Genomic DNA, 115,343 nt, shown 5'->3' on the forward strand with positions numbered 1-115,343 from the left:
GCTACCGGCGCTACTGGACCTCAGGGTGTTCAAGGTAACACGGGTGCTACTGGCGTTACCGGTGCCACTGGACCTCAAGGTGTTCAAGGTAACACAGGCTCTACCGGGCCTCAAGGCATTCAAGGACCAACGGGTGCTACCGGCGCTACTGGCATAGGAGTTACTGGACCTACTGGGCCAACTGGACCTAGCTTCCCTATAGCAACAATTGTTGTAACAAACAATATTCAGCAAACAGTACTGCAATTTAATAACTTTATTTTTAGTACTGCAATTAACGTAAACAATATTATCTTCAACGGCACAGATACAGTTACTGTTATTAACGGTGGTATTTATGTAATTAGCGTATCCATTTCTACAACTGCGCCAGGATGCGCTCCACTCGGAGTAGGAATTTCAATTAATGGAGCAGTCGCAACTGATAATTTCTCTTCAAATTTAATAGGCGACTCACTTTCATTTACTACAATAGAAACATTAGCAGCTGGTGCAAGAATCTCTGTCCAATCTACTCTTAATGAGATTACGATCCCTGCGACAGGAAATACTAACATCCGCCTTACTGTATTTAGAATCGCTTAAATTTCACTATATATTGTTTATGACAAATAAAAAAAGAGCGAGGAAACTCGCTCTTTTTTGTTATGTACAATAATTCATTACTATTCTAATTCAATTGAAACATTTTTTTGTGGTACAAATGTAGAAATTGCATGTTTATAAATAAGCTGTTGCTTACCTTCTGTTTCCAGCAGGACTGTAAAATTATCAAATCCTTTAATTAGTCCACGAAGCTGGAAACCATTTAATAAGTACAGCGTAACAAACGTATTTTCTTTACGGAGTTGATTTAAAAACTGATCTTGAATATTGATTGATTGCTTCATGTCGAATCCTCCTCTTTTTCTCTACTTACTATTATTCGACTTTACTTGTAACTTTCCTTCTATGTATCGTAAAATTTCTGACGTTTTTTCACCGTCTGTAACATCAAACCACGTGACATCCATTTTATTACGGAACCACGTTAATTGACGTTTTGCATAACGACGCGAATTCGTCTTTAATTGTGACACCGCATCTTCTAAAGAGGCTCGATTCTCAAAATAATCATAGATTTCTTTATATCCAATCGCTTGAATAGATTGACAATCTCGTATCCCTCTATTATACAGCCCTTCTACTTCCTCTAATAGGCCTTGTTCCATCATCAAATCCACTCGTAAGTTAATGCGATCGTATAGCATTTCTCGATCCATTGTCAAGCCAATTAATGAAACATCATAGAGTAACTCTTTTTCTTGTTTCTCAATTTGTTCACTCATTTTTTCACCCGTCGTGTGGAAAATTTCTAACGCCCGAATGACACGTCGTACATTATTTGCATGAATACGCTCCGCACTTTCTGGATCTACTTCTTGCAATTTTTTATGTACATATTCCACACCGCGTTCTAAAGCTAACTTTTCCATTTGCTCTCGGTATATCACATCACCAGCATCATCTGTAAACTGATAATCGAATAAAACAGATTGTATATAAAGACCGGTCCCACCAACTATAATTGGTAATTTACCACGTTCTGTAATTTCTCGAATATGCTTGCGAACACGTTCTTGAAATTCCGCGACAGAAAATGAATCTTCCGGATTTTTTATATCGATCATATAATGTGGAATTCCGTCCATCTCTGCTTTTGTTACCTTTGCGGTTCCAATATCCATCGTTCGATAGATCTGCATGGAATCACCACTAATAATTTCACCGTTCAACGCTTTGGCAAGATCGATACTTAACTTCGTCTTTCCAACAGCAGTTGGTCCAATGATGACAGCAACTTTTTCACGTTGCACTTCTCCCATATCATTCAACTCTCTTTATGTAATATACTCCATCTATTGATTATACCCAATCTTACCAATTTTAACGGCATGATTGCAAGTTCTTTCATTTCGGTACATGAAATTATACAGAAAAAAGAACATAGTTTGTCCAATTCTGCATATACATGATAAAAATAGTTTCGAGAGGATGAGTTAACTATGAAACAATCCACCATCAATTTTTCATCTTTGACAAAAGACCTCATTTTAGCCACTTCTACAAAAGAACAAAATTGTTCACAAGAGGAATTATACTTCGCCCTAAATTGTTTACTACGGGCTTTTCATTCTACTCTCCATGAAACAACATTACATCCAGAAAATAAAAATACAGAATATATACAAACGCAATTTTGCAGTGCATATAAAATTATTACAGGTAAAACTATTTATCCATTTCAATAATCCATAAAAAGCGGCTGCTTACATAGTTTCAAGCAACCGCTTTTTATATTAATATCGATAACCTATTGTATAACTTTCACTTTTACAGATTTGCGCCCCCAGCTATTAGCACTACCATCTGAACCGACTAATACATCAATACGATTTCCTTTAATCGCACCACCGGTGTCTCCAGCAATCGCTTCTCCATATCCTTCTACCCATACTTTTGATCCAAGCGGAATTACTTTCGGATCAACAGCAATTACTTTCATATTTGGATTTGCTGTTAAATCATGCCCCATTGCAGTTAATACACGACCACCATACGAACCATTCTCACTCGGATCTGCTGTATATGCCGTCGCTTCTACTGTAATTTCACGACCACCAGTAGGCGCACTTGTTTCAGTAGATTTTGCAACTGGTTTTGCAGCCGGTTTTTCTTTTACCACAGGTTTACTTGATTCTACATTCTTAATAGAATCATTACTCTTAACAGACTCTTTATTCTTAACTACTGTATTATTTTTAACTGGCGTATTTGTTCTAGCTGGCGCTTCTTCTTGAGCTACAACCTCTTTCTTTTCGATTACAGGTGCTGTTCCTGTTAAAAATGGCACGTGAACATATCCAACTTTTCCATTGTAGTCGAATTGTAACCATTCATTTTGAACTTGATTCGTCGTTTCAATCACATCATTTTTATTAAGTTTACCTAAAATTTCAGAATCAGTATTCGCTCCAGCACGAACATTTAATACGCCCGCCGTTACATAATATGTGCTCTTTGTAAAATCGGCACTTACAAACGCTTCCTTACCGTTCAACTTAATTTTTGTCCATCCATTTTCTGTATTTATAACATCTAGTGTATTCCCACTGAACACTTTACCTACAAGCTTTGACTCTACATTTGGGTTTTCTCTAACATTTAATACGTCTGTTGTTACAATTGTTTCCGCTTTAGCAGAACCCACAAAAATCCCAAGACCAAAAACTGCTGCTGTTGCTATACCTAATAATTTTTTCATGAATAGCCTCCATTTGCTTTGTTTTCGTATTTTCATTATAGCAACAGATTTTTAGAATTTTTAGAAATCACACAATTACAAAGCATTCGTAATATACGATTAACGAGTTGTAACATAAATTTCCATATTAATAAAATGCATTTCTAATACAATCTTCAGTGGTTTTCATATATTTTTCATATACGAGCACAAGAACTTTTTCCCAGAAAAAATTACAGTGTTACTTTTTTGTTACAAAAAATTCACAATTCGTTACATCTTTTACCAAAAAACATCAATATTCAATTGTTAACCTATTTTTTTGTAATAAAAAGAGAGCAGCTACTAAAAACTGCTCTCTTTTTATTTGTTATTGAACTTTCTTTTTCCAAACACCTAGCATAACAGCCGAGACAATTGTTCCAATTAATATAGAGAAAATATATAGTAACGGTTTATTTACTAACGCTATTACAAATAATCCACCATGCGGTGCCGGTAATGTAATTTGGAATAACATAGATAACGCACCTGCAATACTTGAACCAACAACACAACTTACGATTACTCGAACCGGATCTGCAGCTGCAAACGGAATCGCACCTTCTGTAATGAACGACGCTCCCATAATATAATTTGTTAAACCAGATTTACGTTCCGCTTCTGTAAACTTTGATTTAAAGAATGTAGTTGCGAATGCAATCGCAAGTGGTGGTACCATCCCACCAGCCATAACTGCTGAGTGCACTCCAAAATTCTGCGCTTCTATTGCAGCAATACCAAACGTAAATGCCGCTTTATTAATTGGCCCCCCCATATCAATTGCCATCATACCACCTAAAATAAGACCTAGTAATATAGCATTCGTACCGTTTAAACCATTTAACCACCCTGTCAACATTTCATTTAATGCTACTACAGGCGGAATTACTACTTTTTGCATTACAACTCCTGTAATCAATAATCCAAAGACTGGATATAACAATACAGGTTTAATTCCTTCTAATTGTACTGGTAGTCCTGAAAATAATCTTTTCAACCCTAAAACAACATATCCAGCTAAGAAACCAGCAATTAATCCACCTAAAAATCCAGCATTCGCATTCGCCGCTAAAAATCCACCTACAACACCAGGCATAAAACCAGGACGATCAGCAATAGAACTTGCAATAAATCCAGCTAAAATTGGTACAAGGAATAAAAACGCACCTGTTTTTCCTCCACCAATTGACATGAACAATTCAGCTAAAGGACCTTCCGCCTTTATACCACCAAACGAAAACGCTAGCGCTATTAAAATCCCGCCACCAACAACGAATGGAAGCATATTACTTACACCGCTCATTAAATGCTTATAAATTCCTAATCCTTTTTCTCCCTCAATACTTTCTGATTTCCCGTCCTCTTTTACACCTTTAAAGATTGGTGCATCTTGTTTGACAGCTCGCTTAAGCAGATTTTCCGTTTTTCGAATCCCATCAGCAACTGGCACTTGAATGACATGTTTACCAGCAAAACGATTCATTTCTACTTGTTTATCCGCCGCAACAATAATAGCTGTTGCACGTTCAATATCCTCTTTCGTTAAACCGTTTTTAATACCTGTTGATCCGTTTGTTTCAACTTTAATCGCTATTCCTAACTCTGTCGCTTTTGCTTTTAAGCTATCCGCTGCCATATATGTGTGAGCGATTCCAGTTGGACAAGCTGTAACAGCAAGTACGTACGGTTCATTTCCTTCTGGTTTTGCGACTTCAATCTCTTCTTCTTTTTCATTCTCTTTTTCATCAAATAGTTGAAGAAGCTCACTTTCATCCTTTGCTTCTAATAGTTGCTTGCGAAATCCTTCATCCATTAATAATGTCGATAAACGAGACAACGTTTCTAAATGAGTATTATTCGCTCCTTCACTTGCAGCAATCATAAAGAATAAGTGTGCTGGCTGTCCGTCAAGCGACTCATAATTGATACCGCTTACACTTCTACCAAAACAAATCGATGGTTGTTTAACAGCCTTTGTCTTCGCATGAGGTATTGCAATACCTTCCCCTATTCCAGTCGTACTTTGGGCCTCCCGCTTTAAAATAGCTTCTTTAAATTCCGTTTTACTATTTAAACGATTTGCCCCGTTTAATTTCTCAACTAATTCATCTATGACAGCTTCTTTATTTGAAGCTGTCAAATCCATAATGACTGTATCCCTTTTTAATAGTTCTGTAATTTTCATATGTTGCTTCCCCCTATCGCTTAGCTACAATTACTTGCGACAATAATTCTTCTACTTTTTCCTTCTTACATAAATCAGCTGAAAATGCTGTTGCACTCCCTGTTGCAACGCCGTATTGAAATGCCTTTTCAATATCTTTTGTCTGTTCATATTTGCCTACAAACCCTGCAACAAGAGAATCCCCGGCCCCAACTGAATTAATTACAACACCTTTTGGAACAGTCGCTTCATATATACCTTCTGCCGTAAATAATAAAGCTCCCTCTCCAGCCATCGATACGATAACGTGTTTTACACCTTGTTCAATTAATTTTCTTCCATAAGGTAAAACGTCCTCTACTGTTGAAAGCTCCACTCCAAACAACTCACCAAGTTCATGGTGGTTTGGCTTAATTAAAAATGGCTTATTTTTAATTACATGTTGCAGTGCACTTCCACTTGCATCTACTACTACACGAATACCTTTTTCAGCTCCAAACGCAGCAATTGATTCGTAAAAGGTACTTGGAATAGAAACTGGTACACTCCCAGCAAGTACAACACAATCTCCAGGTTGCATACTCTCAATTTTTTTCATTAACTGTTCGAACTGCTCTTTTGTTACAATAGGACCTTGGCCATTTAATTCTGTTTCTTCTTCCCCTTTTATTTTCACATTAATGCGAGTATCTTCATCTACTTGGACGAAGTTTGTTGTTACACCTTCCGTCTGTAATACCTCTTTAATAAATTGACCAGTAAATCCACCAGTAAATCCAAGTGCTATATTTTTAACACCTAAACGCTGAAGAACACGAGAAACATTAATTCCTTTTCCTCCAGGAAACTTCATATCTTTTTCCGCTCGATTTATTGTTCCTAAATCAAAGGAAGAAACTTGCACTACATAATCAATAGATGGGTTTAAAGTAACTGTATAGATCATTGTTTATCAGCCTCAATTACATTGGTTTGTTGTTTATATTTTTCTAAATCAATTTCTAAATGGTTTGTAATAATATTTGCATCTTCAACATTTGCAATTTTCGCAAACGCAACTTCTGAAAACTTACTTTCATCAATTAAGAAATATCCTTCGTTTGCTAATGTTAATGCCATTTGTTTTAAGAGCGCTTCTTCTGGATCTGGCGTTGTAAAGCCAAGCTGTTCATGTACACCATTTGCACCTAAAAAACATTTATCAAAACGATACTTCTGCATACTTTCCTGTGCCATAGCACCGATTAAAGCTTTCGTCCTACTCTTCATCATTCCGCCTAGTAAATACGCACGAATATTATTTTCAACTAAAGCTTCAATATGCATAAGTCCATTCGTAACGACAGTAACATCTTTATTTATTAAAAATGGAATCATTTCAAATGTTGTACTTCCTGCATCTAAATAAATACAATCACCTTGTTCAATAACGCTAGCCGCATACTTAGCAATTTGTTGTTTTATTTGAATGTTTTTGGATGATTTTTCGACCATCGTTGGTTCTTGCCCTTTTCCTGTTAAAACAGCGGCACCACCATGAACTCTTTTTAATAACCTTTGCTTTTCCAATTGTGCTAAATCACGGCGAATTGTCGACTCAGAGCTTTCTGTTCTTTCAACTAATTGCTGTAATTTTACAACTTTCTGTTCTTTTACAAGTTGCAATATCATTTGATGACGTTCAGGAGTTAACATTTTATTCACCTCTTCTTTGATTACAGTATAATGAAAACGGTCACAAAAATCAACCATAAACAATCAAAAATAACCAAAAACATCCACAAACATTTATAAACAGCAAAAAAAGAAACCTATTCGATCAAACAATCAAATAGATTTCTTTTCTAAATTCACTTATAAAGAAGCTTTATATATACTTAAAACATCATCTTTATTTAATTTTTTAAAGTTACCAAATTCACCATACGCCATCGCTTTATCCGCCATTAAATCAATTTCATTTTCTCCAATAGCGTAATCAGATAATGTTACTGGCGCCTCAATTGAAGTCCAAAATTGACGTAACGCCTGAATTCCTTCTAACGCAATTTCTCGATCAGTCTTTCCATCTGTTTCTACATTGAATACTCGAATAGCAAACTGTTTAAAACGACTTACATTTCCCTCTACAACATGCTTCATCCAGTTCGGGAATAAAATCGCAAGGCCACCCCCGTGTGGTATATCATGAACAGCAGAAACTGCATGCTCAATATTATGAGTCGCCCAATCTCCTTTTACTCCCATTGCTAAAATGCCGTTTAACGCCATAGTACCACAATATAAAATAGTTTCTCTATGCTCATAATTTTCTAAATCACTTAAAAGCTTAGGAGCTGTCTCAATTACTGTTTTTAAAACAGCTTCACAATAACGATCTTGTAGTTCTGTATTCGTTCCATGATGGAAATATTGTTCTAATACGTGCGACATAATATCTACCATACCGTAAATTGTTTGATCTTTCGGTACAGAAGTAGTATGAACTGGATCTAAAATCGAAAACTGCGGGAAAGTAACCGGGCTACCCCATCCATACTTTTCATTCGTTTCCCAGTTTGTAATTACCGAGCCTGCATTCATTTCAGATCCTGTTGCTGCAAGAGTAAGTACAGTACCAAATGGTAATGCCTCATTAGCAAATGTTTTTTTCGTTACAATATCCCATACATCTCCATCGTACTTACTACCAGCTGCAATTGCCTTCGTACAGTCGATTACACTTCCTCCACCAACTGCTAAAATAAATTCAACACCATTCTCTTTACAAATTTGAATCCCTTTCTTTACAGTTGATACACGTGGATTCGGTTCAACACCTGTTAATTCAAATACTTCTGCATTAATATCCTTTAAAATAGAAATTACATTATCATAAATACCGTTTCTTTTAATGCTGCCTCCCCCGTATACGAGAAGAACTTTTTTACCGAACTGTGGAATTTCAGTTTTTAACTGTTCTAATTGACCTTTACCGAAAATAAGTTTCGTTGGATTACGAAATACAAAATTTTGCATATTTCTTTACCATCCCTTCTATATGAAAAGCAACTATACTTTTGTATACCATATTTTTTTCATTTCACAAAAATATTTGCCTAATAAAAAAATCCCAGCCTACAGGCTGAGATTTTTTTATTGGTAATAAGGTGAGATCATTAAGTAAACAATAACACCAGATAAACTTACATATAACCAAATCGGCATCGTCCAACGTACAATTTTACGGTGACGTGTTAATTGATTTGTAAAACCAAATACAAGCGCAAACAATGCAAGTGGTACGATAATTGCTGCTAGGATAATATGTGTAATTAAAATGATGAAATACACATATTTAATGAATCCTTCTCCGCCAAAATGTGTTGCCGGTGCTAAGTAATGATACGATAAATACGACACACAAAATAGTAAAGTTGTCGTAAATGCTGCAAGGATAAAACCACGATGCATTTTCACATTCTTTTTAATAATAGAGAATAACGCTGCTAATAAAAATACGAACGTAAAGCTATTAAAAATCGCGTTTAACATTGGTAAAATCGTTACATCAAAATGTACTTCTCCTTCATAGCCAACAGGTCCAAAGAACAAAAATAAAATAATCGCATTTACAATTACAGAAAGCGTTATCACAATAGGAGCATAGCTTTTCTGATTTGTTGATTGATCCACCAAAATGGTCACTCCCTCTTCCTTCAAGTATGTATACATAACCTCACTATTTTAACATATTATTCACAGTGTAAATGTGACAATAGTTTGACACAGCAAGACCAGACAAAGAAAAAAATCCTTCTTAATAAAACTTCTTAAGAAGGATTTTATCGCTTTATTATTCAAATAGCAATGCGATTAGTTTTTGTTAAAAAATGTATCGCTATATGCTTGAAAAATTTCAGACACTTGATATCCCATTAATGAAATTGCTGTTAATGAAAAGAAACCAATCATAAGAAATCGAAACCACATATAAATCTCCTCCTTGTATTTAGCTTAAAAAACGTTAGCTACCTTACAAGTTGAGTGGCACTCTTCATCATCACTTTCCTTTTTCCTTACAATTGCTGTAATAAATCGAATCATAAAGAAAACTACAAAAGGAAATTGTTCGTAATTCACATTGGCATAGTTTAGCAACGGCTCGCGCTGCACATCGAACGGAGATGAGAAGGAATAGAACATACCTTGCTCTTCCATATATACAATTACAATTTTCATGCAAAATACGATTCCTAGAAACGAAACAATATCTTGCCATTCTGTCGTATATAACAGGTTATACAGCTCTAATACGTACTCTTCCATCATCATCCCCCCTTCCTTTTTTACCATTTTGCTCGCCTTCGTATAAAAAGTCAAGAAAAAAGTTTATATCCACTATGACAATAGTAATTACTTGTTTCTATGATTATATATGATTCTTTTATAGCAATGACTGGGTGTAACTCTCTTCGAAAATAAGAAAATTAGAATCGAACAGATTCCTCATTCTTACTTTTAGGATTCAAAACTGTGCTATTTTTATTTCTATTAAAAATAAAATAAGAAAGTATGATAAGAACTGTAACAAACATTGTTAAAAGTGCTTGTGAACGTAAAGTATCAATTGCGAACATCGCAACTAAAACTGCTATAATAGCAGCAATTGTAACATACGTTACATACGGAAAAAGCCACATTTTCACTTTCAAATTTTGTTGTTCTACTTTCCCCATTTTTTTACGCATCTTTAAATGCGAAACTGCAATAACGAGATAAACTAGTAACGCAATCCCGCCAGATGCATTCACTAAAAACAAAAAGACTTTATCTGGAGAAATGTAACTAAACACAACTCCAATATAAGCGAAGAAAGTTCCAAATAAAACCGCTCGAACGGGAACACCACTACTGTTCAATTTTAAAAATGACTTTGGAGCATCTCCTCTTTCTGCCATTGAAAAAAGCATTCTTGAATTTGTATATAAGCCTGAATTTAAGCAAGAAAGTACAGCTGTTAAAACGATAAAATTCATAATTTGTGCTGCCGCTGGTATTCCTATATGTTCAAGTACAGCTACAAATGGACTTTTTAATATGTTTGCTGAATTCCATGGCAGTAGCGTAACAACTACCGCTATAGACCCAATAAAAAATACAAGAATACGCCAAATCACACTGTTTGTTGCTGTTTTTACTGCTTTTACAGGTTCTGCAGATTCACCAGCCGCTACTGCTACAATCTCTGATCCCATAAATGAAAATATAACAACAGTAATTCCAAGCAGGACCGAACTTATACCGTTTGGCATAAATCCACCTTGTCCAATTAAATTCGAAGTGCCGGGTGCTTCTGTTCCTGGAACAAATCCTAAAATAACAGCAAGACCTAGACAAAGGAACAAAACAATACTTATTACTTTAATAAAAGAAAACCAATATTCAAACTCTCCAAATGATTTCACCGAAAAAACGTTCGTCAGCGTTAATAAAATTGTTAATATTAAACTTAATAACCAAAGCGGTATTTGTGGAATCCAATATTGGATAATACCAGCACCTGCTGTGGCTTCTATTGCAATAACAATTACCCAAAAAAACCAGTATAACCAGCCTATTGTATAACCCGCCCAAGGACCAATCGCTTCTCTTGCATACGTTGCAAATGAACCACTTGTCGGATTAACAGCTGCCATTTCTCCTAGCATTCTCATGACGAAAATGACTAGAAGTCCTGCTAATGCATATGAAACGATAGAACCTGGTCCTGCCGAATGTACAACTGCACCACTTCCAACAAACAAACCAGCCCCTATTACGCCGCCAATTGAAATCATTGTAATGTGGCGTATTTTGAGGTCTTTCTTTAGATTTTTATCCAAATCTTGTACATCCCCTTCCAAACTAAATTTTGAAACTTATGTAAGAGTACTGTGCGAAAGATTTTGTTCTATACGTTAAAATATATCAAAATATTCTGAATTTAACAATTACAATTCAACCTTCTTCAAAAATTATTACATTAGGTTTAATACTTTCCCATACACAATTGTTGAGAAAATTATAGTTCCTTTACAAAAGAAAGAATTTTCAGATATTATTAAATAAACAAGATTATACATCTAGACAACTTTTTGTATAGGAGTGTTGATATGTTAAACAAGTTCAAATTTTTTTGTTGTATTTTAGTAATGTTCTTACTTCTACCGCTATCCCCTTTCCAAGCACAAGCAGCAAACAATTTAGGTTCAAAATTACTCGTTGGATATTGGCATAACTTTGATAACGGTACTGGCATTATTAAATTAAAAGACGTTTCACCAAAATGGGATGTAATCAATGTATCTTTTGGTGAAACTGGTGGTGATCGTTCCACTGTTGAATTTTCTCCTGTGTATGGTACAGATGCAGACTTCAAATCAGATATTTCTTATTTAAAAAGTAAAGGAAAGAAAGTAGTTCTTTCAATAGGTGGACAAAATGGAGTCGTTTTACTTCCTGACAATGCCGCTAAGGATCGTTTTATTAATTCCATACAGTCTCTAATCGATAAATACGGTTTTGATGGAATAGATATTGACCTTGAATCAGGTATTTACTTAAACGGAAATGATACTAATTTCAAAAATCCAACTACTCCCCAAATCGTAAATCTTATATCAGCTATTCGAACAATCTCAGATCATTATGGTCCAGATTTTCTATTAAGCATGGCTCCTGAAACAGCTTATGTTCAAGGCGGTTATAGCGCATATGGAAGCATATGGGGTGCATATTTACCAATTATTTACGGAGTGAAAGATAAACTAACATACATTCATGTTCAACACTACAACGCTGGTAGCGGGATTGGAATGGACGGTAATAACTACAATCAAGGTACTGCAGACTACGAGGTCGCTATGGCAGATATGCTCTTACATGGTTTTCCTGTAGGTGGTAATGCAAATAACATTTTCCCAGCTCTTCGTTCAGATCAAGTCATGATTGGGCTTCCAGCAGCACCAGCGGCAGCTCCAAGTGGTGGATACATTTCGCCAACTGAAATGAAAAAAGCTTTAAATTATATCATTAAAGGAGTTCCGTTCGGAGGAAAGTATAAACTTTCTAACCAGAGTGGCTATCCTGCATTCCGCGGCCTAATGTCTTGGTCTATTAATTGGGATGCAAAAAACAACTTCGAATTCTCAAATAACTATAGAACATATTTTGATGGTCTTTCCTTGCAAAAATAACAAAGTAAAACTATAATTAGCCCCCATCAATCGGACATTTATGGGCAATCAATGCAGGATAAAAACAGCAATAGGACCCTTTATAGGTCCTATTGTTGTTTTTTATTTATGAAAATTACTTTGTCACATCTAAAGTTTTAAGAAACTGTTTTCCATCGCCCAACATCGCACGTTCCTCCGAATCATATTGTTAAATATTCTAGTCACTCTTTTGCTTCAACACAAAAACTGAAAGTTCAGGTACACTACAAAATCTAACAGGCATCCTAGTAGTCCCAATACCACGATTTACATATAAATATAACTGCTTACTCTTCCCCTCCACTTCATACATACCTTCAACATAACTCTCAGCTAGTTTGGTAGTAATTAACGGACCTACAAAAGGGATTTGGACTTGTCCCCCGTGACTATGTCCTGACAGTTGAAGATCAACTGGGTAACGATTTATTTTGGTTACAACATCCGGCTCATGTACTAATAACATGTTGAAATCATTTTGTTTCAAGTTTTTTAAAGTTGAATCTATTTTCGGCTTCCCTAATAGAAAATCATCCAAACCTGATATTGTAATATATTTGCCGTTTTCCACTTTAATTTTCTGCACTTCATTTACTAATACAGAAAAACCAGCTTCCTCCATATATTTTTTGTAAAATAAACTACCGCCCCCGCCCCTATCATGATTCCCAAACACAGCATATTTCCCTAAGGGAGCATAAATTTTCTGCAAAATAGCCTTCGCTCCCTCTCTTTCTGCACTATAAGAACCAAATTTATCTATTAAATCTCCGGTAAAAACTACTATATCTGGATGTAATTCATTCATCTTCTCCACCAAATGTTCAAGTTGCTTCAATGTAAACTCTGGCCCTAAATGTACATCTGAAAACTGTAATATTTTTTTATTATTAAATTCTTTAGGAATTGCAGAAGCTTCTATTTCATTCCATGTAACTGTTACTAGTTTTCGTTCTATTTCTGTCGCATAATAATACAAACTTACTAGTATCATTAATATACTTATAAAACTAATAATAAATATCTTTACGATTGATTTTTTTCGTTCTTTTTTTACATGATTCGTATTCATGTTTTCACCTCTAGAAACACTTTAAATCCTTATTGTTACATTAATGTGACAACATGAACAATGTTATTAATATGTAATTTCCTCCCTATTCACTTTGACAATTTTATACAGAAGTCATACCATATTTTTATAATATATATATTTTCGAATCTTTTTCTATTCATTCCATCATTTTATTACGGAGGGGTTATTCATGTCTGTATTTACACCAGAAGAAATTACGGAACTTGCTGCGAATTCCGGAAGGAAAAAAGCTCATTTATCATTACTCCCTATGCTAATTCTCGGTTTTTTTGGCGGTGCTTTTATCGCATTAGGGTATTTACTCGATATTCATGTTATTGGAACAATGCCAAAATATTGGGGATCATTTACTAGTTTTCTAGGCGCTGCTGTATTCCCTATCGGTCTTATTCTCGTTATTCTTGCAGGCGGTGAACTAGTAACTGGTAACATGATGACAGTTTCTATGGCTTGGCTTCAAAAGAAAATTACTTTATTTCATTTCATACGAAATTTAGTTATTGTTACGTTTAGCAATTTCATAGGGGCTGTATTTGTAGCCTACTTTTTTGGCCATATCGTTGGCTTAACTGAAGGAGCTTTTTTAGCGAAAACTATTTCTATCGCTCAAGCGAAACTACAAGATACACCATTGCAAGCATTTATTTCTGCAATCGGATGTAATTGGCTCGTTTGTTTAGCTGTTTGGCTCAGTATGGGAAGTAAAGAATTTATCGGAAAGATTATCGGTATTTGGTTCCCAGTTATGACTTTTGTTACGATTGGATTTCAACACGTTGTAGCAAATATGTTTGTCATCCCAGCCGCAATTTTTGCCGGTCATTTCACTTGGGCTGAATATTTTCCAAACTTTATTTTTGTTTTCTTTGGAAATTTAGTAGGAGGTATGTTATTTGTAGCACTACCTTACTTCATATCTTATAATAAGAAACTATCTTCTTATCAAGAGAAGACTGAAATGAAGAACAAATCTCTGTCGGCTTAAATAGAATGTCTATAAAGAACCCTAAAAATATTACAAATTTCATTTTTTTTGCGAATATATGTACGTACACTTGTTCTCGAATGTTTTATACGTTATAATAACAACTTAAATAGCATTATTTACATATGAGGTGAAAAACATGAACAAAACAGAATTAATTAAAAACGTAGCACAAAATGCTGAGATTTCTCAAAAAGAAGCTACTGTAGTTGTACAAACTGTAGTAGAATCAATCACTAACACTTTAGCTGCTGGTGAAAAAGTACAACTTATCGGATTCGGTACATTCGAAGTTCGCGAAAGAGCTGCTCGTACAGGCCGTAACCCACAAACTGGTGAAGAAATGCAAATCGCAGCTTCTAAAGTACCTGCTTTCAAAGCTGGTAAAGAACTAAAAGAAGCTGTAAAATAATGAAAAATATCCTTCTCATTTATGAGAAGGATATTTTTTCATAACATAATTAATAAAAATCTGACCATTATGCTGTTTCTTTTGTTCTTTTATGCAAATAAAATCTTTACTTTCAAAAAAAGGTTTTGCGGTAATGCTCGCCTCTGTATATATCTCCCTATGTCCCAAGTTCACTGCTTCTTTTTCTAACTTCTGTAGTATGTATGAAGCGACTCTTTTCCCTTGATAATCTTTATGCGTAAATAAACGATCTACGTAACGATCATCGTTATAATCCCCAAACCCCACAATCATACCTTTATGATCCGCTACATAGCTAATATTCTTTTCTAAAGACTGTAACCAATTTTCTCTATCTAGTCGCTCCGGTGCCCACGCCTGTAGCTGTAACTCATTATAATCTTTTGCATTAACCGTATGAACTGTTTCATAGAACAATTGTAATACTTGATCTAAATCTTTTTTCTGGAATGTTCTAATTATAATATCTTTTAACATATATAAGTCTCCTTACCAAACTACCTCTTAACTTTTCTACTACATACGATTCTATATTTCTGCTTTATTATATCGTTTTAATTTCTATACGAACAAAAAAACAATACTTATTCAAGTATTGTTTTTTAATTCTATTCAATTACTTAATGTAGCTTTTTAAGGTTTTAATTTAACTCTTTGTAATCGTAATGCATTTAATACAACGGATACAGAACTAAATGCCATCGCTGCTCCAGCAACCCAAGGGGCTAAGAAACCTAATGCCGCAATTGGAATTCCTAACGCGTTATAAGCTAATGCCCAGAATAAATTTTGTTTAATATTTCTTATCGTCATTTTACTCATAAATATCGCATCAGCAATACTATTTAAGTCACCGCGGATTAACGTTATATCCGCTGCTTCCATCGCTACATCCGTTCCCGTTCCAATTGCCATACCAATGTTCGCTGTAGCAAGAGCAGGAGCATCATTTATCCCGTCTCCAACCATCGCTACTTTCTTACCATTTGCTTGCAGTTTTTTCACTTCTTCTGCTTTTCCTTCTGGCAATACTTCTGCAATTACGTGATCAATACCAACTTGCTTTGCAATTGCCTGAGCAGTTTGTGTATTATCTCCTGTAATCATCACAACGTCTAGCCCCATTTTTTTCAGTCTTGCGATAGCTGCTTTTGAAGTATCTTTCACAGTATCTGCAACGGCAACTATACCAGCATATTCTTTATCGATTGCAATAAGCATTGCTGTTTTTCCTTCTCGTTCTAGCGCTTCCATTGATTTAGAAACTTCTTCAATATCAATATTGAATTTCTTCATTAATCGACGTGTACCAATTAATAAGTGTTTTCCTTCTACAACTGATTCGATACCAAATCCCGGAATCGCTTCAAACGTTTCTGAACTCGGGATATCAATTTTCTTTTCTTTAATTCCTTCTACAATCGCTTCTGCAAGCGGATGTTCAGAATTTCTTTCTGCTGCCCCTACTAATCTAAGCAGTTCATTTTCATTGAATCCATCTGCTACAATTACATCTGTTAATACCGGCTTCCCATTTGTCACTGTACCCGTTTTATCTAGAATAACCGTATCTAATCGGTGCGTTGCTTCTAAATGCTCTCCACCTTTAAATAAAATACCATACTCAGCCGATCTTCCTGATCCTGCCATAATAGATGTAGGCGTTGCAAGACCTAATGCACATGGACAAGCAATAACAAGTACTGCTATCATTTTCTCAAGTGCTCCGCCAAAATCACCAGGTGTAACAAATATCATCCATACTGCAAATGTGATAATCGCAATCACAACTACAACCGGTACGAAAATACCTGAAATTTGATCTGCTACCCTTTGAATAGGAGCTTTTGAACCTTGTGCCTCTTCTACTACTTTAATAATTTGAGCTAATGCAGTATCTCTTCCTACCTTAGTTGCTTTCACTTTTAAAAATCCATTTTTATTTATTGTCGAACCTATTACTACATCCCCAATTGACTTATCAACAGGAATACTTTCACCCGTTAACATCGATTCATCAATTGCTGACTTTCCTTCTACAATCTCACCATCTACTGGTATTTTTTCACCAGGCTTTACATAGACGATATCACCAGCTACTACTTCTTCAATCAAAATTTTTATTTCTGTTCCATCTCGCACAACTGTAGCTGTCTTCGCTTGTAAACCCATCAATTTTTTAATTGCTTCTGATGAGCGCCCTTTTGCTTTCGCTTCAAATAATTTACCTAAAATAATTAATGTAATAAGTACCGCACTCGTTTCAAAATATAAATCTGTCATATGTTCCGAAGAACCAATAGATTGAATACTTAAATATACACTATAGAAGTACGCGGCCGACGTTCCAAGCGCCACGAGAACATCCATATTAGCACTTTTATTGCGTAACGCTTTATAAGCCCCAACATAAAACTGTCCACCAATGATAAATTGAACAGGAGTTGCAAGTGCTAGTTGCACCCAAGGGTTCATTAACATATCCGGTAAATAAATAAATGACGTAAATGAGAAATGACTAACCATTGCCCACAATAATGGGAAAGATAAAATAAACGAAATAATAAACTTCTTCTTTTGTCTTTCAATTTCTTGTAATCGATGATCAGTTGATGCATCTTGATTATCTGGTTTCACTTCTAATTTATATCCTAGCTTCGTAATCGCGCTCTTCATTTCATTTACATTAACTTCATCAGGGTTAAAGTCTACTGTGGCTGATTCTAAAGCAAAATTTACTGTCGCCTTGTTCACACCATCTAACTTATTTAAACGCTTTTCAACTCTATTTGCACATGCTGCACATGTCATTCCTGAAACAGTAAATTCAGCTTTATCACTTACAATTCCATATCCTAATGATTCAACTTTTTCTTTAAATTGTTGCGGATTTGTTTTAGTTGGATCGTACATTATTTTTGTTTTTTCAAGCGCAAAATTTACATTTGCCTCATGAACACCTTCTACTTTTTTTAGACCTTTTTCAATTCTATTTGCACATGCCGCACATGTCATTCCTGATATTTGAAGATTGGCCTCTTTTTTTTCATTCATGTCTCTCACCTCTATATACCCTTATGAGGTATAATGATTAGCAAAATAAATCGTACTTCATTTAAAGTACGATTTATTTCCATATCTAAAAATAATTATTGAACATCGTATCCTTGATCTTCGATTACAGCAACGATATCTTTTAATGTGACAGCAGACGAGTCGATAGTAACTTCAACAGTTCCTTCTGCTAATTGAACCTTCACTTGTTCAACACCGTTTAGCTCTTTCACACTGCTTTCGATAGCATTTACACAATGTCCACAAGACATACCTTCAACCTGTAATGTTAACTGTTCCATTTAAAATCCTCCTCTTGTTTATTCATTGTTTGTTAATCACAATTACATCTTACCATACCCCCCTAAGGTAATCAATGGTTTTGTATCATGATTTTTCAATTATTTTCTAAAAGTTTATTTTACACACACTTTTTCACTACAATACACCCAAATCCAATATGAGGGTAAACAAAAAAACAAGCCAGTTAAATACTAGCTTGTTTTTACGCTTTTGAAAAACGTTCAAATACTGTCATTAATTCTTCAATTGCTTCGTCACCATTTCCATTTTTAATAGCTCCTGAAACACAATGACTCGTATGATTTTTGAGAACGCCCATTCCTACTTTTTTCATCGCTGCATTAATCGCTGAAATTTGCACTAAAATATCTACGCAATAACGATCATTTTCAATCATGTTTTGAATACCGCGGACCTGTCCTTCAATTCTCTTTAATCTATTTATAATCTGTTCTTTTTCTTTTTCTGATCTATGTGTTACTGCTTCATGCTCTTTATGATCCATATTATCACCTTCTTAAAGTTTCTCTTCATCCAATAAAACAATTGTTTTTTATGAGTATATCAATTATAGCATTAAATATCTACGCATGATACCCCATAAGAGTATATTTACACTTTATGATTATTCTTAACAACGCATTAGCTTCTTAATCTCAATTTTCAGTATACCCTTTCCTTTTTGTCAAAAAATCATTATATCTCTCATCAAAATTCAATAAAGTGAAACAAGAATAAGCGGGGATTACCCGCCCCCGCTTATTCTTCATCTATAATGTTTTAATTTAAATTTTCAGATATTTAACCTGAGAATTTTTTCTTTCCATATATAATTATTGCTGATCACATACTTTTGTATCATTCACTACTGAAGTTCCTTCAACGGTTACCGTATGAAAACAGTCATTTACTCGAACTGTCACAACATTATCTTGCCGATCAATGATATGATATTCATTAAAATTTTTATTTAGAGCACTGCGAATTTGTTCTCCTTCATAAATTGGAATGCCATGTGATAGAACCCAAATAAGTCCAGCGATAGCAAGAATAGTTTTCATACGATCTACCTCCTTGGGAATATAGTGAACTTTTCATCCATACTTTTTCAGCTCTACAAATCATGATCGGAATAAACCAAGCCTTTTTGGAAATAAGTTCATTTCGTCTATTTTATGTTTATGCTAATTGTGACCGTTTTGTGACAACTTTTTGTCTCTTTAGACGAAAAGTTGAAACAAAACTTTCGAAAAGGACAATTCTACACATTAAAAAAGGTTATGGAATGTTTCATCCATAACCTTTTTTCCTATACGTAACTAATAAACCTCAATCCTTTACTTAAAGACGTCGGCACAACAGATGCATGATTCTCCCCTTCAGCTTCATAAAACTTAAATTTAAGTTTATCGTGGTTTACTTGGAGAAGGCGCTCTGATAATTCATTTGCACCTACAACCATATGCTCTCGTTCAAGTGATCCAACTGTAAGGAACACTCCTGTTTCAAACTTAGCATTGTTTAATTCATGTATAAGGTTCTCTTCTTTTTCAAGAACGGATTTATTATTCCACCATATAGATGGACTACTAATAAAATAATTTTGAAAAGCGTTTAAGTTTGTAAATAGTATATGCAAAGCAAATAGTCCACCTAAAGAATGTCCAAATAACGTTTGCTTACTTTTATCAATCTCAAAATTCTTTTCAATTTGTGGTTTCAGTTCTTCTTCAATAAAAGTAAAGAAATTATGTGCTCCTCCTGTTTTAGGCCACGGTTTACCGTCTGGTTTTAAAGGGGCATCTTTTGAAATTACGCTAGGCGTAAAATCATAGCACCTTTCTTCCCCTGAAAATGCGCCTTCAATCGGATAACCCACTCCAACTATAACAGCTGGTGAAACACCAGTTTTTTCCGCTCTTACTGATTGTATTTTAACTGCTTCATGAAATGTTTGAAAAAAGGCATTGCCATCTAATACGTAAATAACGGGATATCCTGAATCCGGTGCTGGTTGCCTCGGCTTTGAAATATGAATTTGATATTCCTTACCTTCTAATTTTGAATACATTTTCCACTGCTCTGTATTAGATGTTATAATCTGCTGTTTTTCAATTGTAGTATTCACCCTATCCCCCCCTTTTAACTTGTTACATATATTTCGATTTTTTCTTCTTGAGATACAACGCTATCATAACCGAAACAAACAGGAGCCCCATTATGCGGATCAATCATGACACGCGCATCAATATGAAATACTTCTTTTAACACTTCATTTGTAATGATTTCTTCTGGGCTACCAGTTGTAACAATTTCGCCTTCCTTCATTGCAATAATTTCATCTGAAAACCTTGATGCATGGTTAATATCATGTAATACCATAACAACCGTACAATTATGTTCTTTATTTAACTTCTCCACAATTTGTAATACATCTAATTGATGAGACATATCAAGGTATGTAGTTGGCTCATCTAATAGCAACACTTCTGTCTCTTGTGCTAATGCCATCGCTAGCCATACCTTTTGTCTTTGACCACCTGATAAATTTGCAATTTGTCTCGTTCGAAATTCAGAAGTTTTCGTTATATCTAATGCCCAATCAATCATTTCTTTATCTTTTGTCGTTAACTTATTTACGTTATTTCGATGTGGATAGCGTCCATAAGAAATTAATTCTTCCACTTTAAGCTCACCTGGTGCAATTGGAGTTTGCGGGAGTAAAGCTAACTGCTTCGCAATTTCTTTCGTTGGAATTGTATGTAAATCCTGTCCTTGCAAATATACTTTACCGCTTTTTTGTTTTAAAATTCTTCCCATTGTTTTTAACAATGTCGATTTACCGCAACCGTTTGGACCTATAATTGTCGTTACTTTTCCTTCTTGTATTTCCACATTTAAATCGCGAAACACTGTAAGCTTTTCATAACTTGTTTCTAAATTTTTTGCACTTAAAATACTCACTTTTATTCCTCCTCTTACGCTTTCGCCTTATAAAGTAAATATAAGAAATACGGTACACCGACAATAGAAATAACGATTCCAACTGGTAGCTCTACAGGTGTAAAAACTGTTTTCGCAATAAAGTCTGAAGCAATTACAAGAAACATTCCGATTACGCCGCACGTAGGAATTATATACTTATGTTGAATACCGACAAGCCTTTTCGCTATATGCGGTGCCATTAAGCCAATAAAACCGATACTCCCTGAAACAGCAACACATGCGCTCACAAGCCCGATACTACTTAATAGTAAAATCGATTTCTCTCTTTCTACTGAAACACCTAAACTTGTAATACTCGTTTCTTCCAATTGAAATAAATCTAATAAATAAGCTTTCTTTTGTATAAGCGGAATTAAGATAATAAGCCATGGTAACATAGCCACAATATACTTCCAGTTTGCACTATATATGCTTCCAGACACCCACACTGCGGCCATTTCAAAATCAGTTGACTTCATTTTGAGTGATAAGTACATAGAAAAGGCTCCAAATCCTGATCCAATTGCAATCCCTGTTAATAAAAGTCGCTGCGAATCTAATTTACCGTTTTTCCAAGAAAACAGATAAATGATGATAGCTGCACCTAATCCGCCTACTAAACCAAACATTGGCATCATCATAATAGAAACCCAGTCTGTGCTTTTTAATTGCCCTTGAAAGAAAAACATAAAAATGACAATCGCTGTTCCTGCTCCGGCATTTACGCCTAAAATACCTGGGTCCGCCAACCCATTTCTCGTAATCCCTTGAATAACGGCACCCGCAACACCAAGGCCTAATCCTACTAATCCAGCAATTACGATGCGCGGAAGGCGAAACTCAAAAATAACTAAATCATGTTCTGGTACTGGATCAATTCTAAACAGTGTTTTAAATACATCTGTAATCGTAATGTCGAACGTACCATTTGTTAAACTAATATAAATAGCACATAGTATTAAAAATATAATAATCCCCATCGTCATTCCGAAACGTTGACTTGAACTTTTAAGCATGTCTCTCTCCTCCTCTAGTACGGATTAAATAAAGGAAGAAAGGAATTCCAATTAAAGAGGTAACGACTCCAATAGGTGTTTCAAATGGATAGTTTACAAATCTACTCAAAACGTCACATAACGCTAAGAAAACGCCACCAATAACACCTGCACATGGCAAAATCCACTTATAATCTACCCCAATTATAAAGCGCGTAATGTGCGGAATAATTAAACCTACAAAACCAACTTTCCCCACTAAAGCAACTGCTGTTCCTGTTAAGAAAATTACCGATAAAATTGCCATCGCTTTAACTAGTTTTGTACGTTGCCCTAAATTAATAGAAACCTCTTCGCCTAATGAAAGAATGGTAATAGATTTTGATATTAACAATGCTAAAATTATTCCAATTATCCCAAACGGTATCGTGATTTTAATGATATTAGGATCTACTTGATCTAACTTTGCATTAAACCAAAAACTAACATTTTGAGAAATTTGGAAATACGAAGCCATTGCAGCCGATACACTACTTAAAAATGTTCCAATAACTGTTCCTATAATCGCTAACCTAACTGGTGATAAGCCATTTTGAAGGAGCGAACCAAAACCAAACACGATACCGGCTCCTAGTGCAGAACCAATCATTGAACATACAACCATACCAATTGATGACATTCCCGGAAGAAAAATCATGCTAAGTGTAATAACAAAGGCAGCGCCATCCGTCACACCCATAATAGAAGGGGATGCAAGATAGTTTCTTGTCATCCCCTGCATAAGTGCTCCTGATATGGCTAGAAATGCTCCGACTAAAAGAGCTGCAACTACCCTTGGTAAACGTGAAGTAATAATAATATTATGATTTACATCGCTTGAATCAAAATGAAATAATGCGTTCCACACTGTTTCAGCGTCAATACTTTTTGCCCCATACAAAATCGAAAGTATAATTGTAAATAAGATGAGTATGGGTGCTATACATAATATAGTTACTGGTACTGCATTTGTTTTCTGCATATCATTCAACGCACCTTACTTATTGTATTATTTAGATAAATTTTTCACGGCTTCTTTTAAGAATGCTGTTTTACTCCAAGCTGTACCACCTTGTGCCATTGGATCTACAACATTTACAAATACTTTCTTTTCCTTCGCAGCATTCATACTTTGCCAAATTGGATTACTTTCAATTTCTTCTAACACTTTCGGGTTTTTATTTTCACTTGCCTCATATTGTAAGAAAATATAATCTGGGTTAAGTTCAGCAAGTTTTTCAAATGAAATTTTCTCTTGTGCTTTTACAGTTTTCAATTGTTCTGGAGCAGTTAGTCCAAGATCTTTATAAATTACAGGATTGAAGTATACTCCTTCTGGATATAGGAATAATTCGTTTGCTCTTAGTCTTATGACAAGTACTTTTTTATCTTTTAACTTATCTCCTAGTTTTGCTTTTGCTTTTTCAGCGTCCGAATTGTAATCCTTAATAATTTTTTCGGCTTTATCTTTTTTACCAGTTAATTCTCCCATTAACTTTAAGTTATCTTCCCAATTTGTTGAAACGTGTGATACCGGGAATGTAGGAGCTACTTTCGTAAACTTTTCAGCTGTTTCTGCTGGGAATTTCGTACTCGATGTAATAACATCTGGTTTTAATTGTAGTAATGTTTCGAAATTGGGTTGCATTTTCTCACCAACAGATTTAGCACCTTCTAACTCTTTTTCAAGATATTTTGGTAATTTACCACCTACAGTAATGGCACCAACTGGTTTAATTCCAAGTACTGCCGCATCTTCCATTGACTCTAAACTAGCTGTCGCAATTTTATCTACTTTTGCTGGCACTGTATACTCTTTACCTAAATATGTGATTTTTCGTTTTTCATCTTTTTTCGTTTCCGTAGCTTTTGTCTGTTGTTTTTGCTCGCCTGAAGTTTTATCCGCACTATTACATGCCGCTAAACCTACACTTAAAACTGTAACCATCCCTAAAGTAAATAATTTCTTGTTCATCTTTATATGTCTCCTCTCGAATTTTCAAACTATATTCTCAATAAAATTTAACTATATGAACCTTGTCCCATATATATATTTCATTAGATTAATAATTTTATCCAGAACTCATTCCCGTTCACTTCCCCTAGACTATAATTCTTTTACGCCTTCATCACTTGATAATCATTTTCACTGATAATGATTATCGTTACTAAGTATATATTTAATATGAAATTATTTCAAGAATGATTTGAAAAATTTTAACAAACTGAATTAAAAAAAGAAGTATCTCCCTGGGAGATACTTCTTTTTTTTTAGAAATTTATATGTATATGAAATTATTTCAAGAATGATTTGAAAAATTTTAACAAACTGAATTAAAAAAAGAAGTATCTCCCTAATATTAGGGAGATACTTCTTTTTTTTTAGAAATTTATATGTAATTCAACTGGACAATGGTCTGACCCCATTACTTCACTATTAATTTTCGCTTCTGTTATTTGGTCTTTCATTCTTTCCGAAACAACAAAATAATCTAAACGCCATCCGATATTTTTCGCTCTCGCGCCCATACGATACGACCACCACGAGTATGCACCTTCTTGATTAGGATAAAGGTAACGATATGTATCAATAAATCCTTCTTCTAAAATACATGAAAATTTCTCTCGTTCCTCATCAGAGAATCCAGGATTTTCACGATTACTTTTCGGATTTTTCAAATCGATTTCTTTATGAGCAACATTTAAGTCTCCACAAAAAATAACTGGTTTCTTCTCATCTAATCGTTTGATATAGGACCTGAAATCATCTTCCCATTTCATTCTGTAATCTAATCGTTCTAATCCACGTTTTGAATTTGGTGTATATAACGTTATCATGTAAAAATCTTCGAATTCTAAAGTAATAAGTCGCCCTTCTTGATCATGCTCTTCAATGCCTAAACCATATGTAACTGAAAGCGGTTCTTTTTTCGAAAAAATAGCAGTTCCTGAATATCCTTTTTTCACAGCATAATTCCAGTATGTATAATATCCCTCTAAATTTAAATCAATTTGCCCTTCTTGTAATTTAATCTCTTGTAGACAAAATATGTCAGCACTTGATTCCTCAAGATATTCCAAAAATCCACCTTTTGCGATAACAGCTCGCAAACCATTTACATTCCATGAAATTAACTTCATTTATAGTCCTCCTCTTGATGTTTATTTCCAAATTTCATGCTATCACAAAATAGAAAACAATCATATTTTCACCTTTGTAATCTTGCTCTTACATTTATGAATACATACATACGCACTTTATTCAGGTTATACTAATTTCAGAGGTGATGTTCTATGCACAATGAAGGAGTTACATTAACAAATGAGTATTGGCAAGCAATTATTCATAATGATTCTTCCTATGATAGCAAATTCTTTTATGCTGTGAAATCAACTGGAATCTTTTGCAGACCATCATGCAAATCAAGAATACCGAATAGAAACAATGTACGAATTTTTCATCATGCAGAGCAAGCATTAAGTGAGAACTTTCGCCCGTGCAAACGTTGTAAGCCAAATGGGATCACTTTACCTAATGAAGAGTGGGTAGAACAAATTAAAGACTATATCGAAAAGCATTATGACGAATCCTTAACTCTCGACATGCTTGCGGAAATGTGTCACGGTAGCCCTTTTCATTTACAACGTACTTTCAAAAGAATAATAGGGTTAACTCCTATAGAATATATACAACAATTCAGGGTTCTTAAAGCAACCGAATACCTTTTACACACAAATCAATCTATTAAAGAAATTAGTACTGCTGTCGGGATAGAAAACCCAGAGTATTTCGCAACTTTATTTAAAAAGAAAACCGGATTTACTCCTACTGAATATCGAAAAAAGAACGAAATGAAAGAGGGATACGATAATGAATTCCTACAAAAATAATTATATATATTGGACGCTACTTACACATAAAAATTGGCGATTTCATATTGCTGCAACTGAAAATGGACTATGTTTCATTGGATCACAAGACGAAAACTTTGAAGAATTAAATATATGGGCTAGAAAAAAACTGCCCCAACATATATTGACCCATAGTCCAGGTTACTTGCAAATATATACGCAAGAAGTTATCGAGTATTTAGAAAACAAGCGAGAAACTTTTACATTTCCTATCGATGCTTATGGAACTAATTTTCAATTATCTGTTTGGAATACGGTACGTGAAATTCCTTATGGAAAGACATATTCTTATACAGAAATTGCTGAAAGAATTCAAAAACCTAAAGCTGTGCGCGCCGTTGCTTCTGCTATTGCTGCTAACCCTCTTCTTATTACCATTCCTTGTCACCGCGTTATTGGGAAGAATGGGAAACTAACCGGATTTAGGGGTGGATTAGAAATGAAGAAAAAATTGCTTACATTAGAAAAGTTGCAGGTGGAATTCATATGACAGCAGAATATAATAGCGCATTATCTATAGCAGTTCCAAAAGAATTTTGTTTCCAAGAAAATTTACGTTATCTATCACGCTCTAACAATGAATGTATGTTCCATATTGAAGATAACAAAATTTATAAAGTTATCCCTGTTCAAGATGTAAATCCTTTAGTTGAAATTAGTGTGAATACAGATGGGAATATTCAAATACGTTGTTTAGAAGAACCATATACATCTGAAAAATCGATACGTGAAGCTGTAGTTAACTATGTAAAAGAATGGTTTGATTTAACTACTGATTTAGCCCCATTTTATACATTAGCTAAACATGATTTACTCCTTCAAGGACCAATTGAACAATATTATGGCCTTCGTACTTTAGGCATTCCAGACTTATTTGAGGCACTTTCCTGGGGAATTATCGGTCAACAAATTAACTTAACATATGCTTATACACTAAAAAGGAGATTAGTTGAGCAATTTGGAAGTTATGTAGAATGGGACGATAGAAAACATTGGATATTCCCATCACCTGAAACAATTGCAAATCTACATGTAGAAAATCTTCAACAATTAAAAATGACGACTAGAAAATGTGAATATTTAATCGGTATTGCGAAGCTTATTACAGAGAGAAAATTATCAAAAGAGGATTTACTGCAAACACAAGATGTAAAGGTTGCTGAGAAACAATTAACTGCTATCCATGGTATAGGACCATGGACTGCCAACTATGTTTTAATGCGTTGTTTAAGATTTCCTTCGGCTTTTCCAATTGATGATGTTGGTCTGCATAATGCAATTAAATTTATAACAGGTTCCGAAAATAAACCGACAAAAAATGAAATAAAAGATTTCGCGGCAAACTGGGCTAATTGGGAGTCTTATGCGACTTTTTATTTGTGGCGAGTACTATATTAAAAGAACCAAGTAGCACATTCGTACTACTTGGTTCTTTTTTAAGCTTGCTCCTCAAAACGTCTTGCAATTTCCACAATAACTTGAACGGCTTTTTCCATAGTATCTACCGAAACATACTCAAATTTACCGTGATAGTTTTCACCACCAGTGAAAATATTCGGCGTCGGTAATCCCATATATGATAATTGTGATCCATCTGTGCCTCCGCGAATCGGATGAATATTTGGTTCAATGTCTAAACTTTTCATTGCTTCATATGCAATATCAACAATTTCTCTTACCGGTTCAATTTTTTCAAGCATGTTATAGTATTGATCATTCATTTCTAAAACGACTGCATCTTCGCCATATTTTTCTTGCATAGTCTTCACAATATTTTTAACGTTATTTTTACGTGCCTCAAAATTTTCACGATCAAAGTCTCGAATAATATAATATGCTTTACTTTGCTCAACATCACCATTTAAAGAAAGTAAATGATAGAATCCTTCATAGCCTTCTGTATATTCTGGCGCATCTTCTACTGGTAAATACCCATTAAACTCCATAGCAAGTTTAGTAGCATTGCGCATTTTATTTTTTGCTGTTCCAGGATGTGTATTCGTTCCGTTAAACGTTAACTTAGCACCTGCAGCATTAAAACTTTCATACTCTAAACCACCTAATGGACCTCCATCCATCGTATAAGCGAATGATGCACCAAACGCTTCTACATCAAAATGCGCTGGCCCACGACCAATTTCTTCATCCGGTGTAAATGCTACTCTTATTTTCCCGTGCTTAATTTGTGGATTATGTATTAAATGGTTCATTGCAACCATAATTTCTGTAAGACCAGCTTTATCATCTGCTCCTAGAAGTGTTGTACCATCAGTTGTAATAATGGTATGTCCTTTATATGATGGTAATTCCGGGAACTGCTCTGGTGTTAACACAACATTTAGCTCTTCATTTAACGTAATTGCATTACCATCAAAATTTTCATGAATTTGTGGTTTGACGTTTTTCCCTGTAAAGTCTGTTGCCGTATCTAAATGGGCTAAAAATCCGATTACAGGAACATCCTTGTCCGTATTAGCTGGAAGTGTTGCCATTACATAGCCATTATCATCCATCGTTACTTCTGTTAAACCAATTTCTTTTAGCTCTTCCACTAATAACTTACCAAACTCAATTTGTCCTGGTGTTGTTGGTACTGTATGACTTTCTTCATTTGATTGCGTATCAATTTTTACATATCTCGTAAATCTTTCAATAAGTTCTTGTTTCAAGTTCATTCACTCCCTTTTATGTTCCTCCCTCCATTATAATCCTTAAAACGAAATATTTTAACTTTTTTGACTGTGAAGATGTATATTTCATTTACATTGTTAACACTTTTACATAACAAAAAGAAAATTAGTGAACATATTTAAAGTACAGCTTAATACAAATAAATTCACCCTATTTACGACTCTCATCGCAAATAGGGTGTTTCTGTTTTTATCTCGCAATTTAAGAATATATACTACTCATTTACAATAAAAGTATATACATCATCATAAATACAGCCATTTACTTTAATCACATACTTCCCAGGTTTATTAAAACTAATTGTGTATTTATTTAACTGAATTGCTTCTTTATCTCCAGAAAGAATATCAATGCTTCTGCCACTTAATACATACAATTCATTTAGATTCATCGTTACATCAATTGTATTGAAATTTTCTACTTTCACTTGCTGTGCTTCCGCAACGCTTACACTTGGTTCTAAAAACAGTAATCCACTTAATCCAATCGTCCCCGCTAAAGCAACTCCCGCAAACTTTTTAATCTGTTTCATTACAATGACCTCCTTATAGATTTTACGTAAAGGCAATGTCCTCCCTTACACCACAAAGCCTATATGTAATGAAATGAAAAGTAAACGGGGACTGTAAGACAAAATTCTACATCTTTTTCTCCTATTGAATATAAATCCAACGTTTGGAATTTTGACACATTTAAAATTGTTTCCCTAAACCAATTTCTCCATAATTTATTCAAAGACTGAATAATTACTTATTTATTTAACATTCTAACAATAGTTGATAAAGATGCTTTCTATTCAAAAAAAGACTTTGCTATAAAAGTAACTTTTACAACAAAATCCATGCAACTAATTTTATTCAGCTTTCCATAATCTCTCTACATTCATTAATTGTTCTTCTTTAAATTCCATCTTATATATATCCGGTTTTGACGTATTCATTAAAAATTCAAAACCATATTGTTTATCAAAATAGTTCATCATTAATGTCATGACAAGCCCATGTGTACCAATTACAATTTTGCATCCTCGAAAATCCATTAAGATTTCTTTTAATACTTTCACTACTCTTCTCTGGCAATCTGCATATGACTCTCCTTGCGTTCGTGCAAAGTCCGGATTAGAGAACATCTTCTGTACAAGTGGATACACCTCTTTGTCTGATATAACCTGCTCCTCACTTGAAAACATACACTCTTTAAGATTTTCATATACTACTATTTCTTTTTCATGGAAATTAGCTGACTCCTCTATCGTTAGCATAGCCCGATTATAAGGACTGGAAATAAAAGTATCAATCCTCTCCGCTTTTAATATGTCAGTTACTCTACGGGCATCCATATGTCCCCTCTCAGTTAATCCACGCATTCTTTCATTTCCTTCTAGTTTTGGTGATTCACCGTGTCTAACCATATAAATATATGTGCTCATAATTTCTCCTTAAAATTTTTTATAAAGTGAAACTTTAATCAGCCCTCACTAATCGGGCTGCCCGGCAAATAGCAAGATAAGTTAATAAATCACGTTCATTTATCCCATTTCAACACTTAGGGGTAATACTAAAATACTTTATAAACTGTGCTGATTTGTTCGTCTAATCCATTCTCCTACTAAACTCTCAAATAATTCAGGCTGCTCAATTTGCAAATTATGCCCTGCCATATCTAACACTGCTAATGTTGCCCTTGGATATTCTTCAATAATTTCTATAATATTTTGATAACCTACTGATATATCTTGTCTTCCAGTCAGTAAAAGAACGGGATTTTCATATTTTTCATGCTGAAAATCCATAGTAAGAGAGTAATTCTTTTGCAACCTTTCAATAAATTCATAATTAGCAACATCTAACCCAGGCTTAATTTCTTCTTTAAATCGCTTATATGTATATTCATTTGCTATTACAGCTAACTCACAAAACTCCTCTCTTTCTGCGGAAGTGAGCGTATTTAAAAATTCCTCATCTTGTACAATTACCTGTTTATCTGGAAGAATCCTTTTTTCTGGCTCCGCTACAACAACAGGACATACTAATAGTAATCCGCTAACTCTCTCAAACATCTTTGCAAGTATACCTTTGGCTAAATAGCCTCCATATGATTCTCCTACCAATAAAAATTTTTCAGTAGAAATGATTTCCTCAATAAATGTGATAAGCACTTCTACTATACGATCTGAACTATTTATCCAATTTGGAGCATTCGATTTTCCCATTCCAGGTAAATCAATATATATTCGCTTATAACCTTCATATTTCTGAAATACTGATTCCATACATTTCATCATTAACCTATGGTCAGGGGCGCAGCCATGTATGATAATGACCGGTTTACCCTCTCCCACAATTTCATAGTATATTTCTGCATCTTTAATTCGATATATCATAAAAAAGCCTCCCTATTTAGTGGCAATACTATTCCACTCTGTAAGAATACACGTTCTTATTTTATATCTTTTCTCAACATTTTCACAAATATTAATCTTCAGATTAAAAATAAAAAGCTCACCAAAAAAAGATACTCATCATTTTATATGCAATTTTGCATCTCCACTTACAAATCACTAAAAAAACTTTACAATTCAAAGGATGACTAAATATACAATTTCTATTTAAAGTCTTGATACAGTCTATACTATCAACCGTAATATTTTTTCAACCTTAAGAATACTTACACTCTTTAACACTTTCCTTATAAACATGATTTTTATAAGGAAATCTGATACAATTCTTAAATAATATTATTATGTATAGATATAACGAACATAGTGCATAATTAAAGAAGGTGATTTCATTGAAATTAAATAAAAATTTACAATTATGTATATTAATCGGAACATTAATATGCTATTCAATCTATTTTATGTTTTTCTATCTGTTCCCTACTCATTTTTCAAATTCAGATGTACGCTTCGCTTCACTTGTCGTTGAAGCCATTACATTTGTATCACTGATTTACTCTATATATTCTAAAAAAGTCAGTTCAAATCCGTTTTGGATATGTATTACAATAGCAATTGGTAGTTTTTTATTAGGGAAAATAGTATATACATATCAAGATAGCTTCTTCGAAATTCCAATACATCGTTTTACGGTTTCTGATGTATTTTACATGTTTTTTCTATTTTTCTGTCTTATCGCTTTCTGCTATAAAATCTTAAAGGAATGCAATAAATGGGAAAAAGCGTTCTTTATTTGTGATATATGCATAGTGCTTACTTCCATATTTACATTAGAATGGTATTTATTTAATCAACCAAATTTAAATATATTCGCTCTTTCACTAGGAGATGTTTTCCTTTCATTTTTATACCCAATTGCAGATTTATTATTTCTACTGCTAGGTGTTAGTCTCTTTTTCCGTCCAACAATTTTTAATTCCAAACGGAAAATTTATATCTTTATTTTTGTATTAATAAGTTCTGCAACTTTTAACTATATTTATTTTTACTTAAATAACCACTTATCAACTGAAACGATAATATTATTACGTCTTTTATATAGAATACCTATATTACTTATTGCAATAGCTGGCTCTATTTCAGAAGATCACAATAGCCATAAAAATTATTTCCTTGTAAACCCTATAATAGGAAAAAAAGCTTTAGTTGTATTTCCCTACCTTGCTGTTGCAATACTAATCGGGTTTACATTAAAAGAACAAACATCATCTTCAACTCTCATTACAGGAAATTGTATTACTTTTATTTTCGTACTCATTCGTCATTCTATCGTACGTATGCAAAACAATTCCTTAACAAAACGTTTGCAGGCATTTAATGCCCAACTAGAAGAAAAAGTTACTTTACGGACTTCTGATTTAGTTCATAAATCAGAGGCTCTTTCTCAAAAACAGCAAAAGTTTAAATCATTATATGAATATCATCCTGACCCTATTTTCACCATTGATTTAAATGGAATATTCTTAAATGTAAATAAGGCTGGGAGTGTACTACTTGGAGCACCAACAGATGAGTTACTCGGTGAAACTTGTTTTTCGATTATTTTAGATGAAGATAAGCATAAGCTAGCATTGGCGTTAGAGAAAGTGAAACAACAAGAATCGGCATCCTTACAACTTAGTTCTCAATATAAAGATGGCTTTACTTATTTTTTATACGTTACAATCATTCCTATTATAATAGACGGACAAATTTCAGGAAGCTATATTATGGTGAAAGATATTACTGCACTAAAAAAACAGCAAGAAGAAATAAAATATTTAGCATTCCATGACACTGTAACGAAAATTGGTAACCGTGCCTTTTTCCATAAGAAATTAAAGAGAGTTATAAAAAATGCTGAAATAACAGAAAGCGAGTTTGCATTATTATATTTAGATTTAGATCGCTTTAAAGCAATTAACGATACACTTGGACATTCATCAGGAGACTACATATTAGAAGAAGTAGCAAAGCGCTTCCAATCATGTCTTCCATCACATACTCATCTTTCAAGAATCGGTGGCGATGAATTTACAATCATAATTGAAAACTATACTGACGAAGATTACTTATTCCAATTATGTAACCAATTATTTAAATGCATGAAAAAGTCATTTATCATACATGAGCATAAATTAACTTTATCACTGAGTATCGGCATCGCTATTTATCCACATTCCGGAATCGATACCGCTACACTTCTGAAAAACGCTAATGTTGCAATGTATGATGCAAAAGCAAAAGAACTTAACTCTGTATCTATTTATGACGATGTAATCGCTAAAAAAATTGAAAGACGATTGCGATTAGAAAAAGATTTACCAAACGCACTACAAAATGAAGAATTGTTCCTTTTGTATCAACCTCAAGTTGATAGTGAATCTAATAAAATTATCGGTGCAGAAGCTTTAATTAGGTGGAATCATCCTGAATTAGGTATTATTTCTCCATACGAGTTTATTCCGATTGCAGAAGAAACACTACAAATTATTTCAATAGGTAAATGGACATTAGAGCAGGCTTGTAAACAAATGAAACGTTGGCACGCACTCGGATATTCACATTTAAAAATAGGTGTAAATTTATCTGCTAAGGAATTTGAACAAGAGGATTTTGTAAAATCTATTTCTTCTACTTTAACAAATACAGGTTTACCAGCAAGCTCTCTTGATCTTGAATTAACAGAGCGAATTGCAATGATGGATGAGCGAGAAACATTGATAAAACTGCGTACACTAAAAAGTTTAGGGATTCACATTTCTATCGACGATTTTGGTACAGGTTATTCTTCGCTAGCCTACTTACCTTTGTATCCAATTGATACGTTAAAAATCCCGAGAGAATTTATTACAATGTCTGAAACATGTGATGATGGAATGGAAATTATTAAAACGATCATCACATTAGCAAATACATTAGGAATGTCTGTCATTGCTGAAGGTGTAGAAACGAAAGAGCACGTAAATTTCCTTCAAAAAAATAAATGTCAGTTTATTCAAGGTTATTATTACAGTAAACCTATTCATATTCATGCATTTACTGAGCTATTAGAAAACGGCATTCACCCATAGTACATAACTAATTAGAACAAATATAGCAAAAAGGAAAGAAGATACCTTCTTTCCTTTTGTTTTTCTATTTACATTTCTATTACTTCACCACTTCATTTATTATATCTATTATTTGATGAATTCCCTCATCATTTGTTTTCTTATATCCATTCATGTTTTGAATATATTTCTCCTTATTTGTATACAACTTATTTACTGCATGTATAAATGTATTCGTACTTACTCTGTCTTGGAGTATAACTTCCGCATATCCTTGCCGTGAAAAATATTCAGCATTTAAAACTTGATCTCCCCTACTGGAACTGTTAGTTAACGGGATAAGCAACATCGGTTTCTTCAAAAATAACAATTCAGAAATAGCAGTAGAACCCGCTCTAGAAACTACAACACTTGCCATATTTAGTATATGCGGCAACTCGTCGCCTATATATTCAAATTGCATATATCCCTCCATGCCAATAGATGGGTCTATCTTCCCTTTACCACATATATGAATAATATTAAAGTTTAATAGTATTGTATCTAAACATTCCCTTACCATATCATTTATCCACTTAGCACCTTGACTCCCACCCATAATTAATAATACTGGTTTATCTTGCTGAAATTCACAATATCTTCTTCCTCGTAATACGTTACCCTTCTCAATTTCTTCCCTTACAATTGGTCCTACATAAACCTTCTTCTCATTACTTACATTCTCTCCTGTCTGAGGAAATGTTGTGCATAGCTTTGTAGCAAAAGGTAATGCTATTTTATTGGCAAGCCCTAATGTGCTATCTGGTTCACGTATAATTATAGGCACACGATTTAACCATGCTCCTATAGCTACAGGAACTGAAACAAATCCTCCTGCTGAAAAGATAACGTCAGGCTTTGTTTTCTTAATTAAATTATAACTTTGTAAACAACCGCGTATAATTTTAAAAGGATCTTTAAAATTCTCCCAATCCCAATATCTCCTAAGCTTTCCCGTTGAAACACTATTGTATTTAACATTTTGCACTAATGATTTTTCAATTCCATTTTTGGATCCAATATACTCGACTCTCCAGCCTTTCTCTATAAATTTAGGAATTAATACAATATTAATCATAACGTGTCCGGCTGTACCGCCCCCAGTAAAAAGAATCGTTTTGCTCATAACTTATACCCACCTTTATTATTAAAAATCTAGCTTTCTCTTTACCTTTTAAATGTAAATAAACTTATTATTTTTTATATAAATCTTTAACTCCACCTCTATATCTTGTAAAAGATCGTTAATGAGTTCATAAAAATCATTTCCATACTCACTACACTCGTATTGAGCAAAGATTTGAATCACATATCTAGTTTCCGTCTCTAATGCTGACTTTATTCGATTAACCCTTTTTTCTTCTACATACGCTTGATATTTATGTATTGCCTCATAAATAAGCAATACATGCGCTTCTTCATCTCTCCAGTCCAGCGTATCAACAATTGAAAGAAATAGCGTATTTTGATTATCTATTACTTCATAACCATTCATATATTTCTTACACCCTTTTTTGTTTTTCATTGCACGCAGATGTCACTACACTTCGCATACTCAAGTACATCTTTTAATGATTGATGAAATTCAATTTCTGGGATCCAACCTAAATTTTTTATTTCCTCTGTTGCTAAACTCTCATTTGAGTCGCTCCCACTTTTCTCTGTTTCCTCTATAAAAAAATTTAGCTGTGTTAATTCTTTATATTGTTCTAGTACATCTAATAAAGATCGTTTTACTCCTGATCCGATATTATATTGTTTTCCATTTATTCCATCTCGTAATAACACATGATACGCTTTGACCGCATCACGTACATCTAGAAAATCTCTACTATCTTTCAAACTGTTTACTTCGATAATAGCCTTACTTCTACCTGATTCTATATCTATTATTTTCTTTGCGAGAATCGAACAAATACCATTCGATACCCCTGGACCAATTAAGTTTGAGGGCTTTGCAATGATAATATTTGAATCCATTAATCCTCCCCAAGCCTCTGCAATAATGACTTGCATCGTTTTACTTAAACTATATGGATTTGAAATTTTCATTTCGTTCATACTATCTGCTTGCAAAGCAGATCCTATAACTAATGTTCTACAATGCGAGGCTTCTTGCTTAATTGCTTCTAATAAATATAACGTTCCTATTACATTAATCTCTATATACTCAAGAGCAGCTGTCCAAGATTCTATAACCGAATTCCTTCCCGCTAAATGCAATACGTAGTCTGGCTTTATTTGTTTCATTACCTTCATTACTTCGCTCTTATTAGTTAAATTACACGTAATACCATTTCTAATTTTTTCTCTATGTGCACGATTTTGAAACATAGGAATTACATGAAAGCCCTGCTCTAAAAAATAGTGGCAAGCATGGCGGCCTGTGAAACCATTTGCACCAGTTATTAAAAGGCTCGCATTTTTTTTCATCGCAAAAACCCTCCTTTTAATAGCATTTGTTTCACCTCATGTTTTGCAAGTAAATCTTGTTGAGAACTAAAACTCTTCACATCCACTAGCGGATAGCTAGAATAATATTCTTGAAGTCCTTCGATAGGAATCGTCGGTAGTACCACAAAATAATTTTGATCAAAACTTATACTTGTTTTACTCTCTACCTCAGATAGAAGCATTTCACTTAATTTTTCACCCGGTCTTATCCCTACCTCTTTCACCTTAATATTTTCTTTTTTTGAATCTTCAATTAATATTTCCGCTAAATCTGTTATTTTACATGCCGGCATTTTCATAACAAAGATTTCCCCGCCTCTACCTTGATATACGGCTTTAAATAACAATCCAACAGCATCTTCAACTGTTAAGAAAAATCTAGTCATATTCGCATCGGTAATCCCTACTTCTGAAGATCTTTTAATTTGTTGTTTAAAAAGCGGTACTACACTTCCACTCGTTCCTAAAACATTTCCACCACGAACACAAATGAATTTTGTTTTCTTCGTTTGTATATTCGCATGAACCATTAATTTTTCACCAATTGCTTTTGTCATCCCATACGTATTTGATGGATCAGCTGCTTTATCCGTTGAAACATATATAACTTTTTCAACTTGCATCTGTGTAGAGGCTTCAATTACATTTTGCGTACCATGTATGTTAGTTTTTATAGCTTCATAAGGATAATACTCACATACTGGAACGTGTTTTAAAGCTGCAAGATGGAATACATAATGTACACCTTGGCATGCATAGACTAGTTGATCTTTATCACGAATATCTCCAATAATAAATTTTAGCCTATGATCATTTATAAACTGTTGCTGCATTTCAAACTGAACCGTTTCATTTCTTGAAAAAACTCTAATTTCTTTCGGTGATTTTTCTAATAGTTGTTTTATAAGTTCATGCCCCCACGAACCTGTACCACCAGTAATTAAAATTATTTTATTTAACATTCCTTTTCCTCCTACGAAACATCTCAATTTAAATAATATTTATTGAATTATTTTCAATTGATTCAAATCATAATCGTCGTTTGTTACATTTAATTGACAAAATAAAAAAACAGAAACTATTAAACTTAGTTTCTGTTTTTCATTTCACCTCACAACAGTAAGATTTTCCATACTGTTTGCATGATAAATAAATTCCTTGTAAAAAAACACCGCTCATTTATTTCTTATACTCGTAATAAAATAAATAGAATGATTCATAGCCAATAATCATGTTTAAATTTATGAAAAAGGGAGGTAACGGAATGGACCGAAGCAATTCAAATCATACATATAACGGACCTTCCAAAGCACTGCCTCTCTCCCTATTCGACGTAAAAAATGAATTAAAACAAAAAAGCAAACTTATTCCTTCTGATACCATGTATAAATTAACGAAAGAAGAGCAACTCATCATCAACAAAATAAAAATACAAACAGAACAGCTAAATAAAAATAATGTTACAAGAACACGCGCATACTACCAATTTTACATTCAATATCCAGAAATACATTGGGCACTGCTTGGACATATGGTATCACGTAACGGCGGTTGGAATATGACTGATTTAAAGGGGGATTTATATACGAGAATTTTATCAGAGAAAGATCAATTCATATTTTTTTCTTTTTTAGAAAAAGGGAATTGGCTTATTTTCCAAGATGTATACCCTCAATTTTTACTTTACGAACAAAGTGTAAAGAGATCACAAAAGTTATTTCACCTTCTCCCTCACCTAAATGTTTCTACATTTATGGAAACGATGTGGCACCATTTTTGGAAAACAGGTAACAAAAAAACTTTAGCGATTGCCACTATTATTAATGAACAAAACTACTTAGAAAAAAGAGTGATTCAAAATGTACAATTTAAAAAGACTGTACTAAATAGTATTGGATTTAAACTCTTTGATTTCTTTCAGTTTAATCATATTCTTTTCCCATTCTACGAAAATGATAAGAAACAAAAAGTATTACTATTTGGTGATACAATGAAACATTTCACTTCCTTACATGAACGGATATTAATTGGAAAAAGATTGTACTCATTATTATTTCGAGATACACATGTTTTATCTCAAATAATAAGCTGGGCTCAACACCATCCACATACAGGATCAAGGAAAGATTACTGGCCCCATTTATTTTCAAGTGTAAATGAATCTTTTTCCCGTGAGTTTTATAAGCGCCGAATAAAGAAATGCCAGTTACGAAATGGCGCTTATCGCATATACAGCCCTGCACTCATCTATGCATGGCGAGATATTAAGCATGAAGAAGTTGACAGTGAAGATTGGTTTACCGATTGGCAAGTTGTAAATTACTTAGTTGATAAGGAGGAAAATATAAATGGACAAATTACAGAAGACTACTGCAAAACACTCGAAAAAATTGAACTCGCCATTCTCGCAAAGAAAAATGTCCTCCTCCGAGAAGAAGAATGAGTTTCTAGCATTAGTAGTTACAATCTTTCTCTCTTCTATTATTGGAACTTGCTTAGATGCCTTTTTTGTTCATAAACAAATATATTCCTTTCCGGCTAGGCCCTTCTCATCCACATTTTCGGTTAATATAGCTTTTACATTGTTCGTACTGCCGATTTTAACAGTTATCTTTATACACATTTCAAAAAAATTATCTAACGTTTCTAGAATTTTATTTATTATTTCAATCGGTATTTGTGCTAGCCTTTTTGAACAGATTGCTGAAAGTTTAGGTTTATTTGTACATAACGCGAATTGGAACCATACATATTCTTTATTTGGTTATATGATTTTTCATTCTTTTATTTGGAACGTATATAATTGGATAAAAAAATAAAGAGACCATTATAGGTCCCTTCTTAAGCATACTCTTCCGTTATTGCTAATGGTGCCAATGTTTGAAGGCTTTTAGAGCGTAAACGATAGGCAACGACTTTCTTCTTATATTGCTTAATGACATCAACATGTTCTTCATAGCTATATAGCGAAAATCTAATCTCTTTATTCCCTTTCTTCGTATCAATGACTATGGGTGTCCCTTCTCCGTGCGGCGGGAAATAATGTTTATCTAAAAACAAAGCCTCATTAAATTCATGAATAACTTGTAGTTTCATTTCTCCCTCTATATTTTTTCCATCTATCGATATAGAAGTATTTTCCGCCTCAAGCTTTTGATGCAATTCAAATTTACTAATAATTGATTCCACAACAGAAGTGGGCATGCTAGAAACTAATACTTTAATAGCTCCAAAAACAAATAATGTAACTATAAACCATGTTGTCATTGTTATCATCTCCATTACATTTAAAAAATAAATTTCGTTCCATACGGTATTAGTATACTAATGAGTATTCCAGTTACAATCATCGTTACCGAACCGATTGTCGCCTCTTTCTCGCCTTCCTTCACGAGACGGCTCACACCGATAATATGTGATGCACAGCCCATTCCAACTCCTTTTCCAATCGTACTTGTTATACTGAAAAACTTAAGTACTGTTGGTCCGATAATAGCGCCTGTTATTCCTGCAACAACTACAAAACTAGAAGTCATAGATGGAATACCACCAATTTGATCCGCTAATGATAGGGCAATAGGCATCGTTGCTAACTGTGGTAAAGTAGTTAATATAAGTTCCTTATCTATATTTAAAATTCCGCCAATCACTACATTCATACTCGTTACAGCCACTATACCTATCACTACTCCAATAAGTATCGATAAAAAATTTTTCATAAGTATCTTTCGCTCTTTAAATAGAGGTATGGCTAATGCTACAATTGCAGAGCTCAATAAGCTTGAAAGAATGTCTCCTCCATTTTCCCTATACTCATGATGAGAAATACCAAAAATGAAAAATAAACAAATCATAATTGCCGTAACTGTTAACACCAGTAACGTAAATGCAAACGTAAATTTTTTATATAGCTTTGTCGCCAAGAAATAAATTGCTACAGTAATAATAATTAAGACCATTTGAATCGTGCACCTTGTCGATTTTATTTTTTTGTTGTTATTAATAATTGACTTATATACCCTGAAACAATCAAAGTTACTACAGTACTTGCAACTACTAAAAGGAATATAATACTCTCCTTACTGAAAAGAAAAGACCCGTATTCCATGAGCCCTGTTGTCGAAGGGATTAAAAATAACGGTAAAAATACGATTAACTTTTCCGCACCTAACTCAAACCATTTTAACGGTAAAACGCGAGTGGAAAGGAGCAGGAACAGTATTAACATCCCTATTAAACTTCCTGGCATTGATAGATGGAATACTCCTTGAATCCACGTACCCACTAGGCTAAATACATATAGCACGCCTACTTGAAGTAAAAGCGTCACGTACTTCATTTCTTTCCCTCATTTCACTATCACACATCCATATTATGAAATCTCATTTAGCGTGTCGGCAAACCGTTTAATTCCAAGTTGAATTTGTTCTATATTCGCTCTACCAAACGTAAATCGTATATATTCATTTTTCGAACCTAAAACACTGCCCGGAACAAATGCGACACCATTCTGTATAGATTCACCTAATAAGTGATATTCATCAAACTTTCCTTTCACTTTACACCATACATGTATTCCACCCTCTGGCACGAAACATTCAACTCGGTCTCCCAATGTTCCTTCAAGCTCTGCAATTAATACATCTCTTCTTTGCTTCAATTGTCCACGAAGTATCGTAATATGTTTATGGAAATCCTTTGATTCTAAAAATTGATTTGCTACCCACTGCGTAAATACACTATGGCCAAAATCAACTTGTTGCTTTGCATCTGCTAAACGCTCAATTACACGTGTAGGACCAATTATCCATCCAATACGTAATCCTGATGCAACAATTTTTGATAATGAACTTATATAAAGAACATTTCCATTTTGGTCCATTGATTTTAATGTCGGGTTCACTTCTCCATTAAAAGAGATTAAACTATACGGATCATCTTCTACAATTGGTATACCGAACTCAGAAGACAGTTCTAAATTTTTTTTACGTCTCGCTAATGAAAGCACAGTCCCCGTCGGATTCTGATAATCTGGATTCAAAAACACCATACGAATGCGATGCTTTTTGTGCAAATCGATTAAGTCATCTGGATTCATTCCATGCTCATCAACAGGTAAATGAAATATGTTCAAACCGGCCGATTTAAACATTGGAAGCGAAAAACAATACGAAGGATCTTCAATCGCGATCGCATCACCAGGTTTTAATAAACATTGAACGATAAGATTAAGCGCCTGTTGTGCTCCTGACGTAATAAGAATAGAGCTTGAATCTGCTTCAATTTGTTTATATTGCTGAACATGTGCTGCAATTGTTTTTCTCAACATCTCATTTCCAAGTGGATGATCATAACCGAGGTTTTCCATAAATGTTTTCTCCGACAAAATTGTTCGAAATCTATCACTTGGAATTAATTCTGGTGACAGTTCACCGCTTGCTAAATTAATTAAATCATCTTTTTGTGTTTCCGTTCGAATTTGTTGAACGAGTGGTACGTTAGGTAAGAACGATCCATCCTCCACGTACCTACCCCAGTTCGGTATTCGTTTATGTGAGACACCCCATATGTCTGTATTGACCCGTGTTCCGCTTCCCTTTTGCCGTTCTACTACTCCAAGTGATTTTAATTCTTCATACGCAGCTACTATTGTACTCCGGTTCACCTGTAATTCCTTTGCTAACATACGCTCAGAAGGTAACTTACTATCAGAAGGAAATTCACCTGAAGAAATGCCTCTTTCAATATAATCCGCAATTTGTTTATATACAGGTGTCTTATCTGCACGATTTGGTTTCCATTCCATCTAGTTTCCTCCTTTCAAAACGAACTATCCTCATTTTTTACTAACAGTATTCACCGTAAAAATAGTATTAATTAGTCACATTTTCTTATCCGTAAATGGATATATCCAAAATGGTTCTCTTTCTGATTACTCAATAGCTTCTGAAATTCCAACTTCATACTCTCATTTCAATTCTTTTACAAACTATTAAATCATTACCGCGTACCATGTTACCCCGGCCAGTAGAACAAAAAGAAGAAGAATATAGATTGCAGATAAGTTTTTCACATTTCTTTTTGTAGACTTACCGTAATTCTCCTCCACGTTTCTTGCAACTAGTACAGTCCCAAATAGCGATACAATTACAATAATAACGACTAGGGAAATTGCAAAACTCATTGTCTTTTCACCTCTCTAAGACCCATCTATTTTAATTAAAGAACTTACATAAAAAACCTTCCTCTTTAAAACGTCGATAACATACTACCTTTCTTCTCTTATCATAATAGATGTTTACAAAAAGCGGACCAACCACTTTCATGTTTTTTTGCTCATCCACTTAAAAAATAAAAAGCAACTGATTACTTAGGACCAGTTGCTTTTTTCACACGATAATTTTTCATTTAAAATTAATTCGATTTAAAAGTTTCGCCTTTTCATAATGAAACATCGACTGAGATAACTCAAAAATTGTTCCATTTACAAGATACACTGTATTTTCAATAAGAAGCGCCGGATCACCTTCATTTAATTCTAAAAGCTGTGCATTTTCTTTATTTACTTTTTCACAACTAATAACTTTATCAGCAAAACCAATATTTAATCGTAAATCTTCAATGAAATAACTGTATACAGAGCTTAATGCTATTTCTTCGTTCAAATATGGAATAATATCCTTTTTGAAATAACTTACTTCAATAGAGAATGGTTTAGCATCTACAATTCTTAAGCGCTTCAAAAAATACAACCTAGTTCCAGCTTCGCATTGCATCCGCTTTGCTATCTCTTCGTCCGCATCTATTACTTCCAGCTCTAACACTTTCGTTTCAATATTTTGTGAAACAAGATTTTTCGTTAATCCACGTAAACTTCCTAAATTAATGTAATCTGTTACAGAAGTTTCGCGTAAAAACATGCCACTACCTTGCACTTGAAAAATATAACCTCTATTCACAAGCTGACTAATTACTTTACGTATCGTATTACGGCTTACTTCAAATCGATTCATCAACGCTTCTTCTGTAGGTAGTTTTTTCGTTTCATTAAAAAGCCCATCTCGAATGTTTTGCTCTAACACATCTGCAATTTGTTTATACTTTGCACTCATACACTTTCTCCTAAAATACGCTTTTATCTGTTATAACTCTTCCCCTCTCGTTTCGACCACACGTTTATACCAATGAAACGAAAGTTTCTTCTTACGTTTTAAGTTATCATTATGATCGACAAAAATAAAGCCATATTGCTTTTTATATCCATTTAACCAACTTAAAAGATCAATCACTGACCATGCATAATAACCTTTTAAGTTAATTCCCTCTTCAATTGCACGCTTCATTACTTTTAAATGCGCTTCAATAAATTTAATTCTCGGAACATCTACAATTTCTCCGTCAATGATTGGATCTTCATCACCAAGTCCATTTTCCGTTACATACATCTTTATGTCACCGTAACGCGCTTTCAACATATGCAATCCCTCTAAGAAACCTTCGGGAGATATTTCCCATCCCCATTTTGTATATGTTTTATCATCCATTTTAACTGTTCGATAAAAACCATCAAAAGAAGGGTTACCTGGAGCAAGCGTTGAGTTTTCTCGAGAATGTTCCTCACTCTTTATATCCATATCGTATCTTTCTACTCGTATTGGTTGATAATAATTCAAGCCAATAAAATCATTTTCTTCTGCATTTTGTTTAATGATTTCTAATTCTTCAACCGTCCAATTAGGAGTCCATCCTTTTTCCTTTAATTGTTGTACAACATAAGACGGATACTCGCCTTTTAAAATTGGATCATAATACCAATACGTTTCATATTCATTCGCATGATTTGCTGCTTGTATATTTTCTTTTTGATCATCCACACTATAAGCTGGTAAGAAAACATGTGTAATCCCAATCTCACCATATTGTTTCAGCTGCTTGTACACCGCAACTGTTTTCGCGTGTGCATAAAATACATAATGAGTCGCTTGAAAATACTTTGGAACATCATTTTGTATTCCTGGTGGATGTGCACCTTTTAAATAACCTAATCCACAAAACATTACGGTCTCATTAAAAGTAATCCAATGCTTAACTCTGTCACCAAATGCCTTAAAACAAGTTTCTGCATATTTTACGAAAGCCTCTGCTGTTCTTTTATTCGTCCATCCACCATCTTTTTCTAACGGTAATGGTAAATCCCAATGATATAAAGTGACAAACGGCACAATCCCGTATTTTAAACATTCATCAATTAAGTTGTTATAAAATTCAATCCCTTTTTCATTTACCTTTCCATCTCCAGTCGGCAATATTCTCGCCCAAGAAATAGAAAAACGATACGATTCTAATCCCATCTCAGCCATTAAGCGAACATCTTCCTTATATCGATGATAATGATCAACAGCTACATCACCATTTGTTCCATTGTATGTTTTGCCAGGAATTTTTGAAAACTCGTCCCAATTCGTAACACCTTTTCCATCTTCATTCCATGCACCTTCTACTTGATAAGAAGCTGAAGCAGCTCCGAATAAAAAATCATGTGGAAACTTCATAGTATATACCTCCATTTCATTACAACAAATCAAATTCAATCATACATATAAAATTTATAGGTACAAATTTTATATGTATGATTATATCTTATGTTTTTATTTTTTTCTATTATAAAAGTACAATTTATATTGTTGGTTATTGGAAAAGAAATAAGAAGCGATATATTTTATCGCTTCTCACTCTCATCATCTTTATTCTTTTATTAATGACTTATTCGCTCTTATAACTTCTTGATACAATAATGGTGACCACTTTTCATTTATGTAGTCTTGAATTACCCAGCCTACTCTCGCAGGATTCTTTTGTTTTATATGGTTTGCAATTTCAGGATTTATATAAGAGGCATAGTAATATGGACTATTCCATGCTGTACCACCAGAAGACAAGCTTGTAAAATTTATATATAGATGATTTAAATCCTCGCTATTGTTCATCGTTTCATTCATTGTATCTTTAATAGATTTTACTTTCTCATCATAACTCACTTTATATTTATCTTGTACTGTTACATTTACATTTTGATTTACAGTTGTGGTAAACGTCTCATTATCTGGCCAATAAAAATTATTATATCCTCCAGATTCATTACTACCACTATATCTTTTTAGTAGTACAATTTTCCCACGAGCATCTCCAAGTTTTATATTTCCTTCTGTTTTTAAAAAGATAGGATCAACAAAATAATTTTTTTCAAACGTACTACTAAATGAACCTTCTGCCCCTTTCATATCCTCATACTCTTTTTTTAAAGACATAATAATCGTTTCACTCGGGTTATCTCTTAAAAATTGTTTCGCTTCGTTTATGAATTCATGCAGTGTTACATAAAGATATAATGGCCCATGATGAAGAACTATCGTATTATCATCTGTTAAACGTCCTCTTATATCAAAAATGCGAGCTCCATGGTCCATTTGATAGCGAAAATCATATTCTTGCGTCATTCCCCATACTTGCTTAATCGGATTTTGCAACTTGAACGTCCCACTATCGTGTGTTCCTGGAATTGAAATTCGTGCTAACGGGATATTATCAGGTATAGGTTGCATCCATTTCGACCAATTTTCAAGCTCATTAACAGAGCTAGCTGCAACTACTTGCTTATCATGTAAAGCAAATACAAATGTGATAAATATTGTACTACATATGAATAATTTCAAAATTAACTTCTTATTGCTCATTATTATCCCTCTCTTTTTCTGTTTTTATATCAAACTTATTGAATATAATATAAGCTAGTTCAGAAAAAATAAATAACATTTCATCAATATGAAATATTGCATAGAAGTAAAGTTAAAAAATCATTCACATATACTAAATTAGAAAAATTTAAAGGAACTTCATCTGAAGTTCCTTTTACTTATTTTATGTTCAATACGTATGAACCATCTGTATTCTCATATTTATAGACGTATAAATAATATTTACCTGGCTTTGCATTATAAGTTCCTTTAACTACATTGCCTTCATTTTCACCATATGCTACATAGTTATTTAAATCTGATTCATGATGAAGTACCCATGTCATTCCGATATTTTGTTCATTTAGTAGAGAAATATTAATATTTTCCGGCGAGTCAATTTGGAAAGTAAATACATCTACTCTATCACTATTATGTAGCATTCCTTTCACCGGTGTATGAAAGTTAACTTTATTTGCCTGTCTAGGCTCATTATTTGGTTCATTTTCTGTTACTTGTAATTCATTCCCACCGTTTGGTTTTCTTTGTTCATAGCCTAAGTTTACTAGTATAGACTTCAAATCTGGTAAAACACCAATTTTATCTGCATATGGATCTTTAGATTTTGTTCCTGTGCTCTGGTTGCTTAATATTGCTCTTAGTTCACTAGGTCTATATGGTTGTCCTAAATTTTCTTTAGCAATGCTTTGTACTAAAGTCGCTGCCCCAGCAATAATTGGCGAGGCACTAGATGTTCCGCTAAAGCTTGAAGTATATAGATTTACAGCACTTCTACTTTGTTCAGCTGTAGTTGTATCTACATTTTCTCCCCATCCGTACACATCAATACGGCTTCCATAATTCGAAAACCACATACGTTCATGAGGGAAAGATGAAGAGCCAGCGCCTACCATAATTGCACCCGAATCTTTAAAATCTTTACTATTACGATTTAAGACTTGCTTACCTTTTCTATCTTTGAACTGGTCTAAATCATTCCACCCATTTGCTCCAGCCTCTATAATTACAATCCCTTTATCTGTACCAGCACGAATTGCATCAAAAATATCTGGTTGTACTTCAACAGGTAAATATTTATCACCATATCCATCAAAGGATGCTTGCGCCTCTAATAATAAAACATCCCCAGCTTCTAACTGATTTACAGCGCTTAATATTGCATCAGCCGTATTATACTGTCCGTTATCTCTTATTTGAGAGATAACCTTTGCTTTCGCTTTTGGCGCAATCCCAATATTCCCGACTTCATTGTCCTCAGAGGATACAATTCCTAGTACAGACGTCCCATGACCGACATGCTGATCTATATTTCTTCCAGACATTAATTCAATATTTTGATGTAATAAATCCTCATGATTTAATAGCCATCCGTATTCCATATCAACAAAAGTAATACCATTTCCATTACCGCCTTGAATTCCCCAGGCGAAAGGCGCATTAATACCGTATGGGGCTGCTTCAAGATAACCTTGTTTTTTAAATCTAGGATTGTTATTAGGATTAAGAGCTACACTTGATGATTGCACTTCAGGTGGCATTATTTTCTCTTGTTTCTTCATATACGCATCTTCTATTAAAGAAGATGCCTTTAACTTATCTACTATTTCTTCTTCATACCCACTATTTTGATTTTGAAGAATATAGTAGTTTAATAGACTTGTAGATACATGATTAGGTGCTTTCACTTCAAGGTTTTGTATTTGTTCCGGGCTTACAGATGTGAATAAACGAGTAAATGTTACATCTGGATATTCTGTCAAAAGATCTTTTATTATTTTATCATTCGTTTGAGATTGTATTTGTTTTTCAATACCATCTTCATATGGCAAATCCAAATCCGCTTTAAATTTTACAATGATTTGCTTATCTGTTTCTTGTTCTATCCCTAATTTACTCTGCTGTTCTATAGAATCAGCATATACACTATTGATAGTGCCTCCTGTTCCTAAAAGTGTTGTAATGATTACAGTTGACGCACACATTTTTTGAAATATTTTCATTACATCAATCCTCCTATTAATAATTATTAATCATTATATTAATCTATAATGATTAATTCTATAACGTATTCCCTTTCTACTAAATAGATTATAGTAATCAGAAATATGAACTTCAATGTATTTTCATATGCAATATTTCATATTCTGACTCTACACTAAACGAATATGAAACTTATAGTGATTATTTATTTTATATGTGCTAATATACTTACATTAATATATTACGCATATACACATTTCAAACTACATTACTTAATCGTTTCACCTTAATTTTTTCTTAGGAGGATTTACAATGAAATTACTAAAAATAAAACATATAATTCCTTTATCTGCGGCCGCAATTACATTCGTATGTAGTCAAAGTACAGCTGAAGCTTCTACCATTCATACAGTAAAAAAGAACGATACACTTTGGGGCATTAGTAAACAATACGGAGTTTCAATACAATCCATTAAACAGGCTAATAATAAAGGAAACGATAAAACCTTTATTGGCGAACAGTTACATATTCCAGGGTCCGTGAAATCAAATGAAATCACTGTTCCTCAAAATGCCAAGCCTGCGAACATTTCTGAACAAATTATTTATCAAGTACAACCGGGAGATTCATTAGAAACGATAGCAAAGCGTTACAATGTCACTGTCCAATCTATAAAACAAATGAACAATACAGTCGGAAACAAGCTTTATACAGGACAACATTTAAAAATCAACTCAAGTATTTCACAAAAAGAAAAAGACTTAATGGCACGCTTAGTTACCGCTGAAGCAGGTGGCGAATCCTATAAAGGAAAAGTAGCAGTAGCCAAAGTTATACTAAATCGTGTAAATGCAAAAGGTTTTCCAAATACAATAACAGGCGTTATTTATGAACCTATTAAATACGGATATGCATTTACTCCTGTTACAGATGGAAGAATTAATCAACCTGCAAGTGCAGAAGCAAAAATGGCTGTAGAAGAGGCTATCTCCACAAATGGAGTAGATTCAGACTGGATTTATTTCTACAATCCAAAAACATCAACGGACAAGTGGATTACGACACGTCAAACAGTAGCAGTAATTGGTAATCATGTTTTTGCTAAATAAGATTTAAAATCATTAACAGACCTCTTCACTTAAAAGGTCTGTTTTTTTCTATGTAAGATGTTATTAATCATATGACATAGTTATTTTTTAAACTGTTTCTTCTTTCAAATAAAAATTTTTGTATTTACTCCACCACTCGTAGAAATTAATAAAGCATCAAGTTCAAAAACTCCCACTTTATTAATAAAAGCTATTTCTTAACTTCATAAAATTGTTATACACTAGAAAAATAAAAAACAAACTATTCGTTAGCAGGTGGAAGAATATGTATGATGTTACGATTATCGGCGCTGGAGTAAGTAGCATTTTTATGGCTTATTCACTAGCTAAAAGTAACAAAAAAGTTTTAATTCTTGATAAAGGTAAAGCGCTAGAAGATCGCCATTGTCCTTTAGACGAAGGAAAAGTGTGTAATTGTACTACATGTGATAAATATTTCGGGTTTGGTGGTTTAGGCAAATCTGAAGGGAAATTTAATTATACAAACGGATTTGGCGGAGAACTTGAGAAAAAAGTCGGTAAAGAGGGTTTTTTACAACTCATGGCTGAAGTAGATGAAATTCTATGTCAGTTTGGTGGAAGTTCGGTTTCAAAATATTCTACTGAAAATTCAAGTCTCACTAAGAGAGCTGAAGCGTGTGGTTTACAAATGCTAACAACAGAAGTAAGACATCTTGGTACTACACTTTCCAGTAACATTTTTCAGCAGCTCTATGAATTTTTACTGACGAAAATAAAGATTCAATTTCATATAGATGTACAACATATTCTGAAACAGGAAGATCATTTTACAATAGATACAAATCAAGGAACAGTTCAAACTAAGCAACTAGTATTTGCAACTGGGCGCTCTGGGGCCGATTGGTTAAAAGAAATGTGCAGTTCCCTAAATATTTCTCAGGAGCAAACACGTGTAGATTTAGGAATTAGAGTAGAAATGAAAGAACATCAATTACGTTCTATATTAAAAGATACTTTTGAAACAAAACTTTCTTATCAAGGTGAGCATTTCACAGCAACTACTTACTGTATGAATCCAAAAGGACGCATCATTCGAAAGTACGAAGAAGGTTTAGTTATGCCTGACGGTCAAAATTTTCGAGAGCAAGGAACTGGCACTTCTAATTTAAATTTCACTTTATTTATTCCTAGCTATTTTCCAACTCTCAAAGAAGCAAATGTATACGCAAGTTCAATTATTAAAGGCATTAACCAAGGACGAGATCGGATTGTTATACAGCGCTTAGAGGACTTACTAAAGAAACAACCTACGGCGGAAAACAGCATGGAACATAGCCGTATACAGCCTACACTACAGGGGGATTATGGAGATTTGAATCAAGAAATTCCTCAATTATATATTGAAGGGCTCAAAGAATTTTTATTACGTTTAGAACAATTTATACAAGAACCTATTGATCAACATACTTTACTATATGGAATTGATGGAAAGTTCTATGCTCCTACGATAAAAATTAATAATCATTTTGAAACTAGTATACATGGGCTATTTTTAATTGGAGATTGTTCAGGCGTTACGCATTCATTATCTCAAGCAGCTGCAAGTGGTCTGTATGTTGGAAAGTACTTATCTGACATTTAATTTCTATCATTAAAATGTCAGTCAAATATTTTCAATTTCAAAACACTTTACTTACATATAGTAAAATTATATTAATAAACCCCCTATCCTTCCCTGCTAATAATTAACCGACAAAAAATCGGGATTTTACAAAATACATATGTAATATAACTGTATATTTAAAACGATTGACATTCAATTCTAATAAATTGAATGTCAACAGTTTTAAAAGTCTCTATCCATTTTCACTTTTATTTGTTCGATATTTTGTAACATCATCATAGTGTTTAATATGGTAGGATGTCTATAAGTCAATTTCACTACAACTATGACTTGTTCTGCCCGTTTCTCAAAAAGAGTTATATTTATGCTACTACGCTTTAAAAATCCCCATTGTATATATATGAATACTTCAAATTATTCCCTTTAGAAAACAAAGTCTAAATGGTTCATTACACTCTAATAGTTATAAAAACATAATATATAACTTTAGTTAAATAAATTATATAAAGAAGGTGTAAAAATGAAGAACAAAATAAATTTACAAATGCAAAATATAAGTTTTGTTATAATAATGGCTTTAGCGGTATGGTTAAAAACATATCTTATTACGCGATTCAGTTTTGATTTAAAAATCGAGTCTTCAACGCAAGAGCTCATTTTGTTTATTAGCCCTCTAGCCGCATCATTAGCATTTGTTGGATTAGCATTATTTGCAACTGGTGAAAAGCGAAATTATATAGCGCTCTGTATTAATTTCTTATTAACAATCGTGCTTGTTGGAAATGTAATGTTCTATGATTTTTATAGTGATTTCGTTACATTACCAGTACTTGGACAAACCTCAAACTTCGGCCAATTAGGCGGCAGTATTATAGAAATATTAAACTACAAAATTATACTCGCATTCGTAGACATTGTTTTCTTCTTTATTTTATTAAAAAAGAAATCATTGGTCTTTAAAACAGAACGTGTAACTCATTCTACGCGCTTGTTATACTTTCTTTTAACGATTGGTGTATTCTTTGCGAATCTACATCTTGCAGAAAAAGAGCGCCCTGAATTATTAACAAGATCATTCGACCGAGTCATGCTTGTCAAAAATTTAGGCTTATATACTCACCAAGTATATGACTTAACACTGCAAGTAAAAGCTGGGTCACAAAAAGCACTTGCTGATAGTAGTAAATTACAAGAAACTGAAAACTACGTAAAAGCAAATCAAAGCGAGCCAAACCCTAATATGTTTGGTGCAGCGAAAGGAAAAAACGTAATTGTCGTCACTCTTGAATCCTTGCAGACCTTCTTAATAGGCGCATCAGTGAACGGGCAAGAAGTTACACCATTCCTAAATGAATTCATAAATGAAAGTTATTACTTTGATAACTTTTTCCATCAAACTGGTCAAGGGAAAACATCTGATTCTGAATTTCTAATCGATACGTCGTTGTATCCATTAAATCGAGGAGCTGTATTCTTTACACACGGTAACAATGATTATACTGCAACTCCAGAAATTTTACGTCAGCAAGGTTATTTCACTTCTGTATTTCATGCGAATAACGCAACATTTTGGAATCGTAATATCATGTACTCTGCTCTTGGTTATGATCGTTACTATAATGAGCTTGATTACAAAATTACACCAGAAACAAATTTAAATTGGGGATTAAAAGATATCGAATACTTTGATCAATCAGTAGATATATTAAAAACTGTTAATCAACCATTCTATGCTCGTTTCCTTACTTTAACAAACCATTATCCATTTACGTATGATGAAGATACAAAATTCATTGAACCATACAACTCTGGTAATGGCGTATTTGATCGTTACATCGTAACAGCACGTTACTTAGACGAATCCATTAAAAAATTTATTGAGCGTTTAAAAGCTGAGGGAATGTATGATGATTCTATTATTGTTTTATATGGTGATCATTATGGCATTTCTGAAAAACATAATCGTGCAATGGCACAGTTTTTAGAAAAAGATCAAATAACAGAATTTGATACTCTGAATTTACAACGTACACCTTTATATATTCATATGCCTGGCCAAACAGAAGGTGAAACGATTTCAAAGCCTACAGGACAAATTGATATAAAACCTACTATTCTAAATTTACTTGGGATTGATACTACGAATGATATTCGTTTTGGCCATGATATGTTTTCAGATGAATATACTGGCTTTGTTGTTTTACGTGATGGTAGCTTCGTTACAGATAAGTATGCATACAAAAACAACACTTTCTACGACCGTATAACAGGTGAAATTGTAGATTTACCAAAAAAAGAAGCTCAAGCCCTCATTAAACGTGCCCAAAATGAATTACGAATGTCTGACAAAATTATTGAAGGCGATTTATTACGCTTCTCAGAAAGTAATAAGATTAAAACTGGTGAAGTACAAACTAAAATTAAAGAAACAGAAAAATAATCTATATATGAAAAAGGAGCAACTTATTACAGTTGCTCCCTTTTACTTTTATTCTACGCTTGTTTCTAAAGCTACATCCGTATAGGTGTTATCATTACCTATATTTAAAATTACTTCACATTGACGCAATCTCAATTCAAAGAGCATGATAGAATCATGATAGATTTCAGGATTTGATTTCATCTTATGTAATATCTCTTGTTTTTCTTGTATTTCTAAATGCGTGTTTTCTACAGCTTGCTTTAAAGAGTTAAATGGATTCCTAAAGAATATATTAATATCTCGCTCTTGTGTGTTTTCAAATAGCTCAAATTGCAAGAAAAATTTCTTCATAATAGAAGCCGTTACTTCAGTATAATCTTCATTTTCTACATACTGTTTGTATTTGTTATATAGCATAGATTTATTTTTAGGAAGAACTCCAAATAATTTACCAGCACTTTTCAGTAAAAATTGTGCTGGCGTAAATCGACGTAAAATATTTACTTCATCCATTTGTATTCTAGTCGTCATCCTGTCAGTATCTCTGCGCCAGTCATCAAGCACTTTAAAGTCACATTCTAACTGTATTCTATTTTCTCCAAATAGTGAATTAAGCCCTTCACTAAGTTCTTCTAAATACGTTTGACTTTGAAGAAGCTCATTATTAGAAGTTGCAATCCAATTTTGCATAGAAAGAGCCAGATTAGGTAACACAGTTTGTTCTAAATATTTATGCACTCTTTCATTCATTGCTTTATTTAGTTCCGTATCCATGTGCCCGAAATCACTTTCTTCACTAATTAAATTAGAACAGCTCTTTAATATCTTCGGAATATTTTCAGTAAGATCATTTGTAATTTCAGTCTTCATTGAACGATATGATTGTGTAATGAAATGAATTTTTTCCCTCTCAAATGTAGTAAGGTTATTAATGCTACCGTTTAGTTTCACTAGCATATCTTCATTCCAATTAATAGCATCTACCAGATTATTTTCTTTCTCAACACGTTTATCCAAAAGATATGTAATTGTTTTTCGAATGAAAAATAATAACTTTTCAGTACGTTCTGCATCGATATTTTTATGATTAAAGTTAAAATGAATAAACTCAGTTAAATCATTTAATTGTTGACTACTTGTATATAACGAGGAATAAGGGAAAATTCTCGCATACGGGAAATATGTGTTTATTCTCGTTGCCGTATCATGTAATACCCTTTTCACTTCTGCTTCACTGTAAATGTTATCGATTTTATTTAATAAGAAATGAATTTGTAAATTTGGCGTATGTTCTTGAATACTTAATAGAATGTCACGTTCTTTATCAGTAAAAGGTGAATCCGCATTCAATACGAACAGTAATTCGTCTACAGAATTTAAATATTCGAATATCTCATCTCTAGTGTCGTTATTCCTATTAAAGCCAGGTGTCACTACAAATGCAAGTTTATTTTCATTTAAAAATCTGCATGGTAATTTAAATTCAACACACGCTCTATCTCTATATGTTTGATGGTGCTGAGACATCATATTATGGTAATCAGAGACATCTTCCGTTGTTGTAATTGCTGAGTCTGTTATAGCGTTTATTTCTATATGAGCATCATTTTTTAAAACTACTACATTTGAAATTGATTTTTCTAATATATTTTCTCCTAATATAGAGTTAATAAATGTAGTTTTTCCGTTCCCTGAAGTTCCCGTTACTAAAATACGATTTGTTCTTAAATCTGCGAGCTCGTCAACTAACCATTTAAATCGGTGACCTATTTCTATATTCTGCTTTTGTGCCCACTGTGTAATAGATTCAAAAAGGTGTAAGCTGTACTCTAAGCCATTTACATGATTAATAGAATGTGACAGTAAGTTTTCCGCATGTTCTATATTTGCTGAATCTATTTTGGAAGGGAAAATCTCATCCCATGCCAATACAGCTGCAGATGGAAATACAGCATAAGATGGATTGACTACCTTTAACCAATTTGCTAACAGATTTGGTATGATATCGTTTAATTGTCTAAGCGTATATTGACCTTGAATTAATGCAAAGTACGTTTCTTCGTAAAGAGCAGAAACTTTGTTCCATATATCGGACGAATGTATTTCAATATGTAAGAAAAATTCATTTATTGTGTTAAGCCACAATAAGTAATTTTTTTCATTTTTATAACTGTTCCAGAGTGATGAAACCATTTGCGTAAATTGTACTTGATCTACATTATTTAATGTATCTAATGCATCATAAAAATAGTCTGGTGAAATATGTTTAGTAAACCCTTTATCGATATATCCTTTTAACACCTCAAACCAAGGATACGATTCTATGCGAATTAACTCATTCACAGCAAGCTCTACTGCACTATCAAAATCTTGCTGTTCCTCATAAAAGGAACGGGCAATTTTTGTGACATTCGGATAATCAGGATTTAAAGAAACTGCTTCTTTAATAACACCGAAAGCTGAGTCAAAATTATTTTGCTCAATGTAAAGAGAAAGTAATTGTAGTCTAATTTCGGTCATCAATATTTTATTATCAGTAGTAATAGAAGTATAAATATTTTCAGCAAATGATAACTGATTCAGTTCGAAATAAGCATCCGCAATATTTTTTTGTGCCCATGGTGCTAATTCATTACTAACCTTCTCCCATTTAAAAATAGCTGCTTCAAAATCTTGATGACGATAATAAAATTCACCTTGTGCAAAACGAATATAAGACCCATCAGAAATCTCATTTTTTTCTTCGTTTACATAAGCTTGTCCAAGTACGTCAAGAGTTGGTTTTGTTTCATTCTCCATTAGGAATGTTTCATAATACATCTTTTTTATTAATTGTTTTTCTAATCTCATCTTTTCCCCCACTATATCTTGAAAATACATTTTTAAGATATGTCAATACTTTTTGTATGTATGCTTTTTATCTTAACAAAGAATATCTTTTGGAAAATTTCATTTTCCTTTCATTTTTCAAGTTAGATTGAATTTTTATGAGAAAAGTTTCAGTTTTTTTTCAATTACCTTTCAGTTATGAAACAGCATTAAATGTTCCTAATAACCTAATAACACTATAATATTCCACATTATATTATCAAGAAAATCCCATATAAACCATATTATAAAAACAATCTATATTGAATTTATATACATAATTAACTGTGCTGTCAAACAAAAAAAACAACAATAGGAGCCAACAGCTATTCATACCATTTCTTTCTCAAATTGTTTTCCTTTAAAATGTTTCAGTAGTTATGTAATTAAATTCCATTAACCTATATAAATAACTAGTCCAAAAAATATCTATATGCATATCATGTTATAGTAAAGAATTTAGGAGATCCTAAAAGGAGGCATTTTCATGTTTGAAGATAAATCTAAAATAAATTACCCATATGAATTTACTGAAACTACAACAGTTCCTCTAAAGAACCCCATTGATAAAAAATTCAAGAACGGCACAGGTACACATAACTTCCCAATTAAGAAGCACTATAAAGAGCAAGTTCTATACACTGAAAAAATTAATAATAATAAAAATAAGTAATTGTATAGATCTTTATAACAATTAGCTAAATAAGAAGCAACATTCAACCATGCATAGTTATTTAGTTAGTAATGATACAATTCATGCACATTTTAAAAAGTGCTGTATACAGCGCTTTTTTATACATAGATAAATTTAAGCTAACACAACCAAGAAATAAACGGTAAAATTACTCCACCATATTCTCGTTTAACTATTAAATCTACATATGAAAAGGGAGCAACAGTAAATGTTGCTCCCTTTTGAAATATAATTTATTCACTCTACATAACCCTCTTAAACATCTTCTCCAACTCATAAGTAGAATGATGCACAAGAATCGGTCTTCCGTGTGGGCATGTGTATGGGTTTGTTGTTGTACGTAATTCTTCCAGTAAGGCAAATATTTGATCGTTCGTTAAATATTGATTCGCTTTAATGGATGCTTTACAGCTCATCATGATGGCTGCTTCTTCACGTAACTTTTTAATATCCACTTTTTTTAGTTTGACAACTTGCTCCATCATTTCATCGATAATTTCTGTTTCTTGTCCTTTCGGGAACCATGTTGGATGCGAGCGGACGATAAAGGATTGATGGCCGAATTGTTCTAAAAATAGCCCAACTTTTTTTAGTTCTTCTAACTGTTCTTCGACACGTAAAAATTCAGTAAGAGATAGATCAATACGGTACGGTACAAGTAACTCTTGTACTTCTTGCGCTACCCTTCCTACTTTATCACGGAAGTATTCATAATTAATACGTTCCTGCGCGGCATGCTGGTCAATCATATATAAGCCTTTATCATTTTGAGCGAAAATATATGTTCCATGCATTTGTCCAATTGGATAAAGCGGTGGTAAGTCATTCCCGTTCATTTCAATCTCTTTTATTTCCCGAACTTCTTCTTCTAATTCCTCTAGTTCAAAATCCTCTTCATTACTGTCCCACGATTTCTCTTCTTGAATTGGTTCTTCGATTATCGGTTTAGTGGATGGTTGCCAACTTTGTTCTTCTCTTATGAGCGACTGTGGTGGTTGCCATTCTTGTTTCGGCGGTTGCCACAGTTGTGGTGGCTGTTTCACAGCCTGCGGTTCTTCTTGTTTTGCATCCATGCCAGTTGGTAAAACAATGTCCGGCATAGATGGTTCTTTCGGCTTCGCATGCTCAAACTGGAACTGTTCTTGCACACTTTCGTCTTTTTCTTTTTTCTTCGTTGTTACGCCTGCATCTGGAATGAGCTGTATTTTTTTAAATGCAGCTTGCAATGTTTCTTCGATCAGCTTTAGCAATTCTTGTTCTTTACTAAAACGAACCTCTAACTTCGCTGGATGTACGTTAACGTCAACTAGCATTGGATCCATTTCAATCGATAAGAAGCCAATTGGATACCGGCCAACTGGCAGTAATGTATGGTAGCCTTGCTGAATTGCTTTCATTAGTACAAAGTTTCGAACGTAACGACCATTTACGATCGTTGACATATAATTACGAGATGCTCTCGTTACTTCTGGTAATGTTACATAGCCTTTAATTGTAAAGTCTAAAGATTCAGCTTCAATTGGAACAAGCTTCTTCGCAACTTGAATACTGTAAATCGATGCAAGTACTTGTCTTACATCACCGTTACCTGATGTATGAAGCAATTTCTTTTCATTATGAAACAGTTTTAACGATACTTCTGGATGTGACATTGCAATACGATACACGATATCTGTAATATTCCCGAGCTCCGTATGAATGGTTTTCATATATTTAAGACGCGCTGGTGTATTAAAGAATAAGTTTTGTACTGTAATATCTGTTCCTTTTCGGCTCGCAGTCTTCTCTTGCTTTATAATGTCTCCACCTTTAATTATGAGGTGTGTACCAGGCGCATCACCTGTGCTAGTAATTAATTCTAATTCACTAACAGAGGCAATACTCGGCAATGCCTCACCGCGGAAACCGAGTGTTCTTATGCGAAACAGATCGTTTTCATCTTTAATTTTACTCGTCGCATGGCGTTCAAAAGCGACGATACAGTCTTCTTCTGCAATACCATCACCGTTATCAATGATACGAATTTTCGATAACCCAGCTTCTTCTAAGTGGATTTCAATAGATGTACTATTCGCATCGATAGAATTTTCCACAAGTTCTTTTACGACTGAAGCAGGGCGCTCTACTACTTCCCCTGCCGCAATTAAGTTAGAGAGTTGGTCATCGAGTTTGCGAATTTTCCCCATCTACTTACTCATCCTTTCTTTAACTTTTTCTGTAAGCGATACAATTCGTTCATCGCTTCTAAAGGTGTCATATCAAGTAAATCGATTTTTTTAATTTGCGCCAATACTGCTGTTTCTTTTTGATCTAGCAGAGGTTTGTCTTGTTTCTTCGAAGACTGTTCTCCTCCAAAGAAAGATAGTTGCGATTCTTCTTCAGTCTCTACTTTCGTTTCCTGTATTTCTGCTATTTCCTCTTTTACAACTACAGGTTCTGGAGCAGCTTCTTGTACTTTCACTTCTACTCGTTTTGGAATAATAATTTCTTCCTGTCCTTCTAGCTGTGCTAACACTTCTTTCGCGCGGGCGATTAAGCTATCTGGAAGCTCTGCAAGTTGCGCAACGTGAATTCCGTAACTTTTATCAGCTGCCCCGTCTTGAATTTTATGAAGGAATACTACTTTTCCATTCTCTTCAATTGCTGAAACGTGTACATTTTTCAGTTGATCTAAACTCTCTTCTAACACAGTCAATTCATGATAATGCGTAGAGAATAACGTTTTTGCACCAATTTGGTCATGAATATGTTCAATGATTGCTTGTGCAAGTGCCATACCATCATAGGTAGATGTACCTCGTCCAATTTCATCGAATAAAATTAAACTTCTTTCTGATGCGTTTGCAATTGCATTTTTCGCTTCTAACATTTCGACCATAAATGTACTTTGACCTGATATTAAATCATCCGCTGCACCAATTCTCGTAAAGATTTGATCAAATACAGGTAATACTGCTTCTGTTGCTGGTACGAAACAACCGATTTGCGACATAACAGTTACAAGTGCTAATTGTCTCATATACGTACTTTTACCAGACATGTTCGGTCCTGTAATTAAAAAGACATCCATCTTCTCTGGCATAATACAATCATTCGGTACATACAATTTCCCGTTCAATACTTTTTCAACGACAGGATGACGACCATCTTTAATAAAGATTTCACGCTTCGTTGTTAGTACAGGTTTTACAAACTGTTCTTCTTCACTAACTGTCGCAAAACTTTGCAGTACGTCTAATTCACTAATTACTTTTGCTAAATGTTGTAATTTCGGAATAAATACTTTTACTTCTTCACGAAGCGCTGTAAATAAATCGTATTCTAGTTGTACAATTTTTTCTTCTGCTTCTAAAATTAACGTTTCTTTTTCTTTCAGTTCATCTGTAATGAAACGTTCAGCATTAGCAAGCGTCTGTTTACGTTCATAGCGACCTTCTGGAAGTGCTGCAAGATTCGCTTTCGTTACTTCAATGTAGTAACCGAAAATACGGTTGTATCCGATTTTTAACGATTTAATTCCAGTAATATCACGTTCTCTTTTTTCAAGCTCAGCAATCCACGTTTTCCCGTTTTTACTCACGTAACGATATTGATCAAGCTTGTCATTATAACCATCTTTAATAATATCTCCATCTTTAATTGAAAGCGGTGGGTTTTCTTGAATACTTCTTCCTAGTAATTCTGTTAAGCTTTCACATGGATCTGCACCTTGAATTAATCTCGATGCATAAGCGTTATCTAACAAACTAATTGCTTCTAAAATAGCTGGCACTTGAAGTAATGAACGTCTTAATTGTAATAAGTCTCTTGCATTTACGTTACCAAATGCAACTTTTCCTGCTAAGCGTTCTAAATCATATACTTCTTTTAACTTTTCTTTTAAATCTTCACGTAAGAAGTAATCATTTACAAACGTTTCAACCATTTCTAAACGCTCTTCAATTCTTTCTTTCTGTATAAGTGGACGTTCCATCCACTGTTTTAACATACGACCACCCATAGCTGTTTTCGTCTTGTCCAATAACCATAATAGTGATCCTGTTTTTTCTTTCGTCCGAAGTGTTTCTGTCAGTTCTAAGTTTCGCTTTGAATGTACATCAATTTTCATAAATTGATTCGTATAATAAATTTCTACTGGTTGCAAATGATCTAAAGAACGTTTTTGCGTTCTTATTACATAGTTAAATAAACGTCCAACTGCTTTAATTAATTTTGCTTGTGAAACATTTTTCACAAGATGTTCTAATCCTTCCGGAATTGCCGTTGCATCTTCATACGAAATCGTCATTTTCAATGTTTCAGTTAACTTGTTTAGTTCATCTTTAGAAAATGAAGAATCAACAACAATTTCTTTCGAACCAGTTGCATACACTTCTAATAAAATATCTTCTACTGAACCAGTCAGTAACGTTACTGTATTTTGTCCAGTCGTTAAGTCGTTACAAGCTAATGCATATGATCCATCTTCAAAATGTGTTAATGCGGCTAAGAAGTTGTTTTCTTTCTCATCAATTGTACGCCCTTCCATCATCGTTCCTGGCGTAATTAATTGTACTACTTCACGACGTACTACACCTTTAGCTGTTTTCGGATCTTCTACTTGCTCACAAACAGCTACTTTATATCCTTTTTCAACAAGTTGTTCAATATAGTTTTTAGCCGCATGATATGGTACACCGCACATTGGTATACGTTCACTACTACCACCATCTCGGCTCGTTAATGTAATTTCAAGTTCATGGGCTGCTTTAACAGCATCCTCAAAGAACATTTCATAAAAATCGCCTAAGCGAAAAAATAAAAAGGCATCTTGATAATCTGCCTTAACCTTTAAATATTGCTGTATCATAGGCGTATATTGAGTCATACTTTTCCTCCATAATTCTTACATGATAATCTATTTTCATATATGTCGCATTTCACGGACACTCTTATCTCCTATTTCAGGAGTCTTTCTTCATTATAACATATTTCATAAAGAATCATGTTCATTCAGCGCCACTTATGTAAAGTAAAAAGCTAGGAAGAACTTCTCCCTAGCTTTCTATTACTCTTCTTCTGCATCAACGATAAAGTTCGGATCTAATTCTTCAAATTCATCATCAGCAATTTGGAAATCATCATCTGATTCTACGCAACCTTCAGGATTTACACTTACACAAATTTTCGTTTCTCCAACTACTTCTGTTACAAATTCACGTTCTACAGTTACAACAATTTTATTACCATTTGGTGATACAAGTGCTTCTAAACAATTTGGCGGCTGAATAACACGAGCAATAATTTCTAAATCGTCACCAGAAAAGTTTTTATCACGATAACCAATACTTACTTCGTCCGTGTAGTTCACACGTTCTGTTACAACTTCAGTCTTTGTATTTCCATCAAATGAATACCAAGTGTTCACATCATAGAAACCTTCAATTTCCACATGTTTTCCATTCTTTCTTGCTTCGTACGAGTGGTTAATTACCCAGCACCCTAAAATACTTGTTGGCTCATTATTCGATTCACATGTATGCGTTGACTTTGTATACTTACGTCCTTTTCCAACCACTGCTTTTGTAATAATCTCTCTAAATTCGGACATTCGTAACCCTCCTCAATCACTATTCACTTAATCATATGCGTGACAATAGCGGAATGTGTCATTCTTTTTTTTGAGAAGACCTTACGTTTAATCCACAAAAAAAGAGATGTCAATATGACATCTCTTTAACAACCACAATTTCCTTTTTTACTTTCTACTGCTGCGCCAGTTTCACCCTTTAGTACATCGCCACCAGTTGAAATTAATATTTCATCTGTTACGTTGTTAGAAATTGTACTAGCAACTAACTGTAATAAGTCATTTACGTATGTTTGTGAAGATTTAAATTGTTGTACGACTGGAATACTGTCTAACTTATCTTGCAATGCATCAATTTCAGCTTCTACCTTTTTTAAAGCTTCCCATTTCCCGTAATGTTGCAAGTTTACTGCTTGTTTTTGCAGTGCTTTAATTTCATCGATTGCGCGCTTTACATTTTCATTTTTATGAATTTGCGCCTCTGCTTTCTTAAAAAAATCAACTTCTTCTGTTTCAGAAATCATTTTTGCTAATTCTTTCGCTTGTTCAACAATGTCATCTTTCGAATATACTTTCATCTATTATTTCACCTCAATCGGCTCTTCAACTAATTCCCCGTTAAGAGACCAAGTTTTTGCTTCCGTTATTTTTACTTTCACAAGCTGACCAATTAAAGATTTTGAAGCGACGAAGTTTACAAGTTTATTCGTACGAGTATAACCTGCAAGTACTTCCGGATTATTTTTACTTTCCCCATCAACTAACACTTCTACAATTTGACCTTTGTAACGACTATTCTTTTCAATTGCCAACGTATTTACTAGTGTATTTAAGCGTTGAAGACGTTCTTTCTTTACTTCCATCGGTACATTATCTTTCATTTTTGCTGCTGGTGTACCTTCGCGAGGAGAGTAAATGAATGTAAAGGCAGTATCAAACCCTACTTCACGATATAACGACATCGTTTCTTCAAATTGCTCATCTGTTTCATTTGGAAAACCAACGATAATATCTGTTGTTAATACTGCATCTGGAATTGCTTCTTTAATTTTTCTTACAAGTTCTAAATAATGCTCACGCGAATATTTACGTGCCATAATTTTCAGCATATCCGTACTTCCAGATTGAACTGGTAAATGGATATGTTCTACTAGGTTGCCACCTTTGCCAAGCACTTCAATTAAGTGATCATCGAAATCACGTGGATGGCTCGTTGTAAAACGAATACGGGCAATATCAACTTTACGAAGTTCGTCCATTAAATCGCCAAGACCGTATTCTATATCTTCAAAGTCTTTACCATATGCATTTACGTTTTGACCAAGTAAAGTAATTTCTTTATAACCATTTGCAGCTAAATGACGAATCTCTTGGATAATATCTTCTGGACGTCTACTTCGCTCTTTTCCGCGTGTATACGGTACAATACAATACGTACAGAATTTATCACAGCCATACATAATATTTACCCAAGCTTTAATATCACCACGACGTACTTTCGGAAGGTTTTCAATTACGTCACCTTCTTTTGACCATACTTCAACTACCGTCTCTTTCGAGAACATCGCATCTTTTAGAATGTACGGTAATCTATGAATATTATGCGTTCCAAATACCATATCTACATGCTGATTTTTTTGCATAATTTTATTTACAACAGATTCCTCTTGAGACATACAACCACATACACCAATTAAAAGGTCTGGATTTCTTCGTTTGAGTGACTTTAAATGGCCTAGCTCACCAAACACCTTATTTTCAGCATTTTCACGAATTGCACAAGTGTTTAATAAAACTACATCTGCATCCTCAGTTGAAAAAGTTGGTTCATATCCAAGTGCGGTGAAAATGCCTGCCATTACTTCCGTATCATGCTCATTCATTTGACAACCATATGTACGAATATAGAACTTTCTTCCTGTACCAAAATTGCGAAACTCTTCAGGTAAGCCAAAATCCCGTTCAATTTTAACTTCTTCTTTCCCGCGCTTTTTCGCATCCTTTAAGGAAGGTGGTTGATATACACTTTCAAAGTATTTACTATAATCTTTCTCTTCTTTTTTCGTAGAGGAATTTGCTTGTTGACTTGCTAATCGTTGTTGCTCGTTCATTGGTAATCTCCTTTCACCCTTAACTATACATACTCTATAGTCCATTTTAATGCGCCTAGACTCACCTCAAAAATGGTTAGATAGCTTGAGAGATAACTTGTCCTTTGAAACTTGAGTAATCAATCTAATCATTCATAAGAATGAAGTCTTCCCCACGCAAATAGACATTCCCTTTTTATCATTTCTTGTTGTCCTACCAAAAAGCATATTGCTTTATCCCTATAAACATTACCATAGTATGATGTATTTCGCCAATTTTAACAATAAAGAGGCCCTTTATTATCTTACATTTCATAAGCAATGAACTTGCCATTTTCATACAACGATTTATATATTATTTTATCATTCTGAATTTTCTAAGTAAATAAGACTACCCTATATTTTTGTACATAAAAAAAGGTTACCAAATCGGCAACCTCCTCTTCTTACATTACATAAATTCAGCAACAAGCTCATCAAACATTTTCTGATCCATATTTAAATCAGATTTCACTAAAGGCTCTTCACTATAGCCTTTAACAAGTTCTTGATATGATGGTTGCTTAGTATTTTGATAAATTAACCCTGTTACTAAACCGTTATTTTCCATTAAAGTTTGCATAGCCATCATGCGATTAGATGGATCATATCCCTCTACTGTGCTTAGTTTCGTTAAATTCTCTTTAAACCAATCGTAAGTATTTACTTTATTGTAAGTAACACATGGGCTAAATACGTTAATTAATGAAAATCCTTTATGGTTAATACCAGCTTCAATAATTTGTGTTAATTCTTTTAAATCACTCGAAAAGCTTTGCGCCACAAATGTCGCACCAGCTGTTAAGGCCATTTCCATTACATTTAGTGATGGTTCAATTGAACCTTGTGGTGTGCTTTTCGTTTTAAATCCAGCTTCACTACGTGGTGAAGTTTGCCCTTTTGTTAATCCGTAAATTTGGTTATCCATTACGATGTACGTAATGTCGATATTACGACGAATAGAATGGATTGTATGACCCATACCAATCGCAAATCCATCACCGTCACCACCTGAAGCGATAACTGTTAAATCACGATTTGCCATTTTCACACCTTGCGCAATTGGAAGGGCACGACCATGAATACTATGCACACCATATGAATTAATATAACCTGAAATACGGCCTGAACAGCCGATACCAGAAATAACAGCAAGTTCATCTGGATTTAGGCCAACGTTAGCTGCCGCACGTTGAATTGCAGCTTGCACTGAGAAGTCTCCGCAACCTGGGCACCAGTTTGGCTTTACACTGTTACGAAAGTCCTTAAATGTTGCCATTTAATACAACCCCTTTTTTGCATTCGTTGTAAATCTCTTTCGGCAAGAATGGGTTTCCATCATATTTTAAAAGACTAGAAATTTTCTCACCATTACCAAGATTCATTTTCATAATGTTAGCAAGCTGACCTGTTGCATTATTTTCTACTACTACAACACGCTTCGCCTTTTTCACAAGTGGATCGATTTCAGCTGTTGGGAACGGGTGAATTAAACGCACATGAGCATGGTTTACTTTCATACCCTCTTGTTCTAAACGCGTCATTGCCTCTTCGATCGCACCACGAGTTGAGTTAAATCCAACAAGCAATACGTCTGCTTCTTCATGCTTAACATTTTTATAAACAGGGGTATTAAACTTCAAGTTCTCCATTTTACGGAAACGTTTGTCCATTTGATCTTTACGGTTTATTGCTGATTCCGATGGTTTTCCAGTTTCATCATGTTCTACACCTGTAACATGGTGAACACCATTTTTCATACCAGGTAAAACACGTGGTGAAACGCCGTCTTCTGTTACTTCATAACGCTTGAAGTATGCTTTATTTTCACGTTCTGGTAATTCTACTTCTAAATCAAGCTTACCACGACGAATTTCCACTTTATCTAATTTAAGTGGTTCTACTGTTTGTTTTCCTAAAGAAAGCTGTAAATCTGTTAAGAAAATAACAGGAACTTGATATTCTTCAGATAAGTTAAATGCTTCTACAATGTCATAGAAAGCTTCTTCAACTGTACTTGGCGCCATTACGATTTTTGGAATTTCACCATGCGTACCGTAAATCATCGCCATTAAGTCAGACTGTTCTTGCTTAGTTGGTAATCCTGTACTTGGGCCGCCACGTTGTGTATCAACAATTACTAATGGAGTTTCTGTAATACCTGCTAAACCGATTGCTTCCATCATTAATGAAAGACCTGGACCAGCAGATGCCGTTAATGTACGAACACCAGCATAGTTTGCACCGATTGCCATTGTACAAGCTGCGATTTCATCCTCAGTTTGGATTACTGTTCCGCCGACTTTCGGTAATTTTTTAATTAAGTATTCCATAATTTCTGATGCAGGTGTGATTGGGTATGCTGACATAAAACGAGCACCACCAGCTACCGCACCAAATGCGATTGCATCGTTCCCAATCATAAACATGCGTTTTTTACCATCAGCTTTTTCAAGCTGCATCATGTTTACTTTCTCACCTAGTAATTCTTTCATATATTGAGAGCCACGTTTAATTGCGTCCATATTCTTTTGAACGACTTGCTCTCCTTTACGACCAAAGATTTCTTCAACAACATCTAAATAAGCTGTTTCATCTAATCCTAATACTGCACTTGACGCTCCAACAGCAACCATGTTTTTCATTAATGATGTGCCTAATTCTGAAGCAATATCTGTAAACGGTATCACATATAGATTTACATCTGTATTGTCGGGTATTGTTGGATTAAATTTCGCATCTGCAACTACAATTCCACCTGGACGTAGTTCGTGGAAGTTAAAATCAATTGTTTCTTGGTCAAAAGCAATTAAAATATCTAAATCATCTGAGATCGCGCGTACTTCTGTTGTACTTACACGAATTTTATTATTTGTATGGCCGCCTTTTATACGTGATGAGAAGTGGCGGTAACCGTATAGGTAATATCCTAATCGGTTTAATGCAATACAGAAGATTTCTCCTGTACTTTCAATTCCTTCACCTTGTTGGCCTCCAACTTTCCATGAAAGTTGACTAATCATCTCCTACACCCCTTTTGGCTGCATTCATTGTAGTGTATTTTTTTACAGTAATAGTTTAGCATTTTTTATGCAAATAAACTACAACGGACGCAAATTATGCCTCTTCTGATTTCCCTGAATCTTTAGTATAAAGCTATTTTGTTTTTCATTCTAGTATTAGGTCTTAAAAAAAGCAATAAAATCAAATGAATTAATTTTAATTTTTCTGAATTTTAAACCAAAACTTAAAAACTCATATGTTCTACAAAATTATCATATAAAAATCGTTCTACAGTAGATGCAGCATAGTGTTTACAAAGCTCATTCATTACATTTTCATAATCTCGATAAACTGATACATTTACAACTGTTTCTAAAATCCCATCAAAATCTGAACCAAATCCTATATTGTACTCTCCACCTAATGAACAAATATATTCGATATGTCTTACTATATCTGTTATATTTGCTTCATTTTCATTCGTTAGAAACTGCGGTACAAAAGTGACACCGATCATGCCATTTTTCTTTATAAGAGCTTTAAGTTGTTCATCGTTTAAATTACGTGGGTGCTCGCAAAGTTTCATACAATTTGAGTGGGAAGCAATAGGATTTTTTGCAATCTCTATAACATCCCAAAAACTTCTTTCATTCAGATGAGACACATCAGTCCATACATGTAGCGCATTCAGTTCTTGTACAACCTGTTTACCAAAATTCGTTAAACCCGCCCCACGTGTCTCTAGCGCACCATCAGCTAAGAGATTGGCATAATTCCATGTTAGTCCAAAAGAACGTACTCCTAGGCGATACAACAACCGTAATTTCATTGCTTCTTTTCCAATTGCTTCGCATCCTTCTAGTGTTAATATCGCTCCAACCTCGTCCTGTTTTAACATGTTAATATCATCTTTTGTCTGAATAAACTTTACACCTGGTAGGGATAAAATTTCATTATAAAAAATATCTACCATTTGTAATGCTGCTTCAAATCGGTTTTCATATGCCACTGTTTCTGGTACATATATAGCAAAACATTGTATACTTCCTTTTCTTCTCTTTAACTGTTCAAATGTAATATGTAATTGTGAATCATCGTTAAAATTCCTTTTCCCTTGTGCACTCCATAACTGAAGAAGCACGTCACAATGAGCATCAAAAATTTTCATTTTCATTCCTCCATTATAAAAACAACCTGTTTGCATACTGCAAACAGGTTGTTTAAAACTTAACGAGGTTCTACAATTAATTTTATTGCTGTACGCTCTTCGCCATCAATCATAATATCTGTAAACGCTGGGATACAAATCAGGTCCAAACCACTAGGCGCTACAAATCCTCTTGCGATTGCTACTGCCTTTACCGCTTGGTTCAATGCACCTGCACCAATAGCTTGAATTTCTGCTGTTCCGCGTTCGCGAATAACACCTGCAAGTGCACCAGCTACAGAATTAGGGACCGACGTTGCTTTAACTTTTAATATTTCCATTCCGCGTTTCCTCCTCGTTTCTTTAAAAAGTATTAGCAATTATTTCACTTTAACTTATATTCACGAGGAATGGCGCGTATTCCTGCTAAATTTTCGTAATTTTTCTAAAAAATTAAAATATAATAACTTATCTAAAATTCAACGGGAATTTACTCAAAAAATGGTTGATCGTCATTAATTAAAATACGTTCAATTTTCTTTGCTTTTCCTGTATTTGGATCCACATCAATTAACACTGCACTTAATTGCGTTCTACCATTTGTTACTTCAAATCGTACTGGTAAGTTTGTTAAAAACTTCTTCAATACTGCTTCTCTATCCATACCTAATATTCCATCATACGGCCCTGTCATTCCAACATCTGTAATGTATGCCGTTCCGCTTGGTAAAATACGGTTATCTGCTGTAGGGACATGCGTATGCGTACCTACTACTGCTGTAGCACGTCCATCTACATACCAACCTAGCGCTTGTTTTTCACTTGTAGTTTCCGCATGGAAGTCAACAAAGATAATATTCGTACGTTTTTTCGCAATATTAATTAATTCATCCACTTTACGGAATGGACAATCAATCGGAGGAAGGAAAGTACGTCCTTGTAAGTTAATAACTGCAACTTCTGTTCCATTACAGTTCACAAAGATAAGTCCTTTTCCTGGAGTTCCTTCTGGGAAGTTAGCTGGTCTTGCAAGATATTTTGCATCATCGATGAATTCAAATACTTCACGATTATCCCAAGCGTGGTTTCCAAGTGTAACTGCTTGCGCCCCACATTCTAAAAAATTTCGATATATTTTTTCTGTAATCCCACGGCCACCTGCTGCGTTTTCTCCATTAATGATTGTTACTGTAGGTGTATATTTTTTCTTTAATGCCGGTACGTATTGCTGAATCATACCTCTACCAGGAGATCCTACTACATCCCCAACAAATAATATTCTCATATGTCTTACCCTTTCTATGTACTGCATTTTTTATTGCTATAGCATCAAGTAAATTCCTTATAATATGTTTATTGTAAGTTTGTTTCACTTTTATACTATATAACTAACTGTCTTTATTTTATCCAATTCCAACACAAAAAAATAAAGTGGTGTTTCACCACTTTATTTTGCGTATTCCACTGCACGTGTTTCACGAATAACAGTTACTTTAATATGTCCTGGGTAATCCAGTTCATTTTCAATACGTTTTCGGATATCACGAGCTAAACGATGAGCTTCTAAGTCATCGATTGTATCTGGTTTTACCAAAATACGAACTTCACGTCCTGCTTGAATTGCAAATGACTTTTCAACGCCTTCATAAGACTCTGAAATCTCTTCTAACTTTTCAAGACGACGAATATAGTTTTCAAGTGTTTCACTACGAGCTCCCGGTCTTGCAGCTGATAAAGCATCTGCTGCTGCAACTAAAACTGCAATGATAGAAGTTGGTTCTGTGTCACCATGGTGAGATGCGATACTGTTTATAACTACAGGATGCTCTTTATATTTCGTTGCAAGTTCAACACCAATTTCAACGTGGCTTCCTTCTACTTCATGGTCAATCGCTTTTCCGATATCATGTAATAGACCTGCACGTCTTGCTAGTTTTTCATCCTCGCCAAGCTCTGCCGCCATAAGTCCAGTTAAATATGCAACTTCCATAGAGTGTTTTAAGACGTTTTGACCATAACTTGTACGGTATTTTAAACGACCTAAAATTTTAATTAAATCTGGATGTAATCCATGAACACCCACTTCAAACGTTGTTTGCTCTCCGACTTCGCGAATATACTCGTCCACTTCACGTCTTGATTTTTCGACCATCTCTTCAATACGCGCTGGGTGAATACGTCCGTCCTGTACTAGTTTATCAAGAGCGATACGAGCTGTTTCACGACGAATTGGGTCGAATCCAGAAAGGATTACTGCCTCTGGTGTATCATCGATAATTAAGTCAATACCCGTTAACGTTTCTAACGTACGAATATTACGACCTTCACGCCCGATAATACGTCCCTTCATTTCGTCATTTGGAAGATTTACAACCGAAACGGTTGTTTCAGCAACATGATCAGCTGCACATCTTTGCATTGCAAGAGATAAAATCTCTTTTGCTTTCTTATCCGCTTCTTCTTTCGCGCGAACTTCACTTTCTTTTACCATAACAGCGATTTCATGAGAAACTTCACTTTCTACTTTACCAAGAATAATTGCTTTCGCTTGTTCGCGTGTCAGATTGGAAATGCGCTCTAATTCTGTTTGTTGCTTTTGAACTAACTCTCCCACTTTGCTTTCCAACTCTTCAATCTGTTGTTGTCTCGCTACAAGAGATTCCTCTTTCTTCTCTAACTGTTGCTCGCGTTTATCGAGCGTTTCGTCTTTACGATCAAGGTTCTCTTCTTTTTGCATTAAACGATTTTCTTGTTTTTGTAATTCGCTTCTACGGTCACGAATTTCTAATTCAGCTTCTGTACGAAGTGTATGAATTTCATCCTTTGCTTCTAAAAGCGCTTCTTTCTTAAGTGCTTCAGCATCACGATTCGCTTCGTCTAAAATACGTCTCGCTTCATTAGCCGCACCATTAATCTTCGCTTCAGCAATAGACTTTCGAACAAAAAAGCCAACAACTGCACCGACTGTTGCAAGCAAAATGGAGATGAGTATCCAAACTGTACTCGTCATGATTTCACCTCCCCTTGCTATGAATGAAAAAAGACTGTCGGCATGTACATTGAATTACAACATACAGCAAAGACCGTCGTCCCGCTTTTTTAAGGGACTTTCTTCATTTCACAATTAAAATGTCATATTATTATTTCGGTAAGATTTAAACCTTACTCCGAATATTACTTCTCTTCTTGAGAAGAGTATATTGTATATAAGAAAAAATATACATTCTCATTGTATCTATCGTAATTTTCATTGTCAAGCGTTGTCTACTTTTACTTTCTTTGCCTTCAGCCTTGAATGTGACCTAAATTTTAAAAGTAAGGAGCCTACTATACTGGAAAACCTTAGTAATTCCCATTTCTTTTACTTAAAATATTTATATATCCCTCTTTACACAACGCATTTGAAGTAAAAAAATATTTTTTATCTATAGTATTATGCTCCTTAATAGTAGATAAAAAAATAAAAGACACGAGGCCGTGTCTTTTATTTTTTTAATCAAGAAGAGTTGAATCTTCTGCGCCCTCAGCACCAGAATCTTCACTAATTCCGTGATGCTCACGAATAAAGAAAGCAATTTCTTCTCTTAAATCTGTATTTTCTTTTAAGAACTGCTTCGAATTTTCACGACCTTGTCCTAGGCGTTCTTCATTATAAGAATACCAAGCACCGCTCTTTTGAACGATATCAAGCTCAGAAGCCATATCCAAGATTTCACCTTCTCTTGAAATACCTTCTCCGTACATAATATCAACTTCAGCAACACGGAATGGTGGTGCTACTTTATTTTTCACTACTTTTACTTTTGTTTTATTACCAACGATGTCGTTACCTTGCTTTAATTGCTCCGCACGACGCACTTCAAGACGAACAGTTGAATAGAATTTCAACGCACGACCACCTGGAGTTGTTTCTGGGTTTCCGAACATAACCCCAACTTTTTCACGAATTTGGTTAATAAAGATTGCAATTGTTTTTGATTTGTTGATTGCTCCTGAAAGCTTACGAAGTGCTTGTGACATTAAACGTGCTTGTAAACCTACGTGTGAGTCACCCATGTCGCCTTCAATCTCTGCTTTCGGTACAAGAGCTGCTACAGAGTCAATTACGATAATGTCAACCGCACCACTTCGTACAAGTGCTTCCGCGATTTCTAATCCTTGCTCCCCTGTATCAGGCTGTGATAATAGTAATTCATCTATGTTAACGCCTAATTTTTGTGCATATACAGGATCCATTGCGTGCTCCGCATCGATGAATGCTGCTTGTCCACCTTGACGTTGTACTTCTGCAATTGCATGTAATGAAACTGTCGTTTTACCTGAACTTTCAGGTCCGTAAATTTCGATAATACGGCCACGTGGATATCCGCCTACCCCTAGTGCCACATCAAGTGCTAAAGAACCACTAGAAACCGTAGAAACTCTACGCTCCGCTTGTTCTCCTAATTTCATAATTGAACCTTTACCGAATTGCTTCTCTATTTGTTTTAACGCCATATCTAACGCTGCTTGACGATCACTCATTCAAAATTCCTCCTTAACTGAATTGCTAATCTTATTATACCTATTTTCAATTCAATTTGCCAACAAAAAATCGAACATTTATTCGATTTTTTTTATTTTCTATCAAATAATATCTAAATTTAACCGTAAAAAAACTAGAAGAAACTTATATCTCTTCTAGCTTTTTATATAAATGATAAAATCCATATTTTGCTGTTCGTTCTCTAATTTGTTGACGACTTCCGCTTAAATTAAGAGAAAAGACTACAGTTGGTTCATCCTTAATCGAAAGCCCAACAAATACTGTTCCTGGTTCTTTCTGTTCTGAAGCATCTGGCCCTGCTACCCCAGTGAAACTAATTCCAATATCCGCTTTTAGTACATCCTTAACATTTTCAGCAAGATAACGAGCACATTCTTTACTAACTGCACCATCAGTATGCAACACTTCTTCAGGCACACGTAAAACATATTGCTTCACATCATTATGATAACAAATGACACCGCCTTTAAACACAGAAGAAACACCAGCGTTTTCAGTTACTTGATTTCCAAAAAGACCACCTGTTAAACTTTCTGCACACGCTAAAGTTAACCCTTTTCTCTTCAATAACTCGATTGCCTTATAATGCAAAAATTCTTGGTCATATCCGTAGAAAAATTCTCCTACTCTTTCTAAAATCAAATCTTCCACATGTTGAATTAGTTTCTCCGCTTCGCTAACATTTTGATGCTTAGCGGTTAAACGTAATGTCACTTCTCCATCATTTGCTAACGGGGCAATTGTTGGGTTTGTTTGTCCATCAATTAAATCTTGAACTTTCACCTCTAATTGGGACTCCCCAATGCCGAAGAAACGAAGCACACGAGAATAAATGTTTTCTCCTGTTGTAAAATTACGTAAAAAAGGCTCTACGTAACTTACATACATTGGTTTCATTTCTTTTGGCGGCCCTGGTAATAAAATATAAACTTTTCCGTTCTTATTTACCCCCATACCCGGCGCCATACCGTGGTCATTTGCAAATACTGTTGCTCCATTTAAAACGAGCGCTTGCTTTTTATTATTCTCCGTAAATTCACGGCCTGTACGCTTAAAGTAATTACTTATTAAGGCTAATGCCTTTTCATCATACACAAGCTCTTCATCTAAACTAGCAGCTATCGTTTCTTTCGTTAAATCATCTTTTGTCGGTCCTAATCCGCCTGTAAAAATAAGTATATCAGCACGTTCTTCCGCAGCTTCAATCGCCTTTTGCAATCGCTTATTATTATCACCAACAACAGTATGATAGTACACGTTAATTCCGATTGAAGCTAACTTTTCAGATAAAAACTGGGCATTTGTATTTGCAATTTGTCCAAGTAATAATTCAGTTCCAACCGCAATAATCTCAGCATTCATCCCAATTCCCCCATAAACTTCTATTTTGAGTTTACAAAAGCAGCTCTATTTTTCCAGAAATAATCCCATCCTGAAATAACAGTAAAGATTAATGCAATCCATATGAAGATATCCGCAACTGGAATATGGATTAAATTTAAAGGTACATCGTGTAATAAATATGCTGCAATCGCAATAATTTGTGTCCATGTCTTAATTTTTCCTAGCTGGTTTGCTGCAACTACTTCCCCTGTTCCAGCAAGTACAAGACGTAAACCAGTTACCGCAAACTCACGACTGATAATTACAATAACAATCCAAGCCGGTACATATTGCATCTCTACCAATGTAATAAGTGCTGCCGAAACAAGTAATTTATCAGCTAACGGGTCAAGAAACTTCCCTAAATTCGTTACAAGATTATATTTTCTTGCGTAATGTCCATCAATCCAATCTGTAGCTGAAGCAATGATAAAGATAAGTGCCCCCACTAAATGTTGAATCGGTAAATCAACATCACCAATTTTGTATGAACCCCAATCAAAGGGTGCTAACATAATTACCATAAAAATTGGAATTAAGAAGATTCTAGATATTGTAATTTTATTTGGTAAATTCACAGCTATTCCTCCATCATATCAAAAACATTTGTTCATCGAAAAAAAGTCATCGAAGCGATGACTGTTATTGTGCAGGTTGCTCTATCCCTTGGTTTTTTATCACCAATCTTTGGTGAAGTTCTTTTTCTGGATCCAATGGATAAGCGACCACTTGGCCATTCAGTTTAACTTCAACATTCGTTGCATTTCCAATATTAAGTCGCACTTCTTTTAATGTTGATACATCACGTTTTTCTATTTGGCCCTCTTGTACTGTAGCGTTTAGAATCACATTCCCAGCATCATCTTTAACATCTACATAACTCGCACCTTTACCCGATAATTCCAGTTCTAATGTTTTATTATTATGAATTTCCAAAGTAGATACCTTTCCAGTTGTTCCAACTACTTTCACTTCTTGCTGTCCAGTTGGTTGTGCTGGTTGCTCCTCTTTCTTTGGTTCTTCTTTCTTTGGTTCCTCTTTTTTTGGCTCTTCCGCTTTCACTTCATCTTTCTTCGTATCTAACGGAGAATCTTTCGCTTTTTGAACTTCAATTTTCTCACTTTGAGCACTCGGAACTTTTTCATCATCTTTTCCAGTTAACGCTTGAAACACAAACCAGATTACCACTCCAACTGCGATTACTAACAGCGCAACTAAGATTTTCGGCATGTGATCTGCAATTGGCCATGATGAAGATTTTTGCATTGTTTCTTGTGTTTTTTGTCCCGTTGATACTTGTGGAACTTCACGCTTTTCAGATTGTGGTATCGTACTCTGATGTTCTACGAGCAGTTCCTCTCCATTTAATCCAACCGCATCTGCGTATTGTTTAATGAATGCACGCGCATAAAAAGCTCCTGGCAATACATCATAATTGCCTTCTTCAATTGCCACTAAATGGCGTTTTTGAATTTTTGTAATCTCATGCAGCTGATCAATAGACAAGCCTTTCGCTTCTCTTGCTTCTTTCAGCTTTTGTCCCAATTCCGTCACTACTAACACCTCAATATTTCTTTAAAAGTCAAACATAGAGAAATTATTTTGCGTACCTTGCTCAATTTCATCTACTAAATTATATTGAATTTCTTCATCATAATCGTTACGCAACTCGATAATATAATCAAAATCATCCAATGTGTATTCTGACTGACTCACAAATACATCAGGATGTTCCACAACTTTCGTTGCAGGCAATCTCATAATTTCACGAACGAGCTGCCAATGTCTTTCGTTAGCACGCTTCGTTGACACAATTCCATCTAGGATGAAAATATTGTCATCGCTATACTCATCTTCAATTAATTGACTACGAACAGTTTGCTTAATAAGAGTAGATGATACAAATAACCACCTTTTATTTGCACAAACACTTGCAGCAACAATGGATTCTGTTTTTCCGACACGAGGCATTCCGCGTATCCCAATTAGTTTATGGCCTTCTTTTTTCATAATTTCTGCCATAAAGTCTACAAGTAAGCCTAATTCATCACGCACAAATCGAAATGTTTTCTTATCATCTGCATCTCGTTGTATGTACCTACCATGTCTAACCGCTAGCTTATCTCTTAGCTTGGGCGGACGATATTTCGTTACCGTTATGTTATCCATCGTATTTAAAATTGATTCAAGTCTAGAGATTTGCTCTTGATTATCACACATAAGAAGTAACCCACGTCGTGCATTATCTACACCATTAATTGTGACAATATTAATGCCGAGCATACCGATTAACGAAGAAACGTCACCAAGCAAGCCAGGTCGGTTTTTATGTATTTCATATTCAAAATACCATTCAATCATCCAAGATCACTCCCCTTGCTTACTTTACACCTACGTACTATATTATATGATTTCACCTTAATAGGGAAGCTAAATGTATAATCTACCCTGTGTAATTATTATACAAAAAAAGTAGAGAGGAGAATCTCCTCTCTACTTTTACTTATGTTGTACGAACTTAACCATTAAATTTGCAATTGTATGTTGCTCCTGTTCATCAGCAACTTTCCAAAGCTCAGCTAATAATTTCTCTTGGTCATTGCGTCCTTCTACCTCATTAGCAAGATAGTCGCCAACACGAAACGCCATATCTGATACCGCACCGCCATCTAAACCTTTGTCTTGCGCTTGCTCTAAACGTTCTCCTAAAAAGCTCTTCCACTGATCAAAATTATCTAATACTGACATAATTAAGCACCTCACTATTGAGTAATAAAATCATCCTTAATTTGTGCAACTATTCATTTTTTATGTAAGAATTTTTTAGCAGTGCCAACCGCCATTCACTCCGATAATTTGTCCAGTTATGTAAGACGCTCCTGGTGATACGAGGAATGAAACTGTTTTCGCTACTTCTTCTGGTAATCCTATTCTACCTAATGGTATATCTTCAGCAATTCCCATTTTATCTTCTTCAGAAAAAACGCTTAACATTTCCGTTTCAATTGCTCCTGGTGCTACTGCATTCACACGTAATCCACTTAAAGAAACTTCTTTCGCTAAAGCTTTCACATATGAATTTTGTGCCCCTTTTACCATTGAATAAAGCACTTCACAAGAAGCCCCTATTTGTCCCCATATAGATGAAACAATTACAATATTACCACTTCTTCTCCCGATCATAGGCGGAAGTGCCATAGAAAGTAATTTATATACGTTCTTCACTTGAAGTTCTACCATATAATCCAATTCATCGTTTGTTACATCTGTTACTAGTCCAAAAATACTCTTCCCAGCTGCGTATACAATAACATCAATAGGATGTTCAATTTGTCCCCACAATTGCTCTGCTCCATCACTAGAAGCTAAATTCGCTTGAACAGGGATAACTTCTCCCCATGCCTTCTGCAATTCCAATACCTTTTCTTCACTGTTATTGTAATGAACATAAACTGTATATCCATCTTGAATTAATTGTTTCGAAATAGCAGAGCCAATTCCTCCGCTCCCTCCAGTTACTAACGCATACTTTTTCATAAAGTCCCTCTCTTATCTCTACAAGTTCAATTTTCACATAACTAAATAATACCCTCATCTTACAATTTTTCAATGATAAGATGAGGGTATCTTTTTAATTTTATTTTTTCGGTAACACCTGACAAATACTCATTTTGTCTTCTGATAACAATAATTTCGCTACTTCTTGTAAGTCTTGAACGGTTAGTCCTTCTAATACAGTCAATGCGTCAAATAGGCTAGATTCATTAAACGCGTATCGTGTAAATTGATTTGCAATATATTCTGGTGAATTCAACGAGCGTAAAAAACCACCAATTTTCTTTTTCTTCACTCGTTCTAATGCCGCCGCATCTAATTGATCATAATCTGTTTTTAATAAAATATCTTTTAAACGATTTGCCAATTCATCAGGTTGTTTCGTATCACCGCCAACCATTGCAAAACCGAAGTTATTTTCTTCTGTATAGTCATACGAGAATGAATCATCAATAAGCCCTTCATTATATAAAGTTTCGTAATGAACAGAACTTTTCCCAAATAAATAATCTAAGAGTAACGTAAGCGCAATTTCTTGTTTTAAAAGCGCTTGCCCCTTTTCCTTTAAATTAGTCGCTTTAATACCAACTAAACATTTCGGTGTTTGCACAGGCATTGAAATAATTTTTTTCTTTTCATTTACCTCATTTGGTTCTTCTTCAAATGAACGCACAATTTCTGGCTGGTTTTTATAATCTTTTTTCGCTTGATTTTCACGTACTAAATCCATTGTTTTCTCTGGATCAATTGCACCCACAACAAATAATAACATATTGCTCGGATGATAAAATGTTTCATAACATTCATACAATAAATCTTTCGTAATTTTACTAATAGATTCGATTGTCCCTGCAATATCAATTTTAATTGGGTGTTTTACAAACAAGCTATCAATTAACCCGAAGTACAAACGCCAATCTGGGTTATCTTGATACATTTGAATTTCTTGCCCAATTATCCCCTTCTCTTTTTCAACCGTTTTTTCAGAGAAATAAGGCTCTTGCACGAAGTTTAGCAATGTATTTAAATTTTGTTCTACGTTTGAAGTACATGAAAAAAGGTAAGCTGTTCGTGTAAAGGATGTAAAAGCATTTGCCGATGCTCCTTGTTTACTAAACAATTGGAAAGCATCGTGATCTTCTTTTTCAAATAATTTATGCTCAAGAAAATGTGCAATTCCATCAGGCACACGAATCATTTCTTCTTTCCCTAATGGTACAAATGTATTATCTACAGAACCATATTTCGTCGTAAACGTCGCAAATGTTTTATTAAATCCTTGTTTCGGTAAAACATATACATCTAATCCATTAGGAAGTTTTTCATAATAGAGTGTTTCTTTTAATTGCTCATAAACAATTTTCTCCATTTACTCTCCCTCCGTTCCTTGTAAAAAGTAAATTGTATCTAGTTCAATATTTTTAGCAACTTTTACAATTTCTTCTTTCGTCACACTTTCTATACCTGTAAGCCATTCTTCAACTGGACGTGTACGATCTGAAATAATACCATGATATAGCATTTCTACAAAGCCACGTGGTGTATCAATTGCCTCTAATATTTGATTTTGGATGACACTTTTTGTTTGATGTATTTCTTCTTCAGAAAACTCTCCGTTTTGCATCGCAAGCATTTGTTCTTTAATAATCTCAACTGCTTTTTCATAATTTTTCGCTTCGATTCCTGACATAACAAATAATAAACCTTTATGACTTTCAAAGCGCGATGCTGCATAGTACGCTAAACTATTTTTTTCACGCACATTTACGAATAACTTCGAATGAGAAAAGCCACCAAACAATCCATTGAACAATTGCAATGCAAAATAATCTTCATCTTTATATGTGACAAATGTACGATAACCGATGTGTAATTTACTTTGTTTTAATTCTTGTTTTTCAACAACTTCTTTTTCTTCATTATTTCGTCTATGAAGGAGTACATTTCTTTCTCTCACTGGACGAGTTGAAATAGAAAAATACTTACTTACAAGATCAACGGCGTTTTCTGAAATATCACCAATAATATATAGATCCATTTCATCTTCCGCTAACACCTTTTGATAATATTGATACAAACTTTCATTTGTAATAGACATAACACTCTCTTTTTTTCCATTTGCACTTAAACGATACGGTTCTACTTTGCACATTTCTTCAATTAAACGCTCGTTTGCATAACGCATTTTATCATCATAAGTAGCTTCAATTCTCTGTAACAGTGCTCTTTTTTCACTTTCTACGATAGAAGATAGGAAACCGTTCCCCTCCGTTGCTGGATGTAACACAATATCTGACAACATAGAAAGCGCTTTTTCAAATAACGGTGGTGCATCATGTAAATAAACTTCATTTGCAATGTCTACATAAATGGAGATAATATGGTCTTCCCCTTTTTTACTTACATCTACCGCTAAAGAAGATCCGTATAATTCTTCTAAATATTGACGAAGACGAATTACAGAAGGTAATTTTTCTGTCGCACTTTGCAATACGTATGGCAATAGGGCACGCTCTGTCACCGTCTCCTCATTTAAAGGCGCTTTAAAACGAAATACAAAGGTATTCGTTTTATATTTATCAGTCGGAATAATATGTACGCGCAAACCACCTAACTCATGTAGTTGTTGTTCCATTAGTTTCATTTATAGCCCTCCTTTACGTATATAGGAATATTCCTCTTCAATATACAGTTTTTAGAAATAAAAAATCAACTTTTCTCCCTTATTATGCTTACATATGATTCTTTCTAAAAACTTTAATATGTAAGGAACATAGTAAAATTCCGTATTAAATATATTCTATGTAAAAAAGCCCACACTAATGTGCGAGCTTTTTTATACTTATAAAATACTTATCGTTTTCCTTTTTCATAAGGAGTTCCTAAAGCTTTCGGAGCTTCAGAACGACCTACAAAACCGACAAGCGCTAATATTGTGAATATATATGGTAATATCGTTAATAAAACACTTGGAATTTGATCTAATACAGGGATTGTTCCGCCCGTTACACTTAGAGATTGCGCAAAACCAAAGAATAGAGCTGCACCTAGTGCGCCTAGTGGATTCCACTTTCCAAAAATCATAGCAGCTAAAGCTAAGAAACCTTGTCCTGTAATAGTTGCCCCTGAGAAGTTATTAGAAATTGACATTGCAAAAATCGCTCCACCAATTCCAGCAAACACTCCTGAAATACAGACTCCAATATAGCGCATTTTATATACGTTAATCCCCATCGTATCCGCTGCCATTGGGTGTTCACCAACAGCACGTAGACGAAGACCGAACGGTGTTTTATAAATAACATACCAAACAACGAATGCTAAAATAATGGCAATATATGACGTTATTGGTACGTTCGAGAAAAATATTTTCCCTAAAACCGGAATATCCGAAAGGCCTGGAATATCAATCTTTTCAATACGATACTGAATAAAGTCAGTCTGCCCTTTATCAAAAATCTTCTTAATTGCAAATACTGTTAAACCAAGAGATAAGAAGTTAATGGCTACACCACTTACAACTTGATCTGCTCGGAATGTAATAGAAGCTACCGCATGAAGTAATGCAAATAACCCACTACCAATTGCCGCAAATAGTAACGCAATCCACGGAGTCATCGTTCCCCAAGTATCACCCATTAATAAGTTTGTAACGACTCCAATAAATGCACCAAATAGCATTAGTCCTTCTAATCCGATGTTTACAACACCCGATCGTTCACTAAATACACCACCTAGTGCTGTGAAAATGATAGGTGCCGATGTATATAACGTACCCGTCACAAGAATGGCTAATATATCTAAAAAGCTCATTTATTTCCCCTCCTTGCTCATGCGTGTAAGCGCCCATCTTAACACATAACTACATGCAACAAAGAAGATGATACATGCAATAATTACATTAATAAGCTCTGACGGTACATCTGCCTCAAAGTTCATTTGAGGGGAAGCACTTTTCAAACCACCAAATAATAAAGCTGAAAGGATTATACCAAACGGATTATTCCCTCCAAGTAATGCTACGGCAATCCCATCAAATCCTACTCCTGTAAACGAAGACATCGCTGTCATACTCTGGAATGTCCCTAACCCTTCCATCGCTCCACCAATCCCCGCAAATGCACCAGCAATTGTCATGGAGAATACTACATTACGAGAAACTTTCATACCTGCATATTGAGAAGCATGCTGATTAAATCCTACTGACTTTAATTCGTAACCTAAAGTTGTTCGATCTAATAAGAACCACATTAAAATAGCGATTAAAATTGCTACAATAATTCCCCAGTGTAGACGTGAACCATCAGTAATAGAAGCAAGCCAGTCTGAAGATAGTGACGCACTCTCTTTAATATCATACGTTTTGTCATTACCCGCATGTAAGAAACGCTTAATGATGTCATACGTTACATACAAAGCGATATAGTTCATCATAATAGTTACAATAACTTCATTCACTTGAAACTTCCCTTTTAAATATCCCGGAATGAAGCCCCAAATTCCGCCCACCAATGCTGCAAATAAAATAGATAATGGAATATGAAGGAAAGCTGGTAGTGAGACTGCATAACCGAACCAAACCGCTGCAAGCCAACCAACTAACAATTGACCCTCTACCCCGATATTAAATAAACCTGTACGAAATGCAAACGCCACCGATAAGCCAGCAAGAATAAGCGGTATCATTGTACGAAGCGTTTCACCAATCGCACTTGCGCTGCCGAACATTCCTGTCCAAAGTGCACTATAACCAACAATTGGATCATAGCCACTAACTAGCATTACAATCGCTCCTACAAGTAAGCCGAAAATAACGGATAGTACTGGGACTAAAATATTTATCGTTCGTTCTGTTAAAAGCTTTTTAGCCATTTGTACCCACCTGCTCCTTCTTTGTTCCTCCAGCCATTAACAATCCAAGCTGTTGTTCATTCGTTTCTTTCGCATCAACTATTGCTACAATTTCCCCTTCATAAATAACAGCAATTCGATCGCTAACATTTAAGATTTCATCTAACTCTAATGATAAAAGTAATACACCTTTTCCTTTATCCCTTTGCTCTATTAATCTCTTATGAATAAATTCAATTGCTCCTACATCTAAACCACGTGTTGGCTGTGCCGCAATTAATAAATCTGGATTTCGGTCTACTTCACGTGCAATAATTGCTTTTTGTTGATTCCCCCCAGATAGAGCGCGTGCTAACGTTTGCTCACTAGGTGTACGCACATCAAACTGTTCAATAAGAGCCTTTGCTTTTTCTGTAATTTTGCTGAAATTTAAAATCCCTTTCTTTGAAAATGGATTTTTATAATACGTTTGCAGAACTATATTATCTCTAACAGAAAAATCAAGAACGAGTCCGTGTTTATGACGATCTTCTGGAATATGACCAATTCCTTCTTCTGTTATTCTTCTAACAGGCCAATTTGTTATTTCTTTTCCTTTAATTGCAATAGAACCTGACTCAACTTTTCGTAAACCAGTAATTGCTTCTATTAATTCACTTTGTCCGTTTCCATCAATCCCTGCAATCCCAACAATTTCCCCCGCACGAACAGTTAAGTCAAGGCCTTTTACAGCAGGTAGTTGACGTGCATCGTGAACAACAAGGTTTGCAATTGAAAGTACCTCTTCTTTTGGCTTCGCGTCTATTTTTTCTGTTTTAAAATTCACTTGACGTCCGACCATTAATTCTGCAAGTTTATTTTCATCCGTATTTGCAACGTCAACCGTTCCAATCCCTTTTCCTTTACGAATAATCGTACAACGATCGCAAACTTCCATAATTTCTTTCAACTTATGTGTAATAAGAACAATAGATTTTCCTTCTTGCACAAGCTTTTTCATAATTTGAATTAGCTCATGAATTTCTTGCGGTGTTAACACAGCTGTTGGTTCATCAAATATTAAAATTTCTGCACCGCGGTAAAGAGTTTTCAAAATCTCAACACGCTGCTGCATACCAACTGAAATATCCTGTATTTTCGCATATGGATCTACAGATAAACCGTATTGTTCAGACAGTTTTTGAATTTCTTTAGCAGCTTCCTCAACAGCAATTTTCCCTTTTTTCTTCGGTTCATTTCCGAGAATAATATTCTCTGTAACTGTAAAATTATGAACAAGCATAAAGTGTTGATGGACCATTCCAATACCAAGGTCATTTGCTATATTCGGATTTGTGATTTTTACAGGTTTACCTTTAATTTTAATTTCACCCTGCTCTGGTTGGTACAAACCAAATAGTACATTCATCAATGTGGATTTCCCTGCACCATTTTCTCCAAGTAAAGCATGTATCTCACCCTGCTTTACTTGCAGCGTAATATCATCATTCGCTACAATGCCTGGGAATACTTTCGTAATGTTATTCATCTCAATTACGTATTCCATTGTGTTCCTCCTTTTAACAGGGAACATTCCCTATTACACTATTAACTTATTAAGCAATTCGGAAGTTTTATACATACAAAGGTTAGTTCTATGAACTAACCTTTGCTATTTCTCTATTTATTTTTTTAGAGAAGCTTCATATTCTTTATACTCTTTATCTGTAGCTGGCACTTTAATTTCACCGGCTGTAATTTTCTTTTCAAGCTCTTCTACTTTTGTTAAAATTTCAGGGTTAACTTTTTTCACGTTATCAGTTGTTTTTGAAATACCAATACCGTCATCTTTTAAGCCAAACTCTTCAATTTTCCCGCCTTTTAAATTCCCATCTTTTGCTTCTTTAGCTACTTTTTCTACTGCTACATCAACACGTTTAATCATTGAAGTTAATGTTACATTTTCAGGCATACCTTCTTGATGTTGGTCACGGTCAACACCGATTACCCAAACATTTTCACCTTTTTTCTTACGGTTTTTCGCTTCTGTGAACACACCGTTACCTGTACCACCAGCAGCATGATAAATTACGTCTACGCCTTGACCATACATTGCTGAAGCAAGAACTGTACCTTTTTCAGGCTTATCGAATGCTTCTGCATATTCAGATACGATTTCAATGTTTGGATTTACTGCCTTTGCACCAGCTTTAAATCCATTTTCAAATTTACTAATTAAATCACTTTTCATTCCACCAACAAATCCTACTTTATTCGATTTTGTTGACATAGCTGCTACCGCACCTACAAGGAATGATCCTTCATGATCTTTAAACGTAATACTCGTTACGTTCGGTGCATCTACAACAGTATCTACGATTGCAAATTGTTGTTTTGAAGATTCTTTTGCTACTTCTTTAATTGCACCTTCTAATTTATAACCAATTCCGAATGTTAAATCATATTTATCTTTTGAGAATTTTTTTAAATTCGGAATATAATCAGCTTCTTTTTCAGACTGAAGGTAACGATAATTTGTCTTTTCTTTTAAACCATTATCTTTACCAAACTTTTGTAACCCTTCCCAAGAAGATTGGTTAAATGACTTATCATCAACGCCCCCAACATCCGTTACGAGACCAACCTTGAAGTCTTTATTGTCTTTCGTGTCTTTCTTGTCACTGCTCGCCTTATCCGAGTTACCACATGCACCTAAAACTGTACTTGCTGCTAAAGTTAATGATAATAAAAGGCCTGCTTTTTTCTTCATACTAGAAACCCCTCCAAAAATGATATATATTTATTTATTTATTTATTCTTACGCTGCTGTTCCTTACTTCTTGCTGTCACCTCCCTAAAAAGGAATTTACCTACATACGCTTTCTTAATACGTGGAAGCTAAATTTATCAGCTCTAAAGTAATTGATAGAATATAAGATTGGCTCATCATTTTGATCATAGTGCATTTGTTTTAATACAAGCAGTGCTGTTTCAGGCTCACATTCTAAAATTGGTGAGATTTTAGGGTGATAGCCAATTGGCTCAATGTGAGCAACCGCATATGTTATGCGCTTATGCGTGTTATTATGTATCACCGTTAATAATGATTCCTCATTGTAACCCGATAAGTCTGGCAATATTTCTTTTGCAAGTTTATCGATACAATACACAACAGGTTCCCCATCTGCTGTACGCACGCGTTCAATCATCACTGCATTAAAACCATCTTCACTATTAAACTTCTCTTTTTCCTCTTCTGTTAAAGTTGTAGTAGATGATGATAAAAAGATTGTTCCTGGTGTTTTCCCCACACTAGAAATCATATCTGTAATACTAGAAAGTTGTTCTATTCCAGAAGAAAATAATGGCTTTGCATTTACAAATGTCCCTACACCATGTCTACGAATGACAACATTTTCTTCTTCTAAAATACGCAACGCTTCCCTTAAAGTCGCTCTACTTACGCCAAGTTCTTTCGCTAAATCAAACTCTGATGGTAACTTTTGTCGTTCTTTATAAGCGCCATCTTTAATTTTTTCTTTGATGTGATCAATCACCCGTAGATATAGGTGACGACTATCAGATTTTACTGACATAAGACTCCCCCGCATTTCAATTATTCGACCTCTGATGTAAGACTTCTTTTCTCTTTTTTCAACTTACAACATAGTACAAATGACTAAACACCAAAATAAGTGTAATTGTCGAATAAATAATAATAATTTTTTAAAATAAAATTTTCACTCTTTATTGCATAAAAAAAACTTTGCACCATAAACATTCCTCATTTCGAGAAAAAGTTCGGCACAAAGATCCTTTACATCCTTTGTTACACACTTTTCCCCTCATAGTCTAGCAATTCATGGTTGCCAGGTAGAAACTTATGGACCTTATCTCCAAGATTATATGAGGCAGTGATTCTTTTCGAAGTAATCTTACCACTTGCTCTCATACGTGTCAACAAAATCTAACATTTTTCTGCATTAAATATCGAACATTTACATAAAACATACTCAAAGTATTCGTATTCTAAAGGGCACCCCTAAATGTAAGCCCTTTCTTTATCGCTGAGTATAGTATATAACAAAAACACTATATAAAAAAGCCTAATTGTAAAAACAATTAGGCTTTTTTTAAGAACTTTTTTCTTGTACATCATTAATGAGTACTTCTCTCGGTTTACTCCCTTCATACGGACCTACTACACCATTCATTTCCATTGCATCAATTAGGCGAGCAGCTCGCGTATAACCTACTCTAAACCTACGTTGTAACATAGAAACAGATGCTGTTTGCATTTCCACTACAAGTTGAACCGCTTCATCATATAATTCATCTTCTACTTCCTGCTTCGTATCAGGAACATCTTGCGGAATCATATCTTCTTGATATTGTGCTTTTTGCTGTCCAATAACATATTCTACAACTCTCTCAACTTCATCATCTGATAAAAATGCGCCTTGTACACGTACAGGTTTCGATGCACCAATTGGTATAAACAGCATGTCTCCACGACCTAGTAGCTTCTCTGCACCACCACCGTCAAGAATTGTACGAGAATCTGTTTGAGAAGATACAGCGAATGCAATACGTGATGGAATATTTGCTTTAATAACACCTGTAATAACGTCAACTGACGGACGTTGCGTTGCAATAATTAAATGAATACCAGCAGCACGAGCCATTTGCGCTAGACGCATAATCGCATCCTCTACATCAGACGAAGCAACCATCATTAAATCTGCTAACTCGTCCACAATTACTACAATATAAGGTAATTCGGGTTGTTTCGCTTCTGATTGACTATTATGCTCTTTTATATAATCGTTGTATCCTTCAATGTTACGTGTACCACTATGAGCAAACAATTCATAACGACGTTCCATTTCACTCACAACTTTTTTCAATGCTTGCGATGCTTTTTTCGGATCAGTTACAACTGGCGTTAACAAATGAGGCACACCGTTATATACATTTAGCTCTACCATTTTCGGGTCAATCATCATTAATTTTACTTCATGTGGTTTTGCACGCATTAAAATACTAACAATAATACCGTTAATACATACACTTTTCCCGCTACCTGTCGCACCAGCTACGAGTAAATGAGGCATTTTATTTAGCCGGGCTAATACAGCTTCACCTGTAATATCTCGGCCAAGACCAATTAACAACTTCTCTTCCGGATGATTATTAGCCTTAGAGTCAAGAACTTCCCTCAGCGTTACCATCGAAACTTCTGAGTTTGGAACTTCGATCCCTACAGCTGATTTCCCGGGAATTGGCGCTTCAATACGAATGTCCTTTGCAGCTAAAGCAAGGGCTAAATCATCACTTAAACTGACAATTTTGCTTACCTTTACCCCCATATCAGGATACACTTCATATTTTGTAACTGCAGGACCTCTATGCACTTTTGTTACTTTCGCTTTCACTCCGAAACTTTGGAATGTACGTTCTAATTTACGAGCATTCTCATAAATTTCCGCATTTTCATTTGTAACTTGCTTATTCTTTGGAAATTTTAATATATCAAGTGAAGGAAGCTTGTAATCTTTATTTTCTACATTTGAAAATTGAATAGGAGGTGCTTGCGCTTCACTCTCTAACGATTCAACAATTTTTTCTCCACGCTTTTTCTTTGGTTCTTCAATTGGCGGAGTCTCTTCAATAAACGGTGAAGTGATCAACTCTTCTTGCTCTACTTCGATTCGTTTATCCTCTTCTTCATTTACAGGATAATTCTCAGTGAAATTCGAAATAATCGGAGGATCAATTGAGATTTCTTCCATCGGCTCAATAATTTCTTCTTGTTCTGCAGCACGTTTGCTTCTTGTGCTTCTTGTTGTTTTTTTCTTTTCTGTTTGTTCAGCCGTTCTTTTGGCTCTCCAATCTTTATAATCCCCTTGCATCACTTGAAACTGACTTCTAAGAATTCTACCAACTGGAGCTAACACTTCTCCAATATGCTTATTTGTTATACAAAGTATACCGAGAATAACTAGAATAATACCAATGATATAAGCTCCTACTTCGTCAAATAAGAAGTAACATGTTGCGAACATAAGCGCACCAAACATACCACCACCTAAATGAACGCTATCTGGCCCCTTTTTCATTTCAAGAAAGAAGTTATCTTTCGTACTCACAATAACAGAAGTATTTTGCACTGCTCCATCTTTTGTAAGAAGGTTAAATAATGTAATATGACTAAACATTAATATCGCCAATACAATTAAATAAAATCCAATTAATCGTTTATTTAAAAGGTTCGGCCATCCGCGTTTTATAACAAAGGAAACCGATAAAGCTATTACACCTAACACACCAATTATGTACCACTCACCAAAGAAGAAGCGAAAAAATAACACAAACGATTTCCCTACAACGCCTAGCTGTAAAATCGTAATGATTGAAAGTGCAAAAAGAGTTAAACCGACGATTTCATAATACAAAGTTGGCTTTATCGTACGTCTTGCCTTTGCCTTCGTCCCTCTTTGCTTTTGTTTTGCCATTTCTTCACCTCGTGTTCTACATATAAGTAAAGCTCCCTTCAAAACGCTCTATTTATATGTCTGTTTTCTCTATTTTTCTGGTCTTTATATCTTCTATTTTTACACTTCTTGTAAAATGCTAAATAAACAGAAGAAAGCAGCCTACTCATGGCTGCTCAACCGTCTTGTTTTTTATATTATACCATAGCTTCTAAACAAAATCCTTCTTTTTGCTAAAAGGTTATTTTCTGACCGGGCTCAAACTCTAAATAGTGAAGTGGGTCCGTACTTAGCACACGTACAATAGAATAACATCCATGTTCCTCTTCAGAAACCATTAATTCCACACCATTTATATTTACAACTTTTTGACTTTCACATTGTGAATAATCGACCGGATACACAAGTTGCTCTGGCATAATTGTATATAAAATCATTGTAGCATTGTCCCTTCTGTACTATCTTCCGCACGAACATCTATTAATTCGTTTAATTTTCGAATCGCATTTCCAATACCGCCGACATCATCTATAAGACCGTACTTTACTGCATCCCCACCAATTACATTCGTCCCAATATCTCGCGTTAAATTTCCTTTCGCAAACATAAGCTCTTTAAAACGATCTTCTGTTACTTTCGAGTGCTTCGTCACAAAACGAATGACTCTTTCTTGCATCTTATCCAAATACTCAAATGTTTGTGGCACACCTATGACAAGACCTGTTAAACGAATTGGATGAATTGTCATCGTCGCAGTTTCCGCAATAAACGAATAGTCAGTAGAAACAGCAATCGGTACACCGATGGAATGTCCCCCACCTAAAACTAGAGATACTGTTGGTTTTGAAAGTGAAGCTACCATTTCAGAAATTGCTAGCCCAGCTTCAACGTCACCTCCAACTGTATTTAATATTAAAAGCAAACCTTCAATTTTCGGATTTTGTTCAATCGCAACAATTTGCGGAATGATATGCTCATATTTTGTTGTTTTATTTTGCGGTGGTAATTGAACATGACCTTCCACTTGTCCGATAATCGTTAAACAATGAATACGTGATTCATTCATCTGTGGTACATTTGTCTGTCCAAGCTGTTGAATTTTTTCAACTATTGAAGCCTCTTTTCCAGCTTCTTTTGGCTCAGCTTCTTTTTCTTCATTTGTATATCGATCACGTTCTGTCATTTCGCATCCCCTTTCACTCGTATATAACTATTATTTCTTAAGTTATAAATTTCATTCGATAGGGTTAAAAAGAAAAAAGATCACCCATAAGGGTGATCTTTTTATACTTCCATAATAATCGGTAAAATCATAGGTTTTCTCTTTGTCTCTTCGTACAAGAACTGTCCTAATAATTCACGAATATTTTGTTTTAACATTGACCATTCAATTGAATATTCTTTAATTGACTGCTCAACAATCATACGTACAATCTCTGTAGATCGTTCAATTAACGCTTCTGATTCACGAACATATACGAAACCACGTGAAATGATTTCTGGGCCAGAGATAATTTTCTTTTCATCTTTACCAAGCGTTACAACAACTACTAGTATTCCATCTTGAGATAACATCTTTCTATCTCGAAGAACGATATTACCAACGTCACCTACACCTAATCCATCAATTAAAACATTACCAGCTTGTACTTTACCGACTAAGTTTGCTTCATCGTCACCAAAAGCAATTACATCGCCTTTTTCTACGATAAAGATATTTTCTCTTGTAATACCTACATCTTCAGCTAAATATGCATGTGCTTTTTGCATACGGAACTCACCATGTACGGGTACAAAGTACTTTGGTTTCATTAAATTTAACATTAATTTTAATTCTTCTTGGCTACCGTGACCTGACACGTGAACTTTTCGTTCGCCGTAATAAACAACTTCAGCTCCAGCTCTAAATAACAAATCAATAATTTTTGATACAGATATTTCATTACCCGGAATTGGCGAAGCAGCAATGATAACAGTATCACCTTTACGAATTGAAATTTGTTTATGCGCTTGTTTTGCCATTCTAGATAGAGCAGCCATCGGTTCACCTTGACTACCTGTCGTTAAAATAGCTACCTTTTTCTCTGGGAAGTTGTCTACTTCTTGTAATGAAATAACCATACCTTCTGGAACATCTAAATAACCAAGACGTCTTGCAATGTCTACTACTTTCACCATACTACGTCCTACTACTGCTACTTTTCGCCCTGTTTCAGCAGCTGCATCAAATACTTGTTGAATACGATGTACATTCGATGCAAATGAAGCAACGATAATGCGACCTTCTGCGCCGTAGAACACTTTAGAGATTTCTACACCAACTTCTTTTTCTGAACCTGTATAGCCTGGGCGCTCTGCGTTTGTACTATCAGATAATAAGCAAAGTACGCCTTCATTTCCGATTTGTGCCATTTTACCAAGGTCTGCTCCACTATTTCCAATTGGAGTTTGATCGAATTTAAAGTCTCCCGTATATACGACTGCACCTTTTGATGTATGGAAACAAACGCCAACAGAATCCGGAATACTATGTGTCGTTCCGAAGAATGACACCGTTGTAGTGTTAAATTCTACTGTTGAATTTGAATCGATTGTTTTTAGGTCTACACGGCCTAACATGCCCGCTTCACCAAGTTTTTCTTGTATAAGTCCTACTGTTAATTTCGTTGCATAGACTGGAATAGATAATTTACGAAGTACATACACAATTCCACCAATATGATCTTCATGACCGTGAGTAATAAATAAACCTTTTACTCGCTCTTGATTTTCCACTAAATATGTAATATCAGGAATAACGATATCAATTCCAAACATTTCATCTCCCGGGAACATTAACCCTGCATCTACGATAAAGATTTCAGAATCAATTTCAACACAGTACATGTTTTTCCCGATTTCACCTACTCCACCAAGAGCAAATACTTTAACAGACTCATTCTCTTTTCTCTTCATGTTGTTGCCTGGTTTAAAAATCTTGCAAACACTGATTTCACTAAAATTGCAGAGACACCAGGGGAAACTCTACAACCACCATATTTTCACCGTCCAAGACGAATGTCCTTACCGTTATGCGATATCATGTCCTTGTTTATTTTTTAAACCAGGTTTCACCTCTCTTTCATTATATAAATCAAATATCTTATTCGATATGATATGAAAATTTAATTAAATTATAATTTTTCCCAATTTTGCTAAGCATACCCGTACTAAGCTACTTAGCCATATTATACCTGATACAAGAAATAGAACACAAGTTAAATCGTGCGAAAGAAAGAGGAAAAGAACGGAATGACAACAAAAGTATCGAACGTATTTCCTTTATATTTACTCCGATTTTATACTCCATATTATTTTGAAGAACTAGCCATACATACGCTAAATTCATTTCATAATAGGGAGTTTCAAGATTTATTTTTCTAGAATCCAACAAAAACACTTACAAAATGGAGTTTTTTTATGAATTACGTCACATTTGAGGGGATTTCTCTAAAAACAGACACCGTAGTTTATTACGTTTATGCCATAATATCTATCATTTTTTGACTCAGTTAAAGGGGTACGATTATTTTCTTATACACATAATGAAGAAGCGATTAATATTCTTATAAGAACACATATAAGTAAGAAAAAGAGGAAAAGATTTGCATATAGTAAAAAATGACCTAGTTCTACACTAGGTCATTTTTTATTAACGAGGGATAGATTGCATTACAGATTGTAACGTTACTCTTTCTTCTTCTGTTAATGGAAGAAGTGGTAAACGTACAGAACCTACATCTAATCCAACCATTTGTAACGCTGTTTTTACTGGAGTTGGACTTGGCGCCATAAATAATGAATCAGTTACTCTTACAAGTAATTGATGTAATTTTTGTGCCTTCTTAAATTCTCCTGTTTGAAATGCTGTAATCATTTCTTGCATTTCGTTTCCAATAACATGAGAGGCTACCGAAACGATACCTTTCGCTCCAACTGCCATAGCTGGTAACGTTAAACCGTCATCACCGCTGTATACCGCAAAGTCGTCCGCTGTTTTTTCAATGATTTCTGTCATTGTTAACACATCGCCGCCGGCATCTTTAATAGCAACAATGTTTTCTATTTCTGATAAACGAACAACTGTATCAACGGAGATTTGTACAATAGATCGTCCTGGAACGTTATATAGCATAACCGGAAGCGGCGTGCTTTCAGCAATTGCTTTAAAATGCTGATACATTCCTTCTTGACTCGGTTTGTTATAATACGGTGCTACTAGCATTACTGCATCCACACCAACTTCTGTTGCCTTTTTAGTTAAGTCAATAGAAGCATGCGTATTATTGCTACCTGTTCCAGCGATTACGGGCACTCTTTTATCGACAACAGATACGACATGGCGATATAACGCTACTTTCTCTTCTGAAGTTAATGTAGGAGATTCTCCTGTCGTTCCTCCTACCACGATTGCTGTTGTACCGTTATCAATTAAATAATTTACCAATTTCGTTGTCTTTGCAAAATCGATATTCCCGTTTATATCAAACGGTGTTACCATCGCGGTTGCAATTGTCCCAAAATCTATCATGGTCTCACTCCTTATTGTTCCAGTTGCTTTTCTTTTGAAAGCTCAAACGCACTATGTAATGCATTTACAGCCTCCACTAAATCAGTTTCTTTTACAAGAACCCAAATTGTTGTATGACTATCTGCCGATTGCAGGATTTGAATACCTTTTTCCGCTAAAGCTGTAACGATTTTCGCAGTAACCCCTGGGTATCCTGCCATTCCAGCCCCAACGATAGATACTTTCGCACAATGTTCTGTCACAATTGGCTCATATCCAAGGTTCTGTAATAATTTAACTGCATGACTTGATACATTATCACTCACCGTATATGCTACGCCAGTAGGTGAAATATTAATTAAATCAACACTTATTCCTTCGTTCGCCATCTCTTTAAACACATGTTGTTGCAAATCATATGCCGTTTCTTTTGCAAGCACTTTAATTTGCGTTACGTTTGATACGTGGGCAATGCCTGTAACAGGACGTTCTTCTACATCACGACCTCTTGTAGCACCGTCATATGCTGAAATAAGCGTACCTTCACTATCAGAATACGTAGAACGTACACGAAGTGGCACTTTTGCATGCATCGCAATTTCAACTGCACGTGGATGAACGACTTTCGCACCTTGATAAGCCATGTTACAAATTTCGTTATACGTTACAGTTTGAAGATGACGTGCATCTTTTACAATACGAGGATCCGCAGTCATAACACCTTCTACATCAGTGAATATATCGATGTATTCAGCATGAAGTGCAACACCTAATGCTGAAGCTGAAGTATCACTACCTCCGCGTCCAAGTGTTGTCGTATCACCTTTTTTCGTTTGTCCCTGGAATCCTGTAACGACGATTACATCTACATTTTCTAACTCTTCATGTATACGATCGCAATTCATTTCAATAATCTTTGCATTCGTAAAGTCATCATTCGTTACAAAACCAGCTTGTGCACCATTTAATGCTGCTGCTTTTATACCGTTCTCATTCAACATATTAGAGAAAACAATTGCAGAGATTAACTCTCCACACGATAATAATAAATCTTGCTCACGCTTAGAAATAGTAGATTCCTCTTGATTTACAAGACTTAATAACGTATCCGTTGCATATGGTTCACCTTTACGGCCCATAGCAGATACGACAGTAACTACTTTATAACCAGCAGCTAATGATTTTTTTATATGATGAAGCGCATGCTTACGTCCATTGTCATCACGTACTGATGTGCCACCAAATTTTTGAACAATTATTTTCATATTTTGCACCTTCTCTTAGCCGTTTACACTAATTGTAATTTTACTAAGCGCTCTGCAATTTGAACAGAATTCCATGCAGCGCCTTTTAATAAGTTATCAGATACGACCCAAAGATGGAATCCTTTATCGTTATTTAAATCTTTACGGATTCTTCCAACGAATACTTCGTTTTTACCTACTGCAGTAGCTGGCATTGGATATAACTGCTCTTCTGGATTATCTTGTAGAACAATACCTTCCGCATTTGCAAGTAAGCTCTTTAATTCTGCTACTGTTACGCCTTCTTTTTCTACTTCGATGTAAACAGACTCAGAGTGTCCTGATACAACTGGTAAACGTACACATGTTGCCGCTACTTCTAATTCAGGCATATGCATAATTTTTTTCGTTTCGTTAATCATTTTCATTTCTTCAAACGTAAATCCATTATCTTGGAATTTATCAATCTGTGGAATCGCATTAAAAGCAATTGGGAAATGCTTCTTATCACCTGATACAGGAAGAACATTTGCCTTAACTTCTTCGCCATTTAAGATTGCTTGTGATTGTTCATGCAGTTCTTCAATAGCTGCCGCACCAGCACCTGATACAGCTTGATATGTGGAAACGATTACTCGTTTTAAACCATATTGCTGACGAACTGGCTCAAGAGCTACTACCATTTGAATTGTAGAACAGTTTGGATTTGCAATAATACCATTATGTTCTTTTAAGTCGTTTTCATTTACTTCAGGTACAACAAGTGGCACGTTTTCTGTCATACGGAATGCACTTGTATTATCAACAACAATCGCACCGCGTTTTGCTGCTTCTGGCGCTAATTGTTTCGATACAGATCCACCAGCACTAAATAGTGCAATATCTACTCCTTCAAAGCTTTCAGGAGTTGCCTCTTGAACTGTAAATTCTTCGCCTTTAAATACAAGTTTCTTACCTGCAGATCGTTTAGATGAAAGTAACGTTAATTTCCCGATTGGAAATTCTCGTTTCTCTAAAGTATTTAACATTTGTTCACCAACTGCGCCGGTTGCTCCAACTACAGCGACATGAAAAGTTTTTTGCTTTTCCATCACTATGCCCCTTTCTAGATACCAATCCTTCTATAACTTAGAATCAGAAGGAGTATACAATACCCCTTCTAATCTTAATAACGTTAATTTTATCATATTCTACAGTAAGAATGATGGTTTCATCAAAAATTGTCCGTTTTTTTTCGTTTTTTAATTCATATATCTGAATTTTTCTACGACAACCGGTTGCAATTGCTTCCCTTGCAGCGCTTCTAACACTGTATCTTCAAGCAACTCCATGCGAGCTACCATTGAGTTCGGTTTTTTCTCTGGTGCATCTTGCCCGAATGGGACGAAGTAGATGTTTTTTGTTGCCATTAGGCGCATGAGATTTACCCCATTTAATCCTAAAGCATCATTCGTCGAAACTGCCAATACGACAGGCTTGCCATTTCTTAGCGTCGCTTTTGCTGCCATTAGTACTGGAGAATCTGTCATTGCATTTGCAAATTTACTCATAGAATTTCCTGTTAAAGGAGCGATTACCATGCAGTCTAATGGAATTTTAGGTCCAAGTGGCTCTGCTCCAACAATTGAATTAATTGCTTTAAAACCTGTTATTTCTTCAATCTTCTTAATCCACTCTGCTCCTTCTCCAAATCTAGTATTTGTTGATTGAACAGTGTATGAAACAACAGGACGTACTTCTGCTCCTTCAGCAATTAATTTTTCTAAGTGCGGCATAACTTCCTCATACGTACAATGTGAACCTGTAAATCCGAAACCAATTCGTTTCCCCTTCAAACTCATTTCTTTTCCTCCTCCTTTGCGATTGCATCTGCTGCTAATAACTGAGAAAGAACATTTGCTAAGATTTGCCCAGCCGTTTTTGGGGCAACAATACCTGGTAATCCAGGTGCTAGCAATGCTTTGACTCCTCTTTTTTCTGCATATCTAAAGTCGGTACCGCCTGGTTTAGAAGCTAAATCAATCACTAACGTATGAGCTGGCATTTTTGCAATAACATTCGCTGTTACAACGAGGTGTGGAATCGTATTAATTACAATATCGATATTTCCTACTTTTTTCTCTATGTCTTGCATATGAAAAGGAGAAAACATCATTTCTGTAATACGTGCAATATGTTCAGATCGTCTTGCTCCAACTTTGACATGGGCTCCTAATGATTGAAATGCTCTCGCAACACTCATTCCTGTTCTACCAAATCCTAGAACCATTACATTGGACCCATGAATTGTATAGTCGGTATGTTGAATTACCATCATTAATGTACCTTCTACCGTTGGAATAGAATTGTATATTGCTACATCATCACGATCAAATAATTTAACAAGTTTTCGGTTCGTAGTAGATACGAGATTTTCCAAGTAAGGTGTACCAATACCTGAATATATAGTAAAGTGTTCTGGTGTATTTTCAATTTGTTCTTTCGTTATTGAAACTTTTTCATTTGAAAAAATAGTATCTACTTCTCCTTTGGCATTTGTACCGGCAACCGGCAAAATAATTGCGTCTACAGAAGTGAAATCTAAATTTTGTATACTTTCTTTTGCTGCCCCTGTGAAACCATGATCTAACTGATCAAAACCTATCAAAGAAAGTTTCGCATCCAATTCAACTAGCTTACGAATTACTTCTAGCTGCCTTGCATCTCCTCCTATGACAGCAATATGCATCTCAGTCAACATTCCCTAATTCACCTTCTTTTTCTGTCATTTATAAGAAAAGTGCCTACTTTTTCTTTTTCCTCCACATCATATGTAATGTACGAGTTTATGGTGATTGAAAATCCAAATGCACATATGATTTATCAGGTTTCTATGTAGATACAAAAAAAGATGACCAAAATGGCCATCCTTCACTCCGAATTTGAACGATCTATACTATCACAAAGAAGCATATCGTGTCCGACTTTCTTTATTTGACTCCATGCCACCCTTACTTCTTGTGGTTCCTTTTTAAAACCTCCCCACTTCCCTACAGGTATTATAAGTGTTTGTATTTGCCCGTCTTTCTCATTAATCTCTAAATCCATATAACCTAAGACTCCCATTTTTTCCGCTTTTTCTATATCTACAACCTCTTTACCACTTAATTCACTTAATCGCATACACACTCCACTCCCCTAATGAATTTTTCATTTGCATTGTCTATAATTAGTACCTATTCTATATGTATAAAAAAAATAACCTTCTCTCATTTAAAAAGAGAGAAGGTTATTTTTTATACATCGTAAAAATTGATTATAGTTTTATTCCTTTTGGAAGTTTTCCGTCTGGACTAATAAGTGCCGCAGAGAACTCGTCAGTAAACATATTGCGAATTAATCCGTCCACATTTTCTTTTGTTACAGTGTTTACACTTTCAATAATCTCATCAAGTGAACGATGTTTACGAAGAAGCAATTCATTTTTACCGTTACGGCTCATACGGCTATTTGTACTTTCTAAACTTAACATTAAGTTTCCTTTTAATTGCTCTTTACTATTCATAAGCTCTTTTTCTGTAATACCTGTATTTTTCAATGTCTCTAATGTTTCTTGCATTGTTTCATACAATGTATCTAATTGTTGGCTACCTGTTCCACCGTAAAGTGTTAACATGCCTGTATCTTCATAAGAAGAGTGGTAAGAAAATACTGAGTAAGCTAATCCACGTTGCTCACGTACTTCTTGGAATAAACGGCTACTCATGCTACCGCCTAAAACATTATTTAATACAATTAAGTTATAAATATCTTCGTGTCCCATTTGTAAGCCTTTATATCCTAGACATAAATGAGCTTGTTCCGTTTCTTTTTTACGGGCTACCTTATTGAAATGGAAAATTGGGCTATGTACTTGTTCACGGTTTGTTGTTCCTTCATAACTACCGAAATATTGCTCCACTGTTTGTAAAAATGCTTCATCAATATTTCCTGCGATTGATACAACTACATTTTCAGGTGTGTAATGATCTTTTATATATTGACGTAACGTATCACCTGTAAACGTATTAAGCGTTTCTTCTGTTCCTAAAATAGGATATCCAAGTGGATGCGTTTCATATGTTGCTTTCGTTAACATATCATGCACAATATCATCTGGAGCATCTTCGTACATTTTAATTTCTTCACATACGACATTCTTCTCTTTTTTCAGTTCTTCCTCATCAAATGTTGAATTAAAGAACATGTCTGCTAAAACATCTAAAGCATATTTAGCATGCTCATCTAATACTTTTGCATAGTAACATGTATATTCTTTTGAAGTAAATGCATTCACTTGACCACCAATGCTATCAAATGATTCTGCAATCTCTCGTGCACTACGTGTTTCTGTCCCTTTAAAGAACATATGCTCTAAAAAGTGAGAAATCCCGTTATTTTTTTCATTTTCATTTCTTGATCCCGCATGGATCCAAATACCAATCGCAACCGATCTTACAGTTGGTATATTCTCCATAACTATTCTTACACCATTTTTACAAGTATATTTTTTAATCAAAAACTTTCCTCCTACTGCCAGTTTCTCTAAATAAGTGCTATTATTTAATGATAACAAGTTTAAGGATGAATGTCATGCAAATGTATTTAATCCACACGTTTTTCATCCAGTAATTCTGTTATATTCCCCACTTTATATCCTTGTTCCTTCAATTTTTTAATCATTGTATCTAATGCTTCTGCCGTTGACGAAGTAGGATGCATTAATACGATAGCACCTGGGTGTATTTTTCTCATTACTCTCTGCAATAGTACATCTGGCTCAGGTCGCTTCCAATCGATTGTATCGACAGTCCACATAATCGTTCCCATTTGGAAATCATCAGCGATTTTCACGACTTCATCCCGAAAACTTCCACTCGGCGGGGCAAACCATCTTACTTTTTGATTCGTTACTACTTCTATCATTCGATTTGTTTTTTGTAACTGCTCTCGTATTTCATCAGACGATAGCGTTTTCATATTAGGGTGCGTATAAGAATGATTTCCGACTTCTTGATTTGCATCGACAATCATTTTTGCAAATCGTAAATTTTCTTTCACCCAACGTCCTTCTAAAAAGAAAGTGGCCTTCACATCATGCTTTTTCAATATCTCTAATATGCGAGGCAAATACTCATTTCCCCATGCCACATTTATTGTTAATCCTACCATCTTTTTATTTGGATGGCCTCTATAAATTGGAGCGGGTGATAAATCTTCTAAATGAACACTCGGTGAGACTTCTTTGAATTCAAGATATTTTTGATCAAATTCCTTTAGCTTCTTCATATTATTATACGATGCTTCAATATCCACTTGTCTTCCATTATATCCAGGTGTTGCCTTCCATATTTTATCAATCATCGCATTTTGAGGTGCAATCTCATACTTTTTTGCATGCTTTTGAATTTCTTCATGCAAGTTATCTTGTGCAAAAACAGAATAAGAGCCTAAACTGACATATAAAGAAAATATACATATGTATGCCAATATACGAACTTTCATATAAACCCTCCCAAATTAACTATATAAAAACATTTTCTTCTTATCTTTGTTAATTTGAGCGTTATAATGAAAACTATACCTATGCTGACATAAAAATATATATAAATCATATTTTTACATAACAAAAAAAGCCAGTTAAACTGGCTTTTACTTATTGCTGCTCTTGTTTGTTTTCTTCTTTAGCAGCTTCTTTTTCTTGCTCTTCTTTTAGCAATACTTTTCTAGATAGATTTACGCGACCTTGCTTGTCAATCTCGATAACTTTAACTGTAATTACATCACCGATTTTTACAACGTCTTCTACTTTACCTACACGCTCAAGTGCAAGTTCAGAAATATGAACTAATCCATCTTTACCGCTGAATAATTCAACGAAAGCACCGAATTTCTCAACACGTTTCACTTTTCCTTCGTAGATTTCACCTACTTGTACTTCGCGAACGATATCTTCGATAATTTTCTTAGCTTTGTCGTTCATTTCTTGGTTTATTGAAGAAATGAATACTGTGCCATCTTGCTCGATGTCAATTTTAACGCCAGTTTCTTCAATAATTTTATTGATTTGTTTACCGCTCGGTCCGATAACGTCACGGATTTTATCTGGATTAATTGTCATTGTAATAATCTTTGGAGCGTACGCTGATAATTCAGTGCGTGGCTCTGGAATAACAGATAACATATGATTTAGAATGTGCACACGACCAACTTTCGCTTGTTGTAATGCCTCTTCTAAAATTTCACGAGATAGACCATCGATTTTAATGTCCATTTGTAGTGCAGTTACACCTTGTGCTGTACCTGCTACTTTAAAGTCCATATCACCTAAATGATCTTCCATACCTTGAATATCAGATAAAATTGTGTAATGCTCACCAGTTTTAACTAGACCCATTGCAATACCTGCAACTGGAGCTTTAAGTGGAACACCAGCATCCATCATTGCTAAAGTACTACCACAAATACTTGCTTGTGAAGTAGAACCATTTGATTCTAAAACTTCAGATACAAGACGTACTGTGTATGGGAAATCTTTTTCAGATGGAATTACAGGCTCAAGTGCGCGTTCTCCTAGTGCACCGTGACCGATTTCACGACGACCTGGTCCACGCATTGGTCTTGTTTCACCAACACTAAATGATGGGAAATTGTAATGGTGCATAAAGCGTTTTGATTCTTCTACACCAAGACCATCTAAAATTTGCACATCGCCTAATGCACCTAATGTACAAATACTTAATGCTTGTGTTTGTCCACGAGTGAACAAACCAGAACCGTGTGTACGAGATAAAATACCAACCTCTGATGCTAATGGACGGATTTCGTCACCTTTACGGCCATCTGGACGGATTTTTTCAACTGTAATAAGACGACGTACTTCTTCTTTTACAATTTTATATAAAATCTCATTTACTTGTCCTAATGTATCAGCGTCAGCTTCCTGCGCTTCGTAATGCTCAATAACACGCTTTTTCACTTCGTTAATTGCATCTTCACGTGCATGTTTCTCATGTACTTGAATTGCTGAATGCATATCTTCTTCAGCCATTTCACGTACAGCTTGGTTAAGATCAGCGTCAACTTCATAAAGTTTCACTTCTGATTTCTCTTTACCTACAGCTTGTACAATCTCTTCTTGGAATGCAATTAGACGTTTAATTTCGTCATGACCAAACATAATTGCTTCTAACATTGTTTCTTCAGGTACTTGATCTGCTCCTGCTTCAACCATGTTAATCGCATCTTTCGTACCAGCTACAACTAAGTGGATATCACTTTGTTCTTGCTGTTCTACTGTTGGGTTAATAACGAATTCGCCATTAATACGGCCAACTGTCGCACCAGCGATTGGACCTTCAAATGGAATATCTGAAATCGATAACGCTAATGAAGAACCAAGCATAGCTGCCATTTCAGAAGAACAATCTTGATCAACACTCATTACAATGCTGACAACTTGTACTTCGTTACGGAAGCCATCTGCGAATAGCGGACGAATTGGACGGTCGATTAAACGACTTGCCAAAATTGCTTTTTCACTTGGACGACCTTCACGCTTAATAAAACCGCCAGGAATTTTTCCGACTGCATATAAACGCTCTTCATAGTTTACTGTAAGTGGGAAGAAATCTACATTTTTTGCTTCTTTTGATGCAGTTGCTGTAGATAGAACCGCTGTATCGCCATATCTTACTAATACTGCTCCGTTCGCTTGTTTTGCAAGCTGACCAGTTTCAACTGTTAGCTGGCGACCAGCTAAATCTATCGAGAAGACTTGCTTTTCTTGACTCATTTAAGTACCCCTCTCAATTTAAAGTATTCAATTCTTCTATGTAAATGGATAGTATATCACAATATTCTACCTCTAGTATTGCCTAAAATTAAGTAAGCTATAAAGCGTAGAAGATATATTTTTACCTAACAAAAAAGCGGGAATATTCCCGCTTCTTTGACTATCGACGTAAGCCAAGCTTTGTGATTAATTCACGGTAACGTGTGATATCGCTATTACGAAGGTAAGTTAGTAAGTTACGACGTTTACCAACCATCTTTAATAGACCACGACGTGAATGATGATCTTTCTTGTGAGTACGTAAGTGCTCGTTTAGAGTGTTAATTTGCTCCGTTAGGACAGCAATTTGAACCTCTGGAGAACCAGTATCAGTCTCATGAGTTCTAAATTGTGCAATGATTTCATTTTTACGTTCTTGTGTTAAAGCCATCCTATTTCACCTCCTATTAATTAAACCCCCAATTACCTAGCAAGCGTCGGTGAGTCGCAATGCCAAGCAATGGTTGTCATAAAGTACATAACATAGAATACTACTTTTCATTTGAAAAAGCAAGTATATTCTTTTCGCTCATAAAATATTCTTGTGCTGTTTTCTTATCTTTTGCGATTTGTTCAACTAACTCATCAATACCGTTGAATTTCTTTTCTGCTCTTATACGCATATGCCACTCTACTGTAACATTTTGATCGTATATATCTTTGTTAAATTCAAATAAGTGCACTTCAATTGATAATTGACGCTCATCTTCTTTAAAAGTCGGTTTATATCCAATATTACATACACCATCGTACCATTCATCGTGAACTTTTAATCTCACTGCATAAACACCTACAGGTGGCAATAAATACTCATCACTTAAACCTACATTAGCTGTCGGGAAACCAATTTGACGCCCACGTTTGTCGCCGTGTATAACTGTTCCCGCTACAGTATAGGCTCTACCTAAAATAGATGGAATTTGCTCCATTTCGCCATTTCGAATTAACTTTCGTAATGCTGTAGAACTTACTTTCTCTTCTTGAAATTCAACTTTTTCAATCACAGTCTGTGTAAACTCCCCTCTTGCATGAAATGGTAAAGTCTCCATCTTTCCTTTTCCTAAACGTCCATATGAATAATCAAACCCTGCTACTACATGCTTTACATTTAAACCAATAATATAATCATCTACAAATTGTTGCGGTAATAACCCTGCAAATGATTCATCAAATTTAATCACATATAATATATCGATTCCTAAGCTTTCGACTATTTTTTCTTTATCACGCATTGGTGTAATATACTCCACATGCGCATCCTTTTTCCCTAAAACAACAGATGGATGAGGATGAAATGTCATAACTGCACTTTTATATCCTCGTTCGTCCGCTATTTTTTTCGCAGTTCGAATTACACATTGATGTCCTAAATGAATGCCATCAAAAAATCCTAATGCCATTACAGTAGGTGGTAATTCTAATTTATTTTGTTCATGTGGATGAGTTAAATGAATAAGTTTCACGCTTGAATTCACCTTTTTCTGTAATAATCCTTCCAATAATTCATTATAGCTTTAGTTCTTGATTATTCACAAGTACTTTCATCGGCTTTAACATGCCAGGATGTTTCGGATGATGTTCATAAATTGCTAAGCAACGATCATTTTTATCAAACACTGTAATAAATGGTGCTGTTATTTCTAATTCATTCTTTAAGAACATACCATTCTTTATTTTCTCTGCTTGCTTTTCATCTACAACCATTTTTGGAAACTTACTTAATGCTTCATCAATTGAAATGAAGATAGACTCTACTGTTCCATTTTGCACGTTTTCTTCAATTTCTTCAAATGATATGCAATCTTCTAATAAAAATTCACCAGATGCCGTTCTTACAAGGTGAGACATATGTGATGGGAAACCAAGTTTCTCCCCGATCATTACAGCTAACGTTCTTACATATGTTCCTTTACTACACGTTACACGGAAACGGAATGAAATATTTTCTCCTTCAAAAACTTCACGATCATCAAGTAATACAAATTCATGAATTGTAATTGTACGAACTGGACGTTCCACCTCTTGTCCTGCTCTTGCATATTCATATAATTTTTTCCCGTTTACTTTTACAGCCGAGAACATTGGTGGCATTTGTTCAATCGTGCCTGTTAATTCCGCAAGGACTTTCTCTACTTCCATACGAGTAATAGTACGATCTACATTTTTCGTTTCAACAACCTCACCAGAAGCGTCTTCAGTTGTCGTTGAAAACCCTAATGTTACTTCACCTTCATATGTTTTCGTTTCACTTGTTAAAAATTGTGCAATTTTCGTTGCTCTTCCAACGCAAATTGGTAATACTCCTGTTACATCTGGATCTAATGTTCCCGTATGACCAATTCTCTTTTCTCGCAATATCTTTCTTAATTTAAATACACAATCATGTGATGTCATGCCTTTTGGCTTATGTAATAATACTACACCTTCCATATATGTTCACCTCATCATAATTCTTTCGTATTAAATATCCAAAACTTATTTTGCATTGAAAAAATGGATAGACAAATGTCTATCCATTATTCTTCACGTTTACCGTCTTTATTAATTTCATGTAAAAGTGTATCAATTCGATGACCATATCCGATAGACTCATCAAACTCAAAGGTAATTTCCGGTGTTTTACGAAGACGAATACGTTGGCCAATTTCTGAACGAATAAAGCCTTTTGCCTTCGCTAAACCTTTTAAAGTATTTTCTTTCTGTTCTTCGTCACCTAAAACAGAAATATATACTTTAGCAATTTGTAAATCACCACTCACTTGTACATCTGTTACTGTAACAAATCCAATACGTGGGTCTTTAATTTTACGACTGATAATATCGCCTAATTCTTTTTTCATTTGCTCGCCCACACGGTTCGCACGTAATTTCATAACTCTTCACCTCATTCAATACCATTCAAAATGTGTTATTGTACGTTCAATTTCAGGAAATGAATCGATGTACTCAAGTACACGATTCATTTCTTTTTCACAGATAACACGATTTGAGGATACGGAAACAATTGCAATTTCTGTACGTTGCCATACATCTTGGTGCCCAACTTCAGAAACAGCTACATTATAGCGCTGTTTCACACGAGTTAACACACGTTGTAAAATTGCACGTTTCTCTTTTAAAGAATGCACATCGTAAATCATACACTCGAATGAGAGTGAAGCGATAATCATCGCTTCACTTCTTCCATAATGTACGCTTCAATGATGTCCCCTTCTTTAAGATCATTATATCTCTCAATTGTAATACCACACTCATAGTTTTGTGCAACTTCTTTTACGTCGTCTTTGAAACGTTTTAACGTATCAAGTTGTCCTTCGAAAATTACTACGCCGTCACGGATAATACGTACGCCACTATCACGCGTAATTTTACCGTCTGTTACATAACAACCTGCGATTGTTCCAACTTTTGTTACTTTAAACGTTTGACGAACTTCTGCTTGACCGATTACTTTTTCTTCGAATTCTGGATCAAGCATACCTTGCATCGCTGCTTCAATCTCTTCGATTACTTTATAAATAATACGGTGTAAACGAATATCAACGTTCTCTAATTCAGCTGTACGCTTCGCGTTCACATCTGGACGTACGTTAAATCCAATTACAATTGCATTAGATGCAGAAGCTAAAATGATATCAGATTCTGTAATCGCACCTACACCAGTGTGAATGATTTTAACTTTTACGCCTTCAACATCAATTTTACGAAGTGATGCTGCCATCGCTTCAACAGAACCTTGTACGTCTGCTTTTACGATTAAGTTAATTTCTTTTACATCGCCCTCTTGGATTTGTTGGAATAAATCTTCAAGGCTTAATTTAGATTTCTCACCACGTTGTGCAACTAACGCTTCTTGTGCACGTGATTCACCAATTTGACGAGCTTTCTTCTCATCAGCGAATGCCATGAAACGATCTCCAGCCTGTGGTACTTCGTTTAAACCAGTAATTTCAACAGGAGTTGATGGACCAGCAACTTTTACACGACGACCAATATCACTTACCATTGCACGAACACGTCCGAATGAAGTTCCAACAACGATTGGATCTCCAACTCGAAGCGTACCGTTTTGAACAAGTAATGTCGCGATAGTTCCTTTACCTTTATCAAGCTGTGCTTCGATTACTGTACCAGTTGCATAGCGGTTTGGATTTGCTTTGTATTCTTCTACTTCACTTACAAGAAGGATCATTTCTAGTAAGTTGTCAATGCCTTCGCCTTGAATTGCAGAAATTGGTACGAAAATAGTATCTCCGCCCCAAGCTTCTGGAACTAATTCATATTCTGTTAGTTCTTGCATTACGCGATCAGGGTTTGCAGCTGGTTTATCCATTTTATTCACAGCAACAATAATTGGTACTCCTGCTGCCTTCGCATGGTTAATTGCTTCAACTGTTTGTGGCATAACACCGTCATCCGCTGCAACAACAAGGATTGTAATATCCGTTACTTGTGCACCACGAGCACGCATCGTTGTAAATGCTGCGTGACCAGGTGTATCTAAGAATGTAATCTTCTTATCGTTTACTTCAACTTGATATGCACCGATATGCTGAGTAATTCCACCCGCTTCGCCTGCAGTTACTTTTGAGTTACGAATAGAATCCAGTAATGTTGTTTTACCGTGGTCAACGTGTCCCATGATTGTAACTACAGCTGGACGTTCTTTTAAGTTCTCTTCATCATCTTGCTCATCAATGAATGTTTCAAACTCAGTCTCGCTCACAATTACTTCTTCTTCTACTTCAATACCGTAGTCGTTAGCAATTAACTCAATTGTATCTTTATCCAAGTCTTGGTTAATTGTTGCCATAATTCCAAGCATGAAGAGCTTCTTAATAATTTCAGATGGCTCTTTGCTTAATTTTTTAGCAAGATCTCCTACTGTAAGGCTTCCAGAGAAAGTAATTTTATCTGGTGTTTCTACAATTTGAGTTTGTTGTCTACCAGCAAAGTTCTCTTGACGTTTGTCTTCGTTTCCTTTGCCTTTTTTCTTTTTCTTATTGCTGTTCTTTTTACTGCGAACAACTTTTTCTTCTACTTCAAACTCATCTGCAACAGAAGGTTTTTCAGTTTGATATTCATTATCTAATTTATTTACTACTTCATCGTCTAACATTGTCATATGATTCGAAACCTCGATATTCATTTCTTTTAGTTTTGTCATAAGATCTTTACTTGAGATATTATGTTTTTTTGCATATTCATGCACTCGAATTTTACTCATACCTTCACCCCCGGTAATTTGTATCGAGCATGCTACGCAGCTTTTTCGCAAAGCCTTCATCTAACACAGCTACAACGACTCGCTCATCTCTCCCAATCGCATGCCCTAATTGTTGTCGATTTTCGACCTTTCTCATTGGTACGTTGTAGTACGTAGTTTTATCTGTGATGCGTTTTGTAGTATTTACTGACGCATCTTCAGATAGCAATACAAGTTTTGCTTTGCCACTTCGTACTTCTTTTAAAACGAGTTCTTCACCCGAAATAATTTTCCGAGCCCGGTTTGCTAGTCCTAAAAACGATTTCCAATCGGACACTTATTTCGACTCCTTCTCAACAAGCTCAAGAAGCTCTTCATATAAAGAACCGTCGATTTTCGCTTTTAGATGATGTTCCAAAACATTTTTCTTTTGAGCTTGAAGAATGCTCTCCTTGTCCTTCGACAAGTAAGCACCTCGTCCTGATTTTTTCCCAGTTAAATCAATGGACACTTCTCCCTCTTTGGAACGAACAATGCGAACGAGCTCTCGTTTTGATTTCATTTCTTGCGTTGCAACACATTTTCGTAACGGAACTTTTCGATTGCTCATACTCATCACCTCTATTCGATTTCGTCTTCCACTGAATCGAATCCAAATGCGATTACGCTATCTTCTTCTGTTACAATACCAAGTTGTTTCGCATCAGACTCACTCTTAATGTCAATTTTCCAGCCTGTTAATTTAGCTGCAAGACGTGCATTTTGTCCACGCTTACCGATAGCTAATGATAGCTGGTGGTCTGGAACAACTACTGTTGTCGCTTTTTCTTCTTCATCTACAAGTACTTTAACAACTTGTGATGGGCTTAATGCATTTGCAACATATTCAACTGGATCATTTGACCAGCGAACGATGTCAATTTTTTCACCTTTTAATTCGTCTACAATGCGTTGTACACGTTGCCCTTTTGGTCCTACACAAGAACCAACTGGATCAACATCAGTGTTCTCTGCATATACAGAGATCTTAGAGCGATCGCCAGCTTCACGTGCTACAGAACGAATTTCTACAGTTCCATCATAGATTTCAGGAACTTCCATTTCGAATAAACGTTTTAAAAGACCAGGATGTGTACGTGATACGTAAATTTGTGGTCCTTTTGTCGTTTTTTCTACTTTCGTAATGAATACGCGAATACGATCATGTGGCTTGTATTGCTCATTAGGCATTTGCTCACTTACAGGTAATAAAGCTTCTACTTTTCCTAAGCTTACATAGATGAAACGAGCATCTTGACGTTGTACAATACCTACCATAATATCTTCTTCACGATCACTAAACTCAGAGTAAATAACACCGCGCTCTGCTTCACGCACTCGTTGTGTTACAACTTGTTTTGCAGTTTGTGCTGCAATACGACCAAAGTCTTTTGGTGTTACTTCAATTTCTAGTACGTCACCATCTTGGTAGTTTGGATTAATTTGTCTTGCTTCCTCTACAGAAATTTCAAGACGTGGATCAAACACATTGTCTACTACGTCTTTACGTGCTAAAACTTGAATTGTTCCCACTTCTGGGTTAAAGCTCACACGAACGTTTTGTGCTTGATTAAAATTGCGCTTATAAGCAGAGATTAAAGCTGCTTCAATCGCATCAATAATAATGTCTTTGCTAATGCCTTTTTCAGATTCTAATACGAGCAAAGCATCTAATAACTCAGTGCTCATGAAGATCCCCCTTCTAACTAAAACGTAACAGCAAGTCGCGCATTTGCGACTTTATCCATCGAAATTTGGATTTCTTTTTTACGTGTTTTAATTGTTAATAATAATGTTATTGTTGTACCATCGTAAGAAAGCAGTTTTCCTTCAAACATCTTTTCACCATCAATCGGCTCATATGTTTTAATTGCCACTTGTTTTCCTACCGCTTGCTGGAAGTCTTTTTCTTTCTTTAATGGGCGTTCCGCTCCAGGAGATGATACATCCAAAAAGTAAAGATGAGGAATTGGATCCTCTTTATCTAAAGCTTCGCTTAAACGTTCACTTACCGCACCGCATTCTTCAATGTCGACTCCCTTTTCAGAATCGATGAATACGCGTAAGAACCAGTCTTGTCCTTCTTTCACATACTCTACATCTACAAGTTCAAGATTTAACTCTTCAACGATCGGCTGCGCAAATGCTTCTACAACTTCTGTGACTTTCTTATCCATAAACAGCCTCCTTCCTGCCGTCATGTACCATTTAAAAGAAGAAGACCCCGCCAATTTAAAAACGGTCTATCTTATTCTTTCTCGTTAGCTAACAAAAGCCCCTGCTGTTCAGCAGGGATTATCTGTCTTAGTATTACCAAATTTAAGAAGTAAAACTTGTAACAAAATATGTATATACGACAGAAATCTTTTACCTATCTACGTAGATAAAACATAGATAGTAACACGAAAGAGTGGGTTTCCCCACTCTTTTCTTTACACAATATACATGACATGGTTATCTCGGTTAATAGTATATCATAGGAAATGTTGATTTGCAAAGACTTTTCCTACCTACTAGAACAGTGATAACTGGTTTTGATCTGGTAAGTCTCCTAAACAACCTTGGCTATCTAAATACTCAATAATTGTTTTCGAAACCTTACTTCGCTGTTGCAAGTCTTCTTTTGATAAGAAGTCTCCATTTTTACGTGCTTCTACAATACTTAAAGCTGCGTTTGTGCCAAGACCAGGTACTGCATTAAATGGAGGGATTAATGTATCTCCATCAATAATAAATTCTGTTGCATGTGAGCGGTATAAATCCACCTTTTGGAATGAGTATCCACGCTCACACATTTCAAGTGTCATTTCTAGTACCGTTAATAAACTCTTCTCTTTCGGCGCAGCATCGAGTCCCTTTTGAGCAATTTCATCAATTCTTGCACGTATAGATGCTGAACCTTTCGCCATTGCCTCTACATCAAAATCATCTGCACGAACTGTAAAATATGCGGCATAGAATAACAGTGCAAAATGTACTTTAAAGTATGCGATACGTACAGCCATAAGTACGTAAGCAGCCGCATGGGCTTTAGGGAACATGTATTTAATCTTCTTACATGAATCAATATACCAACCTGGTACATTATTATTTTTCATGTCTTCTTCCCATTCTTCCGGTACACCTTTACCTTTACGAACCGACTCCATGATTTTGAAGGCTAATGATGGATCTAGACCTTGATAGATTAAATATACCATGATGTCATCACGACAACCGATAACTTCGCTCAGCGTACATGTACCGTTATAAATTAACTCGTTTGCATTACCAAGCCATACGTCGGTACCATGTGATAGTCCAGAAATTTGGACTAACTCTGAGAATGTCGTCGGTTTTGTCTCTTCTAACATCTGTCTTACGAATTTTGTACCAAACTCTGGTATACCAAGTGTACCTGTTTTACAGTTAATTTGTTCTTCCGTTACCCCTAACGATTCTGGACCAGAGAAAATTTTCATTACTTCTGGATCATCCGTTGGGATTGTTTTCGGATCAATACCACTTAAATCTTGTAACATACGAATAACGGTCGGATCATCGTGTCCTAGTATATCAAGTTTCAATAAATTATCATGAATCGAGTGGAAATCAAAATGCGTTGTTCTCCATTCAGCACCAATTGAATCAGCTGGATACTGTATTGGTGAGAAATCAAAGATATCCATGTAATCTGGCACAACGATAATACCGCCTGGATGCTGTCCTGTTGTACGTTTTACACCGGTACACCCCGCTACTAAGCGATCAATCTCTGCATTTCGAATCGTTAAGTTATGATCATTTGCATAACCTTTTACATATCCGTAAGCAGTTTTTTCCGCAACTGTACCAATCGTTCCTGCACGATATACATAGTCTTCACCGAACAGTACTTTCGTATAGTTATGGGCACGTGGTTGGTATTCCCCGGAGAAGTTCAAATCGATATCGGGTACCTTATCTCCTTTAAATCCAAGGAATGTTTCGAACGGAATGTCATGTCCATCTTTTACATATGGAATATTACAAGCAGGACATTCTTTATCTGGTAAGTCAAAACCAGAGCCTACAGAACCATCATTAAAGAATTCTGATTGCTTACACTTCGGACATACATAGTGTGGTGGTAATGGGTTTACTTCTGTAATTTCCATCATCGTTGCAACAAATGATGATCCTACCGATCCACGCGAACCTACTAGATATCCGTCTACTAACGATTTTTTCACAAGCTTATGTGAAATTAAATAAATTACGGCGAATCCATGCCCAATAATACTTTTTAATTCTTTTTCTAAACGTGCTTCTACAATTTCCGGTAGCTCTTCACCATAAATGCTACGCGCCATTTTATAACTCATATCACGCGTTTCATCATCAGCACCTTCAATTTTCGGTGTGTATAGATCGTCTTTTACTGGATGCACATCACCAATTAATGACGCAATCTTTTGTGTATTTGTTACAACAACTTCTTTCGCTTTATCTTCACCTAAGAACGAAAAACATTCTAACATTTCATCAGTTGTACGGAAATGTACTGGCGGTAATGAATGTCGATTTAACGGATTGGCTCCGCCCTGCGAACTGACTAAAATTTTACGATACATTGCATCCTCAGGGTCTAAATAATGCACGTTTCCTGTAGCAACAACTGGTTTATCTAACGTCTCACCTAGTTTTACTAAGTTAGAAATAATTGTTTTTAATTGACCTTCGTCTCGAACAAGTTCACGTTCTACTAAATGACGCAACACCTCTGGAGGCATTACTTCAATGTAATCATAGAACTGGGCAATTTCTTCTACCTCTTCAGGTGCCTTTTGCATCATTGCCTCGAAAACTTCACCTTTATCACAAGCCGTTCCTACTAAAATTCCTTCACGGTATTTTTTTAATAGTGACCTCGGCACACGTGGTACACGGTAAAAGTAATTAAGGTGAGAATATGAAACAAGTTTATATAAATTTTTCAATCCAACATCTGATGTGGCAAGTAACGTCATATGACTTGGACGGCCACGCTTATACGCATCCCCTTGTCCCATGCTATCATTTAATTGATCGTGATATTCAAATCCCTTTTCAATTACGTCTTTCAACATTTTCACAAGTAAATATCCCGTCGCTTCTGTATCATAAATCGCACGGTGATGTTGTGTTAATTCAATATCAAGTTTTTTACACATCGTATTTAATCGATGATTTTTCATTTCTGGGAATAAGAATCGTGCAAGTTCTAACGTATCAATAACGGGGTTATTCGTTTTTTCTAGTCCAGCCTTTTTAAAACCTACGTTAATAAAGCCCATATCAAAGCTCGCGTTATGGGCAACAAGTGTATGGTCGCCCATCCATTCCTCAAACTTTTTAAACACTTCGTCCACTTCAGGTGCATCAGTTAACATATCATCTGTAATACCTGTTAATTCAATGATCGTCGCCGATAATGGTTGATGCGGATTTGCAAAAGATTCAAAGCGGTCAATAATTTCGCCACCCTTTACTTTTACAGCAGCCAACTCAATAACTGTATCGTATACAGCTGATAAACCTGTCGTCTCAACGTCGAAAACAACATACGTTTCCTCTGCAAGTAAACGATGCGCTTCGTTATATGCTATCGGTACACCATCATTAACTAAATTTGCTTCTACACCATATATAACTTTAACTCCAGCCTTCTTCCCCGCAGAATACGCCTCTGGGAAAGACTGAGCCACGGCATGGTCTGTAACCGCAATAGCCTCATGTCCCCATTTACCAGCTTGAGCAACAAGCTTAGAAACTGGAGTGACAGCGTCCATTTGACTCATCGGAGTATGGAGATGCAGCTCTACTCGTTTTTCGCCTTCTGGTGCTTTATCTTTACGAGACGGTCCTGTGATTTCATTAATATCATTTGCAATCATTACTAAATCTCGAACGAATGTATCGTTTTGAACAGAACCACGCGCTTTCACCCACATTCCTTTTTTCAAGGATTGCAGCATTGGAATATCTTCTTTGTCACGCGAGAACATTTTGATCATAATAGAATCCGTATAATCCGTTATTTTTAAAGTTAATAACGTACGTCCACTACGAAGCTCTTTTGTTTCTACATGGAAGACATATCCTTGAACCGTTTTTCTTCTTTCTTCATCTTGAATTTCTCGCATCGGTGTAATCTCTTCATCTGGCTTAATAAGATACCCG

The 115,343-nt window shown here is 35.0% G+C and carries 104 protein-coding genes and 1 riboswitch (1 of these 105 running past the window's edge); of the genes, 15 read left to right on the plus strand and 89 right to left on the minus strand.

What is annotated here, in order from left to right; translation table 11 throughout:
• Window positions 1-585: Gly-Xaa-Xaa repeat protein (locus DN401_RS17370; RefSeq protein WP_149287889.1), on the plus strand; the 585-nt coding region annotated here is incomplete at its 5' end.
• Window positions 586-665: 80 nt separating this feature from the next.
• On the opposite strand, the gene hfq is transcribed toward DN401_RS17370, so the two are convergent.
• Together hfq and miaA are read right to left on the minus strand one after the other, a co-directional pair.
• Window positions 666-890: an RNA chaperone Hfq gene (gene hfq, locus DN401_RS17375; RefSeq protein ID WP_000813896.1), complete on the minus strand. Its 225-nt coding sequence runs from the start codon at window positions 888-890 to the stop codon at window positions 666-668.
• 21 nt (window positions 891-911) lie between these two features.
• Window positions 912-1,865, minus strand: a complete 954-nt coding sequence (miaA, locus tag DN401_RS17380) for a tRNA (adenosine(37)-N6)-dimethylallyltransferase MiaA (RefSeq protein ID WP_000504929.1) — start codon at window positions 1,863-1,865, stop codon at window positions 912-914.
• Between the two features lie 180 nt (window positions 1,866-2,045).
• Between miaA and DN401_RS17385 the strand changes: the two genes are divergently transcribed.
• Complete coding sequence (locus DN401_RS17385) at window positions 2,046-2,291, plus strand: hypothetical protein (RefSeq protein ID WP_000814429.1); 246 nt, start codon at window positions 2,046-2,048, stop codon at window positions 2,289-2,291.
• Between the two features lie 62 nt (window positions 2,292-2,353).
• Here the strand turns inward: DN401_RS17385 and entD are convergent, their stop codons facing one another.
• The 8 genes from entD to gabP all read right to left on the minus strand — a co-directional run bounded on the left by entD (window position 2,354) and on the right by gabP (window position 11,353).
• Complete coding sequence (gene entD, locus DN401_RS17390; RefSeq protein ID WP_000734640.1) at window positions 2,354-3,304, minus strand: cell wall-binding protein EntD; 951 nt, start codon at window positions 3,302-3,304, stop codon at window positions 2,354-2,356.
• 349 nt (window positions 3,305-3,653) lie between these two features.
• Window positions 3,654-5,510 carry a PTS fructose transporter subunit IIABC gene (locus tag DN401_RS17395; RefSeq protein WP_000704605.1) on the minus strand — a complete coding sequence of 619 codons (1,857 nt, stop codon included), beginning with the start codon at window positions 5,508-5,510 and terminating at the stop codon, window positions 3,654-3,656.
• Window positions 5,511-5,523: 13 nt separating this feature from the next.
• Window positions 5,524-6,435, minus strand: a complete 912-nt coding sequence (gene pfkB, locus DN401_RS17400; protein WP_000640859.1) for a 1-phosphofructokinase — start codon at window positions 6,433-6,435, stop codon at window positions 5,524-5,526.
• Window positions 6,432-7,184, minus strand: a complete 753-nt coding sequence (locus tag DN401_RS17405; RefSeq protein ID WP_000957279.1) for a DeoR/GlpR family DNA-binding transcription regulator — start codon at window positions 7,182-7,184, stop codon at window positions 6,432-6,434. Before DN401_RS17405 ends, pfkB begins: the two co-directional genes overlap by 4 nt.
• A 159-nt stretch (window positions 7,185-7,343) precedes the next feature.
• On the minus strand, window positions 7,344-8,507 hold the full coding sequence (locus tag DN401_RS17410; RefSeq protein ID WP_001179093.1) for an iron-containing alcohol dehydrogenase: 1,164 nt from the start codon (window positions 8,505-8,507) through the stop codon (window positions 7,344-7,346).
• Between the two features lie 117 nt (window positions 8,508-8,624).
• Complete coding sequence (locus DN401_RS17415; protein ID WP_000228315.1) at window positions 8,625-9,167, minus strand: DUF420 domain-containing protein; 543 nt, start codon at window positions 9,165-9,167, stop codon at window positions 8,625-8,627.
• A 318-nt stretch (window positions 9,168-9,485) separates the two neighbouring features.
• The gene (locus tag DN401_RS17420) at window positions 9,486-9,824 is read right to left on the minus strand and encodes a hypothetical protein (RefSeq protein WP_121868051.1); all 339 of its coding nucleotides are present in this window, start codon (window positions 9,822-9,824) and stop codon (window positions 9,486-9,488) included.
• 134 nt (window positions 9,825-9,958) lie between these two features.
• Window positions 9,959-11,353 carry a GABA permease gene (gabP, locus tag DN401_RS17425; protein WP_000360113.1) on the minus strand — a complete coding sequence of 465 codons (1,395 nt, stop codon included), beginning with the start codon at window positions 11,351-11,353 and terminating at the stop codon, window positions 9,959-9,961.
• A gap of 270 nt (window positions 11,354-11,623) precedes the next feature.
• Here gabP and DN401_RS17435 point away from each other — a divergent pair, with 270 nt between their 5' ends.
• The gene (locus tag DN401_RS17435) at window positions 11,624-12,706 is read left to right on the plus strand and encodes a chitinase (RefSeq protein WP_000932436.1); all 1,083 of its coding nucleotides are present in this window, start codon (window positions 11,624-11,626) and stop codon (window positions 12,704-12,706) included.
• A gap of 199 nt (window positions 12,707-12,905) precedes the next feature.
• On the opposite strand, the gene DN401_RS17440 is transcribed toward DN401_RS17435, so the two are convergent.
• On the minus strand, window positions 12,906-13,799 hold the full coding sequence (locus tag DN401_RS17440; RefSeq protein WP_001095336.1) for a metallophosphoesterase: 894 nt from the start codon (window positions 13,797-13,799) through the stop codon (window positions 12,906-12,908).
• A gap of 193 nt (window positions 13,800-13,992) precedes the next feature.
• Between DN401_RS17440 and DN401_RS17445 the strand changes: the two genes are divergently transcribed.
• Together DN401_RS17445 and DN401_RS17450 are read left to right on the plus strand one after the other, a co-directional pair.
• On the plus strand, window positions 13,993-14,808 hold the full coding sequence (locus DN401_RS17445; protein WP_086401011.1) for a formate/nitrite transporter family protein: 816 nt from the start codon (window positions 13,993-13,995) through the stop codon (window positions 14,806-14,808).
• 139 nt (window positions 14,809-14,947) lie between these two features.
• A complete protein-coding gene (locus DN401_RS17450) occupies window positions 14,948-15,220 on the plus strand; it encodes an HU family DNA-binding protein (RefSeq protein ID WP_001043904.1) in 273 nt (90 codons plus the stop codon).
• 15 nt (window positions 15,221-15,235) lie between these two features.
• Here DN401_RS17450 and DN401_RS17455 read toward each other — a convergent pair whose 3' ends face one another.
• The 11 genes from DN401_RS17455 to DN401_RS17505 all read right to left on the minus strand — a co-directional run bounded on the left by DN401_RS17455 (window position 15,236) and on the right by DN401_RS17505 (window position 25,758).
• The gene (locus tag DN401_RS17455) at window positions 15,236-15,718 is read right to left on the minus strand and encodes a GNAT family N-acetyltransferase (protein WP_000910167.1); all 483 of its coding nucleotides are present in this window, start codon (window positions 15,716-15,718) and stop codon (window positions 15,236-15,238) included.
• A 156-nt stretch (window positions 15,719-15,874) separates the two neighbouring features.
• Window positions 15,875-18,295, minus strand: a complete 2,421-nt coding sequence (locus DN401_RS17460; protein ID WP_149287890.1) for a heavy metal translocating P-type ATPase — start codon at window positions 18,293-18,295, stop codon at window positions 15,875-15,877.
• 95 nt (window positions 18,296-18,390) lie between these two features.
• Window positions 18,391-18,597: a copper chaperone CopZ gene (gene copZ, locus DN401_RS17465; protein WP_000436973.1), complete on the minus strand. Its 207-nt coding sequence runs from the start codon at window positions 18,595-18,597 to the stop codon at window positions 18,391-18,393.
• A gap of 203 nt (window positions 18,598-18,800) precedes the next feature.
• Complete coding sequence (locus DN401_RS17470) at window positions 18,801-19,103, minus strand: metal-sensing transcriptional repressor (protein ID WP_000349637.1); 303 nt, start codon at window positions 19,101-19,103, stop codon at window positions 18,801-18,803.
• A 328-nt stretch (window positions 19,104-19,431) separates the two neighbouring features.
• Entirely contained in the window at window positions 19,432-19,659 is a 228-nt protein-coding gene (locus DN401_RS17475) for a hypothetical protein (RefSeq protein WP_000849103.1), read from the minus strand.
• A 248-nt stretch (window positions 19,660-19,907) separates the two neighbouring features.
• Window positions 19,908-20,726 carry an alpha/beta hydrolase gene (locus tag DN401_RS17480; RefSeq protein ID WP_001098322.1) on the minus strand — a complete coding sequence of 273 codons (819 nt, stop codon included), beginning with the start codon at window positions 20,724-20,726 and terminating at the stop codon, window positions 19,908-19,910.
• Window positions 20,727-20,740: 14 nt separating this feature from the next.
• Window positions 20,741-21,562 carry an ABC transporter ATP-binding protein gene (locus DN401_RS17485; protein ID WP_000025765.1) on the minus strand — a complete coding sequence of 274 codons (822 nt, stop codon included), beginning with the start codon at window positions 21,560-21,562 and terminating at the stop codon, window positions 20,741-20,743.
• A 14-nt stretch (window positions 21,563-21,576) separates the two neighbouring features.
• Entirely contained in the window at window positions 21,577-22,599 is a 1,023-nt protein-coding gene (locus tag DN401_RS17490; RefSeq protein WP_000920450.1) for a FecCD family ABC transporter permease, read from the minus strand.
• Entirely contained in the window at window positions 22,592-23,599 is a 1,008-nt protein-coding gene (locus tag DN401_RS17495) for a FecCD family ABC transporter permease (RefSeq protein ID WP_001173042.1), read from the minus strand. The genes DN401_RS17490 and DN401_RS17495 overlap by 8 nt, the downstream gene beginning before the upstream one ends.
• Before the next feature lie 27 nt (window positions 23,600-23,626).
• Complete coding sequence (locus tag DN401_RS17500) at window positions 23,627-24,592, minus strand: iron-hydroxamate ABC transporter substrate-binding protein (protein WP_001035506.1); 966 nt, start codon at window positions 24,590-24,592, stop codon at window positions 23,627-23,629.
• A gap of 407 nt (window positions 24,593-24,999) precedes the next feature.
• Window positions 25,000-25,758 (minus strand): exodeoxyribonuclease III, encoded by a 759-nt coding sequence (locus tag DN401_RS17505; protein ID WP_000767620.1) that lies wholly within the window; start codon window positions 25,756-25,758, stop codon window positions 25,000-25,002.
• A 153-nt stretch (window positions 25,759-25,911) separates the two neighbouring features.
• Here DN401_RS17505 and DN401_RS17510 point away from each other — a divergent pair, with 153 nt between their 5' ends.
• From DN401_RS17510 to DN401_RS17520, 3 genes are read left to right on the plus strand one after another with little or no spacing between them, the layout of a single operon-like run.
• Window positions 25,912-26,508: a bifunctional transcriptional activator/DNA repair enzyme AdaA gene (locus tag DN401_RS17510; RefSeq protein WP_000551322.1), complete on the plus strand. Its 597-nt coding sequence runs from the start codon at window positions 25,912-25,914 to the stop codon at window positions 26,506-26,508.
• Window positions 26,489-27,019, plus strand: coding sequence for a methylated-DNA--[protein]-cysteine S-methyltransferase (locus tag DN401_RS17515; protein ID WP_001089842.1), 531 nt, complete (start codon window positions 26,489-26,491; stop codon window positions 27,017-27,019). Before DN401_RS17510 ends, DN401_RS17515 begins: the two co-directional genes overlap by 20 nt.
• Window positions 27,016-27,927, plus strand: a complete 912-nt coding sequence (locus DN401_RS17520) for a DNA glycosylase (protein WP_000123503.1) — start codon at window positions 27,016-27,018, stop codon at window positions 27,925-27,927. The genes DN401_RS17515 and DN401_RS17520 overlap by 4 nt, the downstream gene beginning before the upstream one ends.
• Window positions 27,928-27,965: 38 nt before the next feature.
• Here the strand turns inward: DN401_RS17520 and pepT are convergent, their stop codons facing one another.
• The 4 genes from pepT to DN401_RS17540 all read right to left on the minus strand — a co-directional run bounded on the left by pepT (window position 27,966) and on the right by DN401_RS17540 (window position 31,603).
• Window positions 27,966-29,198, minus strand: a complete 1,233-nt coding sequence (gene pepT, locus DN401_RS17525) for a peptidase T (RefSeq protein WP_002164459.1) — start codon at window positions 29,196-29,198, stop codon at window positions 27,966-27,968.
• 236 nt (window positions 29,199-29,434) lie between these two features.
• Complete coding sequence (locus DN401_RS17530; protein WP_000809495.1) at window positions 29,435-29,752, minus strand: hypothetical protein; 318 nt, start codon at window positions 29,750-29,752, stop codon at window positions 29,435-29,437.
• 321 nt (window positions 29,753-30,073) lie between these two features.
• The gene (locus DN401_RS17535; RefSeq protein WP_000109182.1) at window positions 30,074-30,649 is read right to left on the minus strand and encodes a histidine phosphatase family protein; all 576 of its coding nucleotides are present in this window, start codon (window positions 30,647-30,649) and stop codon (window positions 30,074-30,076) included.
• Window positions 30,650-30,787: 138 nt separating this feature from the next.
• Entirely contained in the window at window positions 30,788-31,603 is an 816-nt protein-coding gene (locus DN401_RS17540; RefSeq protein WP_000640329.1) for an alpha/beta fold hydrolase, read from the minus strand.
• A 407-nt stretch (window positions 31,604-32,010) separates the two neighbouring features.
• Here DN401_RS17540 and DN401_RS17545 point away from each other — a divergent pair, with 407 nt between their 5' ends.
• Window positions 32,011-34,731, plus strand: coding sequence for a sensor domain-containing protein (locus DN401_RS17545; protein ID WP_000773557.1), 2,721 nt, complete (start codon window positions 32,011-32,013; stop codon window positions 34,729-34,731).
• Between the two features lie 79 nt (window positions 34,732-34,810).
• Here DN401_RS17545 and DN401_RS17550 read toward each other — a convergent pair whose 3' ends face one another.
• Genes DN401_RS17550 through DN401_RS17565 form a run of 4 tightly spaced genes read right to left on the minus strand, consistent with a single transcriptional unit; the run spans window position 34,811 to window position 38,165 of the window.
• The gene (locus tag DN401_RS17550) at window positions 34,811-35,875 is read right to left on the minus strand and encodes an undecaprenyldiphospho-muramoylpentapeptide beta-N-acetylglucosaminyltransferase (RefSeq protein WP_000047561.1); all 1,065 of its coding nucleotides are present in this window, start codon (window positions 35,873-35,875) and stop codon (window positions 34,811-34,813) included.
• A gap of 48 nt (window positions 35,876-35,923) precedes the next feature.
• Entirely contained in the window at window positions 35,924-36,274 is a 351-nt protein-coding gene (locus DN401_RS17555; protein ID WP_002164458.1) for a DUF6572 domain-containing protein, read from the minus strand.
• Window positions 36,271-37,182: an SDR family oxidoreductase gene (locus DN401_RS17560; protein ID WP_000739078.1), complete on the minus strand. Its 912-nt coding sequence runs from the start codon at window positions 37,180-37,182 to the stop codon at window positions 36,271-36,273. The genes DN401_RS17555 and DN401_RS17560 overlap by 4 nt, the downstream gene beginning before the upstream one ends.
• A complete protein-coding gene (locus tag DN401_RS17565; protein ID WP_000932614.1) occupies window positions 37,179-38,165 on the minus strand; it encodes a UDP-N-acetylglucosamine 4,6-dehydratase family protein in 987 nt (328 codons plus the stop codon). Before DN401_RS17565 ends, DN401_RS17560 begins: the two co-directional genes overlap by 4 nt.
• A 302-nt stretch (window positions 38,166-38,467) precedes the next feature.
• Here DN401_RS17565 and DN401_RS17570 point away from each other — a divergent pair, with 302 nt between their 5' ends.
• On the plus strand, window positions 38,468-39,646 hold the full coding sequence (locus DN401_RS17570) for a DUF2515 domain-containing protein (protein ID WP_149287891.1): 1,179 nt from the start codon (window positions 38,468-38,470) through the stop codon (window positions 39,644-39,646).
• Complete coding sequence (locus DN401_RS17575; RefSeq protein WP_033666325.1) at window positions 39,621-40,022, plus strand: CBO0543 family protein; 402 nt, start codon at window positions 39,621-39,623, stop codon at window positions 40,020-40,022. The genes DN401_RS17570 and DN401_RS17575 overlap by 26 nt, the downstream gene beginning before the upstream one ends.
• 22 nt (window positions 40,023-40,044) lie before the next feature.
• Here the strand turns inward: DN401_RS17575 and DN401_RS17580 are convergent, their stop codons facing one another.
• The 9 genes from DN401_RS17580 to DN401_RS17620 form a co-directional block, all read right to left on the minus strand.
• Entirely contained in the window at window positions 40,045-40,470 is a 426-nt protein-coding gene (locus DN401_RS17580; RefSeq protein WP_000214634.1) for a YfmQ family protein, read from the minus strand.
• Window positions 40,471-40,490: 20 nt separating this feature from the next.
• Window positions 40,491-41,162: an LrgB family protein gene (locus tag DN401_RS17585; protein WP_149287892.1), complete on the minus strand. Its 672-nt coding sequence runs from the start codon at window positions 41,160-41,162 to the stop codon at window positions 40,491-40,493.
• Between the two features lie 23 nt (window positions 41,163-41,185).
• On the minus strand, window positions 41,186-41,542 hold the full coding sequence (locus tag DN401_RS17590; protein WP_000878488.1) for a CidA/LrgA family holin-like protein: 357 nt from the start codon (window positions 41,540-41,542) through the stop codon (window positions 41,186-41,188).
• Between the two features lie 33 nt (window positions 41,543-41,575).
• Window positions 41,576-43,009 carry a MocR-like pyridoxine biosynthesis transcription factor PdxR gene (gene pdxR / locus DN401_RS17595; protein WP_149287893.1) on the minus strand — a complete coding sequence of 478 codons (1,434 nt, stop codon included), beginning with the start codon at window positions 43,007-43,009 and terminating at the stop codon, window positions 41,576-41,578.
• A gap of 186 nt (window positions 43,010-43,195) precedes the next feature.
• Window positions 43,196-43,387, minus strand: coding sequence for a hypothetical protein (locus DN401_RS17600; RefSeq protein ID WP_000006458.1), 192 nt, complete (start codon window positions 43,385-43,387; stop codon window positions 43,196-43,198).
• 220 nt (window positions 43,388-43,607) lie between these two features.
• The gene (locus DN401_RS17605; RefSeq protein ID WP_001274912.1) at window positions 43,608-44,315 is read right to left on the minus strand and encodes a GntR family transcriptional regulator; all 708 of its coding nucleotides are present in this window, start codon (window positions 44,313-44,315) and stop codon (window positions 43,608-43,610) included.
• Window positions 44,316-44,345: 30 nt separating this feature from the next.
• The gene (locus tag DN401_RS17610) at window positions 44,346-45,755 is read right to left on the minus strand and encodes a glycoside hydrolase family 1 protein (protein WP_000671629.1); all 1,410 of its coding nucleotides are present in this window, start codon (window positions 45,753-45,755) and stop codon (window positions 44,346-44,348) included.
• Between the two features lie 192 nt (window positions 45,756-45,947).
• Window positions 45,948-46,937, minus strand: coding sequence for a phosphatidylinositol diacylglycerol-lyase (plcA, locus tag DN401_RS17615; protein ID WP_149287894.1), 990 nt, complete (start codon window positions 46,935-46,937; stop codon window positions 45,948-45,950).
• Between the two features lie 179 nt (window positions 46,938-47,116).
• On the minus strand, window positions 47,117-48,958 hold the full coding sequence (locus tag DN401_RS17620) for a S8 family peptidase (RefSeq protein ID WP_000689195.1): 1,842 nt from the start codon (window positions 48,956-48,958) through the stop codon (window positions 47,117-47,119).
• 292 nt (window positions 48,959-49,250) lie between these two features.
• Here DN401_RS17620 and DN401_RS17625 point away from each other — a divergent pair, with 292 nt between their 5' ends.
• The 3 genes from DN401_RS17625 (at window position 49,251) to DN401_RS17640 (ending at window position 54,073) form a co-directional block, all read left to right on the plus strand.
• On the plus strand, window positions 49,251-50,048 hold the full coding sequence (locus DN401_RS17625; RefSeq protein WP_000771005.1) for a cell wall hydrolase: 798 nt from the start codon (window positions 49,251-49,253) through the stop codon (window positions 50,046-50,048).
• 265 nt (window positions 50,049-50,313) lie between these two features.
• Window positions 50,314-51,651 carry an NAD(P)/FAD-dependent oxidoreductase gene (locus tag DN401_RS17630; protein ID WP_000272405.1) on the plus strand — a complete coding sequence of 446 codons (1,338 nt, stop codon included), beginning with the start codon at window positions 50,314-50,316 and terminating at the stop codon, window positions 51,649-51,651.
• 502 nt (window positions 51,652-52,153) lie between these two features.
• The gene (locus DN401_RS17640) at window positions 52,154-54,073 is read left to right on the plus strand and encodes an LTA synthase family protein (protein WP_000791030.1); all 1,920 of its coding nucleotides are present in this window, start codon (window positions 52,154-52,156) and stop codon (window positions 54,071-54,073) included.
• 48 nt (window positions 54,074-54,121) lie between these two features.
• On the opposite strand, the gene DN401_RS17645 is transcribed toward DN401_RS17640, so the two are convergent.
• Window positions 54,122-56,905, minus strand: a complete 2,784-nt coding sequence (locus tag DN401_RS17645) for a dynamin family protein (RefSeq protein WP_001235314.1) — start codon at window positions 56,903-56,905, stop codon at window positions 54,122-54,124.
• A 505-nt stretch (window positions 56,906-57,410) separates the two neighbouring features.
• Between DN401_RS17645 and DN401_RS17650 the strand changes: the two genes are divergently transcribed.
• Complete coding sequence (locus tag DN401_RS17650; RefSeq protein ID WP_000461138.1) at window positions 57,411-57,596, plus strand: hypothetical protein; 186 nt, start codon at window positions 57,411-57,413, stop codon at window positions 57,594-57,596.
• A gap of 263 nt (window positions 57,597-57,859) precedes the next feature.
• Here the strand turns inward: DN401_RS17650 and mutL are convergent, their stop codons facing one another.
• The 49 genes from mutL to DN401_RS17900 form a co-directional block, all read right to left on the minus strand.
• Window positions 57,860-59,803, minus strand: coding sequence for a DNA mismatch repair endonuclease MutL (gene mutL, locus DN401_RS17655; protein WP_000516465.1), 1,944 nt, complete (start codon window positions 59,801-59,803; stop codon window positions 57,860-57,862).
• A gap of 8 nt (window positions 59,804-59,811) precedes the next feature.
• On the minus strand, window positions 59,812-62,484 hold the full coding sequence (gene mutS, locus DN401_RS17660; protein ID WP_000196021.1) for a DNA mismatch repair protein MutS: 2,673 nt from the start codon (window positions 62,482-62,484) through the stop codon (window positions 59,812-59,814).
• Between the two features lie 180 nt (window positions 62,485-62,664).
• Window positions 62,665-63,207, minus strand: coding sequence for an outer spore coat protein CotE (cotE, locus tag DN401_RS17665; protein WP_001288799.1), 543 nt, complete (start codon window positions 63,205-63,207; stop codon window positions 62,665-62,667).
• Between the two features lie 125 nt (window positions 63,208-63,332).
• Complete coding sequence (locus tag DN401_RS17670) at window positions 63,333-63,764, minus strand: YlbF/YmcA family competence regulator (protein ID WP_000870461.1); 432 nt, start codon at window positions 63,762-63,764, stop codon at window positions 63,333-63,335.
• 3 nt (window positions 63,765-63,767) lie between these two features.
• Window positions 63,768-65,297 carry a tRNA (N6-isopentenyl adenosine(37)-C2)-methylthiotransferase MiaB gene (gene miaB / locus DN401_RS17675; protein WP_001005386.1) on the minus strand — a complete coding sequence of 510 codons (1,530 nt, stop codon included), beginning with the start codon at window positions 65,295-65,297 and terminating at the stop codon, window positions 63,768-63,770.
• A gap of 430 nt (window positions 65,298-65,727) precedes the next feature.
• A complete protein-coding gene (locus DN401_RS17680) occupies window positions 65,728-66,594 on the minus strand; it encodes a 2-oxoacid:ferredoxin oxidoreductase subunit beta (RefSeq protein WP_000190155.1) in 867 nt (288 codons plus the stop codon).
• Window positions 66,581-68,338 carry a 2-oxoacid:acceptor oxidoreductase subunit alpha gene (locus DN401_RS17685; protein ID WP_000625418.1) on the minus strand — a complete coding sequence of 586 codons (1,758 nt, stop codon included), beginning with the start codon at window positions 68,336-68,338 and terminating at the stop codon, window positions 66,581-66,583. Before DN401_RS17685 ends, DN401_RS17680 begins: the two co-directional genes overlap by 14 nt.
• Window positions 68,339-68,562: 224 nt before the next feature.
• Window positions 68,563-69,486: a dipeptidase gene (locus DN401_RS17690; protein ID WP_000688045.1), complete on the minus strand. Its 924-nt coding sequence runs from the start codon at window positions 69,484-69,486 to the stop codon at window positions 68,563-68,565.
• A gap of 59 nt (window positions 69,487-69,545) precedes the next feature.
• A complete protein-coding gene (gene spoVS / locus DN401_RS17695) occupies window positions 69,546-69,806 on the minus strand; it encodes a stage V sporulation protein SpoVS (RefSeq protein ID WP_000404341.1) in 261 nt (86 codons plus the stop codon).
• Window positions 69,807-69,955: 149 nt separating this feature from the next.
• Window positions 69,956-70,750, minus strand: a complete 795-nt coding sequence (locus tag DN401_RS17700) for a TIGR00282 family metallophosphoesterase (RefSeq protein WP_001221095.1) — start codon at window positions 70,748-70,750, stop codon at window positions 69,956-69,958.
• Window positions 70,751-70,912: 162 nt separating this feature from the next.
• Window positions 70,913-72,475 (minus strand): ribonuclease Y, encoded by a 1,563-nt coding sequence (gene rny / locus DN401_RS17705; protein ID WP_000204911.1) that lies wholly within the window; start codon window positions 72,473-72,475, stop codon window positions 70,913-70,915.
• A 482-nt stretch (window positions 72,476-72,957) separates the two neighbouring features.
• Entirely contained in the window at window positions 72,958-73,989 is a 1,032-nt protein-coding gene (gene recA / locus DN401_RS17710) for a recombinase RecA (RefSeq protein WP_001283860.1), read from the minus strand.
• A 145-nt stretch (window positions 73,990-74,134) separates the two neighbouring features.
• On the minus strand, window positions 74,135-75,373 hold the full coding sequence (locus DN401_RS17715; RefSeq protein ID WP_000990691.1) for a competence/damage-inducible protein A: 1,239 nt from the start codon (window positions 75,371-75,373) through the stop codon (window positions 74,135-74,137).
• 20 nt (window positions 75,374-75,393) lie between these two features.
• Entirely contained in the window at window positions 75,394-75,972 is a 579-nt protein-coding gene (pgsA, locus tag DN401_RS17720; protein ID WP_001052967.1) for a CDP-diacylglycerol--glycerol-3-phosphate 3-phosphatidyltransferase, read from the minus strand.
• A 64-nt stretch (window positions 75,973-76,036) separates the two neighbouring features.
• The gene (locus DN401_RS17725; protein ID WP_000137461.1) at window positions 76,037-76,948 is read right to left on the minus strand and encodes a helix-turn-helix domain-containing protein; all 912 of its coding nucleotides are present in this window, start codon (window positions 76,946-76,948) and stop codon (window positions 76,037-76,039) included.
• A 21-nt stretch (window positions 76,949-76,969) separates the two neighbouring features.
• Window positions 76,970-77,755: a DUF3388 domain-containing protein gene (locus tag DN401_RS17730; RefSeq protein ID WP_000574107.1), complete on the minus strand. Its 786-nt coding sequence runs from the start codon at window positions 77,753-77,755 to the stop codon at window positions 76,970-76,972.
• 138 nt (window positions 77,756-77,893) lie between these two features.
• Window positions 77,894-78,142 carry a DUF3243 domain-containing protein gene (locus DN401_RS17735; RefSeq protein WP_000114450.1) on the minus strand — a complete coding sequence of 83 codons (249 nt, stop codon included), beginning with the start codon at window positions 78,140-78,142 and terminating at the stop codon, window positions 77,894-77,896.
• Between the two features lie 75 nt (window positions 78,143-78,217).
• Complete coding sequence (gene ymfI / locus DN401_RS17740) at window positions 78,218-78,931, minus strand: elongation factor P 5-aminopentanone reductase (RefSeq protein ID WP_000759604.1); 714 nt, start codon at window positions 78,929-78,931, stop codon at window positions 78,218-78,220.
• 100 nt (window positions 78,932-79,031) lie between these two features.
• Complete coding sequence (gene yfmH / locus DN401_RS17745; protein WP_000411976.1) at window positions 79,032-80,318, minus strand: EF-P 5-aminopentanol modification-associated protein YfmH; 1,287 nt, start codon at window positions 80,316-80,318, stop codon at window positions 79,032-79,034.
• On the minus strand, window positions 80,319-81,593 hold the full coding sequence (yfmF, locus tag DN401_RS17750) for an EF-P 5-aminopentanol modification-associated protein YfmF (RefSeq protein ID WP_000772418.1): 1,275 nt from the start codon (window positions 81,591-81,593) through the stop codon (window positions 80,319-80,321).
• Between the two features lie 209 nt (window positions 81,594-81,802).
• Window positions 81,803-82,762, minus strand: a complete 960-nt coding sequence (locus DN401_RS17755) for an ABC transporter permease (RefSeq protein WP_000008856.1) — start codon at window positions 82,760-82,762, stop codon at window positions 81,803-81,805.
• Complete coding sequence (locus DN401_RS17760; RefSeq protein WP_001085254.1) at window positions 82,763-83,821, minus strand: ABC transporter permease; 1,059 nt, start codon at window positions 83,819-83,821, stop codon at window positions 82,763-82,765. It lies immediately after the preceding gene.
• Window positions 83,814-85,346 carry an ABC transporter ATP-binding protein gene (locus DN401_RS17765; protein WP_000456914.1) on the minus strand — a complete coding sequence of 511 codons (1,533 nt, stop codon included), beginning with the start codon at window positions 85,344-85,346 and terminating at the stop codon, window positions 83,814-83,816. The genes DN401_RS17760 and DN401_RS17765 overlap by 8 nt, the downstream gene beginning before the upstream one ends.
• Before the next feature lie 117 nt (window positions 85,347-85,463).
• Window positions 85,464-86,549, minus strand: a complete 1,086-nt coding sequence (locus tag DN401_RS17770) for a BMP family lipoprotein (RefSeq protein ID WP_000725771.1) — start codon at window positions 86,547-86,549, stop codon at window positions 85,464-85,466.
• Window positions 86,550-86,649: 100 nt separating this feature from the next.
• Window positions 86,650-87,375, minus strand: a complete 726-nt coding sequence (locus tag DN401_RS17775; protein WP_000114182.1) for a GntR family transcriptional regulator — start codon at window positions 87,373-87,375, stop codon at window positions 86,650-86,652.
• 232 nt (window positions 87,376-87,607) lie between these two features.
• A riboswitch (purine riboswitch) is annotated at window positions 87,608-87,709 on the minus strand.
• Between the two features lie 203 nt (window positions 87,710-87,912).
• Entirely contained in the window at window positions 87,913-90,294 is a 2,382-nt protein-coding gene (locus tag DN401_RS17785; RefSeq protein WP_001118779.1) for a DNA translocase FtsK, read from the minus strand.
• A gap of 212 nt (window positions 90,295-90,506) precedes the next feature.
• Window positions 90,507-90,710 (minus strand): YlzJ-like family protein, encoded by a 204-nt coding sequence (locus DN401_RS17790; protein WP_000605036.1) that lies wholly within the window; start codon window positions 90,708-90,710, stop codon window positions 90,507-90,509.
• Window positions 90,707-91,456, minus strand: coding sequence for a translocation-enhancing protein TepA (tepA, locus tag DN401_RS17795; protein WP_000139806.1), 750 nt, complete (start codon window positions 91,454-91,456; stop codon window positions 90,707-90,709). The genes DN401_RS17790 and tepA overlap by 4 nt, the downstream gene beginning before the upstream one ends.
• A gap of 101 nt (window positions 91,457-91,557) precedes the next feature.
• Window positions 91,558-93,228 (minus strand): ribonuclease J, encoded by a 1,671-nt coding sequence (locus tag DN401_RS17800; protein WP_000823096.1) that lies wholly within the window; start codon window positions 93,226-93,228, stop codon window positions 91,558-91,560.
• 736 nt (window positions 93,229-93,964) lie between these two features.
• Entirely contained in the window at window positions 93,965-94,843 is an 879-nt protein-coding gene (gene dapA, locus DN401_RS17805; RefSeq protein WP_000564765.1) for a 4-hydroxy-tetrahydrodipicolinate synthase, read from the minus strand.
• A gap of 11 nt (window positions 94,844-94,854) precedes the next feature.
• A complete protein-coding gene (gene dapG, locus DN401_RS17810; RefSeq protein WP_000692451.1) occupies window positions 94,855-96,087 on the minus strand; it encodes an aspartate kinase in 1,233 nt (410 codons plus the stop codon).
• Between the two features lie 23 nt (window positions 96,088-96,110).
• Window positions 96,111-97,157, minus strand: a complete 1,047-nt coding sequence (gene asd / locus DN401_RS17815; protein ID WP_000414846.1) for an aspartate-semialdehyde dehydrogenase — start codon at window positions 97,155-97,157, stop codon at window positions 96,111-96,113.
• Between the two features lie 150 nt (window positions 97,158-97,307).
• Window positions 97,308-97,907, minus strand: coding sequence for a dipicolinate synthase subunit B (gene dpaB, locus DN401_RS17820; protein WP_000053596.1), 600 nt, complete (start codon window positions 97,905-97,907; stop codon window positions 97,308-97,310).
• On the minus strand, window positions 97,904-98,806 hold the full coding sequence (gene dpaA, locus DN401_RS17825) for a dipicolinic acid synthetase subunit A (protein WP_000954739.1): 903 nt from the start codon (window positions 98,804-98,806) through the stop codon (window positions 97,904-97,906). The genes dpaB and dpaA overlap by 4 nt, the downstream gene beginning before the upstream one ends.
• 170 nt (window positions 98,807-98,976) lie before the next feature.
• A complete protein-coding gene (locus tag DN401_RS17830; protein ID WP_001239759.1) occupies window positions 98,977-99,228 on the minus strand; it encodes a YlmC/YmxH family sporulation protein in 252 nt (83 codons plus the stop codon).
• A gap of 133 nt (window positions 99,229-99,361) precedes the next feature.
• The gene (locus DN401_RS17835) at window positions 99,362-100,603 is read right to left on the minus strand and encodes a M16 family metallopeptidase (protein WP_000592996.1); all 1,242 of its coding nucleotides are present in this window, start codon (window positions 100,601-100,603) and stop codon (window positions 99,362-99,364) included.
• Window positions 100,604-100,689: 86 nt separating this feature from the next.
• Window positions 100,690-101,589: a polysaccharide deacetylase family protein gene (locus DN401_RS17840; protein WP_000868217.1), complete on the minus strand. Its 900-nt coding sequence runs from the start codon at window positions 101,587-101,589 to the stop codon at window positions 100,690-100,692.
• A gap of 151 nt (window positions 101,590-101,740) precedes the next feature.
• Complete coding sequence (pnp, locus tag DN401_RS17845; RefSeq protein WP_000076737.1) at window positions 101,741-103,879, minus strand: polyribonucleotide nucleotidyltransferase; 2,139 nt, start codon at window positions 103,877-103,879, stop codon at window positions 101,741-101,743.
• A gap of 160 nt (window positions 103,880-104,039) precedes the next feature.
• Window positions 104,040-104,309, minus strand: coding sequence for a 30S ribosomal protein S15 (gene rpsO / locus DN401_RS17850; protein ID WP_001229392.1), 270 nt, complete (start codon window positions 104,307-104,309; stop codon window positions 104,040-104,042).
• Window positions 104,310-104,409: 100 nt separating this feature from the next.
• Window positions 104,410-105,381: a bifunctional riboflavin kinase/FAD synthetase gene (ribF, locus tag DN401_RS17855; protein ID WP_000766706.1), complete on the minus strand. Its 972-nt coding sequence runs from the start codon at window positions 105,379-105,381 to the stop codon at window positions 104,410-104,412.
• A 43-nt stretch (window positions 105,382-105,424) separates the two neighbouring features.
• Window positions 105,425-106,348: a tRNA pseudouridine(55) synthase TruB gene (gene truB, locus DN401_RS17860; RefSeq protein WP_000399352.1), complete on the minus strand. Its 924-nt coding sequence runs from the start codon at window positions 106,346-106,348 to the stop codon at window positions 105,425-105,427.
• An 86-nt stretch (window positions 106,349-106,434) separates the two neighbouring features.
• Entirely contained in the window at window positions 106,435-106,791 is a 357-nt protein-coding gene (gene rbfA, locus DN401_RS17865; RefSeq protein WP_000776437.1) for a 30S ribosome-binding factor RbfA, read from the minus strand.
• Window positions 106,792-106,806: 15 nt separating this feature from the next.
• The gene (locus tag DN401_RS17870) at window positions 106,807-107,088 is read right to left on the minus strand and encodes a DUF503 domain-containing protein (protein ID WP_149287895.1); all 282 of its coding nucleotides are present in this window, start codon (window positions 107,086-107,088) and stop codon (window positions 106,807-106,809) included.
• Entirely contained in the window at window positions 107,085-109,145 is a 2,061-nt protein-coding gene (gene infB, locus DN401_RS17875; RefSeq protein WP_000036343.1) for a translation initiation factor IF-2, read from the minus strand. Before infB ends, DN401_RS17870 begins: the two co-directional genes overlap by 4 nt.
• Window positions 109,146-109,149: 4 nt before the next feature.
• Window positions 109,150-109,461, minus strand: a complete 312-nt coding sequence (locus tag DN401_RS17880; RefSeq protein WP_001286523.1) for a YlxQ family RNA-binding protein — start codon at window positions 109,459-109,461, stop codon at window positions 109,150-109,152.
• Entirely contained in the window at window positions 109,462-109,734 is a 273-nt protein-coding gene (rnpM, locus tag DN401_RS17885) for an RNase P modulator RnpM (protein WP_000071127.1), read from the minus strand.
• A gap of 11 nt (window positions 109,735-109,745) precedes the next feature.
• On the minus strand, window positions 109,746-110,852 hold the full coding sequence (gene nusA / locus DN401_RS17890; protein WP_000102604.1) for a transcription termination factor NusA: 1,107 nt from the start codon (window positions 110,850-110,852) through the stop codon (window positions 109,746-109,748).
• A gap of 17 nt (window positions 110,853-110,869) precedes the next feature.
• Complete coding sequence (gene rimP, locus DN401_RS17895) at window positions 110,870-111,340, minus strand: ribosome maturation factor RimP (RefSeq protein ID WP_000359096.1); 471 nt, start codon at window positions 111,338-111,340, stop codon at window positions 110,870-110,872.
• 336 nt (window positions 111,341-111,676) lie between these two features.
• On the minus strand, window positions 111,677-115,343 hold the 3' portion of the coding sequence (locus DN401_RS17900; protein ID WP_000060005.1) for a PolC-type DNA polymerase III. 635 nt of this gene lie beyond the right edge of the window; only the last 3,667 of its 4,302 coding nucleotides appear in the window; the start codon falls outside the window, past its right edge; the stop codon is at window positions 111,677-111,679.

This window comes from Bacillus sp. BF2-3 (genome assembly GCF_008368795.1).
GTDB classification, from domain to species: Bacteria; Bacillota; Bacilli; order Bacillales; family Bacillaceae_G; genus Bacillus_A; species Bacillus_A cereus.

Excerpts from the sequence above, each read along its gene's own strand:
- hfq (WP_000813896.1), bottom strand. The coding sequence starts at position 890 with ATGAAGCAATCAATCAATATTCAAGATCAGTTTTTAAATCAACTCCGT.
- miaA (WP_000504929.1), bottom strand. The coding sequence starts at position 1,865 with ATGGGAGAAGTGCAACGTGAAAAAGTTGCTGTCATCATTGGACCAACT.
- DN401_RS17385 (WP_000814429.1), top strand. The coding sequence starts at position 2,046 with ATGAAACAATCCACCATCAATTTTTCATCTTTGACAAAAGACCTCATT.
- entD (WP_000734640.1), bottom strand. The coding sequence starts at position 3,304 with ATGAAAAAATTATTAGGTATAGCAACAGCAGCAGTTTTTGGTCTTGGG.
- DN401_RS17395 (WP_000704605.1), bottom strand. The coding sequence starts at position 5,510 with ATGAAAATTACAGAACTATTAAAAAGGGATACAGTCATTATGGATTTG.
- pfkB (WP_000640859.1), bottom strand. The coding sequence starts at position 6,435 with ATGATCTATACAGTTACTTTAAACCCATCTATTGATTATGTAGTGCAA.
- DN401_RS17405 (WP_000957279.1), bottom strand. The coding sequence starts at position 7,184 with ATGTTAACTCCTGAACGTCATCAAATGATATTGCAACTTGTAAAAGAA.
- DN401_RS17410 (WP_001179093.1), bottom strand. The coding sequence starts at position 8,507 with ATGCAAAATTTTGTATTTCGTAATCCAACGAAACTTATTTTCGGTAAA.
- DN401_RS17420 (WP_121868051.1), bottom strand. The coding sequence starts at position 9,824 with ATGGTAAAAAAGGAAGGGGGGATGATGATGGAAGAGTACGTATTAGAG.
- DN401_RS17435 (WP_000932436.1), top strand. The coding sequence starts at position 11,624 with ATGTTAAACAAGTTCAAATTTTTTTGTTGTATTTTAGTAATGTTCTTA.
- DN401_RS17440 (WP_001095336.1), bottom strand. The coding sequence starts at position 13,799 with ATGAATACGAATCATGTAAAAAAAGAACGAAAAAAATCAATCGTAAAG.
- DN401_RS17445 (WP_086401011.1), top strand. The coding sequence starts at position 13,993 with ATGTCTGTATTTACACCAGAAGAAATTACGGAACTTGCTGCGAATTCC.
- DN401_RS17450 (WP_001043904.1), top strand. The coding sequence starts at position 14,948 with ATGAACAAAACAGAATTAATTAAAAACGTAGCACAAAATGCTGAGATT.
- DN401_RS17455 (WP_000910167.1), bottom strand. The coding sequence starts at position 15,718 with ATGTTAAAAGATATTATAATTAGAACATTCCAGAAAAAAGATTTAGAT.
- DN401_RS17460 (WP_149287890.1), bottom strand. The coding sequence starts at position 18,295 with ATGAATGAAAAAAAAGAGGCCAATCTTCAAATATCAGGAATGACATGT.
- copZ (WP_000436973.1), bottom strand. The coding sequence starts at position 18,597 with ATGGAACAGTTAACATTACAGGTTGAAGGTATGTCTTGTGGACATTGT.
- DN401_RS17470 (WP_000349637.1), bottom strand. The coding sequence starts at position 19,103 with ATGGATCATAAAGAGCATGAAGCAGTAACACATAGATCAGAAAAAGAA.
- DN401_RS17475 (WP_000849103.1), bottom strand. The coding sequence starts at position 19,659 with ATGAAAACTATTCTTGCTATCGCTGGACTTATTTGGGTTCTATCACAT.
- DN401_RS17490 (WP_000920450.1), bottom strand. The coding sequence starts at position 22,599 with ATGCTTAAAAGTTCAAGTCAACGTTTCGGAATGACGATGGGGATTATT.
- DN401_RS17495 (WP_001173042.1), bottom strand. The coding sequence starts at position 23,599 with ATGCAGAAAACAAATGCAGTACCAGTAACTATATTATGTATAGCACCC.
- DN401_RS17500 (WP_001035506.1), bottom strand. The coding sequence starts at position 24,592 with ATGAACAAGAAATTATTTACTTTAGGGATGGTTACAGTTTTAAGTGTA.
- DN401_RS17505 (WP_000767620.1), bottom strand. The coding sequence starts at position 25,758 with ATGAAGTTAATTTCATGGAATGTAAATGGTTTGCGAGCTGTTATCGCA.
- DN401_RS17510 (WP_000551322.1), top strand. The coding sequence starts at position 25,912 with ATGCACAATGAAGGAGTTACATTAACAAATGAGTATTGGCAAGCAATT.
- DN401_RS17515 (WP_001089842.1), top strand. The coding sequence starts at position 26,489 with ATGAATTCCTACAAAAATAATTATATATATTGGACGCTACTTACACAT.
- DN401_RS17520 (WP_000123503.1), top strand. The coding sequence starts at position 27,016 with ATGACAGCAGAATATAATAGCGCATTATCTATAGCAGTTCCAAAAGAA.
- DN401_RS17530 (WP_000809495.1), bottom strand. The coding sequence starts at position 29,752 with ATGAAACAGATTAAAAAGTTTGCGGGAGTTGCTTTAGCGGGGACGATT.
- DN401_RS17535 (WP_000109182.1), bottom strand. The coding sequence starts at position 30,649 with ATGAGCACATATATTTATATGGTTAGACACGGTGAATCACCAAAACTA.
- DN401_RS17540 (WP_000640329.1), bottom strand. The coding sequence starts at position 31,603 with ATGATATATCGAATTAAAGATGCAGAAATATACTATGAAATTGTGGGA.
- DN401_RS17550 (WP_000047561.1), bottom strand. The coding sequence starts at position 35,875 with ATGAGCAAAACGATTCTTTTTACTGGGGGCGGTACAGCCGGACACGTT.
- DN401_RS17555 (WP_002164458.1), bottom strand. The coding sequence starts at position 36,274 with ATGAAAAACAAAAAAGGGTGTAAGAAATATATGAATGGTTATGAAGTA.
- DN401_RS17560 (WP_000739078.1), bottom strand. The coding sequence starts at position 37,182 with ATGAAAAAAAATGCGAGCCTTTTAATAACTGGTGCAAATGGTTTCACA.
- DN401_RS17565 (WP_000932614.1), bottom strand. The coding sequence starts at position 38,165 with ATGTTAAATAAAATAATTTTAATTACTGGTGGTACAGGTTCGTGGGGG.
- DN401_RS17570 (WP_149287891.1), top strand. The coding sequence starts at position 38,468 with ATGGACCGAAGCAATTCAAATCATACATATAACGGACCTTCCAAAGCA.
- DN401_RS17575 (WP_033666325.1), top strand. The coding sequence starts at position 39,621 with ATGTCCTCCTCCGAGAAGAAGAATGAGTTTCTAGCATTAGTAGTTACA.
- DN401_RS17580 (WP_000214634.1), bottom strand. The coding sequence starts at position 40,470 with ATGACAACATGGTTTATAGTTACATTATTTGTTTTTGGAGCTATTAAA.
- DN401_RS17585 (WP_149287892.1), bottom strand. The coding sequence starts at position 41,162 with ATGGTCTTAATTATTATTACTGTAGCAATTTATTTCTTGGCGACAAAG.
- DN401_RS17590 (WP_000878488.1), bottom strand. The coding sequence starts at position 41,542 with ATGAAGTACGTGACGCTTTTACTTCAAGTAGGCGTGCTATATGTATTT.
- pdxR (WP_149287893.1), bottom strand. The coding sequence starts at position 43,009 with ATGGAATGGAAACCAAATCGTGCAGATAAGACACCTGTATATAAACAA.
- DN401_RS17600 (WP_000006458.1), bottom strand. The coding sequence starts at position 43,387 with ATGAGTTTTGCAATTTCCCTAGTCGTTATTATTGTAATTGTATCGCTA.
- DN401_RS17605 (WP_001274912.1), bottom strand. The coding sequence starts at position 44,315 with ATGAGTGCAAAGTATAAACAAATTGCAGATGTGTTAGAGCAAAACATT.
- DN401_RS17610 (WP_000671629.1), bottom strand. The coding sequence starts at position 45,755 with ATGAAGTTTCCACATGATTTTTTATTCGGAGCTGCTTCAGCTTCTTAT.
- plcA (WP_149287894.1), bottom strand. The coding sequence starts at position 46,937 with ATGAGCAATAAGAAGTTAATTTTGAAATTATTCATATGTAGTACAATA.
- DN401_RS17620 (WP_000689195.1), bottom strand. The coding sequence starts at position 48,958 with ATGAAAATATTTCAAAAAATGTGTGCGTCAACTGTAATCATTACAACA.
- DN401_RS17625 (WP_000771005.1), top strand. The coding sequence starts at position 49,251 with ATGAAATTACTAAAAATAAAACATATAATTCCTTTATCTGCGGCCGCA.
- DN401_RS17630 (WP_000272405.1), top strand. The coding sequence starts at position 50,314 with ATGTATGATGTTACGATTATCGGCGCTGGAGTAAGTAGCATTTTTATG.
- DN401_RS17640 (WP_000791030.1), top strand. The coding sequence starts at position 52,154 with ATGAAGAACAAAATAAATTTACAAATGCAAAATATAAGTTTTGTTATA.
- DN401_RS17645 (WP_001235314.1), bottom strand. The coding sequence starts at position 56,905 with ATGAGATTAGAAAAACAATTAATAAAAAAGATGTATTATGAAACATTC.
- DN401_RS17650 (WP_000461138.1), top strand. The coding sequence starts at position 57,411 with ATGTTTGAAGATAAATCTAAAATAAATTACCCATATGAATTTACTGAA.
- mutL (WP_000516465.1), bottom strand. The coding sequence starts at position 59,803 with ATGGGGAAAATTCGCAAACTCGATGACCAACTCTCTAACTTAATTGCG.
- mutS (WP_000196021.1), bottom strand. The coding sequence starts at position 62,484 with ATGACTCAATATACGCCTATGATACAGCAATATTTAAAGGTTAAGGCA.
- cotE (WP_001288799.1), bottom strand. The coding sequence starts at position 63,207 with ATGTCCGAATTTAGAGAGATTATTACAAAAGCAGTGGTTGGAAAAGGA.
- DN401_RS17670 (WP_000870461.1), bottom strand. The coding sequence starts at position 63,764 with ATGAAAGTATATTCGAAAGATGACATTGTTGAACAAGCGAAAGAATTA.
- miaB (WP_001005386.1), bottom strand. The coding sequence starts at position 65,297 with ATGAACGAGCAACAACGATTAGCAAGTCAACAAGCAAATTCCTCTACG.
- DN401_RS17680 (WP_000190155.1), bottom strand. The coding sequence starts at position 66,594 with ATGGCAACATTTAAGGACTTTCGTAACAGTGTAAAGCCAAACTGGTGC.
- DN401_RS17685 (WP_000625418.1), bottom strand. The coding sequence starts at position 68,338 with ATGATTAGTCAACTTTCATGGAAAGTTGGAGGCCAACAAGGTGAAGGA.
- DN401_RS17690 (WP_000688045.1), bottom strand. The coding sequence starts at position 69,486 with ATGAAAATTTTTGATGCTCATTGTGACGTGCTTCTTCAGTTATGGAGT.
- spoVS (WP_000404341.1), bottom strand. The coding sequence starts at position 69,806 with ATGGAAATATTAAAAGTTAAAGCAACGTCGGTCCCTAATTCTGTAGCT.
- DN401_RS17700 (WP_001221095.1), bottom strand. The coding sequence starts at position 70,750 with ATGAGAATATTATTTGTTGGGGATGTAGTAGGATCTCCTGGTAGAGGT.
- rny (WP_000204911.1), bottom strand. The coding sequence starts at position 72,475 with ATGACGAGTACAGTTTGGATACTCATCTCCATTTTGCTTGCAACAGTC.
- recA (WP_001283860.1), bottom strand. The coding sequence starts at position 73,989 with ATGAGTGATCGTCAAGCAGCGTTAGATATGGCGTTAAAACAAATAGAG.
- DN401_RS17715 (WP_000990691.1), bottom strand. The coding sequence starts at position 75,373 with ATGAATGCTGAGATTATTGCGGTTGGAACTGAATTATTACTTGGACAA.
- DN401_RS17730 (WP_000574107.1), bottom strand. The coding sequence starts at position 77,755 with ATGATTGAATGGTATTTTGAATATGAAATACATAAAAACCGACCTGGC.
- DN401_RS17735 (WP_000114450.1), bottom strand. The coding sequence starts at position 78,142 with ATGTCAGTATTAGATAATTTTGATCAGTGGAAGAGCTTTTTAGGAGAA.
- ymfI (WP_000759604.1), bottom strand. The coding sequence starts at position 78,931 with ATGAAAAAGTATGCGTTAGTAACTGGAGGGAGCGGAGGAATTGGCTCT.
- yfmH (WP_000411976.1), bottom strand. The coding sequence starts at position 80,318 with ATGGAGAAAATTGTTTATGAGCAATTAAAAGAAACACTCTATTATGAA.
- yfmF (WP_000772418.1), bottom strand. The coding sequence starts at position 81,593 with ATGAAACTAATGGAACAACAACTACATGAGTTAGGTGGTTTGCGCGTA.
- DN401_RS17755 (WP_000008856.1), bottom strand. The coding sequence starts at position 82,762 with ATGAGCTTTTTAGATATATTAGCCATTCTTGTGACGGGTACGTTATAT.
- DN401_RS17760 (WP_001085254.1), bottom strand. The coding sequence starts at position 83,821 with ATGGCTAAAAAGCTTTTAACAGAACGAACGATAAATATTTTAGTCCCA.
- DN401_RS17765 (WP_000456914.1), bottom strand. The coding sequence starts at position 85,346 with ATGGAATACGTAATTGAGATGAATAACATTACGAAAGTATTCCCAGGC.
- DN401_RS17770 (WP_000725771.1), bottom strand. The coding sequence starts at position 86,549 with ATGAAGAAAAAAGCAGGCCTTTTATTATCATTAACTTTAGCAGCAAGT.
- DN401_RS17775 (WP_000114182.1), bottom strand. The coding sequence starts at position 87,375 with ATGTCAGTAAAATCTGATAGTCGTCACCTATATCTACGGGTGATTGAT.
- DN401_RS17785 (WP_001118779.1), bottom strand. The coding sequence starts at position 90,294 with ATGGCAAAACAAAAGCAAAGAGGGACGAAGGCAAAGGCAAGACGTACG.
- DN401_RS17790 (WP_000605036.1), bottom strand. The coding sequence starts at position 90,710 with ATGATTTTATATACAATTATGCCAGAGCAACTTGTGTATCCGGTCGAT.
- tepA (WP_000139806.1), bottom strand. The coding sequence starts at position 91,456 with ATGACAGAACGTGATCGATATACAAATGAAGAAAAAGAAGCTGAGCCA.
- DN401_RS17800 (WP_000823096.1), bottom strand. The coding sequence starts at position 93,228 with ATGAAGAGAAAAGAGAATGAGTCTGTTAAAGTATTTGCTCTTGGTGGA.
- dapA (WP_000564765.1), bottom strand. The coding sequence starts at position 94,843 with ATGATAGATTTTGGGACAATTGCAACCGCGATGGTAACACCGTTTGAT.
- dapG (WP_000692451.1), bottom strand. The coding sequence starts at position 96,087 with ATGAAAATAATTGTTCAAAAATTTGGTGGCACATCAGTACGTGATGAC.
- asd (WP_000414846.1), bottom strand. The coding sequence starts at position 97,157 with ATGGAAAAGCAAAAAACTTTTCATGTCGCTGTAGTTGGAGCAACCGGC.
- dpaB (WP_000053596.1), bottom strand. The coding sequence starts at position 97,907 with ATGAGTTTGAAGGGGAAACGAATTGGTTTCGGATTTACAGGTTCACAT.
- dpaA (WP_000954739.1), bottom strand. The coding sequence starts at position 98,806 with ATGTTGACTGAGATGCATATTGCTGTCATAGGAGGAGATGCAAGGCAG.
- DN401_RS17830 (WP_001239759.1), bottom strand. The coding sequence starts at position 99,228 with ATGCGATTAAGTGAATTAAGTGGTAAAGAGGTTGTAGATATAGAAAAA.
- DN401_RS17840 (WP_000868217.1), bottom strand. The coding sequence starts at position 101,589 with ATGAAAGTTCGTATATTGGCATACATATGTATATTTTCTTTATATGTC.
- pnp (WP_000076737.1), bottom strand. The coding sequence starts at position 103,879 with ATGAGTCAAGAAAAGCAAGTCTTCTCGATAGATTTAGCTGGTCGCCAG.
- rpsO (WP_001229392.1), bottom strand. The coding sequence starts at position 104,309 with ATGGCTTTAACACAAGAACGTAAAAATGAAATCATTGCACAATTTAGA.
- truB (WP_000399352.1), bottom strand. The coding sequence starts at position 106,348 with ATGGAAGGTGTAGTATTATTACATAAGCCAAAAGGCATGACATCACAT.
- rbfA (WP_000776437.1), bottom strand. The coding sequence starts at position 106,791 with ATGAAATTACGTGCGAACCGTGTGGGCGAGCAAATGAAAAAAGAATTA.
- DN401_RS17870 (WP_149287895.1), bottom strand. The coding sequence starts at position 107,088 with ATGATTATCGCTTCACTCTCATTCGAGTGTATGATTTACGATGTGCAT.
- infB (WP_000036343.1), bottom strand. The coding sequence starts at position 109,145 with ATGAGTAAAATTCGAGTGCATGAATATGCAAAAAAACATAATATCTCA.
- rnpM (WP_000071127.1), bottom strand. The coding sequence starts at position 109,734 with ATGAGCAATCGAAAAGTTCCGTTACGAAAATGTGTTGCAACGCAAGAA.
- nusA (WP_000102604.1), bottom strand. The coding sequence starts at position 110,852 with ATGAGCACTGAGTTATTAGATGCTTTGCTCGTATTAGAATCTGAAAAA.
- rimP (WP_000359096.1), bottom strand. The coding sequence starts at position 111,340 with ATGGATAAGAAAGTCACAGAAGTTGTAGAAGCATTTGCGCAGCCGATC.